Raw genomic sequence first — 115,343 nt, 5'->3', positions numbered from 1 at the left:
GGCGCTTTCATAGCTGCCACCCCAGTTCGGCGCATGGGTCGCTGTGTGCGACAGCACCGCGCCCTGCTGCCTGTCGGCCAGCAGTTCACGAAGAATGCCGTGATGCTCCGTGCGGCTCAGGTTCTGCGTGTGAACCGCCAACGAGAAAGGCACGCCCAGGCGCCGATAGGCTTCCCACAACGGACGCGCCGATTCGACGTCTTCGTCGCAATCGAGCCGCGACGTAATCGCCGCGTCGTAACCCCACGGCAACTCGCTCAGCACCGGCTGGCACGGCAGCGTGTCCGAACGGTAGCCCGACAGAAAATTCTCGACCATGCGCCATTCGAACGAATCGCACGGGCCGACTGGGCGGTTGAACCACAGCACACTCGATGCGCCGGTGTCCCACAGCGCGGCATACGAAAACTGCCGCTCGCCGTCTACGACGACAGCCGCGAGTTCCGCCTCGGCAGGCACCTGGGCTGCTTGCGCGACTGCCCAGATCGAGCCGTCGCTGCGAATCGCGCCGAAACCGAGGTTGTTCCACTCGTCGGTGAAGTCGAAACGCTCGAACGGGCGATGCCACGGCTGGCCGCCCAGCGTCTGCGCCAGTTCGCTATAGCGCACCACTGCGGCGCTCTCGCGCGCTTCGCCCGCGGACGCCGACGCGCTGCGGCTCGCGCTCGCCAACTCGGCCGGCACGTCCGTCGACTGATAGCGCAGATAGTCTGCGAGCGCTACCGGCATCCGGCCGAACACGACGAGCTTGCGGGGCCGCGCGGTCAACCATGCGATCAGGTCCGCACTCCAGCCGTCCGGTGCGTCGACCGCGACGACCACGTCCGGCGCGATCGAACGCAAGGTGCTGCGCGAGATCGATTGCGCCTGGGTGGCGCTGACGGAGCGCTGCACAGCCGCCAGCACATACTGGCCGGCTTCCGCTGCCGCGTCGGAGAAGAGAATGCCGATCATGCAGTGACCACGTGACGAAATTTGGCCCGGCTGCCGACACGCACCAGATCGTCGTGCCCAACATAGGCAATCGTGAACGCGTCCTGCCAGAAGTGACGCAGCTTGTTGGTCGTTTCTTCCGCGTTCGCTGTCGGTTCAAGCACGATTCGCAAGGTGGGCGGCTCGGTTCGCAGATCGATCTGGAACTCCTGAATCCCGCCGACGCGATGGTCGAGCATGTCCTGAATATGGTGTGTCGGGTGCGCCACGCCGTTGATCGGCACGACGTCGTGAATGCGTCCGACAACGTCCGTCAGGAAGAAACCCTTTTCGGTCTCCTGCACACGCGCCAGATCACCCGTTGCGTAGCGGATCAACGGCATCAAGCGGTTGCGGAAACCCGTGAATACGAGCTCATGCGCGCCATCCGGATTGCCTTCCGACACGCGGCTTTCCGGCCACCCTTCGGATTCGAGAATCTGGAAACCGCCTTCATGGCCGTCGAGTTCGTAGGCCATCACGCCGAGTTCGGCGAGACCGTAGCGATCGATCACCCGGCAGCGCAACGCCTTCGCGATCATTTCGCGGGCGTGCGGCTCGAGCAATTCGCCGCTCGACTCGAACACCGCGAACGCTTTACCGCCGCCGTACTTGCGCTGCACGTAGCAAGCGAGCGCATACATGGTCGACGGATGCGAGTGCGCGAGATAAGGCTTGCGACGCTTGAGCGTCTGCCACATTTCTTCGAGACCCTGATCGTCGATCCGGTCGAAGAAAATGTTGCTGCGATTCATCGCGAAGCATTTGAAGTCTTCGCGCGAGGGCCATTCTGGCATCACCTGATCTGGGAAACGGCAGGCAAAGTGCAGTTCCGAGCGGTGGCGCAGCTTGCCGATCCGTTCGCGCGCGTAGGAGGTGACCGCCGACGAATAGTCCGCACCTTCCTGGTCGTAGTAGATCGTGGTCGACAGTCCCGTCGAACCGCCGGTCTTGCACACGTGATGGCGGCCCGCTTCGAGCGGGATCGACAGCATGCGCGGACCCTGCTCGCGGATGATGTCTTTGGTCAGATACGGAAGCTCTTCCAGATACCGCGGGTCCTGCTTGACCTTGGCCGGATCGAACTGCTTCGCCTGGAACAGGTCGCGGTAATACGGCACCTGCGCACCAGCGAATTCGAGGATGCTGGCCAGCCGCTCGAGCGCGATGCGGCGACGGTGCGGCATCGGCAACGTGTAGTGCTGGCGCAATTCTTCGATCTTCGGACGTACGCTGCGCTTTTCGCGACTCTCCGCGATCGGATACGCAATGTAGCCGCCCGCGAAACCCTTTAACGTGCGAAACGGCTGACGCACCAGCAGGGACTCGGAATACCGCAGAAATGGATGGTTAGCTCGCATGAAATTCGAACCTTGTTGCGCCTGTGTGGCTCCCGCCAAACGCGCTGCGGGAGGTTCGCGGGCGCGTTCAGTGGCATTGTTGTCACTGTTGTATTGGGCGCGAAGCCTGTCTACGGACCGAAGCTCGGCACCCGCATCACACTCTTCTGAATGGTCACACCTGGGAGTGCCGTGGTCACGCGACCCGTTCAGGCACGCCCGCTTGCGGCGTTAGTGCGGCAACCGCGCAGTTTCGCTAATCAACGGCCCCTCGTTGACTTCCGGCGCGATCACCGGTTCGTCGGAGACCATCTTGCCGTGCTCCATGGAAATCTTCCGGTTGCACACTCGCGCCACCAGACCCGGGTCGTGCGAAGCAACGACCAGCAGCGATGCCTTGCCCACCAGGCTCTCGAGACGTTCGGCCGCCCTGATGCTGAACTCCGCGTCGCCCACGCTCAGCCACTCGTCCATGATCAGGATGTCGGCTTCGACGCTGGTCGAAATCGCGAACGCAAGACGCAACATCATCCCGCTCGAATAGGTGCGCACCGGCAGATTCAGGTAGTCGCCCAACTGGCTGAAATCGGCAATTTCGTCGATCTTGCTGCGGATACGCACCGGCTTCAGGCCGTCGAGAATGCCGCGCAGATAGATGTTTTCAAAGCCGGTTGCATCGGGGTCGAGACCCATCGACACGTCCAGCAGCGAGGCGATCTTGCCGTTCACCTTGAGCTCGCCGCGTACCGGCGCGTACACGCCAGAGAGCGTGCGCAGCAAGGTTGTCTTGCCCGAGCCGTTGTGGCCGATCAAACCCACGCGCTCGCCTTCGGTAAAGCTGAAGCTGAGGTCGTCGATCGCCTTGACGATCGCATGACGACCGGCATCCTGACCGATCCGGCCACCCGTCGTGAGATTGAGCACCGCCTTTTTCAACGAGCGATGCGAGTTCTCGTAGATCGGAAATTCGACGGAGATGTTACGAGCAACAATCGATGAAGAACTCACAATATCAAAGCCAGTAAGGAACGCGATTACGGAAACGTTTCATCAGGAATTGCGCGAAGGCAAAACCGACGATCAACAGGCCGATCGACCACGCCCACGATTGCCAATGCGTCGGACGACCGGTCAGCGGCGCACGCACCGTTTCGATCAGGTGATAAAGCGGGTTGTATTCAGCGACCCACGCGCGGTCCTTCAGAATTTCCGGGGACCACATCACAGGCGTAAAGAAGAACACGACCTGGATCAGGTTGGTCACGATCGGCGGAATGTCGCGAAAGCGCGCGCACAGCACACCGAGCGTCACGCCGAGCCAGACGCCATGCAGCAGCAGAATGGCGAGCGCGAACGGCACCAGCAGGAATTCCCAACCGGGCCAGCGTCCGAAGATGAGCAGCAGCACCACGACCACCGGCAAGCTGTGCAGCAGAATCACAAAATTGCGCCACGCAATGCGACATACGTGGACGGTAAGTGGCAAGCGGATCTGCTTGATCAGGTAGGCGGCGCTAATAAAGGCAACGCAGCCCTCATTAGCTACCGCGGACAGATACGCCCACACGACCAGACCGACCGCGAGGTACGGAAGATATTGGGAGATTTCCTGATGCAGCAAGGTGGAATACAGCGCACCCAGCACCACCACCATGATGATCGTGCTCAACGTGAACCAGAACGGCCCCAGCACCGAACGGCGATACCGTTGCCGGATATCGTGCCAGCCCAGCGTACCCCACACCCGCACCGCCTTCATGCCTACGATCAGATCGTCGCTTTCATTGTGACGAGTCAGATCTTCAGAATCGTTGCTAAAACTAATATCCATCTCAAGTACGTCCGTAAATGTCTTCAAAGCGGACGATGTCGTCTTCGCCAAGATATTCGCCGCTCTGCACTTCGATCATCACGAGCTCGACCACGCCCGGGTTCTCGAGGCGATGTTTGTGACCCGCCGGGATGTAGGTCGATTCATTGGTCGAAACGAACAACTCCTTCTCTCCGTTCACGACCTTGGCCATACCGCTGACCACGACCCAATGCTCGTTGCGGTGATGATGCATCTGCAAGCTGAGACTTCCGCCCGGCTTGACCTCGATGCGTTTGATCTTGAAGCGAGGGCCCTCTTCAAGCACCGAATACGTTCCCCACGGCCGGTGCACCGTGCGATGCACCTTGTACGTTTCGTGACCGCGCGACTTGAGTTCGGCGAAAATCTGCTTCACGTCCTGCGCCCGGTCTTTGTCTGCGATGAGCAGTGCGTCCGGCGTATCGATCACGATCAGGTTCTCGACGCCTACTGCGCCGATCAGCCGGTCGCCGCCGCGCAGATAGCAGTTCTTGACGTCGAGCAGCAGCGCTTCGCCTTCGATTCGATTACCGCTGCCGTCCGCCGGCGAGAGATCGCTGAGCGCCGTCCACGAACCGACGTCCGTCCAGCCGATGTCGCAGCGAACCACCGCAGCCTGCTCGCACTTCTCCATCACCGCATAGTCGAACGACACGTCCGGCACCGCGCCAAAAGAGCCCGGCTCGAGACGAACCTGCGCGCCATCCTTACCTGCAGCGGAAGGCGACTTCTCCATGCACTCGGCAGCCGCGCTGAGAATCTCAGGGCAGTGCTGCTTCATTTCCTTCAGGATCGTGCCTGCGGTGAAGCAGAACATGCCCGAGTTCCACACGAACTTGCCCGAGGCGAGATACTCGCGGGCCTTCTCGAGCGACGGCTTCTCGACGAAACGCACCACCTTGTCACCATCCGCCTCGATGTAGCCGTAGCCGGTTTCAGGCGTTTCCGGATGCACGCCGAAGGTCACCACCTTGCCCGCCAGCGCCAGCTTCTGCGCAGCAGCAACAGCCGCGCCGAACGCCTGCTGGTTGGTAATCAGGTGATCGGCGGCCAGCACCAGCATGACCGTCTGGTCGCCGTGCACTTTCGCCGTATGCAACGCCGCCGTGGCAACCGCCGCAGCCGTGTTGCGGCCGAACGGCTCGAGAATGAACGAGGTTGCACAGCCTTTCGCGTTCACTTCGCGGAAATCATCTTCGGTCTTGAAGAACAGATCGCGGTTCGTTACCGTGAGCACTTCCTTCACGCCCGGCAGTGCCACTGCGCGCAAGAACGCCTTTTGCAGCAAGCTTTCGCCATCCGCAAGGCGGATGAACGGTTTCGGGTGCGACTCGCGCGAGACCGGCCATAGTCTCGAACCCGCCCCGCCACAAAGAATGATCGGTAACAAACTCACAGAGTCCTCTCAGTACCGTATTTATTACGGAAGCGCCATGACCACGAATAGTCAGCACAACCCAGAAAATCAATGGGCCGTGCGACGATCCGCGCGCCCTGAACGTTGACGCGCCAAACCCACATTCAGGGCCGGCGCGAGCCTTCCAGACTGACCGATATTCTACCCCCGCCCCCTTTCACTATCGTCAGACAGCAAAGGCGCTACGCCGCCAGGCGAGCTTCGAGCGAGGGCGCGTGCTATGCGTTAAGAACGGGCTGCAGGCGACCGAGGAAAAGCATCGGTCAGACACAGCTTCAAGGCATCACGCCAATGCGGCGCGGCAAGCCCGAACACCTGTGCCAGCTTCTCGTTCGACATGCGTGAATTGGACGGACGCTTTGCCGGCGTCGGATAGTCGGAAGCGGGAATCGGCAGCGCCTTCGGCCGGTTCGGCAGGTCCGCGAGCTCGAAAATGGCCGACGCGAAGCCGTGCCACGAAGTCGCATCGCCCGCGCACAGGTGATAGATGCCCGAGCGCTCGCTCCACCACGTCGCGCTGTCTTCCGCGGCAAAAGCCTGCGCGCTCAGATGCGCGCTCAACGTCGCGATCGTGTTGCTCCAGGTCGGCGCGCCGAACTGGTCGGCAACGACCTTCAACTCGGGCCGATCGGCGCCGAGACGCAGCATGGTGAGCAGAAAATTCTTGCCGCGGGTGCCGTACACCCAGCTAGTACGCAGCACCAAGTGATTCACGCCAGTCGCGGCGATGGCCTGCTCGCCAGCGAGCTTGGTGCGGCCATACGCGTTCTGAGGATCGGTGGGATCGTCTTCGACGTAAGCGCCGTCTTTCTCGCCGTTGAACACGTAATCGGTCGAAAAGTGAATCAACGCTGCGCCGAGCTTTTTCGCTTCTTCAGCCAGCACACCCGGCGCTTCGCCGTTGATGCGCATGGCGAGATCGAACTCCTCTTCTGCCTTGTCGACCGCGGTGTAGGCCGCCGGGTTGACGATCAGGGCAGGCCGCACGTCGCGAACAACCGCACGGACCTGGTCCAGATTGGACAGATCCAGCGTGGCGCGATCAACCGCGACCACGTTGCCGAGCCCTTGCAGCGTACGCGCAAGTTCGAAGCCAACCTGGCCATTTACACCGGTGACGAGAATCGTCCGCTTGGCATCATGTGCGCTCATGCGGCAACCCCTTAGGCGAAGACGTCAGCATCGGCAAGGCGCTTGCCTGCCGCATCCTTCGCAGCCAGCAACGGCTCGAAGTCGATCGGCCACTCAATGCCGACCGCCGGATCGTTCCAGACGATGCTGCGCTCGTGTTCGGGGAACCAGTAGTCGGTGGTCTTGTAGAGGAATTGCGCCGATTCGGACAACACGACAAAGCCGTGCGCGAAACCAGGCGGCACCCACAACTGCCGATGGTTCTCCACCGACAGCGTCACACCCACCCACTTGCCGAAATTCGGCGAACTCTTGCGAATGTCGACTGCAACGTCGAACACTTCGCCTTCAACCACGCGCACCAGCTTGCCCTGCGCGTGTTGAATCTGATAATGAAGGCCGCGCAGCACGCCCTTCGCCGAACGCGAATGGTTGTCCTGCACGAACGTCACGTCTTTCTCCACGTGCTCCGCGAACTCCACCGCATTGAAGCTTTCGTAGAAATAGCCCCGGGCGTCGCCGAACACTTTCGGCTCGATGATCTTGACTTCCGGCAGCGCCGTAGCGGTTACTTGGATGGCCATGCAACGTGGTCCGTAAGAAGGTTTTGCAGATACTTGCCGTACGCGTTCTTCGCCAGCGGCTTGGCCAGCGCGAGCAGTTGTTCACCGTCGATCCATGCCTGCCGGTAAGCAATCTCTTCCGGACACGCAACCACCAGACCCTGGCGCTTTTGCAGCGTCGCGATGAACGTCGCCGCTTCGATCAGCGAATCGTGCGTGCCGGTGTCGAGCCACGCATAGCCACGGCCCATGATCTCGACATTGAGCGCGGCGTTGGCCAGATAACGCGAGTTGACGTCCGTGATTTCGAGCTCGCCGCGCGGCGACGGCTTGATGTCCGCCGCGATATCGCAGACCTGCTTGTCGTAGAAGTACAAGCCGGTAACGGCGTAGTGCGAGCGCGGCTTGGCCGGCTTCTCTTCGATCGACAACGCGCGGAACTGCTTGTCGAATTCGACAACGCCATACCGCTCAGGATCGTGCACGTGATAAGCGAAGACAGTAGCGCCCTCGTCTTTCTCATTCGCGCGTTCCAGCTGCTTCGCGAGATCGTGGCCGTAGAAGATGTTGTCGCCGAGAATCAGCGCCGACGGATCGTTGCCCACAAAGTCGCGGCCAATGATGAACGCCTGCGCGAGGCCGTCCGGCGAAGGCTGAACTGCGTACTGAATGTTCATGCCCCACTGGCTGCCGTCGCCGAGCATGGCTTCGAAACGCGGCGTATCCTGCGGCGTGGAGATGATCAGCACATCGCGAATCCCCGCCACCATCAGCGTGGACAGCGGGTAGTAGATCATCGGTTTGTCGTAGACCGGCAGCAACTGCTTGGAGACGACATGCGTGATCGGATACAGGCGCGTGCCCGATCCGCCCGCGAGAATAATGCCTTTGCGCGCCATTGCCGTGCCCTTACGCGCGTTGCGCGTAGTTGGTCTCAACCCACTTCCGATACTCACCCGAAGCGACTTCGTCAGACCACACCTGATTGTCCAGATACCACTGGACCGTCTTGGCGAGGCCTGTTTCGAACGTCTCCGCCGGCTTCCAGCCGAGTTCGCGCTCGAGCTTGCGGGCGTCGATCGCATAACGGCGGTCGTGGCCGGGACGATCCTTCACATAGGTGATCTGGTCGCGGTACGAGGCGCCTGCCTTCGGACGCAACTGGTCGAGCAGGTCGCACAGCGTATGCACGACGTCGAGGTTCTTCTTTTCGTTCCAGCCACCGATGTTGTACGTCTCGCCCGGCGTGCCGCGCGCGAGTACTTCGCGGATCGCGCTGCAATGGTCGCCGACATACAACCAGTCGCGCACATTCTGACCGTCGCCGTACACCGGCAGCGCCTTGCCGCTGAGCGCGTTGGCGATCATCAGCGGAATCAGCTTTTCGGGGAACTGGTACGGACCGTAGTTGTTCGAACAGTTCGTGGTGAGCACCGGCAGGCCATACGTGTGATGGTAGGCACGCACCAGATGGTCGGAACCCGCCTTGGTGGCCGAATAAGGGCTATTCGGCGCGTACGGCGTGGTTTCGGAAAACTGAGGATCGGTAGCGGACAGCGAGCCGAACACTTCGTCGGTCGAGACATGCAGGAAACGGAACGCGGCCTTGTCGGCCTCGCCGAGCGTATTCCAGTACTGACGGGTGGCTTCGAGCAGCGTGAAGGTGCCGACCACGTTGGTCTGCACGAAATCAGCCGGGCCGTGAATCGAGCGATCCACATGGCTTTCAGCGGCAAAGTGCAGCACGGCGCGCGGCTTGTGCTCGGCAAAGAGCGCATCCATCGCGGCACGATCGCAGATATCGGCCCGCGCGAACACATGGCGGGGGTTGCCCTGTTGCGATTTGAGCGTACCCAGATTGCCGGCGTAGGTCAGTTTGTCTACGTTCAGCACCGCTTCGTCCGACGCATCGAGCCAGTCGAGCACGAAATTGGCGCCGATAAAGCCGGCACCGCCCGTTACCAGGATCATGAATTTCCCTTCTAGATGTTGGCGGCAGATCGGCATCGTTTCACCGATCTACGCATCCCGCGTGGTGGAATCCGATTTTTGTCGACGCCCGGCGGCGCCCCTCGCACAGCAGGCAGGCGCTCAGACGCCAATCTTATAAAGCCCTGATTATAAAGCCGCTCGGGGCAAAAACCAGAACCCTAACAACTTGAAACAGCTTGACAAGTTTGGTTTCCGTTCATTACTGAGGGGGAGTTTGACGGCGAGCGCCGCGTCCAGAGGGTACTGGCGCAAGGGGAGATGAACCGGCCGGCCACTTGGGCCGGCGTCCACGTTGCGGCGCCGGCGAGCGGACCTACTGCGCAAGATAACGGCAGATACCTCAAGATACCGCCGATTGCGTCAGTTAAGCCGCCAACATCCAGCGCAGCGTATCCATAAACGGAATTGCCTCGACCGTCGGAACCATCGAGCGCAGCTTGGCCGGCGACCCGGCCAGCATCTTCACGTCAGTTTGGCGCACGAAAGCAGGGTTGACCTGAATCTCGAGTTCGTGCCCAGTCAGATTGCTCGCTGCCGAGAGAATCTCTCGCAACGTGTAAGGCGTGCCGGTACAGACGTTGACCGTTTCGGAAGCGGCATCTGACTCGAGCAAAGCCTCATAAGCGTTCGCCACGTAGCGCACATCCGAGAAATCACGCGCCACGTCGATATTGCCGAGCTCAATAGCGGGTTCGCGCCGCGCGAAATGCTCGACGATCTTCGGCACGAGGAAGTTCGACGCTTGCCCGCGGCCGGTGTAGTTAAACGGCCGCACGATCACGATGGGCAGCCGGTCAAACCAGGTCCGCACCATCGTTTCCATGGCCGCCTTGCTGGCGGCGTAGTGGTTCACCGGCGTGACCGGGAAGGTTTCGTCGATGGCGTCGCTAGTGACGTTGCCGTACACATTCGCGCTGCTCGCGATCAACAGCTTGCGGGGTGTATGGCCGACGGCCGCACAGGCCTCAAGCAGGTTCAGCGTGCCGATCACATTGACGCGGTAAAAGTCGAGCGGATCGTTGTGGCCGACAAAGCTGATGGCCGCCAGATGCACGATGTAGTCGGGCCGCGCGGTTTCGATCACGCGCCGGCAGGCGTCGGGCGACGTAATGTCGAGCCTGAGGCGCGTCGGCGTTTCAGGCTCGTCGCGCCCGGCCACCGTTTCGATCACCGTATGGCCGCGGCCGCGCAGGTTGTCGACCAGATAGCGCCCAGTGAAGCCGCTCGCCCCAGTAACGAGGGTGCGAATAGGTTGCTTCGCATCAGCAGACGACATGCTTTCTCCGTTCACGAGGGTCATCCTGTTGTAGTGCAATATCGCGCGCGGCCCTTGCGGTGCGCCTGACAACGCCCCTGGGAATGCCACTTGCTTGCGGCTCCCGACGGCGCTTGCCACGATATACGTGCTTCAAACGGGCTATTATGTCACGCTAATTTGCTGCACCGCCCAACGCGGCACGCCTTGTTCGTAACCGCGTGTATCGAACTGCACCGACTTTCCGATGACATCCTCCACCGCTTCCACCGTCGCTTCTCCTGCTGCGTTTGGTGCCGGATCCGCTGCCGTTTCAGAGGCGCACCCGCTACCGCTCGCTTTCGGCGACCTGCAAGGCTGCCGCACGCCGTTCCAGCAACTGCTGGCCAAGGCCGCGCCGCCCGAAGGCACGCCGCTATGGTTCGCGGGCGACCTGATCAACCGCGGCTCCGAATCGCTTGCCACGCTGCGCGACATCATCGCGTTGGGAGATCAGGCGGTGCCGGTGCTGGGTAACCATGACCTGCATCTGCTGTCGGTGTCGGCGGGGATTCGCAAATCGAAGAAAGGCGACACGATCGACGACATCCTCGCCGCACCGGATGCCGCCGATCTGCTCGACTGGGTCCGCCACCGTCCGATCGCGCATTTCGATAACGGCATGCTGATGGTGCATGCGGGCGTGCTGCCGCAATGGGATGCCACCATGACGATGGAACTCGCCGATGAATTGCAGCGAGCACTGCGTGCACCGAACTGGAAGGAAACGCTCGCGGGGCTCTATGGCAACGAGCCGAATCGCTGGACGCCCGGCATCAAGGGGATCGAGCGGTTGCGCGTGACGTGCAGCGCATTGACGCGCATCCGCTTCTGCACTGCCGAAGGCGTGATGGATTTCAGCAGCAGCGCTGGCCTGAATTCGGCGCCGCCGGGCAGCATGCCGTGGTTCGACGTGCCGTCGCGCAAGACCGCGGACATCACCGTGGTGTTTGGCCATTGGGCCGCGCTCGGTTTGACCTTGCGCGACAACCTGATCGGGCTGGATTCCGGCTGCGTGTGGGGTGAGAAACTCTCGGCCGTACGCCTTGCGCAGAATCCCGCGGAGCGTACGCTCACGCAGGTCGACTGCGAGACTTGCCGCGTAGCAGGCGGCGGTAATTAAGCTGCGCTGCTAAGCCGACCGGCCGGATTGATCGACCGGCTCGATCATTGCCGGAGACGTGTCGGAGGCGTCAGAGACACCAGGCGATGAAATCGACGCCGCGATCGCAGCACCCGACCTCGTCATGCCGCCCTGCATCTCCCGCAGCGCCGCAGCAATCACCCCTTCCGCCTCCGCCGCCAGCGTGCGCCGATCCGCACCTGGTGCAAGCGGCGCGCCGACATACACGTGCGCGGTCAACGGGCCGCCGCTCAACAGCATGTTCAGCGAATCGGCCAGCGTCAGATCGTCGATATACGCGGGCGCGGTGGATTGCCGGCCCTGCGCATCTTCGTACATGATGCACAGGGGCTGCACCGGCACCGAGGCCGACACGGCGGCCTGGAACATATTCGCGTGAAACGGCAGTAGCGCCAGACCGTTCGTTGTGGTCCCTTCAGGAAACACACACATCAGCTCGCCCGCGCTCAGGCGGTCGGACAGTTCGTGCATGATCCGCTTCGCGTCGCTGCGCTTCTCGCGCTGGATGAACACCGTGTCCAGTTGCTGCGCCAGCCAGCCGACTACCGGCCACTGCCGGATCTCGGCCTTCGAGACAAACGGCGTGGGCCGCCACGCATTGATCACGTAGATGTCGATCCACGAGATGTGATTGGCAACCACCAGCGCGCCGCGGTCGAGCCGCGCGCTGTCGTTATGCACGACGAGCCGCATGCCGCATAGACGCAGCATTTTCAGTGACCATTCGCGGTTGAGCGTCTGCCGCCCCTCCGCACCGACCTTGGAAAAGCGCGTCGCAACGATCCACATGCCATGCAGCAGATGGGCGACGAGACGGGCCTTGCGTAACGCGAGCTTCATTGTCGGAGCTTTCCGTAACTGGGCAATGCCGCGAATATTAGCGCTGTTCGAACGCAACGTGACCGGACACGATCGTCGCCTGCACGCGCGCCGGCAATTCGTAGCCGAGGAACGGCGTGTTGTGCCCCTGACTCTTCAATGCACGCGGCTCGACGCGCCAATACGCGTTGCGGTCGAACACGCAGAGATCGGCGACGGCGCCCACGGCGATGCGGCCAGCCGCCTCCAGCTTCAGCACGTCGGCCGGCGCCGTGGTGATGCGGTTCAGCGCCTTGGCCAACGGCACGCCCGCTTCGTCGGCCCATTTGACTGTTAGCGACAGGAACAGCTCCAGGCCCGTTGCGCCCGGCGTGGCTTCGGCGAACGGCAGCAGCTTTTCGTCGTCGTCGACCGGCGTGTGGTCGGAGCAGATCGCGTCGATCGTACCGTCGACGAGGCCCGCGCGGATCGCTTCGCGATCGCGCTGCTGGCGCAGCGGCGGATCGAGGCGGAATTGCGCGTCGAAGTAGCCGATGTCGACGTCGATCAGATGCACGTGATTCACGGTGACGTCGCACGACACCGGCAAGCCCTCGGCCTTGGCCGCGCGCATCAATTCGATGCCCGCCGCCGACGACACATGCGACAGATGCACTCGTGCTCCCGTCACGCGGACCAGTTCGAAGATCGTGTGCAGCGCGATCGTCTCTGCCGACACCGGCACACCCGACAGCCCGAGCCGCGATGCCAGCGCACCGCTCGCGGCCACACCGCCCTTGCCTAGATACGCATCGACCGGACGCAGCCATACCGTGTAGCCGTAAGTCTTTGCGTACTGCAACGCACGCATCAACACCTGCGTGTCGACCACCGGCACATCGGCCTGCGAAAAACCAATACAGCCCGCTTCGGTCAGCTCGACCATCTCGGTGATGACCTGGCCTTTCAGCCCAACGGTCAACGCGCCGAGCGGATACACATGCGCCTGGTCCAGATTGCGCGCGCGGAACTTGAGCATCTCGACGAGGCCCGGTTCGTCGAGCGTCGGATCGGTGTCCGGCGGACACACGAGACTCGTCACGCCGCCTGCGAGCGCCGCGGCCATTTCGGATTCGAGCGTCGCCTTGTGTTCATAGCCCGGTTCGCGCAAGCGCGCGGACAGGTCGACGAGGCCCGGCGCGATATGCAGGCCTTTGGCGTCGATCGTCTTCGTTGCGGTGAAATCAGCAGGCGCGTTGCCGATGGCGACGATCTTGCCTGCTTCGATAAAAATGTCCTGCTGCTGTTCGGTGCCCGCTGCCGGATCGATCAGCGTGCCGCCTTGAATATGAATCTTCATGCGCTGCCTTAATGTTTAGCCAAGCGTTCAGCTAAGTTCTGCGTGTCTTGTCGCGTGTGCGTGTGCGTGTGCGTGTGTGAGCCGTGGCGAGATCAATCGTGATTGCCCGCGACGATTCCCATCACCGCCATGCGCACTGCGATGCCGAACGTCACCTGGTTCAGAATCACCGATTGCGGACCGTCGGCCACCTGCGAATCGATTTCGACGCCACGATTCATCGGCCCCGGGTGCATCACGATCGCATCGGGTTTGGCGAGCGCGAGGCGCTCCGGCGTCAAACCCCAGCTCTTGAAGTACTCCTGCGCCGACGGCAGCAGCGCGCCGCTCATCCGCTCGTTTTGCAGACGCAGCATGATGATCACGTCGACGTCTTTCAGGCCTTCGTCCAGGTTGTGGAACACGCGCACCCCCATTTGCTCGAGACCGCCCGGCAGCAACGTGCGCGGACCGATCGCGCGCACTTCCGGCACGCCGAGCGTGGTCAGCGCATGAATGTCCGAGCGCGCGACCCGCGAATGCAGAATGTCGCCGACGATCGCCACGCGCAGATTCGTGAAGTCCTTCTTGTAGTGGCGGATCGTGTACATGTCGAGCAGACCCTGGGTGGGGTGTGCGTGACGGCCGTCGCCGGCATTGATCACGTGCACGTGCGGCGCGCAGTGCTGGGCGATCAGGTACGGTGCACCGCTCGATGCATGACGCACAACGAACATATCGGCATGCATCGCCGAGAGGTTGTTGATCGTGTCGAGCAGCGACTCACCCTTGCTCGTCGAGGAAGCATTGATGTTCAGATTCAGCACGTCGGCCGACAAACGCGTCGCGGCAATTTCGAAGGTCGTGCGGGTGCGCGTCGAGTTCTCGAAGAACAGGTTGAACACCGACTTGCCGCGCAACAGCGGCACTTTCTTCACTTCACGATCGGTCACGCTGACGAACTGGTCGGCGGTATCGAGAATGTGATTGACGATCGCCTTCGGCAAACCTTCGATCGACAACAAATGTTTGAGCTCGCCGTTCTTCGTGAGCTGCGGATTGCCCTTCAGGAAGCCATAACGGAAGCGCTCGGTGGCGCTGTCGGTGGAATTCTGCGAGGCCTGGGTGGCGGTGTTCATGGAGTACCTGCTTCAAATACGGGCTTCAACGTGTTCGGCGTCGACGCCTTGCTCAATGCGCAAAGCTGCGTTCAATCGACGCGTGCTTCGGTGTGAAAGGTGAAACGCTGAGTGCCATCGGCGCCGCCTGCTTCGCGGGCAAGCACGAGCGTCGCATCGGCCGGCACGTCCACCACGCCGCCGACAAAACGTGCCGCCACGGGCAACTCACGTCCGCCGCGATCGGCGAGCACCGCCAGTTCGACCGATGCCGGACGGCCGTAGTCGTACAGCTCATTCAACGCCGCGCGAATCGTGCGGCCGGTGTACAGCACATCGTCCACCAGCACGATGCGGCGCTTGTCCACGGAGAATGGCAGCGAGGTCGGGCTTGCCTGCGAGTGCAGGCCTTTTTTCGCATAGTCGTCGCGATGCAGCGCGACATTCACCACGCCGAAGCTCGGCGCTTTCAGATCGCGCGCGAGGCGCTCGGCGAGCCACGCGCCGCCGCTGTAGATGCCGGCCAGCACGGGGCCATCGGCAGCGCTGAAGGCGTCGCCATACGCCGCGCGAACCTGTTCGAGCACGGCGCGATAAAGCGCTTCGGCGTCAATGGAACTCATGATCGTCGGAAAGTCCGTCTAGATATTGCTGGAGGATGATGCTGGCGGCTTCGGCGTCGAGCATGTCGGCGCGGCCGTTGCCGGCGCGGATTTCCGCCTTCGCCTCAACCGACGAATAGCGCTCGTCGATCCATGTCACCGGCAGATTGAAGCGGCCATTCAGCTGATTGCCGAAGCGCTTCGCGAGTTGGGTCATTTCATGCGGCGTGCCGTCCGGGTGCATGGGCAAACCGACCACCAGCGCGTCCGGCTTCCACTCGCTGATCAGCTTGCCGATCGCCTCGAAACGGTATTCGCGGCTGCGGTTCTGCACGATCACAAGCGCCCGTGCGCTGCGGGTGAGCGAATTGCCCACCGCCACGCCGATCCGCTTTTCACCGTAGTCGAACGCAAGCAGCGTCGCTTCACGTCCGGCTGCCAGACTCATGCGTGACCTGCTTCGCCCGACAGCATCGACAGTGAAATGCCGAGTAGCGCGAGCGCGGCTTCCAGACGCTCTTCGGCGGGCACGTCGAAGACGATTTTCGGGTCGGCTTCAACCGTGAGCCAGCCGTTCTTCGAAATCTCTTCTTCGAGCTGACCCGCGCCCCAGCCGGCATGGCCGAGCGTAAGCAGAAAGCGCTCCGGACCGGTGCCACTCGCAACGGCTTCGAGCACGTCTTTCGACGTGGTCATCTCGAGCCCGCCCGGCACCGACATGGACGACGTATACGCATTGCCGTCTTTCGGATCGTGCAGCACGAAGCCGCGCTCGGTTTGCACCGGGCCGCCGAAATACACGGGCACATGGAGAAGGGGTTCGATCTCGAGCTTGAGATCGATGCGACTGAAGAGCGCTTCAAGGTCGATATCGGTCGGCCGGTTGATCACGAGGCCGAGCGCGCCGCGCTCACTGTGATCGCAAAGGTAGACCACCGTTCCTGAAAACGTGGGATCGGCCATGCTCGGCATGGCGATCAGGAACTGGTTGGTCAGATTGATGCGATCGGTACTCTTGGACATAGTTCGGATTTTAGCAAAGACGGTGCGGGATGGCGGGCTTTGAGCGCGTGACCGCGATGTGCGCGATGAAGTGCGCCGCGAGCCATCGACGGCGAATCAAGTTGCACTCTATCACGCACGCAGACCTTGTCCATGGTGCGCTCAGCGGTGTTTACGACACGCATATCGCGTGCCTCCGGGTTCGAACATTGCGCCTCGCTGTTGATAGCTGAGGATGTATGCCGGTGCGCAGGGCGTGCTGCTGATTGATACCGCAGCCAGCCGTTCAGGCGCCGCCCTGCTCGATCGAACGCGTCAATGCGGCCAGCGCAGCGTTGCTGCCTGTCGGCGCGACGCCCGCAGCGACTTTGTGCAGCATCGCACGCAACGCCTCGGCGGCCTGCTCGAGCGTGCTCGCCGCTGGTGCACCGACGATGACATGGGAGCGCACCGCCGGCGTCGATACGCCGGCGTGCGCGCGGCGGCGCCAGGCGAGCCCGAGCGCATCGGCAACCAGCGCCACATGGCCGAGGCCCAGCGCGCACGCGGCGGCGCCGAGCCGGTAGGCGGCGTCGCCCGCCTGCAACGCTTCGCTTGGATCGGCTTTCTCGGGCTGGTCCGCCGCGCGGGCGTGCTCGGTCAGCGCCGAAATCGAGGCATCGGCCGTTTGCAGGAAATCTTCATACGCATGCGCGTTGACGGCCAACACGCCCAGCTCGCGCGTCAGCGTGCTGCGGGTCGCGCTGACCGCCTGCGCCTGTACGGCGCCCGCTTCCCAAAGCATTTCGGATGCCTGGGTGCCCGCGACGTGCCAATCGACCGTCAAGCCATAGTCGTGCAGCACTTCGACCTGATCGGCGTCTTCCGCTGCAGCGCCGAACAGCGCGTAATCGCGCCACAGCAGCGCCAGCGTTGCGCGCACCAGCGAACGCGGCGCGCGCTCGATGCCGTGCGCATGGTCGGCCAGCGTGAGATTGCAGCGCGCATAGAAACGCCGCGCGTCGGCATCGCCAGTGGCGCGGCCGCTGACGCGCAGCGCCTTGGCACAAGCTTTGGCGAGGCGCCAGAAATCGTAGGGGTCCGGGCCGGCGAGTTCGGTAAAGACGGCGTCCAGTTCGTCGAGCGCCGCGTTCGTGAACGCCAGCGCAGCACCACTGCTATCCGGCTGCGAGCGCAACACCGGCAACAGCGCGCGCTCGTAGCGCGCCCGCAAATGGGCGAGTTGATCCGCGGACTGGGTATGCAGCGACACCGGCGGCACCGGACGCGCGTTCAGCGCGAGATCTTCGAATGCAACGGTCGAACCCGGCGTGTGCTCCGACAGATGAGCACACAGCGCGTGATAGTGATGGAACAGCGTGGATGAACAGGACAGTTCGCGCAGATTGTGGCGCTCGAGCGCCGCGCGGAAATCGTGCAATGCGGCGCCGAACACGGGCCGCGCGCTGTCTGCGTCAGCCGGATCACCCTCGGCCAGAGGCGAGAGCCGCACCAGCGCATCCGCGAAGCGCTGCGCGCTCAGCCAGCCGGCCTCGCGCAACGCATGTGACGCACGCAGCAGCGCCGTGGTGCTCTCTCTATGTTGTTCGAACGCCAGCAACGCCTCTGCCAGCGCCAGCTCCGCAGGTCGGACAGCGCCGCCGCGCGGATTGGGCAATGCATCGAAGGAATCGGGTGCAGCGGATCGAAGAGTCATGGGCAGGCGACAGGAAGCTGACGGGCCGCCGCTTCGGCGCTGCACGAGAGACTGATCGGCTAACGCGCGAACTGGCGACAGGACAATGACAGATTACCGCTGCGACACGGTGCAACCGGGGATGTTCCGCGCCGCCGCGTTGGGGCTGCGCTCCGAGCGCGTGGACCGCATTCGATCCGGCCGACGCCGCCTGCAAAACGCCGCGCCGCAACCACACGGCATGGCGCTCAGCTGGAGACCGCCGTTTGCCCCTCGGACCTCAGATCTGGACCATCTCGAAGTCTTCCTTGCGCGCGCCGCATTCCGGGCAGGTCCAGTTAATGGGAACGTCCTCCCAGCGCGTGCCCGGCGCAATGCCTTCCTCCGGCAAACCGGCTTCTTCGTCGTAAATCCAGCCGCAAATCAGGCACATCCAGCTTTGATATTCCATTCTTGTGTCGCGTCGTAGAGTCCGTGGAAACGGGAGCCATGATGGTACCGTGTTGCCGCCCCAATGCCTAGCAATCAGAAACGCGCAATCGGTGTGCGGCGGCCTTTGGCTAGAGGGTTGCGTCGGTTTGGCCGGCGCTTGCGCGTGGGGTCGCGCCTGGTTGCCGCTTACGTGCTGCTCGCTTGCGGCAACCCGCCGAAGAATGCGAAAAAACGCCCTCATGACAGTTTAGGCCGCATAATTGAGCCGATTGCGCACCGTCTGCGCCTAAATACAGCTCCTTTTTGTAAATCTTCATGCCCAGCGATACGCCTCCGATCGTCCTCACCTTCGGCCTTTCCGATCCCACCGGGGGCTCCGGCCTGCAAGCAGACCTGATGACCCTTGCCAGCATGGGCTGCCATGGCGTCTCCGTACTCACGGGCTATACCGTGCGCGACTCGGCAAGCTGCGATGAAGTTACCGGGCTCGATCCTGAAGTGGTTGCGACCCAGGCCCGGATGCTGCTCGAAGACATGCCGATCGCCGCCTTCAAGGTCGGCGCCTGCACACGCGCGGAAGTGGTCAGCGCAATTGCCGAGGTGGTCGCCGATTACGACGACATCCCGCTGATCCTCGCCCCCGATTTCACGCTCGACGACGAACACGTGCTCGCCGCCGACGAACTGCGCGAAGCGATCGCCGACCTGCTGGCCCCGCAAACCACCCTGCTGGTCGCCGATTCGGCCACGCTGCTCGCCCTCGCCCAGCCAGATGGCGACGCCGAGGCGCCGAGCCTCGACGCGGCAATCTCGCATCTGCTGTCGCAAGGCTGCGAATACATTCTGTCGACGGAAACCGGCACGCACCGGCTCGTTAATACGCTGTTCAGCGAAGACGGCCAACTGCGCCAGGATATGTGGGACCGTGGCGCCCATCGGATCATGGGCATTACCGACACACTCGGCGCCGCGATTGCCGCCTTGCTGGCCAACGGCCAGGAGCCGGCGGAGGCCGTGCGCGAGGCGCAGGAGTATCTGTATCAGGCGATGCGCAACGCGTTTCGGCCGGGAATGGGCGCCTATCTGCCGGATCGCTTTTTCTGGGCCCGCAGCAGCGACGACGACACGCCGCCGGCAACCGGCAAGGACGCGGCACCGGGCGAAGCACGGCATTGATTTGACGGCTCGAAGCGTCTGCTGCGCAAGCGGCAGGCGCTTGGCGAGCGTTTCCACTTCAGCGGCGGCCCGACAGCCCCGGTAAAGAACCCGCATTGCTGCGGGTTTTTTGTTTTTGGGAAGCACGCCTCTCGGCCGCTTGCCCCCAACGCGCCTTTCCCCGTCTTAGCCGATGTTCGATGGGGAAAGCTCCGCGCCAGCGGACACGCCCTGTCCGTGATCTCTTCCTCAGGCCTCGCCTCAGCACATGGCTGAGCTCGACTTCCTCGCGAAACCCAACGGAACTACCGCTCCTTTCACAACGCCAACATGCGTTTTAACTTGTAATTAAACGTTACAGCACCGGTTTTATCTCCGAGCTAAGCTTTCTATTTCGTAAATCTGTCATAAGCCCCCATGGCCTCACCAATTTTTTTCATCCATCCGCCTAAGAGCGGCGGATCAACTGTTATCTCATTTTTTGATCTGAATAAAGGCAAAGATCAGTTCGTGAACTTCGAATGGGATCGAGAAGGCTGGGAAAGCAGTCACGCCAAATTGATGACCACGAGGATTGGCGGAGGCCATCAACCCTATGGCATGCACAGGAACCTGAAGAGCGCGCTAACGTATTGCACGATTCTGCGCGATCCACTTGCACGTCAGATATCGCACTACTGGTACGCAGCCAACGGCAAGAACGGCGACGTTGTGCGAGGCGCCAGCGTGTCGGCAACCGAGGCCCTGGTTCGGCGCGGCACCATCTCGCTCGACGAATGGGTCAGCGAATCACTCGCGGGAAAAAACCTGTTTACCCAGATGTTGAGCGGTCATTCCGTGGTTGACGAAAGCAGCCTCGAAGTCGCACGGACCCATGTTCTCCAACATTTCGCGGCAACCGGCGTCTGCGAGGACATGAGCGAGTTTTTACTTCGGCTCTGCGGAAAGACCGGGCTCGAATTGCCCTTTTTTTTCGAAACCAACAAAACGAGTGGCTCGCCGAAAAACAGAACTCATGTGAGTGAAACAGCAAGGCAAACGTTTGCTGAAGAGAATCGTTTCGATTACGAGATATTTCAGGACGTCAACCAGGCGATAGCGCAACATGCCCTCCAAGCAGGCGACGCATTTTCAAAAGCCCTGGAATCGGTACGCACCATTCAGCAGGCGATCAATCAGCTCGAAAATCCGTACGCGCACAGTTCGATCGTTTTCGGTTTTGACGAAAAATTCCTCTCGAAAGTGGTGAGCGTGATCAACCAGTTTGATCTCACTCCCATCAAGGAATACATAGAGTTCGCGCAGAGCCAACCGCACACTACCGCCGACATGTACGACGGTTTTGTCGACGCCGTCCATAACGGCGTGATTTCGGGCTGGGCCGTCAATCTCACCCGGCCGGAAGAAAGAGTTCCGCTCGAAGTCCGCGTTGGTACGGAGGTCGTCGCGAGAGGTTCGAGTGGTGAGTATCGGCCCGACGTTGCTGGCGCGGGATACCCAAGCTCCCACGCTGGATTTTCAATTCCTCTGCCTGCGGGCGTGTCCGACGGTTTTCACGTCACGATCGAAAATTCGCTGGAGCGCCTGCACAACGCAGGCGTCTGGCGGCAAGGTTGGCACTGCGCCGCCTGAGTCGAGAGAAAACAATGGGACAGCCCCTGCCTTTTCTGCAACGCTTCCATGGTGAAGTGACTGCCCGCGACCGGATGCAAATGTTCCGCCACAAGCCGGTCACGATCTGGCTGACGGGGCTATCCGGGGCGGGTAAATCAACAATCGCTTTCGCACTTGAGCAGCAACTCGCATCGCTAGGCCATGCATGCTACGTCCTCGACGGGGACAATGTCCGCCATGGTTTGGCGTCCGATCTCGGCTTTGATAAGAAAGACCGGCGTGAAAATATTCGCCGGGTGGCGCACGTGGCCCAGTTGATGAACGACGCAGGCCTCATCGTTATCGCGGCGCTTATCTCACCCATGTGTGAAGACAGAGCGATGGCGCGCGAAATCGTTGGGCCCGGCAATTTCATCGAGACTTATCTTTCCGCCTCGGTCGACGCTTGCGCCCGTCGTGACCCGAAAGGTCTCTATGCCAAAGCCCGCGCCGGCGAGATTGCGTCGTTTACCGGCGTATCGGCACCCTATGAAGTCCCGGCTGATCCTGAGTTGAAGATAGATACGGCCATGTTGACGCCGGCCGAGAGCGTAGCGCATATATTCAGCTACTTGCGCGACAACTGCCTGATGAACACCGATTGCATGGAGCGCTAGTCATATCGAACCGGCTTATCGTCAGCCCCAAAACAAAAAACCCGCATTTCTGCGGGTTTTTTGTTTTGGGAAGTACGCCTCGCGACGCACCTCCCCATGTGTTTCCAACTGAGCCTCAAACGAGGCCCAAGTGAGGCTCAATCGGAAATTACATGTCCATGCCCATGCCGCCCATGCCGCCGGGCATACCGCCGCCCATCGGAGCATCTTCCTTCGGCAGTTCGCAAACAGCTGCGTCGGTGGTCAACAGCAGGCCAGCGACCGAAGCTGCGTTTTGCAGCGCCGTGCGCGTCACCTTCGTCGGGTCCACGACACCTGCGTCAACCAGGTCGACGTACTCGCCGGTTGCAGCGTTGTAGCCGTAGTTGCCCGTACCAGCAGCAACAGCTGCCACCACGACGCTGGCTTCTTCGCCACCGTTCGTGACGATCTGGCGCAGCGGCTCTTCCATCGCGCGCAGCACGATCTTGATACCTGCGTCCTGATCGGCGTTAGCGCCCTTCAGGCCAGCGATTGCCGTACGTGCACGGATCAGTGCGACGCCGCCGCCAGCAACGATGCCTTCTTCCACAGCTGCGCGCGTTGCGTGCAGTGCGTCTTCGACACGTGCCTTCTTTTCCTTCATTTCGACTTCGGTCGCAGCACCGACCTTGATCACTGCAACACCGCCGGCCAGCTTGGCCACGCGTTCTTGCAGCTTTTCACGGTCGTAGTCCGACGTAGCTTCTTCGATTTGCGTGCGAACTTGCTTCACACGTGCTTCGATGGTTGCAGCTTCGCCAGCGCCGTCGATGATCGTCGTGTTTTCCTTGCCCACTTCGATGCGCTTCGCTTGACCCAGTTCAGCCAGCGTTGCCTTTTCGAGCGTCAGGCCGGTTTCTTCAGCGATGACTTGACCGCCGGTCAGGATCGCGATGTCTTCCAGCATGGCCTTACGACGATCGCCGAAGCCCGGAGCCTTGACAGCAACAGTCTTCAGGATGCCGCGGATGTTGTTCACAACCAGCGTAGCCAGCGCTTCGCCTTCGACGTCTTCTGCGATGATCAGCAGCGGACGGCCAGCCTTAGCGACTTGCTCGAGGACCGGGAGGAGGTCACGAATGTTCGAAACCTTCTTGTCGTGCAGCAGCACGAACGGGTTTTCGAGCACTGCAACTTGCTTGTCCGGGTTGTTGATGAAGTACGGCGACAGGTAGCCGCGGTCGAATTGCATACCTTCGACAACGTCCAGTTCGTCTTGCAACGACTTGCCGTCTTCAACGGTGATGACGCCTTCCTTGCCAACCTTGTCCATCGCTTCAGCGATACGGTCGCCGATCGACGAGTCGCTGTTTGCCGAGATCGAACCGACTTGAGCGATTTCCTTGTTGGTCGTGCACGGCTTGCTGATCTTGCGCAGTTCTTCGATCGCTGCGAACACAGCCTTGTCGATACCGCGCTTCAGGTCCATCGGGTTCATGCCCGATGCAACGTACTTCATGCCTTCGCGGACGATCGACTGAGCCAGAACCGTTGCGGTCGTGGTGCCGTCACCTGCGTTGTCGCTGGTCTTGGAAGCAACTTCCTTGACCATTTGTGCGCCCATGTTCTGGAGCTTGTCTTTCAGTTCGATCTCTTTCGCGACCGAAACACCATCCTTCGTGACCGTCGGGCCGCCGAAGCTGCGTTCCAGGACAACGTTGCGACCCTTCGGGCCCAGCGTGACCTTCACAGCGTTCGCGAGGATGTTCACGCCTTCAACCATCTTGGCACGGGCGGAATCACCGAATACGACGTCTTTAGCTGCCATCTTCTAACTCCTTGAATTCTTTGGGATATGACCGGGAAAAGTAGCGACTGGCGCTTACTTCTGCACCACGGCCATGATGTCTTCTTCGCGCATCACGAGCAGTTCGTTGCCGTCGACCTTGACGGTCTGGCCCGCATACTTGCCGAACAGGACGCGGTCACCAACTTTCACGTCGAGGGCGATTTGTGCGCCTTTGTCGTCACGCTTGCCCGGGCCGACTGCCAGAATTTCGCCTTGATCCGGCTTTTCTGCTGCGGCTTCGGGGATCACGATGCCCGACGCGGTCTTGGTTTCTTGATCCAGACGTTTGACGATCACGCGATCATGCAAAGGACGAAGGTTCATACATACTCCTCTCTTGATTGAGACTGAAGAACGCTGAGAAAACCCGGCTGGCTGAGCCAACCGGCGATGTTGTTAGCACTCTCGTGCAGCGAGTGCTAATTATATGGACGGGTGGTGACAAATTCAAGAAGGGATGTCGCTTTGACAGTTGACGATGTCGACATTCGCTCACGCCTGAACCTTGCACCGCAGCGAAAACTGAAGATGCCTGAAGGATCACCTTTAAATACAGCAGGTTATCCGTGCGCACTCGCCGCCATCAGGTTGCGCGCTGCGCGCTTCCGGACGGCTATTCCTCAGCTACGTACGCGAAATATGTGCGTAATCCCTGGACCAGGGAAATCCCTTGACCCGCCGGCAATCGAAATATCTCGCTCCAACTCGGACACGATGGCCGTTCGGCTAATGGAGTAGACCTGCAAATTGACTTGCATCCCGATCAAATACTGTATAGATTTACAGTACTGTGTTTACATACAGGATCGGTCATGAACCAGCTCATCCGCATCTTGAACGACGGTGATCGCGAAACGCTTGCGTGGTTGCGCAAGCATGTCGGAGACGTACGCGTGGCTGCCGCCGCGCGACATCTGGGAAGCAACGGCAAACCCTATCTGTCAGCGGTGTGCCGCTACCTCGGCGTACGTCCACCAACGCCTCATCAACATATCCGGCCCGTTGAAGACTGTACGGTCGGCGATAACTATCTTGCCCAGATCCGCCAGTTGTTGGCACAGCGAAACCAGGCGTTGTTGAAGCATCAAATTTGATGCTGCGAATTGCAGCGAGTCCTCAGGAAAATAACAGTATGAATAACGACTCCGCTCTTGATATGGATGTCCAAGACATCAATCCTGTCGCTCTCGAACGCGCACTTCGCAGTGCGTCGCTCGACCTCCAGCAGATCATTGCCACGGTCGCAGGTCGTCACCTCGACAGTGGCCGTCGCCGTTACTCAAGCAGCGCGCAATTGCCGACCTGGCGCACGTTGCTGACAATCGACGAACAGGTCTTTGAGAATCGGGGCTTCCAGGCGCGGCACAGCGAGGCAGTGCGCTCTACGTTTATCCGGTTTGAGGACAGTCGTTTGTCCGGAATGGATCTCGACGAACCCGTCGACTGGCGACGTGACGACGACAACTTGCCAGCCGTGTACCTGCTCGTGCGCGCATTGGTACAGGCCGACGCTACCCATGCGGCCGCTCAGGACTAATGCGCCGCTTTAACTTTGTCGAGAGTTCCGTCGAGCAAACAAAAAAAGCCCGCATCACGCGGGCTTTCTTTAGTGCATCTATCGATTAGAACTTGTGGCGAATGCCAACAGTTACAGTAGCCTGCTTGTTGGAACCCGAGTCGCCGGTTGCCGAGCCGATAACAGCAACAGCGGCCGTGCCCGACGAGTCTTGCGTTCCCGATGCGGTCGTGTAGCCAGCAAATGCGTAGACATCCGTACGCTTGCTAAGCGAGTAGTCCGCTGCAACAGCGAACTGGTTGTACTTTGCCGACGAATTGCCGCTCGACTTCATGTACACGTAGCCAATCTCGGTCTGCAGCGGTGCCGATACCTGCCACACGGCGTACACCGAACCCGTGTTGTACTTTTCCGTCTGCGTGAATGTCGAGCTGGCGTCTGCAGTGTATTCGGCATGGCTGAAGTAGCCGCCCAGGGTCACCGAGCCGAACACGTAGTTGCCGCCGATACGGGCATTGTTGATCGACGCCGCAGTGGAGTACGCCGCGTTGACCGATGTGTTGAACAGCGAATCCCACGTCGTCGTACCGCGGTTCGTGCCGTTGCCGTTGCTCAGGTGATAGTAACCTGCGGCCAGGTTGACGGGACCATTGCTGTATGCCGCTGCGGCTGCGTAGCTCTGACCCGAGCCCGTTGCACCAGCCACCCCACCCAGCGAGTACATGGTTTCGAACTGGAAGCCGGACCAGGTCGGCGACGTGTACTTGAGCGAGTTATTGACCCGCGCGCTGTTGTCGGCGTTGTCGATGTCGCCCGGCGAGATGAATACGCCACCGAGGAAGCCATCGCCCTGCACCGGCTGCACCAGATCAACCAGCGGATCGTATTGACGTCCGGCCGTGAGCGTACCCCACTTGTCGCTGCTCAGGCCAACGAACGCCTGGCGACCGAACATGCGGCTACCCTGGCCGAGCTTGCCGTTCGTCGAATTAAAGCCGTTCTCCACCTGGAAGATTGTTTTCAGGCCACCACCGAGGTCTTCTGAGCCTTTCAGGCCCCAGCGGCTACCCGACTCGTTACCCGACGACATGCTGATCGACTTGCTGCCGCCGTCGTTCGAAACGTAGGTCAGGCCGGTATCAATGATGCCGTACAGCGTGACGCTGTTTTGTGCGTGAGCTACGCCGGTTGCGCCAAGCATTACCAGCGAAAGAGTTGCCAGTGTGGTCTTCTTCATCTGCGTCCTTAAGTTTGTGTTGATGAGCCTGCGGAGCGCAGAATAACTGGCGGTAAAACGTGATTGAAAATAGTGTTGGGTAAACACGACCAAAAATTAGGAATGGGAACTTTCTGCATCTTTCCCTTTCCGCATCTTTCTCGCAGGCAAAAAAAAAGCTATGCAACTTCGCATAGCTAAGGTCTGGACCTGCGTGGATTACAACAAAAGAAAAGTCATCCAGACGGCCGCAAATTTAATGTCCGAGTTCCGGGAAGTAAATAGCCGAAACGGGTAACTTCATTTCCAAAACTTCCCACCCTTCCCTCACCCCTTCCGACCGCGAGCAGACCACTCGGCATTTACAAGCGGGTATAAGGTTGCGACAACGCCTTCGCCGATCTGATGAGGTCTTCCAGCATCATCGCCCGCTTCTCCGGATCGGTATCGCGGCTTGTCATGAAGCAGAGCGCTGCAACAGGGAGACCGGTGCGATCGCGTATGGGTGCCGCCATGCAGAGTCGAAAAGTATGGGACAGACCCTCGGTGCAACAGTAGCCCTGATCAGCGGCGCGTTGGACATCGCAAAGAAAGTCCTGAAATTCAACGCGTCTGCCGTTGTCGAGGATAAAGTCTTCGTCTGGGATCAAGCTGCGAATTTCCTCCGCCCGCATATGGGCGAGCAGCAGGCGGCCCGATGCGGTCCACGGAATCGGCACCTTCACGCCGATGTCGGAACTGATGTTGAATGGTCGCGAGCTGTTCTCCGATAGAACCACGGTGTACTTGTTGCCTTCGAGCATGCACAACTGCGCGGTTTCGTCGTGCGTTCGGACGAGCGCGAGGATCGCCTGGTGGGCGCGACTGATCAGGTCGTTATGGACGGCATAGTCGGAGCCGTAGTAATGCATCTCGCGGCCAAAAAACACGCTCCCGTCGACACTCGTCTCGAGCCATCCGGCTTCAGTCAGCATGGTGACTAATTCGTAGATGCTCGAGCGTGGCGCGCCGGTCGCTTCAATCAACTCGCGCATCGTCATCGGACGCCGCGCGATATGCAACTGCTTGAGAATGCCGATGACGCGGTCCACCCCCCTGGCCCTCGATGATTCCGATGCAGACATTCCTTCAACTCCGTCGGCGATAGTGATCGCAGTTTATCTTTTGTGTGACGCGAGTTTAGCGCGTAAAGGGCGACGCCTTGCCATCACGCAGCACGAAGACGCCTGACGCCCTTCACGGGTGCTCAATGGTCGAGCACACGATGCAGGAACTGTCGCGTACGTTCGTTCTGCGGGTTCACGAAAATCTGCTCCGGGGCGCCCTGCTCCGCGATGACGCCTTTGTCCATAAACACGACGCGGTCGGCGGTCTTGCGCGCGAAGCCCATCTCGTGTGTGACGACGACCATGGTCATCCCGTCGCGCGCCAATCCGCGCATGACTTCGGTCACTTCGCCGACGAGTTCCGGATCGAGAGCGGACGTGGCTTCGTCGAAGAACATGATGCCCGGCTCGACGGCCAACGCTCTGGCGATCGCGACACGCTGCTGTTGGCCACCGGAGAGCTGACTCGGGTAGTGCTCGGCTCGATCGGCAAGTCCCACGCGGTCGAGCGCATCCATCGCACGTTTGCGTGCGTCTGCGGCGCTCATCTTGCGTGCCTTGATCAGGGCAAGCGTCACGTTACCCAGCGCACTCTTGTGCGGAAACAGATTGAATTGCTGGAACACCATGCCGACATGCCCCCGAATTTCCTTCGCCCGGCGCGCATCGTGCAGCGGCACTTCGTTGACCCAGACTTCGCCCGCATCGGCCGTCTCCAGACCGCTCATGATGCGCAGCACCGTGCTCTTTCCGGAGCCCGACGCCCCGATCAGCACGAGTACTTCGCCCGGCCGCACATCAAGGTTGATCTCCTTCAGGACCTGTGTAGCGCCGAATGACTTGCTGACGCCAGTGAGATTGATGATGGGCTTCGACGTAGTGACGCTGGTCATGACAGCAGGCTCCTTCTTCGGTCATGGTGCCGCACCCACTGCGACAGTGGAAAGCACACAATGAAATAAAGCACGGCAACGAGTCCATAGATTTCCACCGGTTTGCCCACCCGGTCGACGATAGCCTGACCACCATGCATCAGTTCCGACATACCGATCATGCTGACGATCGACGTGTCCTTGATAAGCGACAAATACTGGCCGACGAGCGGCGGAATCACGATCTTTCCGGTCTGCGGCAAGATCACGGAAAAGAACGCCTGGATCTTGCTAAGCCCGAGGATCTGCGACACCTCCCACTGGCCTTTCGGTACTGCTTCAATGCCTGAGCGGAACACTTCGGAAATATAGGCACCCTGATAGATGCTCAAGCCCACCACACCCGCTGCGAACACATCGATCGCGTAGCCGAAGTACGAAACGCCGAAGTAAATAAACATCAGCGTGATCAGCACCGGCGTACCGCGAAACAGCTCGGTATAGAGCCTGGCGATGCGCGGCGTACCCCACGGCCCGAATGAGCGTAATACCGCCGCCAGCAGTCCGATCAGCGTTCCACCAACGATTGACGCTGCGGACAGAAGCAGTGTCGCCAGCAGTCCCTGAAACAGGATCGCCAGGCTGGTCATTAACAATTCTTGCGACATGGCCGGTCTCCGGTTGGGTGCTCAGGTGCGATCGGCCTGTCGTGCGACAAGGAACCACCGGCGCGTGCGTTTCTTCATGACGAGCGGCGGATGAAAGACACGCACGCCGATCTGGCTCGCCACCCATGACAGCAGGTTGCTCAGGAACAGGTAGGCAATCAGGGTGATAGAGAAAGTCTGGATATAGAGCAGCGTGCGTGCGTTGATCACCGTCGCCGTTCCGCTCAACTCGGGTAGCGCGATCGCCGAAAGAAGCGACGTGCCGAGCAGTAACTGAATCAGGTTGTTGACGATCGCCGGATAGACGGCGCGCGCCGCCTGCGGCAGAACCACCTCGACGAAAATCTGCGAACGTTCCAGACCGAGAATCGACGCCGCTTCAAGCTGACCGCGCGGTACCGACTGGATACCCGCACGAAACACTTCCGCCAGATATGCGCCGACATTCACCCCTAACGCGATCACGCCGGCCGTATACGCATTGAGGGTGATGCCAAGCGACGGCAACCCGAAGAACACGATGAAGATCTGCAGCAGGACCGGCGTATTGCGGATCGCTTCGATATACACCCGCGCGATCGCTCGCAGCAGCCCGACGCGCGATGCGCTCGCGAGAGCGGTGAGCAAGCCGAGCAGCATCGCGAGGAGGAAGGCCAGCAGCGTGATCTGGAGTGTCAGCCACGCTGCGCGAACGAAATCGCTCCAATAACCCGCAAGGGTCACCCATTCATAGCTCATGGCTCCTCCGTCGGTCGAGCAGTGCGGCGCTAGCGGGGTTTCAGTACTGCGGATTCAGCGGAAAGCGCGGCTCGGCGCCAAACCACTTCTTGTATAGCTGCGCGTTCTGCTTCGATGCGTTGATGTTGAACAGGAACAGGTTCAGGTAGTTGAGCCAGACCTGATCTCCGGACTTCACACCGAACGCGTTGTATTCGAGCGGAACCAGTGCTTCATTGGTGACAGTCAGCTCCGGATCGAGCGATGCCTGGTAAGCGAGAAAGTTGTTGTCCTCGATCATCGCGTCGGCCTGACCCTGCTTGACGGCGAGGATTGCAGCCTGCGAGCTGTCGAACTCCTGGATCTTGACCTGCATGTTCAGCGAGCGCACTTCGTCGCCATTCGTCGAGCCCTTGACGGTTGCAATCGTGCGATTCGACATGTCATTGATGGATTTGATGCCGCTGCTCTTCTTGACCAGCAGCGCCTCACTCGCGACCACGTAGGGATTCGTGAATGCAATTTCCTTCGCTCGCTCGAGGTTGCGGGTGAAGTTGCAGAACACCACGTCAACCTTGCTGGTTTGCAGATTCGGAATGCGGTTCGCGCTCGTCGTGTTCACGACTTCGAGCTTGACGCCCATCTGCTTCGCCAGTTCTTTCGCCAGGTCGACGTCGTAACCATCGGGTTGGCCGTCCTTGTTGTAGAAACCGAACGGGGCAAAGGTCAAGCAGTCGCCTACCCGCAGTGTGCCGCGTTGCAGTACCTGCTTCAGCGTCGAATCAACCGCAGCCCCCTGTTCCGGCGGGGCGACTTTCGTGCAGCCGGCGAGCACCAACAGACCGGCTAAGGCGAACAAACAAGTGAACTTTGCGCTTTCCCTGACAAATTTCATTTTTCAGTCCCGATCTGGTGTGAGAAGTCCGTGCGTGGACGGAAGCGGCGCTTAGCGAGCCCTTCGCGGCATGCACGCCAATATTCGATCGTCCGATATACCGGACTGATGTCCGACACAGCAGATGAAGCGCAGTGTTTCACGGGAAAAAAATAGTTGCAATGGGGTTTGCCCCGCCGCGACTGGGGTCCGGATCAGGAATGCAAAATTGCTTATCTGGCCGTGTCCCATGTCGTCTTGCGGTTGCAAGCGGGACTACGCGGGCGGCGTCGGAAAACTGAAGTGGTATGCGAAAAACGGATAAGCGCCGGCTTAGCTGCCGCACGCATGAATCAGGAACTGCTGGAACGCCAACGCTGGCGCATCGAGCGTTGCACCCTTGCGCCACAACATCCCCGCGTCCATCTGCGGGATCGCGTTGAGAATCGGCCGGGCATCGATCCGCTTCCCTTCCAGCGACCATGGCCGAAACACCATGTCCGAGAGTATCGTCACACCGAAGCCATGCGCCACCAGTCCGCGCAACGCCTCCATTGAACTCGTGCGAAACGCGATATTCGGCTCGACGCCGTTTTCTTTCCAGTAACGCAGCGTCGCTCGTTCGCTCTCGTCGACGGTGATGAGGATATACGGATACGCCGCAATGTCCGCGAGCGACGGCGAGTTCACCTGTGCCAGCGGATGCGTCGGCGCGGTCCACAACTGACGCCGTGAACGGATCAGCACGTGATGCTGAAACCGCTTGAGATGATCCACATTCGATAGCAACGCCACGCCCAGATCGATGTCGCCATCGAGTATGGCCTGCTCGATTTCGGGACGATCGGCGTCGCGCAGATCCAGCTCGACGTGTGGGTAAGTCGCACGAAACCGCCCCAACAGTTCCGGCAGGAAATAACCGAGCAAGGTGTACGAGGCAGCAATACGCACCGTGCCCTTAAGGTCGTGCGAACGAAACGGCGCCTTGTAGATCGCGTCGCGTACCGAATCGAGGATGTGACGCGCGTGATTGAGAAAGTCCTGCCCATCCGGCGTCAGCGCGACACCTTGCGGAAGGCGTTCAAAGAGCCGGGTTCCCAGCGTCTCCTCCAGCGCAAGTACCGCATTGGTAATCGCGGATTGCGACACGTGCTCAGTCGCCGCCGCCATCGAAAACTGCCCGTTTTGCGCGGCCGCAACGAAATAACGCATCTGCCGCAATGTGACGTCTTTTGACATGTGTTTTTCGCATAGCAGGGTTCGGTATTTGTGATTTTACGATGGGAATTCGGCTTCCTATACTCGCCAGGACAATAAAGCTTCCGGAGACGCCGCCCCATGAACGCCCCCCTATCGCCCCCGCTGCACGACGCCCTCGCCACCGTTTCACTCGACGATAAGTACACGCTTGAGAAAGGCCGCGTTTACATGAGCGGTACCCAGGCGCTGGTGCGCTTGCCGATGCTGCAGAAAGAACGGGATCGTCGCGCGGGACTGAACACGGCGGGTTACGTATCGGGCTATCGCGGCTCGCCGCTCGGCGCATTCGACCAGGCACTGTGGAAAGCGAAGAAGCATCTGAAGGAACACGACGTCGTGTTCCAGCCAGGGGTTAACGAGGATCTCGCCGCCACCGCGGTGTGGGGCACGCAGCAACTCAATCTGTGGCCCGACGCGAAAGTCGATGGCGTATTCGGCATGTGGTACGGCAAGGGACCGGGCGTCGATCGCACCGGCGACGTCTTCAAGCACGCCAACTCGGCAGGCACCGATCCGCATGGCGGCGTGCTGGTGCTGGCGGGCGACGACCACGCGGCGAAGTCGTCGACCGTTGCGCACCAGTCCGAGCACATGTTCGTCGCGAGCGGCATTCCGGTGCTCTATCCGGCGAGCGTGCAGGAGTATCTCGACTATGGCCTGCACGGCTGGGCCATGAGCCGCTATTCCGGTCTGTGGGTTGCGATGAAATGCGTGACGGACGTCGTCGAAGCCAGCGCGTCGATCGACATCGATCCGGACCGTTTGCAGATCGTGTTGCCGGATGACTTCGACATGCCCGAAGGCGGCTTGAACATCCGCTGGCCCGATCCGCCGCTCGCACAGGAAGCGCGTCTGCTCAACCACAAGTGGTATGCAGCGCTCGCCTATGTGCGCGCGAACAAACTGAACCGCGTGGTGATCGACAGCCCAACGCCGCGTCTGGGCATCATGACCGCGGGCAAAGCGTACCTCGACGTGCGTCAGGCGCTGGCGGACTTGTCGCTCGACGACGACACCTGCGCACGGATCGGCATTCGCGTGCTCAAGGTCGGTTGCGTATGGCCGCTCGATGCGCAGAACGCACGCGATTTTGCTACAGGACTCGACGAGATTCTGGTGGTCGAAGAGAAACGCCAGATCCTCGAATATGCGCTGAAGGAAGAGCTTTACAACTGGCGCGACGACGTGCGCCCGAAAGTATTCGGCAAGTTCGATCAACGCGACGACGCAGGCGGCGAGTGGTCGGTCCCGCGCGGCCAGGCGCTGTTGCCGATGCAATATGAACTGTCGCCGGCGCTGATCGCGAAGGCGATCGCGCGGCGTCTTGCGAAAGCCGATTTGCCTGCGGACGTACGCGCCCGCATCGAAGCACGCATCGCCATCATCGAAGCGAAGGAACGCGACGCAGCCACGCCGCGCACTGTCACTGAACGGCAGCCGTGGTTCTGCTCGGGCTGCCCGCACAATACATCGACGCGCGTCCCCGAAGGCTCACGCGCGCTCGCCGGAATCGGCTGCCATTACATGACCATCTGGATGGACCGCAACACGGAGACCTTCAGCCAGATGGGCGGCGAAGGGGTGGCGTGGACGGGCCAGATGCATTTCACCAACGAACGTCACGTGTTCGCGAACCTGGGCGACGGTACTTACTTTCACTCGGGTTTGCTGGCAATCCGCGCCTCGATCGCGGCCGGTGCCAATATCACCTACAAGATTCTTTATAACGATGCGGTCGCGATGACCGGCGGCCAGCCCATCGACGGCGTGCTGACCGTGCCGCAGATCGCGTTCCAGGTGACGACCGAAGGTGCGAAGCAGGTGCTCGTCGTCACCGACCAACCCGAAAAATACGCTACGGGCGTGCGCTTGCCGGAAGGCGTGAAGGTGTATCACCGCGACGAACTCGATCGTCTGCAACGCGAGTTGCGTGAGGTCGCGGGCACCACGATCCTGATCTACGACCAGACCTGCGCGACCGAAAAGCGCCGGCGCCGTAAGCGCGGCACCTACCCGGATCCGGCCAAGCGGGCGTTCATTAACGACGCCGTCTGTGAAGGCTGTGGCGATTGCTCGGTGAAATCGAATTGCCTGTCTGTCGAGCCACTGCAAACGCCGCAAGGCACCAAGCGCAAGATCAATCAGTCGTCGTGCAACAAAGACTTCTCGTGCGTGAACGGCTTTTGCCCGAGCTTCGTTACCGCTGAAGGCGCGCAGTTGAAGAAGCCGGCGAAGGCAGATCGTGGCTCCGCGCTTCCCGACTTCAGCGCGCTACCGCGCCCGGCGATCGCCGGCCTTGCCAAACCCTATGGCGTGCTCGTCACGGGTGTCGGAGGTACCGGTGTCGTGACGATCGGCGGCCTGCTCGGCATGGCCGCGCATCTCGAGAACAAAGGCGTGAGCGTGCTCGACATGGCGGGCCTCGCGCAAAAAGGCGGCGCTGTACTGAGCCACGTGCAGATCGCAGCAACGCCGGACGAGTTGCACGCAACCCGTATCGCGACCGGCGAAGCGCGTCTGATTCTGGGCTGCGACGCGATCGTATCGGCGTCCGCCGAAGTCCTGGCACGCACGCAACGCGGTGTCACCAAGGCCGCGATCAACAGCGGCGCAACGCCGACCGCGCAATTCGTGCGCGATCCGCAGTGGGCCTTTCCCGGCGACCAGATCCAGGGCGACCTGCGCGACAGCATCGGCGAGGACTGCGATTTCATCGACGCCAATCGCCTCGCGCTCGCATTGCTTGGCGACACGCTATACGCCAATCCGCTACTGCTAGGTTTCGCATGGCAACGCGGCTGGCTGCCGGTCAGCTACGAAAGCCTCGACCGTGCGATCGAACTGAATGCCGTCGCGGTCGACAAGAATCGCCTCGCGTTCGAATGGGGCCGCTTTGTCGCACAGAACGGCGAAGCAGCGGCCGATGCATTCGCGCCGCGCGCCAATCAGCAACAGGCAATCGTTGTGCAGATGCCGGAGTCGCTTGAGCGGCTCATCGAGCGTAACGTCGAACTGCTGGGCCTCTATCAGAATGAGCAGTATGCCGCGCGCTATCGCGCGGTAATCGAACAGATGCGAGCCAAAGAAACCGCGCTCGCCGCGGGCTCGAAGCTACGCCTCACGCCAGTGGTCGCGCGCAATCTGGCCAAGCTGATGACCTACAAGGACGAATACGAGGTTGCACGTCTCTATGCCGACCCGGCGTACTTCGACAAACTGCGGGCACAGTTCGAAGGCGAACCTGGCCGCGACTACAAGCTCGGCTTTTACCTCGCACCGCCCCTGCTGGCGAAACGCGACGAACACGGTCACCTGAAAAAGCAACGCTTCGGGCAATGGACCCTCCCGATGTTCCGCGTGCTCGCGAAGCTCAAATTCCTGCGCGGCAGTGCGTTCGACGTGTTCGGCAAGACCGCCGAGCGGCGCGGTGAACGCGCCCTGATCGACCAGTACATCGCGTTGATCGACGAGTTCTGTCGCACGCTGGACAACAGCCGTCTGGACGTCGCGATGCGGCTTGCCAATCTCCCTGACGAGATTCGCGGTTTCGGTCACGTCAAGGAGCGCAACGTATTGGCCGCCGCGACGAAACACGAAAAATGGCTGGCCGAATATCGCAACGCAACTGACCAGGCGGACTTCCAACCGGTGAGAAAGGCGATCTGACAATCTGGTCTTTCAGTCAGCGTGGCGGCACGCGGCGTCCAGGGAATTCCCCTGGCTTTTCGCCGCGTTTGCCGCCCTTTCACGCTGGAGTGTCGTGATTCGACTGCAGGATGGCGTTTTCGCGCGCTATACGACGTCTTGCGCCGACGTTCCCCGGTGCTACCCTCAAGAAAGCAGCCTTCGCGGAAGTGAGCCGCCGTTCAGCGGCAAAATCAGCAGCTACGAGAACATACCGCGAAGCGCGATTGCCGGCGAACGGCGAAACATCGCTGCGGGAGCGACTGCGATGGGAATCAGAACATATACGGCATTGACACTATGGGTGTTTAGCAGTGCTGCTTTCGCATGGCAGCCGCTCGTCTACCCCATCCGAAGTCAAAGCGCTTATCAGCGCAGCATCGACACCGCGATGTGCTACGCCACTGCCAACAAGCAGACGAAGATCAACATCGCGCACGAATCGCAGCTTCCACCGCGCAAACCTGCGGCAACCAAAACGTCGTCGACGGGTGCCCCGTCGCGGCCACCCTTGCCACAAAGCAGTTTTTCGGCGACCCCGCCTGGCGCAAGCATGCCCGCAGCCGCAACCGCGCCTGCCGCAAGCGGGGCCGGCGTGAGCACGGCAACGACCGCTGCAGCGACCAAGTCAGCAAGCTCGACCACGGCAACAGCAACGACGACGACGGCGGCCACGCCGGCATCGGCAACCAGCGCGGATAACGGCGCCTCGGAGACGGCAGCAGCCAGCGCGGCACAGACGGCCGCGGCATCCGGCGTAAAGCTGCCGCCGCTGCCGGCGCCTGAACCGCCAATGACACAGTATTGGGCCGCTTATGGCGCGTGCATGCAAGCGCGGGGTTACGTCGTCGCACAGTAATCCCGCTTGCAAGCCTCGCTGCCGTGCCTGGTTCTTTTTGATTGTGGCGCCGGCATTCGACGCCCCTTTGCGAAACGGCAATGCTTAGCGACGTTACTTCCGATCAGCATGATTACCCCCAATGCGAGCACTGCGGTGCGTCGCTAGCCGGTCGCTTTACGCCGTGCACCGAGTGCGGCGCGCGTCCGGTCGATTCGCTCGGCGCGCGCCGCACGCCGCCTCCCTCCTTGAAAATACCGCTGGGCGACCCTCAGCCGATGCTGGCCACCCGGCTCATGACGCCGCGAATCTGGCGCCCGTCTTCGAGAGCGCTAACCGATCCGTATTCCGTCATTAGCGAGACACCGGTCGCCGCCCCCGTCGTGCACAGGCTGCGCCAGCCGCTCGTGCTCAGCGTCTCGATGCTGCTTGTGGCGTCCGCCGTGTACCTGGGCTTCATTCACACCAACGACTCGGACGACGGCACCCCTATCGCGGTGTCCGGCAAAGTGAAGACCCAGCACGTCAAGCCGCCGGTTGTCGTCGCTCAGCGGTCCGCACCGGTCTTCGTTGCTCAACGGCCCGTGAAGCCCGCGCCCGTGCGATCGGCTCCGGTCCCGCCAACTGCTGCGCCGCCGCCGGCTCAGCGGCGCGTGATGACGGCATCGGCCGAGGCGAAGCGCAACCCGGGTGGCCAGACTTACAACCCATCCGTCAAACCTAACGTAGACGCTTCAAAGCAGATCAGGTCCGCCCGCGCCAATCTGCAGCAGAACAATCTGTCGGCGGCGAAAGCGCGCCTGGCGGCAGCCATGGTGGTCCAGCCGGACAACCCCGACGCGCTGCGCATGCGCGAAACCGTGACCGCGCGGGAACAGCAGCGGGATGCTCTTTTGAGCGTGGCGCGAGGTTGTGGCTATGTCGCACGATGGGCGTGCGTCTGGCACAAAGCCGGCGACGCGCTGCAGGTCGACTCAAGCAGCAAGGAAGCCCAGCGCCTGTTGACTCTCGCGATGCGCGAGTCCGAACTGGCAAGCGCGTGGCCGTCGACACCCGCGCCCGAATCGACGCCCGACGAACGCGGCCTCTCAATCAGCCACCATTGAAAGTCGGGGGTTCCGGCGCAAGCAACAGGCCGGAAACAGGCAGGGTCAAACCGAAGAACTATCGGGCCGGCACGGCGAGACGGCTGCTGACCTGATGCGCGATTGCCCGATAACGGGCCGCCGTATCCCTGAGCGTCAGACCGGCAAGCGAGCGTTGCGCCCGCGCCTGCCCTAGCGCCGCGACCACGGCATCCGCATAGCACGGCACATCGTCCGTATCGACTAACTGCACACCGGGAAAGCCGTTCGCGAAGGCAAACGACGGAATCCGGCTCGCGACGATCGGGATACCGGAAGCCAACGCCTCAAGAAACGCGACGCTGTGCGCCTCGGAACGCGAGGGCATGACAAACACGTTCGACTCCGACAGCACGCTCGCCACATCGGTACGCGGACCGGCCACCACGACGCGGTGCGCGATCCCCAACTCCTGCGCGAGGCCAATGACAGTGCGCTGATACTCCGGATCTTCGACCACGCCGTACAAGACGAGGCGCGCGTCCGCCACCTGCTCGAGCACCTGGCCGAAGGCACGCACCGTCAGAAGCTGATTCTTCACCGACGCATAGCGCCCGATCTGCACGACCTGAGGTGCCCGGCCGTTGTGCGCGGCGCCGTCCGTGAACGCGAAGCGGCCGAGGTCGACCCCGTTGGGCACCACGGTCATCGCAGGATGCGGTCCGATGGCCTGCACGTAATCGGTCATGCCTTGTTGCGACACGCTGATCACGACCCGGGCACGTCCGGACAGAATGTGCTCGACGCGCCTGAACAATGGCCGCTCGAAATCGTTGGTCGCCGAATGCATGACGTAGACGACCGGCACTCGCAGCGGCAACGCGCGCGCATAAAACGAAGGGATCGTGGCGTGCGCGAAAATCACGTCCGGTTTAAATCGCCGCACCGTGAAGAACAGATTCCACAGTTTGCCCGCGAGGCGCCTGCGCCGTGAAGGAAACCAGCACTGCACACCATGCCGCTGCAGCTCGTCCTGCAAGGGCAGGAATTCGGCGTGCACAGGCAACAGCGAGGCCATGCATACGGCCATGCCTTCGGCGCTCTGATCGATAGCGAGATCCTTGGCGAGGACTTCGGCGCCCGACAAACGCGGCGCCAGAACCAGATGTAAAACGCGCATCACGAAGTCCTTGCGGTCAGCGTTCTGAACAGCATCCACGCCGCGGCGCAGCCAAGGCCAAGGGTCATGGACCAGGCAATACCCGTCACGCCCCACCAGTGAACCGCTGCAGGCACGCTTGCCAGCAGCACGACAACCTGAATCAGCGACGCATGCACCGTCGCCTTCGCGTCACCCACCGCGCGCAGATAAGCAACCAGCACGGCAATCAACGCGCCGATCGCCATATTGATCACCAGAATCCTGAACAGCGGCACCGCAGGCAACCAGGCCGCGCCGAGAATCAGCGAGAAGAGCGGCTCGGCGATCAACCTCAGCACCGCGACGAACCCCGTCAGCCCGATCGCGATCACGAGCAGATAAATCTTGATCAACCGCGATGCGGCCTGCGGACTCCGCCGATGACGTGCCGCGAAGGTGGGAAAGAGGTATTGCGACATCGCGATGGCGGCGTCGGCGAGCAGCATCTGCGCGAGCCGCGACGACATCTGATAGCCACCCAGTTGCGCCGGGCCGAGCAGTTTGCCGACCACGACCTTGTCGAACTGGTTGAGCAGCAGGTTGATCACGCTGCTCGCCCAGATCCAGCGGCTGAAGCCGACGTAGTGACCGATACCCGACCACACGGCGCGCATCGGCGGACGCGGTTTCATCGTCGCCCAGGTCAGGATGCTTTTCAGGCTCTCGCCGGCCACGAGGCCGAGCAACACCGAAGCCGCACCGGCGCCGAAATACGCGAGCCCCAGTCCGACCGAACAATCGACAAAGGCCGCCCCAACCTCGACGCCGGCAATATGCTGGAAGCGCCGTTCGCGCTGCACGAGGTAGTAGGTAGGCGAGGCGAGACCGCGTAACAGTGGCAGCAGCGCGGCAAGCTGAATCAGCACCAGTGAGCCGTTCAGATGAAACTGACTGCTCAACAATGGTGCAAGCGCGACCAGCAGCAGTGAGATGAGCACGCCGCGCGCGGTCAGCGTCGTCCACACCGCGCCGAGTTGTGAACGCGACGGTGGATGTTCGCCTTGAATGACCGCCTGCGCGAGACCGGTGTCCGACAACGCCTCGGCAATCGCCACCGCGAGCAAAGCCACGCTCACGCTGCCGATCGCCGCCGGCCCGAGCATCCGGCCGATCGCAAGAAATTTGATCGCTACAAGTCCACGCACAGCGAACTGCTGCAATAGCACCCACGTCGCCGCGCTCGCGCCGAAGCTGGCCGCTATCGAGAGCGCCGGAAGCCTGATCGCCCGCAAGCTGTTTCTCCGTCGAATCGGAGCGCCGTTGAGTCGGCCATAAGCAGCGATCCAATACATCGCTGCGAAACGCCGCCGGCGCATAAATTGTTAGATTGCACCAGCAAGCTGGCGAGTTTTTTCATCGAATTCCATATACGACCTTACAGCGAGAGAATCGGCAACAACCGCCATCAGCTAGGTCAGTTCAGCCGAAGCCATTGCGCGCTAGTACGTTTACCCACAGAACGGGTCAAATAGACGGATTCACTGACGCCGCCGATGCTAACGTTGTTCAGCTAGCGCCTCAGACAGCCGGCGCAAGGGTGCTTTTCCACAACGCATTCGACCACTGAAGACCACTGAATCGATGGAACAAGACTACGTCCTGATTGTGGAACCCAACCTCACCGGCCACCGCTGGCGCTATGTCGAATGGACCATGCAGGCCTGCACGGAAGCCGGCTATCCGTGCATCCTCGCGACGGAATCCGCCAACGAGGACCACCGGCTCGCGAGACAGATCGTCGCCGCGAACCGCGCGGATCTGCAGATCGCGTTCGTCGACCCTGAGGAACGGCCCCGCGGGCTGCTGCCCCAGTCGAACCAGTATTCGCGCTTTCACCGCTATTTCAAGCGCGTGCATCGCATCGTCAGCCACGCGCAGCCGATCAGGCTGGTGGTCGTGCCCTATGTGGACTACTTCTTTTATGGATTGCCGTTTCTCGGTTCGCCGTTTCGTAAGACACCCTGGATCGGCATCACGATGCGCTCGACCTTCCATCATCACAAGGTCGGCATCAAGTCGCCTGATCGGCCGATTGTGAATGCCGTCAAGGCGCTCCTTTTCAAGCGTGCAATCCGCTCTGCCGGGCTGCGCACACTGCTGACGATCGACCCGACTCTGCCGGAATGGGCCGCCCACAATACTTCGAAAAACAGCGCTGCGGTCGCCTATGTCGCGGACCCGTTTCCGGACGAGCGTGCGGAAAATCCCGTGCTGGCCCGTGAGCGTCTCGGGCTGGACCCCACGCAACGTTATCTGCTGGTGTACGGCTCGATCACCGAACGAAAGGGCATCTACGAACTGGTCCACGCGTTGACGCGTCTGGAGCATGCGCCCACGCTGATCGTTGCCGGTGAGCAGGATGCGGGCACGCGCCATTTCATGCGCAATCATGTGCGCAGCCTCACGCCCGCGCCGCTGGTGCTCGATTCGTTCATTGCAAACGACGTCGAGCGCGATCTGTTCTCCGCCTGCGACGCAGTCTGGCTAGGCTACAAGGGACACTACGGCATGAGCGGCGTGCTCGTGCAGGCGTACCGCTTCGGCAAGCCCGTCATTGCAACGGAAGATGGACTGATCGGCTGGTTCAGCCGGCGCTGCGAACTGGGGCCGATTCTGAAAGACCTGAGCTCCGCCTCGATCGGCAAGGCGATCACCGAGACCATGACCTCGTGGCCGCACGAGCCCGAGGCCGTTCCGGCCGCACGCGAAGATCTGCTTTCACGGCATACGCTCGGGCAATTCAAGCAGACCTTGCTGCAGCAGATGGCCTGATAGCCTGATCCGGCAACACGCCTTCTTCGAGACACCCTCACTTCGGCAGAAACTCAGAGCGCCTGGCGCGAGGCCAGGCCGCTCATGGTTGAACTCGAACGTACTCAGGACAACTGGCCGCCAGCAACAGGCACTTCTTCCCGCACCGAGCTGTTGCGCTTTGCCGGGAACAGGGCATTGCGCATCAGCAGGAACGGATACTCGATCGCGCGCGTGGTCACGTAGCCGATCGCAATCGCGAACGCAAACTGCGCGGCAAGCGCCACGATCCAGATGACGCTCGGCGCGAGACCCATGGCGGTCATTTTTCGAATCAGCATGTCGCCCGGGGCGAGCGCAAGCGAATGCCACAGGTAAATACCGTACGAATAGAGGCCGATCCAGGCAATCCCGCGATACACCCACGAAGTCTTGAACGATCCGGAATACTCCAGCACGAATACGATCAGTGCGGCAAAACCGAGCGCCTGAATCGTATAGCCGATGCTTTCGTCGAGCGCGATGTGTCTCGTCGCAAGGGCGAGCCACGCGCACAGCACCACGACGCTGGCGATCAGCAGCCATTTGCGCTTCGCGATCTGATGATAGACGCCCGGTTTCATCCAGTAGATCGCGGACAGAATCACGCCGACCAGCAGACTGTCGATGCGGTATTGCGTGTACGCGAATGCTCCTTCCAGGTTACCGCCCGCCACCGCGAAGCAGCGCGCGGTGAGCACCACCGCGCAGATTCCCGTGAGCACGCCGACGATCGTCCACGCACTGAGGCGCCAGCGCGCGAACAGCAACAGTAGTGCCGGCAGGACGAGATAAAAGTGTTCTTCGACCGCGAGGCTCCAGGTCTGCGTAATCGAGGTGCCCAGATAGTTCTGCAGGTGGGTCAGGTTCTGGACCAGAAAGGTATTCCACGGATGGCGCCCGGCCAGCACATGAAACGCGATCAACACGTAATACGCGGGCCAGATGCGGAAAATCCGCCGGACAATAAAGCGCTTGGCGTCGACGTTACCGGTTTCGGCGTACTGTCGAAGCAACAGGCCGCCAACCAGAAAACCGCTCAGCGTAAAGAACAGATTGACGCCTTCCCGCCCGAAATTCTTCAGGGGATATTCAACGATCTCAATCAGGAAATTGCCGGTCTGAACGGCATGAAAGTGAAACCCCATCACCATGATAATGGCGATGCCCCGCACGAAATCCAGCTCGATGGCTCGCCCGGCTGTTGAGGGTCTCGCCCCGCCGAATAATTTCATGTTGTTCTCCCCTGTCGCCATTCGTGGGCGCATGTCCCTTTTTGCATCTTCGGTGGCGGCACGCGTGCGTGCGCGCCAACATCAAGGCATTGGCCGACAACATCAGCAAGTGTGCGCGCGTCTTGCAGGGAGCGCCCTTGCCACTGTCGCCAGAACCCAGGCAAACGGCGACGAAAAGGGGTGCGCAGAGCGGCCACGCGGGGATATTCCCGCACAATGACCCGATGCGAGACCGTCCGCTTTAGACCGACGGCGGATCGACAGCACGGGGAGGAATCAGCAATGCGCCATCAGTATGCGACGCTCTGGATATGGTTATTTCTGTTACCGCTTGCGCTGGACTATAAAGCGCCCGACGCCAACGTAGGCCACTTCGTCCAGTTCATATTCGTCATTCCCGTGATCGCCGCGGGGCTCGCTCTCGCCCTGATCGCGCCACGCTTTCACAACGGCTCGCGGCTGCGCTCGGTGGTCACCTTTAGCGTGCTGCTATGCGTGCTCGGCAGCATCGTCGCCCAGTTTGTTCAGGATAACGACACCGGCAACTATCTGCGCGTTCTTCTGCCGTTCCTGCTGTTTTTGCTGGGCTATCTCGTAGCCTGCCGTCCGTGGAGCGAATACAGAATCACGCAGTTCGAGAAAGCGCTGTTTGTCGCCAACGTGATCTGTCTCCTGTTTACCTTCGTCTATGGCCTCGCCACAAGCGGCGATCTCGAGGATGCGCGCTTTCGTATCATCTCGGTGACGTTGCTCGGGCTGCAAGGCGTGCTACTGCACGAATTCGTCGTCGCCAAACGCTTTTCGTTTTTCACCGTCTCAGTGTTCGCAGTCAGCGTGATCGTCGAGCTGCTGAGCGTGACGCGCAGTTTGCTGGTCGGCACGGTCCTGCTGTTCCTGATCGCGATGGCACTGAGCGCACCGTCGATCCAGCTTATCTGGCGCACGGCCGCCCGCAGCGTAATAACCGGCGCGGTGCTGGCCGGTGTAGTCGGCATCGTGGCAGTGAGTTTTCCGACTGTCACCGAGCACTGGACGCAGCGCATTTTCGCGTCCGAAGAAACCGTCACCGGCAAGGATCCAACCACGATCACCCGTCTCGCCGAGATGCGCGATCAGTATGACCAGGTGACGTCCTCGCCGGAAACGCTGCTGTTCGGCGAAGGCTACGGACACTACTACCGCTACTCTCCCGTCTATCTGCCGGACCTTGCCGGCCAGATCAGCGAGAAAGACTTTTACGCGATCAACGAATGGCCGGCGGGTCACAATTTTTGGGTCTATCAGCTCTTCGCGGGTGGACTGCTATTCGGCATCGCCATGCCTTTGGCGAGCCTGGCCGCACTGGTAATCTGCTTTTTCTCTTACCGCTACTGGCGCGCGGTGGTTCCCGACGCGCCCATGCTTCCGGTGCTGGGCCGCGCCATCATGCTGTTCGCCGCGCTGCCGGCTACGTCGATCGGCGGCAATCCGCTCGGGCCGCGTTTTTCCGGGCTGATATTCGGCATTGCCCTCGGCCTGATGATCGCCACGCACGCGCGCTTGCAGCGCGCACTGCCGGCTCGTGTGAAGCGCGCACCTAAGCCCCCGCATTTGCACCCGGCCGCCATGCCTGAATTGCCGGGCAGAATCCAGCCCGGCATGGGTCGCGCGGATCTCGCGACGACCCTCGGCATGTCGCACGCGGCAAGTACCGCGCCCGGCTCCAGCCAGTTCGGTGCCCTCGTGTCGCACACCACGTCGACGCGAAATACCAATCGACGGAATATCGTCCGATGAAAATTCTCCATTTGCTTGCAAGCGTCGATCCCCGCGCCGGCGGCCCGGTTGAAGGCGTTCGCCGCAGCGGCGCGGCGATGCAGGACGCTGGACACGAAATTGAAGTGGCCACCTGCGACGCGCCCGGCGACACCTACCTCGCGTCCTTTCCGTTTCCCGTCCACGCGTTTGGCCCCGTCACCAGCCGCTATAGTTATAGCGCGCAACTCGCACCGTGGATCGCGACCAACGCGAAGCGCTTCGATGCGGTCATCGTGCACGGCCTGTGGCAATACCACGGCTTCGCAGCATGGAAAGCGCTGCGTCAAAGCGACGTGCCCTATTACGTGTACGTGCACGGCATGCTCGACCCCTGGTTCAAACAGGCTTACCCGCTCAAGCATCTGAAGAAGTGGCTGTACTGGCCGTGGGCCGAATACCGCGTGCTGCGCGATGCACGCGCCGTCATCTTTACGACAGAGGAAGAGCGTACGCGTGCTCGTCAATCGTTCTGGCTGTACCGCGCGCATGAGCAGATCGTGCCGTACGGCGCGACCGTGCCGCCGCTCGACGCAGCGTCTGTGCGCGAAGCGTTCCTGCAAGCCGTGCCCGGCTTACGCGGCAAACGCATCGTGTTGTTTCTCGGCCGCGTGCACGCGAAGAAAGGCTGCGATCTGCTGATCGATGCGTTCGCGCGTATCGCCGGCCGCGACCCGTCGCTGCATCTCATGATCGCGGGTCCCGACGAGACCGGCTGGGTGGCCAGCTTGCGCGCCCAGGCTCAGGCAGCCGGCATCGCGCACCGCCTCAGCCTACCGGGCATGCTGCAAGGCGATCTCAAGTGGGGCGCGTTCCATGCAAGCGACGTGTTCGTTCTGCCCTCGCATCAGGAGAACTTCGGCGTTGCGGTTGCCGAGGCGCTCGGCTGCGGACTGCCGGCGCTGATCTCCGACAAGGTCAACGTGTGGCGCGAGATCGAAGCGGACGGTGCGGGGATGGTGGCCGCCGATACGGTCGACGGTACGGAAAAGAATCTCATGCGCTGGCTCGAACTCGACGACACCGCGCGCGCCGCCATGCGCGCTCAGGCAGTTCACACTTTCGAAGCACGCTTCCGGGTCGAGACCATGGTCAACGCGTTGACCGCGCTGCTGGAAACGAAAGGCAGCATTGGCGAAACGCGCGAAAACACGCTCAGCACGCTGCGCGGAGCCACGACTCAACCAAGCCAGTGACGTTGGGATAACGGCGCGCGCCGCGAGGCGCGCACCGTCACAGGCTGCTCTCCATTGCTCCTTCATTAACGGCGTCAAGGTCGAGGCTGCGATCGGCAGCGTTTCGACTTGAGGCTACCAGGAAACGGGCTGCAGTCTGCCGTCGAACTTTGCCGTGCCATTCGCAGGGATCACGACCGCACGCGAAGCGTTGCCGTAGTAAAGGTTTGTCCGAGTCCCTCCCACGCTGGTGAGCTTGACGGACGACAACGCGCCACTGCTCCACGCCAGGTCCACCGCAAACCCGCCTTTCGCCCGCAACCCCTTGACGCTCCCTGTGCCCCATTGCGACGGCAACGCGGGCAGCAGCGTGATGCGATCCATCCTGCTTTGCAGCAGCATTTCCAGTATCGCAGCCGGACCGCCAAAGTTCGCATCGATCTGGAATGCTGAAGAGTTGCTCGACAGCGCGTAGGCGTCGAACATATTGGCAAACGTGCCGTTCACCCCGTCGTTACCCGCCGAGTAGTTCAACAGCTTCGGAATCATCGAATAGCAGGTGGCGGCATCGTGGAAATGCGCCCAGCAGGCGATGCGCCATGCCAGTCCCCAACCGAACGAGTTGAAGCCACGCGCGGTGAGCAGCGCCTTCACGCCGGCCACGAGCGTCGGATCGCTGTCGAGCGTGATGCGCTCGCCTTCAAACCACCCGATCAACGGCGACAGGTGCCGGTGTCCCGTTTCGCCGACAACGCTGTCGCTCATCCATTCCTGAAGCTGCCCGGTCGTCGGGCTCACTTTCGGCAGATAGAGGTTCGCCTTCAGAGTCGCGAGGGTCTGCGCGAAATCCACATCCTTGCCGAGCAACTGGCTCGCCGCGACCGTGTTGGTGAACAGATCCCAAACGAGTTCCTGTGCATAGGTAATGCCGAGCTGCTGGTGAGGCCCCTGCTCCGGCGACCAGTCCTTGTCGTCGATGAGCAGCCCCGTCACCGGGTCCCGGATCAGGCGCGCCTGCCAGAACTCGCAGGCGGATTTCATCACGGGGTAGATGTTCGCCAGATAGCGCTTGTCCAGCGTGTACTGGTAGTGATTCCACAGCGTGCGGCAATACCATGCGCTCGCCGGCGGGCTCCAGTCCCAGCCGAGCGAGCCGTAGATGCCGGTCGAAATCGCCACCGTCCAGCCCGCCACCTTGCCGTTCGAATTGCTGTAATTCACGTTGGCGGCATCGTTGAAATGATTCCGCGTGGACTGGACCCACGACGGATATTGCCCGGTGACGTAATCGGCAAACGGCAACTGGCACTCCGGCAATCCCGCGCGATCGGCGAGCCAGTAGTTCATCTGCACGTTGATATCGGTGTGGTAGTCGGCCATCCACGGCGGATTGTTCGTCGTACTCCACAAGCCCTGCAGATTCGCAGGCATCGAGCCGCGCGACGACGAGATCGTTAGGTAGCGTCCGAACTGCACGTACATCGCTTCGAGTTCGGGATCGGCCAGCGCAGGGTTCGCTCCGCGTGCCTGCAACCGGGCCGGGATTGTCAGCGCCCTTTGCGCGGCGCTCGAGGTGCCGAGGTTCAGCTCCATGCGTCCGAAGAGACCGCGATAGTCGCGCACGTGGCGCCACAGCAGATCCCAGTAGCCCCGAGCCGCGGCGTTCGTCACGTCTGCGATCGTGGCGCTGCGCGGGTTGATGCCCGTCAGGTAACTGTCGACGTAACGCCCGGTGTAGTCGGTGCGTGCCGCAACGATGATCGTGAGCGCAGGGCAATTCTGCAGCGTAATCTGCCCAGTGGCGGAGTTGAACCGCGCGACGCCCGCATCCGGAATGACCGACAGGTACGTGGCGTACAGCTCTCCGCTACCGCTGACCGAACCCGAGAACGACAGTGCATGATTCGACTCGCCAACGGTCTGGGTACCCTGCCCGTCGATCAGCGACACGGTGCCGTTATAGGTGCCGCCGTCCGAGGTGAGCCGCACGACGATCACGTTGTCGGGAAAGCTGCTGAAGATCTCGCGCCGGTAGGTCCTGCCGCCGACGCTGTACTGCGTGCGCACGAGCGCATTGCTGATGTCGAGCGAGCGCTGGTAGCTCGTGGCGCCGGCGTGAGCAGGCAGATCGATATAGAGCTTGCCGAGCGACAGGTAAGTGCCCATGCCGGTTGTCGTATAGGCCAGGTCGACGACGTCCTTGCTGCCCGACCATAGCGTGATCTCGTTCAGGTAAAGCGCTTCCCTCTCGCTTGCGCCGCCTGCCAGCGCACCCAGACGACCATTGCCGACCGGCAGGCCCTGAAACTGGATGCTGGATTCGACGGCGGGTTGATCGTACTGGAACAGCAGCGCCTGATCGGCGGAGAGGAGCGGTGAAGCGGCTTGTGCGGAAGTGGGGAGGGAATCGGTGCTCGGGGAAGTGCCGGTTTCGCTGGCGTATGCGGAACTGATCGCCGCATAGTTGCCGGTGCCGCCGCCTGCCACCGGCAGGATGGCGGCTGCACCGCCGAGTTTGAGGAGCCTGCGACGCTTCTGGTTTACGGACGTTTTCATCCTGTCTCCTGATTCGCGAAGTTTCCCCGAGAAATCCACCTATAAATATTTTGTGCAAATATGCACTTAAGAGGGATTCTCCAGACATTAGGCTTTTCCCTCGGTACGCGCGCAGCAAAGCGGCACCGAAATTGGGCTGTCGGTCTGGCGGGGAGACATACGTGATCGGTCCGGCGAGCGTTTTGTGCATCTGCAAAACGCTCGCGGTGCACGGGCGGGAACGTCGAAATAACCGGTAAGGAGTGAATGAGCTTCAGGAGGTGTTTCCCGCTATGTGAGCAGGATGACGGAATATCGTCGCGGCAAAAGCAGTCGGACGACCGCTTTGCCGCGATGCAGGCTGCGGTCGGCAGGCTGCATCGGTCAAAATCAATATCACCGGTGACTGCGCCGCGAGGGGCGCCCTGTCACCGATTGTTCTTCACTGCTCCTTCATCAACGGCGTCAAGGTCGAGGCTGCGATCGGCAGCGTTTCGACTTGAGGCTGCTGGGTCTGCATCGACATCAGGGAACTGTTGGCGGCGTCACCCCGCGTATTGCCGACGATATCCGGCACATCGAGCTGCCGCACCAGATGACCCGCGAGGCGCAACGCAAGCGCGGCGATCGTGATGGTCGGAAAGTTCGCGCCGACGGTTGGAAACACCGAACTGCCCGCCACATAAAAATTGCTCATGCCGTGCACTTTGCAATCGCGATCGACCACGCCTTCGCGTGGCGAATCGTGCATGCGCGTAGTGCCCATGTGATGCCACGTGCCCTCCAGCTTTGCCGGCCAACGGCGGCCTTCGAGCGGCGCGTCGAGTTCGACATCAGCAATGCCCGCCATCTGCAACTCCAGCGCGAGCAACGCAAACGTTTTGTCGAAGGTGCGTTGCACCTGTTCACCCAGACGCCACTCCACTTTCACGCGCGGCATGCCGAAGCGGTCGCGTTTGTCGGCCGACAACGTGACCCGGCTATCGGGATCGGGCACCGCTTCGACGATCGCCTGCAAGGTCACATCGGTGATCAACGCCGGCCATTGCAACAGCCGCGTCAAACCGTAGCCCACGGTGTGCAGCGGATGCGCGATCATCGTCGCGACATCGGTTTTCAGGCTGCGGCCTGGCTGATCCTTCTGCAACAGCGCTTCCTTGCAGTGGATCAGCGCCTCGGACCCTGCGGTTCCCTCGCCGTACCAGCGCGAATAGAGCCACACGCGCGAATTCAACAGCTTCTCGCGTTCCATCAACTCCTGCTTCGGCGCAAACTGTGAAGAGATCTTCGTGCCGTGCGCGGACACCGCGGCGTTCTGATAGTGATACTTGATGTCGTACAGCTTATTGCGTGCGTTTCCCGGGCGAAAACGCACCTTGCCGGACATCATCCGCGGATGATCCATGAAGTAGCGGCCCACCAGATCGTTGGCATTGCCGAGGCCCGCCGCCTGCACGTTGTTCGAAGCAAGCAGAAGCCGCGCGTTTTCGATGCCGCCCGTGGCGAGCACGAAAATCCTCGCGGTCACCGTCATCTTGCGTCCGCTGATGGTCGCCACCTGAAGCCGCGAAACGGACGTGCCGTCAGCGTCGGCGTCGATATTCTGCACATTCGCATACAGAAACACGCGCACCCGCGCCGAGCGTGAGAGTTCGTCACGATAGGCCTTGCCGAAACGCACAGGCGGGCTGAATTGCGCGACGGTATCGCGCATATCGCCGGTCGCAAGCGGTATGCGGCGCACGTCATGGCGTCCGATCTCGCGCTCCCAGTAGGCAGGGTCGAAATTCTGCGGGCCGAGCTTCAGCAGTTCATGCGTACGCGCGTAGTACGGCGCCAGTTCGTCGAGTCCGAACGGCCAGCCGCTGTGCGGAATCCAGTCGCGCTTGTCGAAGTCCCACGGATCCAGCGGGCGGCACCAGCCGCCCCAGCAGTTGCTGCTGCCGCCGAAATAACGGCTGCGCGAGCCGTCCGCGAACGAATAGGGAAGTCCGACGTTTTCGCCGCGATAGAGGTCGCGGGTTTCGTCATCAGGCCCGAAGCCCCCGCTTTCGAGCATGCAGGTGTCGACCCCGGCCCTCGACATCTCCAACGCAAGCGTAATGCCGGCCACACCTCCGCCGATGATGCAGACCGTCGTTTCAATGACCGTATTGTGTTCAACAGTGCGAGTATCGATGAACATCCCTACTCCCATCTTCTTCATGCATGTCTGAGTGCGTCAAACCGGCTACTTATCCAACCGGGGCTGGCAAGCAAACCACGCACACGTCGTTGCCGAACGCATCTCCGGCGTCGCCGCAGGTGTCGATCAAAGGCATCGATCGACATTCCGGCTTGTCAACGACCTGGCCTCCTCAGCGTACAAACGCTGCGGTTCTCTCTCTGTGCTTCAGGTCACGGAATCGAAACGGTTCCGGATAAAACGACATGGATTTCCGCCATACACACCCTCTGGATCAAGCGAACGATGCACGACAGACAAGGGCGTCACTACGGCCGACCGGCCGATCGTCACACCCATCTGCACAACACATTTCGACGTGATCCAGACACCGTCCTCGATGACGATCGGCGCGACGCGCAGATCCATCGTCGTGCTCATATCGTGAGAGCCGGCACTGAGGAACGTCCCCTGGGAAATGCAGACATTCGAGCCGATGCGGATTAGCGCCTGGTTGTAGATCCAGACGTCGACGCCGAACCAGCAGTTATCCCCTACCTCCAGGTTCCACGGCGACTTCACGCGCAATGGATGCACGAAGCGGCAACCCGTGCCGATCTTCGCGCCGAAGAGGCGTAATAGCGCAACGCGGACCGACGAGAGCGGCAGCAGTTTGTTGTTGATGAGGCAGGCTTCCACGACAAACCAGATGAGCTCGATCAGGGCGCCGCGCTTCGCGCGATAGTTCCCCTTTCCAGCCAGACTGAGATCGATGACACGGCCATCCTCGCGAACGCCTTCGACTTCCGGCATACGCCCGATCTGCGGATCGTCGGCAGCGTTACCCATCAGATTTCTCCAGTCCACGAACGGCAATCGACATACCCGCGCATCACGCTTACATTATGTTTCGACTCCTTACTGAACCCGCCTTCATGGCCGTACGAGCAAGCGTTTTGGCGGCTGCACGCGTACCGGTTGGCGCACGATAGCTCTATTGCGACCGCATCTTCCTGGGGCATCCGATGACCATTCCGTTCCGGCACATAACACCCGCTCTGCTTCTCGCCATCGCGACCTATGCCGTACCGGCGCTCGCGCAGAACGCAGCAGCGCCCGCGCCCGCTGCACCGGCTCTTGCCGCTACCGCTGCGACCAGCTACGGCACCCCCGCTCCTGCAGCGCGCGCCAAGCCGCGGGCGGCGAATCGCAACAGCGAAACGCAGTTGCTCGGCGCTCCACGCGACTACGGCTCGCCAGACGCGCAGCAAGGCAATACCGCCGACGCCCAGCAGGCAGCCCTGCTCGACGAACAACGCATGACGGTGCTGGGCGGAGCGCAGCCTGCCGTGCGCAAGCAGCCCAACAAGGCGCAGGCCGCCGGCAACGGTAAGGTGCGCGTGGCCGGCCAGCCGGGCGGTACGAATGCAGCCGAGCGCCTGATGCCCGATGGCGCGGCGAAAACCACTTACGCCGATCCGTTCGATGCGGGCAAGCACGCCGTCTACAAATCCCCGTGGTGATATCGCATTCATGAGATGGCCGCGTGCCGGATCAATCCGGCGCGGCTTCCTCCGTTGTAGCCGGCTTGCGCCGCCGGGCCACCGTGGCTGACGGCCTCGGGCCGCCGAAATACGGCGTCTCCACGTTCGTATGCTTGCCACGCGCATTCGTGCCACATGTGTCACAAATCAGGGTCGCGAGCCGCGCTTCGAAGGTACCGATCGTCGACTCCGGCGATAGCGCGCGCTCCGCATAATCGCGTGCCGCCTTACCCAGCGCCGCACGGCGTTCGGGATCGCTTGCCAGCACCGTGATCGCTGCCGCCAACGCCTTGACGTTATCCGGCGGCACGATCACGCCGCGCGGCACCACTGCGTCGTAGAGAGCCGTGCCGCGCCGCGCCATCGCCACCACTGCGCGCCCGCTTGCGAACATGCCGGTGAGCTTCGACGGCATCACCAGATCCGCGGCGTCGCCACGTTGCGGCAGCACATGAATGTCGGCGAGATTGAGCAACTCGTTCAAACGTTCCACGGGTTGCAGCGGAATGAACACGCAGTTCGTCAATCCTGCGCAGCGCTGGAGCAAACTCTCTTTCGCCGCGCCGCTGCCACAGAAAACGAAGGTGAGGTCGGTACGTGCAGCGAGCGATGCCGCCGCATCGGCGAGCGTTTCGATACCCTGTTTCGCGCCCATGTTGCCCGAGTACAGCACCACCTTCTGGCCAGCCGGAATGCCCAGCAGGCGCCGATAGTCGCTCGCGCGCGTCAGCGGAAAGATGGTCGCTACGTCGACCCAATTGGGCAAACACACAACCCGCGAAGGCTTAACGCCCTTGACCACCGCGCGCGCACTCATCTGCGGCGTAATCGACGACACGGTATCGAAGCGGCGCAGCAGCGTGCTTTCGATCCAGCGCGCCACGCGTGCTGCGAGCGAGCTTTTCAGAAGACCCAGATCGAAAGCGGCATCGACCTCGAAGTCCTGAATATGCAGCCACGTACTCGCGCCCGCGAGACGCGCGAGCGCCAGCGTAGCGGGCGCGCACATCAGGGTCGGCGCGATCAGCATCGCGGCATCGGGGCGCCATAGCATCTGCCGGGCGAGCAGCGGCAACGAACTCACCGCGAAGCTCGCCAGATGCAGCATCCGCTTCAGCCCGCTCGGACGCGCCGGCACCCATAGCGGCGCGCGCCAGATCGTCACGCCGTCGCGCGTTTCGTGCTGATACCGCCAGGACACATAGTTCGCCGCCACGCGCCACTCAGGGTAATAAGGGGGGGCGCACACCACGCGAACCTCGTGGCCACGCCTCGCCAGAAGCACGGCCATCTCTGCGGTGTACTTACCCACCCCCGTCAGTTCGGGCGCGTAATTGATGCCGTAGATCAGGATCTTCATTGTGACTGCCAGGACGAGTTAGAGCTTCGCATGCGCGACGGGGCCGTGAGGCGCCTCAGTCGCTCAGCATCAGCGCGCAGCCACGCGCGATATTGGCGGCGGCAGAAGGTGGATCGAAACGGCGAATCACATCCATGCAACGGTGTGCGGTGCCGCCGGCGTCGGCGAATGCCTCCATCGCCTTGAGCATCGTGCGCTGCAATCCGGCGACATCGCCTGCCGTAAATGCATAGCCGCTCACGCCATCGATCACCAGTTCCGGCACACAACCGCAACTCTCGCTGACCACCGCGGGGCAACCATGCGCGAGCGCCTCGTTGACGACGAGTCCCCACGGTTCGCTATAGCTCGGCAGCACCATGCAGGTCGCGCCGTAATATTCGCGAGTGAGCGGCTCGTCCTGCAAACTGCCGGCGAAAGTGACGGCGTCGCCCAGTTCCAGATCGGCCACCTTCGCCTGCAGCGCGTCCGCCATCGGCCCCGTGCCGACAATGCGCAACTTCGCTGCAGGAATGCGGCGCCGCAACCCGGCGAACGCCTCGATCAGCGTGCCGATGCCCTTCTCTTCCGAGAGACGGCCGACGTACAGAAACACCGGCTGATTGCCGGCGCGTGCCGCGACCCGCTCGACCAGCGCACGCTCCGGCGAAAACGATCCAGGCATTGCCGCGGCCTGACACGGCACGAAAATCTTGTCACGCTTCGCGCCGAGTGACTCGAGATACTCGCGGCTACGTTCGCCGAAACCGAAATAGCCATCACAGAGTGAAAAGAACACGCGCTTCGGAATCGACGTCAGCAATTTTTTAGGCCGGTCGCGCGCGGTCGAATCGCAGAACACCGCGCGCCGCTTGCCGGTCACGATGCACGCCGCCAGCATCGCCCAGTATTCCGGACGGTGGTAGCCCGGCAGGACGATCAGATCCGACTTCGTCCGCAACACTTCCCACGTGAGCCGCGCGATCATCTTCATCGTCGGCACATCTTCGTAGCAACCGTCGAACAGCTTCTGCATCGGATAGCGATGGTAGGAATAGTCGACGTCCGAAAAACCAACCCGGTCGTGCTCCGTATCCGCAATCTGCACCATCGAGTAGCGAATCGCGCCGGATGCCGAGATCTTATGCAAGGCGGAAAACACGACACCCTTGTGACGCGACCATACGACGTTGTGGAAGATCGTGACTGACGCAGTCATTTTTATGCCACTCCTCGAAAATCGTCCCTGTGTGCGTTGCACGCTATTCGTGCGAAACGCTCCACGCGCTTCCTCATTGCCGGAATCGCGCCCAGCAGCCCTTCAATGCGCGCCTAAACGTGCATGACGGCGGCGGCGGTCGAGCCGGCGTGTAATTCAACGAATTCCCGATACGTGGACGCGATGCCCTCTTCGAGGCCGATGGTCGCGTGCCAACCCATTTGCGCGAGCCGCGATACGTCCAGCAGCTTGCGCGGCGTGCCGTCGGGTTTGGACGCGTCGAACACGAGTTCACCCTCGAAGCCAGTCACCTTGCAGATGCATTCGGCCAGCTCGCGAATCGACAGGTCTTCACCCACTCCGACGTTGAACAGGCCTTCTGTCACGTTGTGTTCGAGTACGAAGAGCGTCGCCGCGGCGAGATCGTCGACATGCAGAAACTCGCGGCGCGGCGTGCCCGAGCCCCACACCGTCAAGGTCGCGGAGCCGTTCACCTTCGCTTCGTGCGCCTTCCTGAGCAGAGCCGGCAAAACATGGCTGCTGTTCAGGTCGTAGTTGTCGTTGGGGCCGTACAGATTGGTCGGCATCAACGAGACGTACTGGGTGTTGTATTCGCGGTTGTACGCCTCGCACAGCTTGAGGCCGGCGATCTTCGCAATCGCGTAAGCGTCGTTGGTCGGCTCGAGCGGCGAGGTCAACAGATACTCCTCGCGGATCGGCTGCGGACATTGCTTCGGATAAATGCACGACGAACCGAAGAACACCAGCCGCTCTACCTGCGCGCGAAACGCAGCGTGAATCACGTTGGTTTCGATCACGAGGTTTTCATAGATGAACTCACCCGGCTGCGACGCATTGGCGAGAATGCCGCCCACGCGCGCGGCCGCGAGCAGCACTACGTCGATCTTTTCCCGCTCGAAGAAGCCGTTCACGGCAGCCTGATCCTTGAGATCGAGCTCAGCTCTCGAGCGTGTGATGACGTTGTGATAACCCTCGGCATTGAGCCGCCGGACCAGCGCAGAGCCGACCATGCCACGGTGGCCCGCCACGAAGATGCGTGCTTGTTTATTCATCGCCGTTACTCGTGATGTTCCAGTGCCGTGAAACCGGCCAGCGTGACAAGTGCGTCACGTCTCGCAATCTGATAGTCGGAGCGCACCATTTCCTTGACGAGCGCACTGAATGGCGTGGTCGGCTTCCAGCCGAGCTGCGCATGGGCTTTCGACGGATCGCCCAGCAGCGTCTCGACTTCGGCGGGCCGGAAGTAGCGCGGATCGACTCGCACGATCACATCGCCGGGCGACATCTTGATCTCGCGCCCTTCCACCTTTTCGACAATGCCGACTTCGTCCACACCGGTGCCTTCGAAACGCACGGTGACGCCCAACTCAGCGGCGGCATGCTTAACGAACTCACGCACGCTGTACTGCACGCCGGTGGCGATGACGTAATCCTCTGGCCGTTCCTGTTGCAGCATGCGCCATTGCATCTCGACGTAGTCACGCGCATGACCCCAGTCGCGCAACGCCGACAGATTGCCGAGATACAAGGTCTTCTGCATGCCCACCGCGATGCGGGCCACAGCGCGCGTGATCTTGCGCGTCACGAAGGTCTCGCCGCGCACCGGCGATTCGTGATTGAACAGAATCCCGTTGCAGGCATAGAGCCCGTACGCTTCGCGATAATTGACCGTGGTCCAGTACGCAAACAGCTTGGCGACCGCGTACGGACTGCGCGGATAGAACGGCGTGGTCTCGGACTGCGGCACCTGCTGCACGAGGCCGTACAGCTCCGAGGTCGAGGCCTGATAGAAACGCGTCTTGTGCTGAAGCCCAAGAATGCGGATCGCTTCCAGAATCCGCAACGCGCCGAGGCCGTCCGCGTTAGCGGTGTATTCCGGTTCCTCGAACGAAACCGCCACGTGGCTCTGCGCCGCGAGGTTGTAGATCTCATCGGGCTCCACACGCTGAATCACGCGCAGAATGCTGGTCGAGTCGGTCAGGTCGGCGTGATGCAGGAAGAGTCGCTGGTCGGGATCGTGCGGGTCGCGATAGAGATGATCGATCCGGTCCGTATTGAACAGCGATGACCTGCGTTTGATGCCGTGTACGTCGTAATCCTTGGCGAGCAGCAGCTCGGCAAGATACGACCCGTCCTGTCCAGTAATGCCGGTGATCAGCGCGACCTTGCGTTTCATGAACCCCTCCTTTCGTTGAACTTTGCAATGCCAGTGCAACATCACGATTGAATGAGCGGCCCCGTCATTGGGGCCGTCACATCAACCCGCAATGCTGTCGTATCCGTAATAACCGCCTTGATAGCCGGAACCGAGGAATGCCCCTTCCTGAGGCACATCGGTCAGCAGCACGCCTTTGAGCGATACGCCGCCGTTGAGCAGCCGCTTGGCCGTCTCGGCAATCTCGTTCAGCGGATGGCGGCCATGGCGCACCACCAGCAGCGTCGTACCGGCGTACTTGCCGATCACCGTCGAATCGGTCACGGCAAGCACCGGCGGTGTGTCGACGATCACGATGTCGTAGTGCGACTTCAACTCGTCGAGCATCGTTTGGAAACGCTTGCTCATTAACAATTCAGACGGATGCGAGGGCAGCGTGCCCTTGGCGAGCACGTCGAGTCCAGGCAGCACGTCGCGCTGGACCATCGACGCGAGATCGCCACCGCTCAGCACGTCCGAGAGCCCCGGCTGATGCGCGATGCCGAAATGCGAATGGACGTCGCCGCGCCGCATGTCGCCGTCTATGATCAGCACCCGTTTGTTCGCGGACGCCACCAGCGCCGCCAGATTCACCGACAGGAACGACTTGCCGGTATCGGGCCGCGAACCCGTGATCATCACGACGTTGTTCTCAGCATGATCGAGCGACAACTGCAACGAGGTCCGCAGATTGCGCACGCCTTCCACAGCGATGTCTTCTGGCGCCTGCTGTGCGAGCACATGTAGCCCGCGGCGGCGCAGCATGACGTTTTCCTGCAAACGCAGCTGCGTCTGGCTGCGCGGCACGATCGCGAACACCGGCACGCCGAGCACCGCTTCGAGCTCGTCCGGACGTTCCACGCCGCCGTACATCGCGCGCTTGAAGAAGGTCAGCATGATGCCGATCAGCAAGCCGCCGCCAAGCGAGATCAGGATCGCCAGCACGCGCTTCGGGCGCACCGGCTCGTCCGGCGTTTCGGCGAAGTCCACCACCCGCACGTTGCCCACCTGGCCGGCTTTCGCCACCCGCAGTTGCTGCGCGCTATTCAACAGATTGGTATAGAGCTCCGTGTCGACGTGCACGTCGCGCAGCAGACGCAATGCGGTCTGCTCGGTATCCGGCATCACGGCCACGCTGCGGTTCATGGTGGCCGCTGCGCCCTGCAACGCCGCGATCTGTGCATCGAGCGCGGCTACTGCCGGGTGATTCGCCGTGAAGCGCTGCGACATCTCCGCGCGTTGCTGCTGCAGATCAAGCAGCTTCGTCTTGTTATCGACGACCTGTTGAAGCAACAGACGGCTTTCTTCACCGAGATCGACCGTGCCGTGCGCGTTACGGAACTTGTTGTAGCGTTGCTCGGCGTCGTCGAGTTCCTTGCGCAAGCCAGGCAATTGCTGATCGAGGAAGGCCAGCATGTGCTCCGCTTCAGTCGAACGGCTTTCCACATCCTGACGCACGAATTCGCGCGCCATGCTGTTGACGATCGCCGCCGTCAGCGCAGGGTCGCCGCCTTCGAGGCTGGTGCGGATCACGCCGGACTGCAGCGTGGTTTCGGCCACCACGAGCGCCTTTTGCAGGCGGTCCACGGTGCCCAGCGTGGAAGCGCGCTGCAGCTCGAAACGCGCGCCAGGTTCGCCGACCAGCTTGTCGACATGCAACGCGATCGGGCCGTCGGCGGTGTCGGTTTGCACGGTCTCGCCGACGTGGCCGGAGAGAATCGCGATACCGTTCTTGTCGCGCAGCACGTACGAACCCGCATCGCCCGCAATCAGCGTGAAGGTCGTGTCGTAATAGTCCTTCGACGTGTCGAAACGCGACACGGCAATGCTCTCGTTACCCCATGCGAAGCCCGACACGTTGATGAATGACGGCAACTTGAAGCCCCATTGCCCGTTCACCAGGCCCGCGATCATCCCGCCGATGAACGGCATATAACGCGGCGAAGCTGTGATATCGAGGTGCAGATTCTTGACCGTTTCCTCGGTGACGAGACGCGACTTCAGCAACTCGATCTCCGCCGCCGTCGAGGGCTTGGTGTCGAACATGCCGGTGAGCGGCGGCAAGGAATCCTTGCCGTTCGCATTGGCATTGGCTGTCTTGTCCTCGACGTGGAACAGCACATCTGCGCGGTAAGTCGGCGGCGCAAGGAACGCATACGCGCACCCCAGCGCGAGTGCGATCAGCGTCACCATCACGATCGTGCGCCAACCTCTCACGATCGTGCGCAGATAGTCCGACAGGTGCAGCTCGTCCGGTCCGGACACGTCGGTATAGCGGTTTTCGAAATTAATTGCCATTTTGTTCACCCAACAAAGCCCGGCGGTTCATGGTCACGTTGCACGGTTGTTATTTCGCAAGAACGGCACCCGTTACAGCCGCATTGATCGCCGGCAGCAGCAGGTTCAGCACACGGTTGAAGCGGACCAGCCCGCCTTGACCGACATACACGACGTCCTTCGGTTGAAGCTCGAACTGATTGGCGAGGATCATGGACACCGGCGAGGTCGCATCGAGGTGGTAGACCTGTGGCGATTCGCTGGTCGAATTGCGGATCACGAACAGCTGTCTGGCCGCCGCCGTGTTCGAGTCGAAGCTGCCGCTATCGGAAATGGCCTGCGAAAGCGTCAGCGTGCCGTTACGCATCGGCAGGATGGTCGCCGGCTTGTTGACTTCGCCCATCACATACACGCCGCTGTCTTCGCGCGAAGCCACCCGCACGATGTCGCCCGCTTGCAGATAGATGTCCGACGGATTGCGGCCGCGCTTGATCAGGTCGTCCACGTTGAGCGGATACGTCACGCCGTTGCGGATCAGCTCAACGCGGCTGCGATCCGCGTTCGGGCTGAAGCCGCCGCCCTGGTTGATCACGCTCGTCAACGACAACGGAATGTCCGTGACCGACTGCGCGCCAGGAGTGCGCACTTCACCGTCGACATAAACCTGCGCGTTGCGGAACGAGGCCACCCGTACCGTCACCTCAGGCTTCTGATACACGTTGCTCAGACGCTTGTGCAGATCCTTCTGGATCGTCCCGACGTCTTTGCCGGCCACGTGCACCGTGCCTGCATACGGAAACTGCACGTCGCCGTTTTCGTCGATCAGAAAACCAGGCGCGGCGTCCGACGTCTTCGCGTTCTGCGCGGGCTGGCCCAGCGCGGCGGCGAGCTCCGGGTGGTCCCACACGACGATCTGCAGCACGTCGCCCGGGCCGACCTTGTAAGAGGTCGGTTTGCCGAACAGCGCGGTTGTCTGCGGCGGCAGCGTCGTGGCCGTCTGCGTCGCGTTCATCTTGCGCAGCAGCGCGAGGTTGATGTCAGTAATCGGAATCTGCTGTTGCTGCGACGCTTCCGTGCTGTAGTCCCCACCCGTGTCCTGAACCGCGGCTGGGGTAATCATCTGTTGACCCGGTACGATTCCGCATCCGGAAAGCACTGTTGCAACTGTGAAAATCACGAGACTTCCCGTGCGTATACCAAGCGAGCTCATGGTGTTTCCTCCTTGCGCCAGGGACTGTCCTCGGGGGAGGTAGAGCCCAGCGTGCTTGTTAACTACTTAGTACTTAGTAAGCGTTTCGATGCGCCAGTCCGGCAACGATCGTCGCGCCGATAATCCGCATGTCGAGTGCGAACGACCAATGCCCCAGGTAGTACAGGTCATGTTCGACGCGACGCTCCATCTTCTCGATGCGGTCGGTTTCGCCACGAAAGCCGTTGATCTGCGCCCAGCCTGTAATGCCCGGCTTGATCCGATAGCGATTGATGTAGCCGGCGACCACTTTCTGATAGAGGTCGTCGTGCTCGAGTGCATGGGGACGCGGTCCAACGACCGACATGTCGCCACGCAACACGTTGAAGAATTGCGGCAGTTCGTCGAGGCTCGTGCGGCGTAGAAATGCACCGACGCGCGTGACGCGCGGATCGTCGCGCGTCGCCTGTTTGAGCGTGCCCTTCGGCTCGGCATGCAGTCGCATCGAGCGGAATTTGTAGATCGTGAAAACGTGGCCGTCCGCGCCTTTGCGCTTCTGCTTGAAGAGAACCGGGCCGCGCGACGAGAGCTTCACCGCGATCGCTATGGCGAGCAGGATCGGCGCGAGGCCAATCAACGCCGAAGCGGCGAACAGGCGGTCGAAGATTTCCTTCTTCAGCATCGAACTGGCTGACAGCGGCGAGGCGACCAGGTTGATCGCCGGCATGCCGAGCAGATCGATCACGCCGCTGCCATCGAACAATGCGATGCTGCGCACGTCGGGCATGAAGCGGATATTCACCAGATCGTCGCGGAACTCGTTGATCAGTTTGCAGATCAGCGGCTCTTCGGTGAGCGACAACATGAGCCAGAGTTCGTGCACATCGTTGGTGCGAATGTAGTCGGCAAGCGCATCCACCGTCTCGCAGACAGGTACCCGCGGGCTGGTCACAGCAGACACGTCAGGGCGCGTGTTGTAGACGGCCGTCGCGCGAAAGCCTGTGCCGGGCGCCGAATCGATCCTGCGGATGATCGCATCGCACTGCGAGCCGCTACCGACGATCGCAACCTGATGCAGATTCAGACCGGCACTGCGCGCACGCGCCAGCACCGCATGCATGATCAGCCGGTCAGCGATCAACAGGCCGCCCGTCACCGCCGTCCAATACGAGAACCACAGCCGCGAGACGAAGTCGATGCGATGCAGCGAATACATCAGCACAAGCGCGCTGCCCTGCACCATCAACCACGCAAGCGACACCTGCCCGGCCAATGAGAGCTTGGAACGGCCGCGCCATGATTCATACACGCCGAACGCTGGAAAGGTGGCCAGCGCAAAGGCGGCGGAAAACATCACGAGCGCCCAATAGAACCCTGATTGAGCGAGGTAATCAAAGCGGATCTGCGACGCCACCGCCGCACCCACCAGTACCAACGCGACATCGAAAACTCGCGCGAGCAAATCCTGAAACTTGCGCATTTTGCTTACCTCGTTCTTGCCGTTCGTTCTTTTCCACACATGATTCCGGGGGCGCTGTTAGGAGCAGCGGCCGTAGTTGTCGTTGAACCTCACAATGTCGTCTTCACCGAGATAGGTGCCTGACTGGATTTCAATGATTTCGAGCGGTACTTTCCCCGGGTTTTCGAGCCGGTGACGCGTGCCGAGTGGAATGTAGGTCGACTCGTTTTCGCTCAGCAGGAACTGCTCTTCTCCGCGCGTGACGAGCGCCGTGCCACGCACGACGACCCAGTGTTCGGCGCGGTGGTGATGCAGTTGCAGCGAAAGCTTCGCGCCCGGCGTGACGACGATGCGCTTCACCTGGAAGCGTTCACCGTGGTCGATGGAATCGTAGAAGCCCCAAGGGCGCCGCACCTTGCGATGCGCATCGGCCTCGGGAGCGTGTTGCGCCTTGATGCGCGACACCAGGCCCTTGACGTCCTGCACATGTGAGCGGTCGACCACCAGCACGGCGTCGGCTGTTTCGACGACCACCACATTGGTCGTGCCCACACAGGCGACAAGCCGGCCTTCGGAATGCGCATAGCTCGACACCGCGCCTTCGAACGTTACGCGGCCGCGCCCGGCGTTGCCGTTGGCGTCCTTATCCATTGCGGCCCAGACGGCGTCCCAGGAACCGAGATCCGACCAGCCCGCATCGAGCCGCACAACGACGCCGGACGGATTTGCAGCGGAGTCTTGCGGGTCAGTGACATGGGGCGCGGCTGTCTCGTCCGTGGCGCTCGCGTCACTCACGTCGCTCACGTCAGTGAGGCGCTCCATCACGGCATAGTCGATCGAGTCAGCGGGTGAACTCAGGAAAGCGTCCACGAGCGGACGGAAATACGCGCCTTCGCTGCGGCCGTTCGCGAATGCGCGTTCGCAGGCTGCGTGCATCTCCGGCTGCAGGCGTTGCAGCGTATCGAGCCACACGCGTGCCCGCACGACGAAGATCCCTGCGTTCCACCAATACGTGCCCGCAGCGACGTACTGCGCGGCAATTTCCTCGGCCGGCTTCTCGACGAAGCCGTCGATTGCATAACCTCCATCGGGCAATTCCGCGCCGATACGGATATAGCCGAAGCCCGTATCGGGGCGCGTGGGCGGCACACCCAGCGTGGCGATCAAACCGCGCTCCGCATACCTGGCCGCACGCTCCAGCGCGCCTTGCAACGCCGGCACATCCGCAATCGAATGGTCGGCCGGCATCACGATGAGAATCGCGTCGTCGCCGTCCGCGCACGCGAGCGACGCCGCGAGCGTCAACGCCGGCGCCGTATCGCGCCGCGCAGGCTCGACGATCAGACGCGCGTTCACGCCGTTTTCCAGAAGCTGCTCGGAAATCACAAACCGGTGTTCTTCGCCGCACACGATGATCGGCGACGCGTCCACGTTCCAGCCGGCGGGAAAGCCGTCCATACGCCGGGCAGTCGCCTGCAACAGCGAGTCTGAACCGACCACGTCGATCAGTTGCTTCGGATAGTTTTCGCGCGACACCGGCCACAGCCGCGTGCCCGAGCCGCCGGCAAGAATGACCGGGACGATGCGCGCGCAATGCGCACCGGCGGTCCCGGCATTGGCACCGTCCGGATTCGCCGACGCAGCGTTCACAACTCCCTTAGTCAACATATTCGGATTCCTTATAATTTTTTGAGATCAAGGAAATACTTACCGAAGCGCGGTACGAGACGACTACGTGTTGGGCGCGCTCAGCGCGGTTCGCGGCGCGCGCTATCCGCCGACCATGCGGCGGCTTTGAATCCGGAACTCAGTCGGGGAAATCCTCATCCGCTTACGGAAAACCTTCGCGAGGCGGTCACCGTTACCCATGCCGGTACGCCGGGCAATCTTGTCCACCGGCAATTCCGACTCGGTCAGCAGGCTGCAGGTCACCGCAAGGCGCTCATGCAACAGGAAACTCGAGGGCGTGATACCCATTTCCATCTTGAAGCGGCGCAGGAAGTTGCGCTCGCTCATCGCGGCGAACTGAGCCGCATCGGCAATCGAAATCGATTGCTGGCAATTCTCTTGCAGCCAGCGAGCCGCCGCGCGCACTTTGTCGCCGGGACTCAAGCCGCCGTCTTCGCCAAGCAGCGGTGCGAGGTTCGAGCACGAATCGGCAAGCAGACGCTCGGCCACCGTGCGGGCAGTCGCGCCGCCGAGATCGCGCTTGATCATGGCGAGCGCGCTTCTCATCGATTCAAGCCGGTCACCCGCGTCGCCGTTCTGCTCGGTCTGGCGCGACGACATCGACTGCGGCTGGTGAAATTCGCCGCTGTCCTTGCTGTCCGGCACATAGGCTGCTTCGAGCAAGGCGCGCCCTTCCGCGATCGGCCGGATCATGCCCGTGTTGCGGCGCACACGCCGTAACCAGGCGATCAGCCGCTCGTCGCCGGCTGCGGCGAATGCGCCTTTGCCGCCGGCCACATACAACGCGTCGAAGCCGCCGTAATGCCGCGCGTCGAGCCCGTCGGTCCAGACCCGCAGTGCCGATGACGAGGTCACCATGCCGCCGTCGGCCGACAGGAAGGAAACGTCATACAACCAGCCACCGGATCCGGACGATGCCAGTTCGTTAGCAGCCTGAAACACTTCCGCAACCACGCCCGCGCCCTGCAGCGAGCAGTCGTTGAACATCAGGATTGCGATGCGACGCATACCTTTGTTCGGTGCGTGCACCCAGCGCAACATGGCAGACTCGAGACTCGCGCAGGTCATAGTCATCCTCTCAACAGAAAACGGATCTACTTTTCAACCTTGAACGCCCACACAGAGGAATGCTCTGTGCAGTGCATCATAGCCATCCGCAATCAAGCATTTAGCCGCCATGACCGAAAGTGCAGACATGTTGGCGTTTCAATATGGTGGCCAGCCAGTGATTTTCGGAACAATTGCTCTGCTACTATTTTTCAACGAATTAATTGCCGATTCTGCATATGAATGAATTCACATTCCGCGAATCCTAATGCTAATTAATGTGATTTTTTGTGTGCTGGCGCACATACAACCGCCACTCGAAATGCTTGAGTTGCAATTTGATCTGCCCGGCATTCTGCAGATTCGAAGTGACTTCTTTCCGTCACATCGCCAGAATGAGAGCAGCCCCCTTGTTTGCACCAGTCATTGTTCTTACCGGATGCCCGCGGGGCTTTCTTCTGACGATATATTTGGTCGGCAGAGACATATAAAACAGTATCCAATATAAGCACTTTTCGAGAGAGAAAATTATTTAATTCGTTGTTATTGGATCTGGAGAATATAAACATGACGATTAATGTTTCAAACGTGAAACACGGCAATAAGACAGCTTTAGCCAGCCCGGCAATAGACGGGCCAATGGCGGATTCTGTCGGATGAGAGCCGGTATGTTTCCGCCATAGAATTGCGGAAATGGCCTATGCGGTTTCCGCAACACATTGCGACACGAGGTGGCCTGAGGCGGGTCTGGCCTGGTCAACTAGCCATCTGGTCACGCCTTATCGTTGCAACAGGCCGCAACCTATGCGTCGAAAGACACGGGGAACACATGTCTGATGTATGTGAATATCGCTCGCTGCAACCACGCTCCGGCGCCTGTGTCGCCCACGGGTCAGTGCTGCGCGTTGCCGCCTCGGTGGCGGTGTTTATCCTGCTGGCCATGATGGCCTCCTCGTGTAGTGCGGCAGCGGCTTCAGCCGGTCCTGACAGCGCAAGCAATGCCGATCTGACGGTCGACGGCAGAAAGTGGACACCTTGCGCGGCGGAATATGGAACCTGCCGGTTCAACGGTACGCGCGACGTGCTGTACGGCACCGTCGAGCAACATGTCATCAAGACGTTCACGACCAGCGCCGATTGCAATAACGGTGTGTTCGGCGATCCTGCACCCGGTGTGGAGAAGCGCTGCGCAGTTGCGGTCACTGCGACCGACTCGAGCACGGCGGCCAAGGCTGAAGCCGCTGCCTCGGCGAAAAAAGACACAGCGCCTGCCGCCGCGCAGGAATCTGCGGCCACGGTATCCACTTCATTAAAGGCGCCGCCCGGGCAGGGTCTGCGCTGCGGCGCGCCCACCTCACAAGTACGCGCGGCCGCAAACGGCGATCTGCTGGAAGCGGACACGCCGAGCGACGGCACGCGCCTGTTCGCAGCAGACAAACCGTTCGCACTCGTCTTCACGACACGACCTGCGCAAAACGACACGCTCAACTGGCAAATCCGCGACAGCTGGAATGCCGTGCGTGCCAGCGGCCGCTTCCCCGTTGCGGCGGGCGCCACGCTGTCGACGCTCAGTTGCGCCTCGACCGTTGCCGGCTACTTCGCCGTCTCCGCTTCGCTGGAACGCGCACATGGCCAGCTCGAATCGCGTGGCACACGTCCTGCGGGGATCGCCACCTTCGGCGTCCTGCCCGACACCTCCGCTGCGTTGCCCGCCGTTCGCTTTCCCTACGAAGACCTGCACCGATTCGGCGGACAGGGCACTGCATACCTTGCGCCCGGGCAGCATTGCTGCGATGGCGACGGCTATCGGCCGGCCTATACCGCGCTCGGCCTCTCGTGGGCGAACGACAATCGCAACTGGTATATGGAAGAGCCGAAAAACGCAGGCACGTTCGATCCCGCGAGCAAGCAGTTGCTGCCCTACTTCCGGCGCGGCGACATCATGCGTCTGATCCAGCTCGACGGTATTCCTCAGTGGGCTAGTCCGACCGGCAAGGAGACGCACAGCTATGCGCCGACCTCGCTCGCACAAATGAAGGACTACATGGCCAAAGTCGGCGCCGAGTCCAACCGTACGCGGATGACCTACTTCCCCAAACAGCGCGACAACTACTATCAGGTGACATGGGAACCGGACGCCGACGGCGGACTGCCGTGGCGCGACACCGACGCGAATTTCGTCGCAATGTATAAGGCGGTTTGGGAGGGCATTCATCAGACGGACCCGCATGCCGTAGTGATGGGGGTGACGTACGCGTCAGTGCAAGTTAATGTCGAGAAGATGCGCCGTCTCGGTCCGCTCGGGATCGGCCGCTATATGGATGGCATGACCATTCACGGCTATTACGACATCGGCACCACACCATCGCACCCGCCCGAGCGCGTCGCCGACTCAGGCAATCAGGGCACCGTGCCGGGCGCGCTGCCCGCCGCGATGCGCGCGCTGCGTCACGAGTTGCGTCTATACCTGAAACCCGGCGCCCCGCTGTTTGTTACCGAAACCGGCATCAGCTACGACATCGGTGCGGCGTATGGCAAGAACTATCCGGGCGCGAACGTGCTGTATGCGCAAGCCGCGGTTGGGGCGCGCACGCATCTCATCCTGCTCGGCGAAGGCGCTGACATGACCTACGTGTTCTACCTCGCGGACATGCCGGACGCGGCGCCCGGCTACGGGGTCTTCTTCGAACTCGATCATCCGACTGGCGCCTACGGCGCCGCGCGCATCAGCCCCAAACCTGCCGCGCTCGCGGTGGCGGCGATGACGCGGATCATCGACGGAACGGATACGCTCGGGCCGCTCAAAGCTCTGCCGAAAGGCGTCTACGCGTACGCGTTCCGCCGGCTCGGCGGCGGCAAGATCGTGACGGCGCTGTGGACGCATGACAACGACGCGTGGAATGCCAAAACCGGTTTCAGCGCGAGCCAGAGCGCGGATTATCGTCTGCGTGTCGACGCGCCCGGCACGTCAGGCGAAGTGACCGTGTTCGACATGATGGGCAACCCATCGAGCTTGCCGTATCGCGACGGTGTCGCGAACCTCAAGCTGTCGCCGGCGCCCATCTATGTGGTGTCCGCCAACGCCGGCGTGTTCAAGGACGCGGTCATGACGCCGGAGGGTTACGTGCCTCGCTAGATGTACCGCACAAGGCGCGGGGTGCGCGTAGCGGCCGCCGTAGACCCCTCGATAGGCACCGCTTGCTGTCGAGACGCGGCGATACTTCGGCGTGATGTGACAGGGCAAGTCGTTTCTTACACCCGTAAAATCCAGAAGAAGACTACCTCGCACGCATATCAACGCGCCGGAACCGAGAAATGAACGGCCTCGCATGGACAATGCTGGTGCTGGCCGGGATGGTTGGGGCGTTTGTCTTCGCCACGGTCGGCGCGATTCTGGTCGCACTGCTGCTGGCGAATGTCTCAAGCCGTCTCACCCGGGATGATGAACATCATGGCGACTACTAGTGCCTTCAGCATCGCCTCACGATCACCCTGCGCTCAACGCGACGCGCACCCTGCAGGAGATGGAATGCTGACCGAGATCGATTTCCTGGACGTGGTGCGTCTGACGCCGCTGGTCGCGATCGATCTGATCGTCAGCGACGCCGAAGGCCGCGTGTTGATCGGCCACCGGCGCAATCGCCCCGCCCGCGGCACATGGTTCGTTCCCGGCGGGCGAATTCTCAAAGACGAAACACTCGACAGAGCGTTCACGCGCATCGCCGACGCCGAATTGGGCATCGGCAGGCTGACGCGCTCGACCGCGCGCTTCGAGGGCGTTTTCGAGCACCATTACAAAGACAATTTCGCCGCCGAGCCTGACGTGTCGACGCACTACATCGTGCTCGCCTATGGTCTGCAGTTCACTAGCACCATCTCGGTCGGCCGGCTCGACCAGCACAGCGACTATCTCTGGCTAACACCTTCTGAGCTGCTCGCACGCGCCGATGTCCACGAGAACACCAAGGCTTATTTCCGCTAGCGCCAACAGCCCCGCCACCCGCATGACCCATTGCCGGTGCGCAAAGTGATATCTACTGTGAGTTCACCAACGCGGCAACTCACGCCGGTACAGTATGATCGAGCTCACCGTCAGGGCTCGAATCAGACATGCGATCATCGGCAGCCAGGCTCGTTCGCGATTCATCCATTGCTCTTCTAGCGCTACTTTTTTTCGCTCTCTTTCCGGGTGCGGCGCGCGCGGCCGATTGCGGCGCCGGCACGCTGGTGACAGTCGTCGCTCACCTCGACGACGATCTGCTCTTTGTCGACCCAGCCATCAGCGAACGGCTCGACGCCGGCTGGTGCATCACCACCGTCCATCTGATCGGCGGCGCCAACGGTGCGGATTTCGCTTACGTGCAGACCCGCGAGCGGGCCTCGCGGCTCGCGTACGCGCGCATGGCGGGGGTGCCTGACGAATGGATCGAAACGAATATTCCGATCGCCGGCAAGCTAGTGCATCAGATGGTGCTGAAGGCCAAGCCACAAGTCCGTCTGCTCGAATTCCGCCTGCCCGGCGGCGCTGTGCGCGGCGGCCGCGAACCGCTTGGCCTGCTGTGGGAACAGCGCGCCACGCTTTCCACCTATCCGATGAACGCCGACGGTTCGGTGCGTGTGCAATACGATCGGGCCTCGCTGTCGGCCACACTGAGAGTGATACTCGCCGGGGCGTCGCAGATCTACACGCTCAATCCGGACACCGTACCGTTTCTCGAGCACCCCGATCACATCTACGCCGCGCGCATCACGCGCCACATCGCCCAGACGCTGAACAAAAGCGTGCCGATCGAATACCACATCACCTATCCGACCGGCGACTGGCCGGGCAATGTGCCGGCGGCCGAAGTTCAACGCAAGCGCGACATCGTCGCCAGCTATTTTTCTGTCGACGGTAGCGAGTTTTCGCACGTATTCGGCGAGTTCCAGTGGGACGGTAACTGGGTCGCGCGCCGCTATGCCTTCGCCGATCGCAGCGATCGCCACGTCGCGGATTTCCAGCCGCATCCCATTCAGCTATTCAATGCGGCGGCAACTCGCTGCCTGACCTCCGCAGGCAGCGGCCAGGCGCCGACACTCGCCGCATGCACGGGCTCGTCCACGCAACAATGGCGCTGGGATCCCGTGACGGTCTATCCCGGCAATGCGCGCAACGCCGCACTCGTCAGCGTCGCGACTTCGCAATGCATCGCCGAACGCGACGGCTATCTGATCTCCGAGACCTGTGATCAATGGGACATGGCGCAGCGCTGGACGCCGTGGGACTTCGGCCTCGTTTATACGCCGCTGCGGCACTGCCTCGGCGAAAACGACGGCAAGCTCACCATGCGCGGCTGCACCCAGCTCACCACACGCTACCGGTGGGCAACCCAGCAGCGCACCCAGGCAACCGATTTGCGCCTCGCAACCGCAATGGTCGGCGACGTCGCCGGCACGGGCGAGCAAGCCGCGGTCTACGTGCAACGACAACACGACGGGCCCGGCTTTAATGTGTATGCGGCGTCGCTCGTGAAAGCGTCGCCCCCTGCGCTCTGGTACGCCGGCCTCGTTGCTTTCGATCCCCGCGCCACCGCGCCCAGTTGCACGGATGACAAGCTGTGCTTCGATAGCGCGCGCTTCCTGCTCGGCGATTTCGACGGCGACGGCAAGACCGACTTGATGGTCATCACCGCGCGCCAGGGTGGCACCGCGTTCTGGTTGCTTCGCAGCACAGGCGAGCGCTTCGAGGCTCCACGTCTCTGGCTTCAGACGAGCCGTGAGTTCAGGCCCGCGTTGACGCAGCAATATGTGGCGGCGGACTTCGGCGGAATGGGACGTGCCGGCGTGCTGATCGCACAGAAACGCGCCGATAGCGGGCTTGACCTCTGGACGGCGTCTTCCACGGGTTCGACGGGCTCAGCGCCGACACTCATGGCGCAAGCAAAAACGCTGCGGCAAAACGCCAATCTTCTGCCAGTCCAAACTGCAGGTTCACGCACGTCGCTGGTCGCGGTGGATGGTGCGGACGGCCGGCTCGCGCTCACGCCAATTTCCAATGACGGCACACGCATGACCATCGGCGAACGCAAACTATTGCCGGCGAGTTTCCTGCCCGACTTCGTCAAAGTGACGGTCGGGGCCGTGCACGGCAAAGCGAGCAATACGCTGATTCTTTTGACACCGCATCTCGACGGAACGAACGAGGACGCGGTCATCGACATTGCCACGCTCGACACAGCGGACGCGAACGCCGTGCCCGTCCAGGCGGCGACGCTGCGTGGCATGTCGTGGTCGGATGTCTTTCCGGCTTTCGTGCGTGACAAGCGCAATGCCGCGCTCGTGCTCTATCGAAGAACGGACGCCACGCTCGGCGATTTCTATTTCACGGGCGGCGCACCAGCGCTGACGCGCTATCCGGTAGGCGATGGTTTCGCCTTGGGTGCAGCCCAGGATCTCGGTGAACTCCCGGGACTGTTCTCGGAGACGGTGCGGATCGACCGGTTGGCGCAGTAGCGCAAGCCGGTCGACCCGACGCGGTTCAGGTCGACACGCGCAGCGGCTGAACGAACTGCCGCGCGATCGTCATGTAGCGATCTGCCGTGTCGTGCAACGTGTATCCCGCCAGTTGCCGGTTCGCTCGCGGCATATCGAGCGCCTTGAGCAAGGCGCGGCCATAGGCCTCCGGATCGGCCGTGTCGACGAGATTGACGCCGGCAAATCCACTGGCAAAACCGAACGACGGAATCCGGCTCGCCACGACAGGAATGCCCGAGGCGAGCGCCTCCAGAAAGCCGATGCTCTGCGCTTCGAAACGCGAAGGCATGGCAAAGACACGTGACGAGCGAAGAATCGCGGCGACATCGAGGCGCGGCCCGCATACCGTCACGCGGCTGTCGAGGCCAAGCTGATGAACCAGCGACACCACCGCCTCGTAATAGGGAATCTCCTCGATGACTCCGCACAGCAGCAGGCGCGCTTCAGGCTCGCTCTGCACGACGCGCTCGAACGCGCGGATCGTGTCCAGCTGACTCTTCCCTTCTATATAGCGGCCTAGCTGAACAATCTGCTTCGCAGGCACGGCGATATCCGGTACGGATGGGTTGCTGTCTTCGGCGAACAGCGACGCGTCCACGCCATTCGGGATCACGACCATCGCCGGATGTTTGCCGATTTCTCGTAGGTAGTCGTCGATATTTTGCTGCGACACGCCGATGATCGCTCTCGCCCGCCGTGACAGCAGGCGCTCCGCCTGCTTGAGCGCGCCGTTCTCGAAGTCATTGACGCCGGAGTGCATCACCCAGGCGATCGGCGTATGCACGGGCAGAAGACGCACATAGAGTGCGGCGAGCGTGGCATGCGCCACGATGAAGTCGGGACGGAACTGGCGCACCACGCGATACAGGTGCAGCAATTTGCCTACCCTGCCGTGACGGCTGGTCGGGAACAGGCAGGTGACGCCTGCTGCTTCCAGCTCCGCACGAATGCCGACGAAATCGTCCTGCTGAGGAAGCAGTGACGTTATGCAGACCTCATGGCCGCCGCGCTGATGTTGAATCGCGAGACCTTTTACAAGTACTTCTGCCCCGGAAAGTCGCGGGGCATGAACCAACTGAAGAATTCTCACGATTTATCTCTCTGGATAACCGCCTTTTTTGCGCAGCGGATGGACAAGCCGACCAGCAAGTACCGCCCCCAAAAACCGTCGACATCCATCATCGTTCATCTGGCGCGCCCCTTTCGCGGGACGCGGCCTCGTCTCCGTAAAACAGCGACAGTTCCGCCGCGAAGTCACTATCGCGAGGAAACGTTACACCGAAGGCCCAGCACTTTTCCGCCATCTGCAAGGCTCCTTCGGCTATGCAATGAGCGCTATCGCCCATTTCTCAGCGGTTTACCCCGATTCGTATAGTTAGGCATCCGTTGCAAATCTTTTCGACCCCATTTCTGTTTGGCGGACAAAGACTAATCTCCTCATACGTATTTTTTTGTGCGATCAATGCAATTAGTACTGCCTTATTGTTCATACGTAACGACTCGTTACTTCTTTTAAACATACTAATGAGTATTGTTGCAGTCGATTCTTCCCATCAGAGCCTTTCTTGCTTACAGGACAGTAAAAAGTTCATCGAATGGCGCGATGAACTCAAGCACTTCGATGTGGATTGCGCTGTTCCTCAAGACGTTCGTTGTATTCGTCACACCTTCCCCGGTCGTCCGATTCCGCCAAATCTGCCATGACGAGTGGCATGGATTCGTACGATAAGAATTTCTCTGCAGAGAAATGCGTTCGGGGCCGACAACCCGGGAAGGCATCACACCTTCGCGCGACCGAATGGTTGCGCATCCAGGACGGCCAGTGTCGATGCCTCGGTCATCGGCTGGCTTGCAATTGAACCCCGATGTTTGCTCTGTCTCCCTACGCGCCTTGCGCGAAGAGGCAAGCGAATAGTCACAGAACGCATTGGTTAGATTGATGAAATCGCAACTACTCCTACTTTCGACACTTTCTCTCGCGCTAGCGGGCTGCGGTGGTGGCGGCGGCGGTAACGGCGCCAGCAACAACGCAACAAGCCAGCTCAACGGCAGCTCCGGCTCGTCCAACTCGACTGCGGCGGGCAACAGCAGCACCGGCGGCACCGCCACGGTGAACGGCGCGGGCACCACCGTCGCGACGCTCAGTTGTGCATCGCCGGCCGTCTCGGCGGGCTCCGGCAGCGCCACCATTTCCGCCGACACGCCGAGTGCTGACGGCACACGCATCTTCGCTTCCGGCACCACCTTCCAGCTCGCCTTCAGCACCAACGTGCCGAATGCCGACACGCTGAACTGGGCCGTCACGGACACCATCGGCCGAGTGGCGGCGAGCGGCAGCACCGCCGTCCCGAGCGGTTCGAAGACCATCACGCTCAACTGCACCTCGACGCTCGCCGGCTATTTCGCCGCGACGGGCACACTCGCGCAGAACGGCGGCCAACTGCCACAGGCCGGCACGCGTCCGGTCGGCATTGCGACCTTCGGTGTGCTGCCGAACCTGTCTCAGGTCGTGCCTGCGGTCACCTACGCGCATCAGGACCAGCACCGCTTCGGCATGCAGGGCGCGAACGACAACGGCCCTCTGCTGGCCGACCTCGGCATCTCGTCGACGATCGACGACCGCCAGCTTTCGACGATGGAGCCGAACGGCGCGAACACCTTCAACCCTTCCGCGAACAATCTCGATCCGTTCTACAAGAGCGGCAACGTGATGCGCCTGATCCGTCTCGACGGCATCCCTGCCTGGGCGAGCAGCACCGGCGCGTTCCAGGACGACACGAGCGTGCCGACCAACCTTTCGTATTACCAGAACTACATGAGCCGCGTCGGCACGGAATCGAGCGCGATTCGCGCGGCGTACTTCCCGACCCAGTCGGCGAACTACTATCAGGTGACGTGGGAGCCCAACGAGTTCTGGACCGACACCGATGCCAATTTCATCGCGCTGTATCAGTCCGTCTATCAAGGCGTCCATTCCACCGATTCGAACGCGGTGGTGATGGGCCCGGCCGATGCGTTCCCGAGCCTGACCACGACGCGTCTGAAGCGCCTCGCGCCGCTCGGCTTCGGCCAATACATCGACGCGGTGGCAACGCACGGCTACTACGACGCGGGCACTTCGCCGTCGCATCCGCCGGAGCGCTACGACAGTGACCCGTCGACAGCCTCAGGTTCGCTGCGCGGCCAGATGCGCGCTCTGCGAAATGAAATGGCTACCGACTACCGCACGGGCATGAAGCTGTTCTCCACGGAAGCCGGCATCAGCTACGACCTCGGCACCTCGTACGGTCCGAACTATCCGACCGCGAACGTGCTGTACGCGCAAGCGGCGGTCGCGGCGCGCATGCACATCATCACGCTGGGTGAAGGCGCGGATCAGACCTATGTGTTCTACGGTGCGGACTATCCGGGCGAAGTCGGCTACGGCACGTTCTTCGACCTGAGCGATGCGCAGGGTGCCTTCGGCGCGACGAATATCAGTCCGAAGCCAGTCGCGATGGCAATCAGCGTGATGACGCATACGCTCGATGGTACGCACACGCTTGGAGCGGTGAACGGCACACCGACCGGGGTCTACGCCTACGCGTTCCAGCAGGTGGGGAATGGGGCGGTGATCACCGCTTTGTGGGCGCACAACAATAGCGTGTGGGATGCGAGTGTTGGGTTCAGCTCGAGCTATAGCGTGCCGTATAGCCTCACTGTGGATGCGCCGGGCACGAGCGGTACCGTGAAGGTGGTCGATATGATGGGGAATGCTTCGAGCGCGAGTTACAGTAATGGGACGTTGACGCTTAATCTGACTGAATCGCCGGTGTATGTGGTGTCTAACAACGCTTCGGTTGCGAAGTCGAATGCGACGGTGCCGGTGGGATACGTCGGTATCTAATTAGCAACCGCCTCATCATGCGGTAGACGTAAAAACGTCAGCCGGCTTCAGGGCCGGCTGACGTTATTTTTTTCAGACATGGATGGCGGCGCCTGGCCGCGCACTCGCAGTGCGTCAGCTTTCCCCCAGTCGCCCCTCGAGCCCGCTCAACTCCTGCTCGCGCTCCTTCGACACCTTGCCGATCGGCGGGCCCGCAAAGCTCTTGCGCACACCGGCGCCGTACCAGATCGCCAGCAGGATCGCGAGCAAACCAACAATGACGTACACCACTTTCTGATTAGGCGGCTGCATGCCGACATAGGCGAGCACGAGCGCGCCGAACACCGCCGCCACCGCGAACGGCTTCGACAGCATGCCCAACTGGAACGGCCCTTTTTCCTTCCACGTGCGCCCCTCGGCAAAAATGCCGGCTGCAATCGGCATCGCGTAGGAGATGAACAGAAACACCGCGCTCCCCGCGCTCAGCACCGTGAACGCGTCGCCGTACAACGTCACCACGATCGCCAGCACCGCCGAGGTCCAGATTGCAGCACCCGGCGTGCGGTGTGCCGCATTCACCTTGCGCAGCCACTTCGAGCCAGGCAAGCCGCCGTCGCGGGCAAACGCGAACATCATGCGCGAGGTCGACGTCACGGCTGCGAGACCGCATACGTAGTTGATGAAGAACATCAGCAACTCGATCAGGATGCGCAGCGGTCCCGGAATCGGCGCAAGAATCGCTTCGAAGAACCCGGTGCCCTGCTTCACCCCCGCAGTGATATCCGGCATCACCAGCACGAACGCGCACACCATCACATAGCCGAAGGTCGTCGACCAGAACACGGAGCCAACGATGCCGCGCGGCACATTGCGCGCCGCCTGATGCGTCTCCTCCGAGGTATGCGCGGAAGCATCGAAGCCCGTGATCGTATAAGCGGTCAGCAGCAAACCGGACAGAAACGCCATGGCAATGGTCTGCTTGGGCCATGCGCCGCCATCGATACCCGTGAAGTTGGTGAACGTGTAGAGCCGCGACAGATCGATCTTGACCGGCGAATACACCAGCAGGGACACCACCAGCATGACCGTCACCACAAAGATCAGATAACCCGACAGGTCCGTGATCTTGCTGGTGATGCGAATGCCGCGATGATTCAGGAACGCTTGCGAGGCGGTGATCACCGTCAGAAAGAGCGTCTGCTGCCACCAGCCGAGCGAATCTGGACTCACACCGAACATTGGCGCAATCAGCGTGCGAAAGAACGGATCATAAGTACCGTAGTTGATCGCGGCGACCACGAACACGAGACCGAGCAGATTCAGCCACGCAGTGAGCCAGCCCCACATTTTGCCGCCGAGAATCGAACTCCAGTGATAAAGGCCGCCAGCCGTCGGATACGACGACGCGATCTGCGCCATCGCTGCCGCCACGACCAACGCGAACAGCGAGCCGAGCGGCCAGCCGAGTCCGATCGACGCCCCGCCCGCCGCCGACAAACCCATCTGGAACGACGTGATGCCGCCCGACAGAATGCAGATCAGCGAGAACGACACCGCGAAGTTCGAGAACGCCCCCATGCGCCGGGACAGTTCCTGCGCGTAGCCCATCTTGTGCAACAGCTTGACGTCGTTGTCGGCGGACTCCGCCGACGGCACGGCCGTGTTGATGTCCATGACGCGATCCTTTGAACAGGGTTATGACGAAGCGGCAAACTGGCGTGACCGCGCGACGAAGGACCGGCTCACGCAGCCGTAAAGCAGTTGTCGACGTACAGGTGTGCGCCGTTGACGAAACTGGCGTCGTCGCTGGCGAGAAAGAGCGCCGCGCGCGCGACTTCTTCCGGCGCGCACAGACGGCCCTGCTGCACCGACAGCGCCGCTTCGCTCGCATCGAATCCATACTTCGCAAGCGCGCTGATTTCGCGGCGTCCGTGCGGCGTATCGATGAAGCCGGGACACACGGCGTTGCAGCGAATGCCACGGTCGCGATACTCGACGGCGATCGACCGCGCAAACATGGCGCATGCGCCTTTGGTCGTGCAGTACAGCACTTCGAGCGGCGTGGCCGCGACCGACGAAATCGACGCGGTGCACACGATCGAACCGCCGCCTGCCGCGAGCATGTGCGGCAGCACCGCGCGGGTCATCATGAACATGCTTTTGACGTTGACGTTCATGAGCCAGTCGTAGTCTTCGTCGGTGGTATCGACGAACGGCTTCACGACGATGCTGCCGGCGTGGTTGAACAGCACGTCGATGCGCCCGAAGCGCGCCATGATGTTCGCCACGGCGGCGTCCACGGCAGCGCGCTTCGATACATCGGCAGCGAACAGTTCGGCTGTGCCACCCGCCGCGCGAATTCGCGTCACGACCTCCTCGCCCGCATCGGTATTGATATCGACCACGGCGACTTGCGCGCCTTCCTGCGCGAATAGCAGCGACGCCGCGCCGCCCGCACCGGTCGCGCCGCCTGACACGATTGCGATCTTGCCTTCCAGCCTGCCTGCCGCTCTGCTCATGCGTGACTCCCGTTCCAGTGTCCAGTGCGTTGTATTGCATTGCGTTGTGCACAAAGTAGGGGCGGCAAAAAGCGGCGACTATCCAAAATTGGCAAAAAGTAAAAATCCCGTAAAAATCTGCCTTACTGACAAATGCATTACATGCGGTGATTCGAGCGCACCCGGATGAGCGCAGACGGCCTGAACCCCGGGTGCGGCACGGACTTTTTTTCGCATACACTGGTCGGCACGAGGCTTTCGGGGAGCGCCAACAGAATCGGGAGAAGCTATGCAGCCGGCCAATCAGACAAGCAGCGCCGTCGAGATTCGCTATTGCCGGAACATCGACGAGCAGGCGATGTTGCTCGACGCGTGGAACCAGAGCTATTGCCAGATTTCGCGTGGCGCCTTCGACGGCTCGGTGAGTTCGTTCGCCGCGGGCGGCGTGCGGGTGTTGGTGGAACGCCTGAACCGCACGGTCTATCAACGCGGCCAGGTGGCGCGGTCCAGGCTCGCCGTGGGCATTCCATTTCAACTCGAAGGGCATGCACTGCTGTGCGGGCAGACGAGTCATCGCGACGGTCTGCATGTGTTTTCCGGCGATGGCGGATTCGAGTTTTTATCTCCCGATACGCATCTGGTGGTGAATCTGGAGATCGAGCCTGACGCGATTGGCGATCATTTGCTGCGCTCGCAGCTCGATGAGATTGCGCCGTTGCTGGGCGCGAGGCCTGGTGTGTTGAATGTCGATCCTGCGAGGTTGCAAGGATTTCGCGAGGTGCTGAAGCCATTGCTTGACGCCGTGAGTGCGACGCCGACTCTGCTCGATGATGGCGGCGTGGCGGCCTCGTTCGAGAAGTCGGTGATATTTGGTCTTGCCGAGGCATTGCAGGGAATGCGGGATGCGGATCCACACGGGAATGTCGAAGCGCGTACCGCGCGGAACTGGCAGCTTGTGCGCAGCGTTCGTGAGCTGGTGGAAGAGTCGCCGGATTGCCCGCTGTCTGTCGCCGAGCTATGTGCGCGGTTTCGCGCGAGTCGGCGCACTTTGCAGTATGCGTTTGAGGATACGGTTGGAGTGAATCCTTCAGCGTATATACGAGCGGTTCGGCTTGATCATGTGCGGCGGGAACTGAGAGCCGCTGGGTCTGTTACTGAAGTCGCCACGCGGTGGGGGTTTTAGCATTTTGGGAATTTCTCCAATGAGTATCGGGGGCAGTTTGGGGAGTTGCCATCGGAGACTTGGCGGCGCAGTAGGGCGCGCGCCGGTTGAAGGGTGGTTTGTTGCCTGCGGCACTTGTTGTGCCGTGTTCTTAGGGCTTTGGCGTTTCCTTGTTCTGGCTTTGGTGCCTTTCCTTGCATTGTTAGTGGTCTATTAGCGTTGCCCCTGTGCGGGGCGGCACTTACTTCTCTTTGCCGCCGCAAAGAGAAGTAAGCAAGAGAAAGCGGCTAGAAGCCCCTGCTAAGCGGGTCCCGCAGCTCGCTCAGGGTAGTGGTGCATCTGGAATCTGTGTTCGTGCCCGTGCATAAGCTTGTGACAAGGGCGTCATACTTCCGGCGGCGCTTCGCGCGCCGAAGAGCCGTTCATAAAACCGATCGCTACGTTTTAACCTCAACCGAAGCCCGTGGTTTCCCATGCAGACCCGTCCGCGACGCACGTAGTGCGGAGTGGGAGCTGATGACTCCTTTGTCACTAACGCGGAGTGTGCGAGAACACGGATTCCAGTCGCACCACTACCCCAGGCAAACCACGGTGCCCGCTTAGCAGGGGCTTCTAGCCGCTTTCTTTTGCCTACTTTTCTTTGCGGCGGCAAAGAAAAGTAGGTGCCCCCCCGCACAGGGGGAACGCTAATAAACCACTAACAATTCAAGGAAAGGCCAAAGCGCTAAGAACACTGACAATAAGCGCCCCGCAGGCAAAAAACCCCAAATCCTCTCCCATAAAAACAAAATTCAGCGCACACTATCCAACTAGCTCCCTCGCGGAGCGATAAAAGCCTACTGGGGAGCCCATCATGGCAAAAGGTCAAATGCGCAGTAACCGCGAAGTAAAGAAACCGAAACAGGCCAAGAAACCCACCCCGGCCACGACGCCATCGGGCGCACCTCCGATCCGCGTAGCGCCAACCGTTTCGGCAACGCCAAAGAAACACTAAAGAAGCACGAACCAGGCAGCAAGCCCGCCCCGCCAGGCGGGCCTCCTAGCTTTACCTCGAAATATCCTCCAACGCGACATCCCGCGTCTTCGGCCCAAGCGTCCCGATCACCAACATGACGATCATCATCGCCCCCGAAATAAACACAAACACCCCATTCACGCCAAAACGGTTCAGGCACCCCGCAATCACAAACGCGGAAAACATCGCCGAAATCCGGCTCCACGAATAAACAAACCCCACCGCCCTCGCGCGAATACTGGTCGGAAACAGCTCGGCCTGATATGCGTGATAGCTATAAGAAATAATGTTGCCCGCCAGCACCAGGCACACGCCCAAACTCACGAGCAATACCGTCTCCCGCGCCTGGCTGAACAGCAACCCGCACACCACGTTCACCGCCGCCATGCAGATAATCACCGTCTTACGCTCGAAGCGGTCGGCAATCAGCATCCCCAGCAACGGTCCAAGCGGGGCCGCAATCGCAATGATGCTCGCGTACATCAAACTCGTCGTGACGGTAATGCCCTGCTTGATCAGCAACGTCGGAATCCAGTTCGCGAAGCCGTAATATCCCATCGTCTGGAACACGTGGAAAATGATCAGCATCAGCGTGCGCTTGCGATACGGCGGCACCAGCAGATCGCGAAACGTCGCACGCGCGCGCACCGGTTCTGGCAACGCCGGCTCCGGCAAAGGCCGTCCATATTCTCGTTCCACGCGCGCTTCGAGTCGCTTCATCACGGCGTCGGCTTCATCGATGCGGCCCTTCTGCGCGAGCCAGCGTGGGCTCTCCGGCAAACGCAGACGGATCCACCACACCACGATTGCGCCCACCACGCCGGTCAGCACGACCAGGCGCCAGCCGTCGAGGCCGAAGTAGCGGTGTGGCACCAGCAAATACGACAGAAACGCGACGATCGGCACCGCGCAAAAACCGACTGCCTGTGAAAAGGCCGACGCGCGGCCTCGCACATGCTTCGGCACGAGCTCGGAAATGTACGTACCGATCGTTACGATCTCCACGCCGATGCCAATCCCTGCGATGAAGCGCCAGAGGTTGAGTCCGAGCGCCGTGTCCTGGAACGCCATGATGATGTTGGCCGCGGTGTACCACAGCAGCGACCATGTGAAGATCGCCCGTCGCCCGAAACGGTCGGCGAGAAAACCGCATGCGGCCGTGCCGATGAACAGGCCCGCGAATAACGCCGCGATGAAGCTCGCCACACCGCTGGTACCGAACAGACCGTGCGTCGTCGCAGTGAGAATACCGCTGCGCACGAGGCCCGGCGCGATGTAGCCGGAGAACATCAGGTCGTACAGTTCGAAGAAGAGTCCGAGGCTCAGCAGCATCACCAGTTGCCAGATCGAACGCGTGGCGGGCAAGCGGTCGAGCCGCGCGGAAATACGCGCGCCTTCCAGCGCGATCTCCTCCGCGCGGCCGCTGGCCGATGCACCGGTGCCTGAGGGCAAACCACCCAGCGCGCCGGCATCGCCGACCGCTGTCGCATACACCGCGTGATTCGACGATTTCATCGTCTGTCTCCATGATTTCCGGTCTGACGCCGGATGAGATTGATTGACTACGTTTGACGCATCGAGCGCAGCGCTACCCTCACGCAGCTTCTCGCGGCGTCTGCGCTACACCGCCGCCCAGCGCCGTGATCTGTGCTTCGTCGTAGCCCAAACCGCGCAGCACGTCGGCGGTGTGCTCACCGATCTTGGCGATCGGCGAGCGCGGTTGCAGACGCGCGCCATCCATCGAAATCGGCAGCAATGGCATCGCGGTTTCGCTTCCGTCATCGAGTGTCAATCGCGCGAGGCCGCCGCTCTCGTTCAGATGCGGATCGTCGAACAGGTCTTCCGGTTTCGTGATCGACGCGAAGGGAATATGGTCACGCTCGAACAGCGGCACGAGGGCCGCGCCTTCGAAGCGACTCAAAGTTTCACCGAGCGTCTGCAGCAACCACTCGCGCGCCAGCACGCGGTCGTTGTTGGTCGCGAGGCGCGGATCGGCCAGCAGGTCGGCGCGACCGAGAATCGCGCACAGCGCGCGCCACTGGCCGTCGCCGGTCGCGGCGATAAACATCTGCTCGTCGTTGGCAAGCCGGAACACGTCGTAGACGGCCCAGGCGCTGATGCGTTCGGGCATCGGCGCAGCGGGCACACCGGTCGCCGCGAACTGCTGCATGTGTTGCGCGGAAAGCAGCACGCAGTTTTCGAACAACGCACTCTGCACTTCCTTGCCGCGTCCGCTCGTATGCCGTTCGTGCAGCGCGGCAAGCACGCCGATCGCGCCGAACATGCCGCCCATGATGTCGTTGACCGAACTGCCCGCACGCAACGGACGGCCTACCGGTCCCGTCATGTAGGCAAGGCCGGCCATCATCTGCACGACTTCGTCCAGAGCCAGACGGTGCTCGTATGGCCCGTTAAGAAAGCCTTTGTGCGAGACGTAGATCAGCCTGGGATTGCGCTCACGAAGCGACGCGTAATCGAGGCCCAGACTCGCCATGCGGCCCGGCTTGAAGTTCTCGACGAATACATCCGCGGTATCGACCAGCTTGTGCAGCGCGGCCAGCCCCGCTTCGCTATCGAGATCGAGCGCGACACTCTTCTTGTTGCGATTGAAGGTACGAAAAAATCCCGCGCCGGTGCCGAGCAAACGGCGCGTACCGTCGCCGCGCGGCGGCTCGACCTTGATGACTTCGGCGCCGAGGTCGCCAAGAATCATTCCGCAGGTCGGCCCCATCACCATGTGCGACAACTCGATCACGCGGATGCCTGCAAGCGGCAACGCGCCCTGTTGCCCTGCTGAAGACCCAGGTGCAGAAGAAGCAGACGTAGAAGAAGCTGAAGTCATTGCGACACCCGTGATTCGGAAGGTTCAAAACGTTGAGCAGCGGCATTGAACTGCTTCGGCAGACCGGCGCGCGCCAGATAGCCGTACAGCGGTTCGCCGGGGAGCGCGTCGGCGAGAATGTCGCGCGACGCGATAAGTCGGGTGAGGTCGATGCCGGTGTCGTAACCCATGCTGTCGAGCATGAACACGAGGTCCTCTGTGTTCACGTTGCCAGTCGCGCCGGGCGCATGCGGACAGCCGCCAATGCCGGCTAGCGACGCGTCGAATTCACGGATGCCGTGCTGCAGCGCGACCAGCGTATTCGCGAGACCAAGGCCGCGCGTGTCGTGGAAATGCAGCGAGCGCAGCTTGCTGCCCGCGACCTCTCGTACCAGCTCGATGATTTCGCCGACCTGGCGCGGCGTCGCTTCGCCGGTGGTGTCGCCAAGCGCGATGACATCGGCGCCCGCCTGCAACGCAGCGCGCGCAATCGCGGCGATATCGGCGTAAGGCACCGCGCCTTGCAACGTGCAGCCAAACACCGTCGACAATCCCGCGATCAGTTCGACGCGCCGCACGTTCGCACTAGCCGCGCTATCGATCAGCTCGCGCATCGCGGCAAATGCCTCGATCATCTCGACAGGCGTCTTGCGGACATTGGCAAGGCTATGCGCCGTACTCACCGAAATCGGCGCGACGATCCGATGCACGCCCGAATCGAGCGCACGTTGCGCGCCCTTCAGGTTCGGCACCAATGCCGTCACGATCAGATTGTCGTAGGTGAGCGCGTGGGCGATCACTTCGTCGGCGTCGGCCATTTGCGGCAATAGCTTCGCCGGCACGAACGACGCGACTTCCATATGCCGCACGCCGGCGGCATAGGCGGCGTCGATCCAGCGCCGCTTGAACTCGGTGGGCATTGTGCGTGCAATGCTTTGCAGGCCGTCGCGCATGCCGACTTCGGTCACGACGACGCGCTCCTGGGTGTCACTCATGGTCTTGAATCCCGGTCTTGAATCTTGCATGGAATGTGGGAAATGAAGCCGCTGAGTGACAGCGTGCCCGCGCGCGGCCGTGCGGCAAAGTCTGCGTTGACGACGCACTCCATCGCCGCTCGCGATGGCCGCAGTGGCATGCGGGGCGGGCGTGCGCCGTCGCAAAGGGGAAACCCTTAAGGGCTTTTCAGAGGATGCAGCAGATGGTCGAGTAAATGCGCCGCCGTCAGCGTCAGCGCCTTGCGGTCGCGCATGCAGATCACAAACCGCCGCTCCGCCCAAGCTTCGCGCAAAGGCACGGCGACGATGCCGTATTCGTCAGCCGCATGTTTGGGCAGCGCCTCGCTCGGCAGGATCGCAACTGCAAGGCCTGCCTGGATGAAACGATAGGCGGCGTCGAAGGTCGATACATAGGTTCGATAGTTGAGCTCGCTGCCTTTTTCCACCGCAATGCGCTGCATCAGCGCATTCACCGATGCATTCGATGCGAGCCCGAGATGATCGAACGCCAGGGTCTGCTCGAAGCCAACCGCCGTCTCACTAGCCAGCGGATGATCGCGCGGCACGATCAGCGCGAGATGATCGGAGCGATACGGCAGCACATCGAGACTGCCCATCGGCACCACATCACGGCAGATGCCGAGATCGGCCACACCCTCCTCCAGACCGCGCACGATCTCGGCGCTGACGCGTTCTTCGACATCGACACGAACCTGCGGATTGGCCTTCAGAAAAACCGACAACGCCTCGGGCAGAAACTCGACCATCGACGAGACATTCGCCAGCACCCGGACATGACCGCGCGCGCCGGCCGCATATTCGCTGAGTTCGGCCTGCAAGCGTTCGTGGCCGCGCATGATGAGCCGTGCGTGCCTGAGCAGCGCCTCACCGGCGGCAGTCGCGCGCACGCCGCGCTGACTGCGCGAGAGCAGCGCGACGTCGACCAGCGCTTCGAGATCGGCGAGCCGCTTGCTGACCGCGGACGGCGCGATGAACTCGCGTTCGGCCGCCCGCGCGATCGTGCCTTCCTCGCAGACGGCGATGAACAAGCGCAACGTCACCTGATCGATTTGCCACATGAACGGGCGCGCCCTGGATGTTTGAAGTGGGAAAATTATGCCCGAGGAAGGCGGCGGCCAAGCCCATCCCAGGGTATCCACGGCCTGCACGCTGGTTGGCGATCGTCGAGCGCGCGCCGGGTTGTGGCCGTTAATCGTATGGCAAACTGCGCAATCAGAACAACTGACAAAGGCTATCCCATGTCCACCGCCAGTCTCTTCGTCACCTCCGCGGGCGTCGGCCTCGCGATTGCCGCGCCGGTCGGGCCGATGGGCATGCTGTGCATTCGCCGCACGCTGACGGGCGGTCCGCGCGCGGGGCTCGCAATCGGCTTCGGCATTGCGACCGGCGATGCGGTTTATGGCCTGATCGCGGCGCTCGGCCTGGTCGGCATTTCGCAGTTCATGCTCGCCTACGACCGGCCCTTGCATCTGGTCGCCGGTCTGTTTCTGCTTTATCTCGGCGTGCGTACGCTGCTGCAAAAAGCGCCCGCCGACGCGGCAAACGGCAACAGCGACGGCAACGGCAAGCTCGCCCAGGTAGGCCGCGCCGGCGCACTGCGCGCGTATGCAAGTTCATTGCTGCTCACGCTGACCAATCCGCAAACCGTCATTATGTTTGCCGCGCTGTTCACGACGCTCGCGCCGCGTGGCGCGTTTTCATCGAGCATCGCGTTGACCACCGTAGGCGGCGTGTTTTGCGGTTCGATCGCGTGGTGGTGTTTTCTGGTGACCGTGGTATCGCTCGCGCGCCATGCGATCGGCAGCAAGCTGCGCGTCGCGATCGACCGGATCGTCGGGATCACGCTGGCGGCGTTCGGTATCGTCGAGATTCGCCGCGCGCTTTGAAGAGGGTTAGCGGGGCTGCGCAAGGGCGCTCAACGAACGATGCGCCTTCTGACTCACGAGCGGCCCCGCAGCGCCACGAACACCACGCCGGCAATCGCCATCAATCCGCCGCAGAGCGTCGCAAGACCTGGACGCTCGCCGGTCAGCACGGCGGACAACGCCGTCGCCACCGCGGGCGTCAGATACAGGAAATTGGCCGCGCGCGCCGCGCCGAAGTAGCCCAGCGCGAATGTCCACGTTGCATAACCCAGCGCCGCTGGAAATACGCCGAGCACCAGCACCGCCTGCACCGTGCCGTGCGGCGCACTGCCCAGCGAACTCAACGCGCCCGGCAGCCACGGCGCCAGCAACACCGCTCCTGCCAGCAACGTGTAGGCGGTGCACGTCAATGCCCCGTAGACCGGAATCAGGCGCCGTTGCAGCACGAAGTAGCTCGCCGAACACAGCGCCGCGCCGAGAATCAGCGTGCTGCCCGCGCCGAGCGTCAGGCCGCCGGGCTGCCCTCGCGCAATCACCGCGATGCCGGCGAGACTGACTAACGAACCGAGCCATCCCCACCGATTGAATCGCTCGCCGAGAAACACGGCTGCCAGCAGCGCCGTGAAAATCGGCAGCGTATTGACGATGAAACTCGCCGCCCCTGGCGCCACCGTTTTCTCGCCGGTATTGAGCAGCGCGTTGTAAAGCGCGATGCCGAGAAACCCGCACAGCACGAAACGCAGACCGTCGCGCCATGTCGGCAACGGCGGACGCCGATAGGCAAGCCATGCGATCACCAGCAGCGCCGCAGTGGCGAAGCGCGCCGCCGCCAAGGGCAACGGCGCCAGACCCTGCAAGCCGATACGAATGAATGGAAAGGCGGACGCCCAGGACACGATAGTGCAGGCGACCGCGCCTGCCGCCAGCAGCGGCTGCCGCGCGGAACGGGGCGATGGGGACGAAGTGAGTGTGTTCATGCGCAGATGGTGCCGCGCCGTGAGCTGCTAAGCTAGCGCACAAATACACATCGTGATGTGAATATGACTCACACCTCCTCACCGACCTCATCGGCGCGGCCGCCGCTTGCGAGCCTCGAAACCGTTTGCGCCGTCGCCCGCGAAGGCTCGTTTCTCGCCGCTGCCGAGGTCGCCGGATTGACGCACGGCGCAATCAGCCGGCGGGTGGCCGCGGTCGAAAACTGGCTCGGCATGACCTTGTTCGAACGCCATGCGCGCGGCGTGCGGCTGACGCCGGACGGGCAGCGCTTCGTGGGGCGTATCGAGCAGGCGTTTGGCATCATCGACAGTGCGGCGGATCAGTGGCGCTCGCCGCGCAGCCCGCAACTGGTCAAGCTGAGCGTAGTGCCCGCGTTCGCCAAACTGTGGTTCTTCGAGCGCCAGGCGGCATTCGAGAGCGCTGCCCCGGCGCTGCGCATCCAACTCGATATCGATCATCGCAACGCGGACATTGCCGGCGGCGAAGCAGATCTGGCGATTCGCTACGGGCGCGGCAGTTGGCGTCAGCTCGAGGTCAAGCCGTTCCTGCCGGAGACGCTTTATCCCGTCGCGCATCCCGCGCTCGCCGCACGCCTCGCGAAGCAGCGGCACAAACATGGCGATGCCGCACTGCTCGATGTGCCGTTGCTGCACGACTCGGATGTGACCGGCTGGCGCGCGTGGTTCGGCGCGCTGGCTATTCCGCTGAAGCCGCGCGCCCAGGACCGGCGCTTCGAAGACTACACACTGGTGCTGGCCGCCGCCGAAGCGGGACTCGGCGTGGCGCTGGCACGCGTGCCGTTGGCCGACGCGTATCTGCAGAAGAGTGGCCTCGTGCGCGTGAGCCGCCACGAAGTCGCCTCGCCGCTGACTTATTACTTCGTGCATGCGAAGGGCGAGAGCCGGCCCGAAGTGCTGGCGCTGATCGACCGGATGCAGGGGGCGCAGCAAGGCGTGTCATAGCACTTCATACGCAAGCGCGGCAGTTTTGCGACAATAGCGGCTTTCGCCGCGCCGTCGCGGGCCTGTCGCCGGGATGCGCCGGCGCTCAAAGGCAAGTGCGCGCCGGCCTTGCCGTCTAACCTGTTCAACCCACCCGACCGTCAGCGGTCTGCTCAATGGCTCTTCCCCACATCGATCTGCTGTACTCCGTCTCCGGCCTGTTCGTCGGCTTTCTGGTCGGCCTGACGGGTGTCGGCGGCGGCTCGCTGATGACGCCGATCCTGGTCCTGCTGTTCAACGTTCATCCGGCTACCGCGGTCGGCACCGATCTGCTGTACGCGGCCGCCACCAAGGCGACCGGCACGCTGGTGCACGGCCTGAAAGGCACCGTCGATTGGCAGATCACCCTGCGTCTCGCGGCGGGCAGCGTCCCGGCGGCGACCATCACCCTGATCCTGCTGCATCGGTACGGGATGGACACACCGGGCGCGAGCCGGCTGATCCAGATCGTGCTCGGCGCCGCCCTGCTGGTCACCGCCGTGGCGCTGATCTTCCGCCCACAGCTCGCGGCGCTCGGCGCGCGCCGTCAGCGTGCGCCGAGGCAAGGGCGTACGCTCGCGCTCACCATGCTGACCGGCGCGGTGCTGGGTGTGCTGGTGTCGCTGACGTCGGTGGGTGCGGGCGCGATCGGCGTGACGGTGTTGCTGCTGCTGTATCCGTTGCTGCCAACCACACGCATCGTCGGCTCCGATATCGCGCACGCGGTGCCGCTCACGCTGCTGGCGGGCGCCGGTCATTGGCTGCTGGGTTCGGTCGACTGGTCGATGCTGCTGTCGCTGCTGGTGGGATCATTGCCGGGCATCGCGATCGGCAGTTATCTGTCGTCGCGTGCACCGGACGCGCTACTGCGCAACGTGCTCGCCGCCACGCTCACGCTGGTCGGCGTGCGCCTCGTGCTGTCGTAAAGCAGCCGCGCTATTTGAAAAACCGGCAGGTCAGATCGGTCTCGAACTGCCTGACCCATTGGCCGTGATGGTCGTGATATGACTGCGCCCAGCCGCCGCGCCGAACCGTGACAAGGCGCTCGTGCGCGGCATCGCCCGGGTCCGGGCAGGCGCTGATGTCGAAATGCGCCGGCGCAAAACCATGCCGCGCGCATACCAGTTCGAAAGCCGCCCGATCGCTGATCGGCAGATCGGTATAACGCAATTGCGTGGTTTCCATGGCGTTGACTCCGGTTCCGCTTGCATCACAGTACGCTTCGCGCCGCGTCGATAGTGTGTCACAGCGCACAAACGGGCTGTTGCGGCGCCGACGTTCAGTCCGGTACTGGCCGATTCATCATCACCGCTTCAAAAATCACCGCCAGGAAAAATAAAGCGAAAAAAAAGCTCCGGGTATTCGCCGGAGCTCTCGCTTATGCAGGCCGCTTAGCGCGGCCTGCTCATTGCAAGCGTCTTACTGCTGCACAACGGTCAGCTTGTTCGACACCGACGTCACACCGGCGACGCCCTTGGCCGCTTCACCGGCAGCGTCGATCTGGCCTTGGTCAGGCACCGAACCCGTCAGCGTCACTGCACCGCCACGCGCACGCACGGCGATGTTCGAGACGTCGATGCCTTGCGCCTTGGCGAGCGCGCTGCGCACCTTGCGACCCAACTGGCTATTGGCCTTCTTGCCGGCCTTGGCACTTGCAGCCGGCGCTGCGGTCGTGCCCGTAGCCGTTGCATCGCTTGCCTGAGCGTACACATTGCACGCCACCACCATTGCCACAACCGAGCCCAGCGTTTTCAGAAAACCGACCGATTTCATAGTTTCTATTCTCCTTAGCTACACATTGGACCGCATGTACAAGCGGCTTCGTTACGACTACCGGCGGCCATGCTTAAGACGCGTCAACGCGCGGCTCAGCGACGGCCGACTATGGCTGCGACACGGTGTGCGAGAGGCGAGAGAGGCCGGCCACCGTTAGTCGCATGCGATGCGCTACGGGAGCCGGCAAGCCGCGAGGTCCGCCAGCGCGCCCGGTTCTTGTCTGTCGTGCCGGGTCACGCTGTGCAAACATCTGTTCGCGGCAGCGATCCACAATTTAATCTAGCCGCGCCAGAAGCGCAAAGGGTTTAGTCATACGTTGCGGTGCGTTCCGGTTGTCACAGGGGGCATCGGGCGTATTTCGTTCATGCGTTGTTCATATTCTGGTTCGGGCGTGCCTGGCCGGCGGGTCAATGTGTCGTTCATGGGACGTTCATATGCCGTTCACGAATTGTTACGGGTTTGACGGCGCCCGCGCCGGCCGGACGCTGCGCCGCCGCGCTAATCTCAGGTACCATCGGCGCGTCGCGCTGCCGCGCGGCTTGTGCGGTTTTTTGTATGTCCCGCACGGCAGCCAGCCCGGCATGGCGCGAATGCTTCGCCCGGTTCGCGCGCCGCGGAACGCCGCCATCCTGTTCACTTTCGACCGTAGCCGTCACGTCACCCGATGAAGCCAGCCACCGGCCGCAAACGCCCTCCCCGTCTCGTCGCCCGTTTTGTGGCGATCTCCTGGCGCGATCTGGCGGTCTCGTTCGGACCGCTCGTGCTGATTGCCATCGCGGCGATCTGGGTCGCCGTGCGCCTGATCCAGCCCGCCCCGCCCAGCACGCTGACGATCAGCGCCGGCCCCGAAGGCAGCACCTTCTGGAATGCGGCCCAGAAATACAAGGAAATCCTGGCGCGCAACCGTATCACCCTGAACGTCTTGCCCTCGGAAGGCTCGCTGCAGAATCTCAAACGGCTCTCCGACCCGAAGTCGAACGTCGACGTCGGCTTCGTGCAGGACGGGGTCGCGCCCGGCGCAGCGAACGAGGGCTTGATGTCGCTCGGCAGCGTGGCCTATGTGCCGCTGGCGATCTTCTATCACGGCCCGACGATCTCGCGGCTCTCCGAATTCAAAGGCTTGCGCCTCGCGGTCGGCGCCGAAGGCAGCGGCACGCGCGAACTGGCGCTGGCGCTGCTCAAGGCCAACGGCATCGTGCCGGGCGGTCCGACCAAGCTGCTGCCGCTCTCGGGCGACGACGCCGCCCAGGCACTCGTCGCCGGCAAAATCGACGCGGCGTTTCTGGCCGGCGATTCGGCGCAACCGGCAGTGATGGGCAAGCTCTATCGCACGCCAAACGTGCAGTTCTACGACTTCACCCAGGCCGATGCCTACACCCGCCGTTTTCCGTATCTGACGCAGCTCCAGATGCCGATGGGCGCGTTCGACCTCGGCAAGAATCTGCCGTCCACGCCGATTCATATGGTGGCGCCGACCGCCGAACTGGTGGCGCGCGATTCGCTGCATCCCGCGCTCTCCGATCTGCTGATCGAAGCGGCCCGCGAGGTCCACGGTAAGGCAAACATCATGCAGCGCGCCGGCGAATTCCCCGCGCCGCTCGCCCACGATTTCCCGATCAGCGACGACGCCGCCCGCTACTACAAGTCAGGCAAGAGCTTCCTCTACCGGATCCTGCCGTTCTGGCTGGCAAGTCTCGCGGACCGGTTGCTGGTGGTTGTAGTGCCGCTGATCGTGCTGCTGATTCCGGCGCTGCGCGTCGTGCCCTCGCTGTACACGTGGCGGGTGAAATCGCGCATTTACCGCTGGTATGGCGCACTGATCGCGATCGAACGCAGTGCGCTCAGCGAGTACTCGGCCGAAGAACGCGCCACGCTGATCGAGCGGCTCGATGCGATCGAAGAATCGGTGAACGGGCTAAAAATGCCGCTCGCCTATGCGGATCAGTTCTACGTGCTGCGCGAGCATATCGGCTTCGTGCGCGAGCGGCTCACGCATAGCCGCGAGGCTCAGCGCGACGCGGCGGAAGACTCGGACGACGAGCCGCAGCCACCTGCTTCGGCGCACGCATCAGAAGCCGATGCCGCAACGGAATCACCTGAAGCGCGGGGAGCCGACGAGGCCGACGAGCCTTCGGCCGGCCGCCACGCTTAGAGACCCGTACCGACTCACGGGGTCGAGTTTGGCGGTCGCCGTGTCGGCCATCCCCGGTCCAAATCCATATTGACGGGTGCAAGCGGCGGCTGCACCGCGTAAGATCATTACAATTCCGACGGTCCAGCAGACGACACCGTTCGGAAAGGGCAATCCGGGAGACACTTATGACCGTAGGCATCGACGCCAGGCAACCGCAGTGGTTTTACGATTTTGTCTCGCCGTTCACCTACCTGTTGCTCGAGCAACACGACAAGTGGCCGGGTTTCGACTTCGCGTTCACGCCGGTCGTGCTGAACGAGCTGTATCGCCACTGGGGCCAGCGGCCCGCTTATAGCGTGCCCGCCAAACGCACCTTCCTGTACCGCCACGCGCTGTTTCGCGCGGACCAGCTCGGCATTCCGTTCAAGATGCCGCCGGCCCATCCGTTCGACTCGATGAAGCCGCTCCTGCTCGCCACCGCGGCGAAGGGCGACATCAGCTTCGTACGCGAGATCTTCCGTTTTATCTGGCGGGAAGGCCGCGATCCGTCGAGCAACGGCGCATTCGCCGAACTGTGCGAGCGTGTCGGCATGCCGGACGGCCCGGAACTGATCAAGGACGAAGAAGTGAAGGCGCAGTTGCAGCGCAACACTACGGATGCAATCGGTCTGGGCGTCTACGGCGTGCCGACCTTCCGTCTGAACGATCAATTGTTCTGGGGCGAAGACGCGTTGCCCATGGTGCTGTATTGCGCACGCACGCCGAACTGGCTCGACTCGAAGGAAGTGAAGCGGATCAGTTCGCTGCCTTCCGGCCTTGCCGACGATTAAAGCGAAAGCAAGGCGTAATATTCGTGCAAACAGGCACGCCGTGCCTGTGCTTGTGCAGGTCTTTTCGGACGTGATGGCGTCAAAAAGGCCGTCCTGATGCCGGCCATACCGTGCCTGCTATGCCGCCACACCGCAAACGGGCCTAAGGTTATAACCTTTGCGCCCCGCTCTCGCGATCTGGCTCGCGGGCGGCTCCGTACGACGCTTCATCCGGACCCGACCTGCTTGCATCGCCTCGCCTAAACCATGGACGATTCCGCCGCTTCCCTCGATATCTGGCTCGTGCGCGTGCTGCGCACGCTGATCGTCGAGCGCAGCGTCACACAAACCGCGCTGCGTCTGAATCAGACCCAGCCCGCCATCAGCACCGCGCTGCGCAAACTGCGCGAGACGCTGAACGATCCGATCCTCGTGCGCGGCAAGTCGGGCATGGTGCCGACCGAATACGGCGAATCCTTGCTGGCCTCGGCGCAACGCGTGCTGCGCGAAGTCGATTTCGTTGCGACGCCGCACGGCGACTTCGATGCCGGCCGCTCGCGCCGGACCTTCCGCGTGGCGGCGCCGGATTATCTGAACGACTTCTTCATGCCCACCGTGATCGCGCAGTTTCGCGAAGCGGCGCCGCATGCGCGTCTGGAGATCGATTCGTTGAGCCCGATGCTCGACCATTCGGCCGCGCTCGATGCCGGTGAACTCGATCTGGTGATCGGCAACTGGCCGAAGCCCGATCCGCGTTTCGAGCGCAGTGACCTGTTCTCCGACACGGTGGTGTGCCTGATGCGCGCCGATCATCCGCTCGCACGCACGCCGATGACGCGCGAAGCGTATCTCGCCGCACCGCATCTCGCGCCAACGCCTTATAGCGGCGCCAGCGGCGGCGCCGTCGACATCGGGTTCGCGAGAGCCCGCGCCGAGCGGCGCATCGTCACCACGCTGCCCTACTTCGGCCTCGTGCCGCAAACGCTGCTGCAATCGGATCTGATCTTCACGACCACGCGCCGTTTCGCGATGCACTATGCGAGCATCCTGCCGCTCGCCGTAGTCGAAGTGCCGATTCCGTTTCCGCGCATCAAGTGCTATCAGTTGTGGCATCCGCAGCCGGATCGGCCGAGCGATGTCGGCTGGCTGCGTACGCTGATGTCGCAAGTGTCGGATGAATTGATCGCGCAGAAGGTGCGGCGCGCGAAACGGCCGGCGAAAAAAGAAACGTCAGCCGCGGAGGGCTGACGTTGTGGTGTGGTGCTTGACGGCTCGATGTTGCGTTTGAAGGCTCTCTCCGCCTAGACGCTCGCGCAAAGCTTCTGCATTGCCGCCTGAGCCGCGGCTTGACGTGAACGGATCTGCAGCAACTCGGCACACACCGCGACCGCGATTGCCGAAGGCGCTTTATCCACAATGCCGGTCACGCCGATCGGGCACGTCATCTCCACCAGCCGATCCAGATCCACGCCTCGATCCAGTAAACGGCGCTCGAATTTCACGCGCTTTGTCTTCGATCCGATCATGCCGAAGTAGGTGAAATCGCGCCGCCGCATGATGCGCGCGGCGAGCGAAAAGTCGAGCGCGTGGTTATGCGTCATCACGAGGAAATACGCGCCCGGCGGTGCCGTGTCGACGATCGCGTCGGGCGTGTCGGTCGCTTCGATCTGCACGTTGGCCGGCGTTTCGTCGGGGAACAGTTCATCGCGCTCATCGACCCACTGGACGACGCACGGCAAGCTGCCGAGCAGCGTAACGAGCGCATGGCCGACGTGCCCCGCGCCGAACAGCACGATGTGCATCGGCGCCGGACGCGGCGCTTGCACGGCGCTGCGCCGGCCGATCTGAACGGAAGAGAAGTCGTTCATGGCGATCATTCCAGTGAGTTTCGATATTTGCACGATTGTCCTTAGCCAGCCAGTTGCGCTTTACTGCCGCGCCGCCGCGATTGCCGCCCGCACGGCGCCGACTGCCTTCAAGATTTCCTCGCTGGTCGCGGGCGCATTCAGCGGCGGATTGACCTTGTGGTCACCCACGGCCGACACCGCGTCGCGCACGGCAAAGAACACCGAGAACGGCAGCAGCAGCGGCGGCTCGCCGGTCGCCTTCGAACGGTGGATGCTGTCCTCCGCATTGCGGTTCTTGAACAGACGCACACGGAAATCGGGCGGCGTATCGTTGACGGTCGGAATCTTGTAGGTCGATGGCGCGTGCGTCATCAACTTGCCGCCCGCGTTCCACCACAGTTCTTCGGTCGTGAGCCAACCCATGCCCTGGATGAACGCGCCTTCGACCTGACCGACGTCGAGCGCCGGGTTCAGCGAAGCGCCCACGTCATGCAAAGCGTCCGCGCGCAGCACGCGCATTTCGCCGGTCAGCGTGTCGATCACCACTTCTGACACGGCCGCGCCGTACGAGTAGTAGTAGAACGGTCGGCCTTGCAGCTTCGATTGATCCCAGTAGAGCTTCGGCGTTGCGTAGAAGCCGTCCGACCAGAGCTGGACGCGCGCGATGTAGGCCTTCGCAATCACTTCTTCGAACGGCACGATCATCTCGCCGACCACCACGCGGTCGTGCACGAAACGCACTTCCGAGGCGGCCACCTGTCCTGTGCCGAAACGCTCGGCGGCGAAGGCCGACAGACGCTCGCGCAACTGACGAGCGGCGTCTTGCGCAGCCTTGCCGTTCAGGTCCGAACCGGTCGATGCAGCGGTCGCCGAGGTATTGGCGATCTTGCTCGTATCGGTCGCCGTGACGCGGATGCGGTTAAAGCCGATGCCCAATTCATGCGCCACGACCTGCGCGACCTTGGTGTTCAAACCCTGGCCCATTTCGGTGCCGCCGTGGTTCACCAGCACCGAACCATCGGTGTAGATGTGCACCAGCGCGCCGGCCTGGTTAAAGTGGGTCACGTTGAACGCGATGCCGAACTTGACCGGCGTGAGCGCCAGGCCCTTCTTCAGCACTTCGTTGTTCGCGTTGAACTCGTTGATCGCTGCACGGCGCGCGCGGTATTCGCTGGTCGCTTCGAGTTCGTCGATCAGTTCGTGAATCACGTTGTCTTCGACCACCTGACCATACGGCGTCTGGTTGCGCTCGGTCTTGCCGTACAGATTGCGGCGGCGCACGTCGAGCGAATCTTCGCCCACCGAACGCGCGACGTTGTCCATGATGTACTCGATCGCGAACGCGCCTTGCGGACCGCCGAAGCCCCGGAACGCGGTGTTCGATTGCGTGTTGGTCTTGCCGCAGAAGCCGTCGATCGTGACGTCGGACAACCAGTACGCGTTGTCGAAGTGGCACAGCGCGCGCGTCATCACCGGACCGGACAGGTCGGCGGAGAAGCCGCAACGCGAGGTCATGTCGACCGTCACGCCGTCGATCACACCCTTGTCGTCGTAGCCCACTTCGTACGTGTAGTGGAAATCGTGGCGCTTGCCTGTGACCATCATGTCGTCGTCGCGGTCCGGACGCAGCTTGACCGGACACAGCAGCTTCCATGCAGCGAGCGCCGCGCAGCACGCGAACAGACCCGATTGCGATTCCTTGCCGCCGAAACCGCCGCCCATCCGGCGGCATTCGATCAGCACGTTGTGCGACGCCACGCCCAAGGCGTGCGCGACCATGTGCTGCATTTCGGTCGGGTGCTGCGTCGAACAGTAGACGTGCATGCCGTCGTCGTCTTTCGGTACCGCGTACGAAATCTGGCCTTCCAGGTAGAACTGCTCCTGCCCGCCAAGCAGCATCTCGCCGGCTTCGCGACGAGCGGCGCGGGCAATCTTCGTATCGGCTTCGCCGCGCGCGAGTTTCATCGGCGGCAAGACGTGCTGGTTCGCGGCGCGGGCCTGTTGCGCGGTGAGAATGGCCGGCAGTTCTTCGTAGACGATTTCGGCGCGGCGCGCAGCGAGGCGCGCGATGTCATGCGAGGTCGCGACCACGATGAACATCGGCTGGCCGACGTATTGCACGACACCGTCGGCGAGAATCGGGTCGTCGCCGTGGATGATCGGACCCACGTCGTTGACGCCGGGGATATCGCCCGCGGTGAAGATCGCGACCACGCCGGGCGTGGCGCGCACTTTGTCGAGCGCCATCGAGACAATCTTCGCGTGCGCTTTCGGCGACAGGCCGAGCGCGGCGTGCAGCGTGCCGGCGAGCGTCGGGATGTCGTCGGTGTAGGTGGCGCGGCCACTCACGTGCAGATGCGCGGACTCGTGCGGGCGCGAGACGTGGACCTGGGTAAAGTCGTCGAGCTCCTTGAGGTCTTTCAGGAACGGTTCGGCTTGCTGATTCATTGTGGTGTTCTCCGTATCCTTGTGGCGTCTCAGGCGCTCGCGCCGACAGGTGCGCAGGCAGCGGCGACTGCACGAACATCCAGTGCGCTCTTGGGCAGCGGATTGTTCGGACGCGTTTCGAGCCAGAAGCGGTACAAGGTGTTCTTCGCTGCTTCGAGGCGGTAGTTGCTGGTCGCGCGCATGTCGCTAAGCGGCGCGTAGTCGTTGCCGAGCGCGAGCATCGCGGCCTGTGCGGTAGCTTCGTGCCATTCGGCGTCGCGCAGCACGGCTTCAGCGTGCGTCGCGCGCTTCGAAGTGGCGGCCATGCCGCCGAACGCAATGCGCGGCTCGCGGATCACGTTGCCGTCGGCGATGAAGGAAAACGCGGCGCACACGGCCGAGATGTCCGAGTCGAAACGCTTCGACAGTTTGTAGGTGCGGAACTGCAGATTCTTGCGCGCGCCGGTACGGGTCGGCACCTTGAGGCCGACGACGAACTCATGCTCCGCCATATCCTTCTTCTGATACGCGAGGTACAGATCCTCAAGCGGCATTTCGCGCTCGATCTCGCCGCCGCGCACGATCACGCGCGCGCCGAGCGCGATCAGGCCCGGCATCGAATCGCCGATCGGCGAGCCGTTGGCGATATTGCCGCCGAGCGTGCCGGCATTGCGAATCGGCAGCGACGCGAAGCGCTGCCACATTTCGGTGAGTTCTGGATATTGCTTGGCGATCTCCGTGTAAGCCTTTTCGACGCTCACGCCCGCGCCGATCTCGATCCAGTCGTCGTTGGTTTCGAGCTTCTGCAATTCGGCGATCTGCCCGACATACACGATGTTGCCGAGCTCGCGCATCATCTTGGTGACCCACAGACCGATGTCCGTGCTGCCGGCGAGAATACGCGCGGCCGGTTCGGCTTCCTTGATCTTCGCGAGCGCCGCGACCGTGCGCGGCGCGTCGAACTGCTGACCGGCGTGCTGGTAATGAAAGGTGTCCTTGCGCTCGAGCGTGGCGAGTGCGTTCGACAGCGCTTCGATATTGACCGGTGCTTTCGGCGCGGGCGCTTCGAACATGCGCACGGCCGCATCGACGATCGGACGATAGCCGGTGCAGCGGCACAGATTGCCCGTCAGCGCATTGCTGATCTCGTCACGCGACGGCACGGATTTATTTGCGCAGCTATGTTCGTGACCGTGCTTTTCGTACAGCGACCACATTGACATCACGAAACCAGGCGTGCAGAAGCCGCATTGCGAACCGTGGCACTCGACCATCGCTTCCTGCACCGGATGCAGCGAGCCGTCCGGCTGACGCAGGTCCTCGACGGTGAAGAGCGCTTTACCGTCCAGCGTCGGCACGAACTGGATGCAGGCGTTGACCGCCTTGAAGTCGACGCCGCCCGCCTCGTTACGCTCGCCGATCACGACCGTGCACGCGCCGCAGTCGCCTTCGGCGCAGCCTTCCTTGGTGCCGGTGCAATGCACGTCTTCGCGCAAATACTGCAGGACGGTGCGGGTGACGGGCGCATCCTTGATCTCACGGATCGCGTTGCGGTGGTAGAAGCGAATCGGCTCAGTCATGTCTCGTTACTCTCAATGTTCTGTGTCCGTTGGGACGTGCTGCGATGATGGTTCGAAAACTATCACCATCAATAAATACAACCCATAGCGGGGATCGCATGCGGGATATATTCGCGAAACGATATAGAGATGGGTTTGAGGATCGGTTGGTTTATGTTGAATTGGCTGTTTTGCCATATTTTTTGCGTAATTATAGTTTTTTGGCCATCCACAGCTAAAGTCCATTCATCCAGTTGGCATCGAAAGACCACTCGTGCAGGGTGAAAACTGACCACTATATCGATCCGGCACCGTTATTTAACCGCCGAAATTATTAAGCAACCCCTGCAAGGGAATCGGTTCCATGGGAAAATCACGCCTTCCCGCCGTTTTCAAGTCTCGTTTTCCCCATGTCCACCGACTCAGCGACACCGCGCAGCGAATTTGCGACGACCATGCAGATCATTCCGGTCGTCTTTTTCACGTTTCTTTGCTATCTAACGATCGGAATTCCGCTCGCGGTGCTGCCGGGCTACGTCCACGACGACCTGGGTTACAGCGCGATTCTGGCCGGCGCGGCGATCAGTGTTCAGTACCTGGCCACGCTGGCATCGCGGCCGCTCGCCGGCCGCTCGGCCGACACGTTAGGGCCGAAGCGCACGGTCACGATCGGCCTGATGGGTTGCGGCGCGAGCGGGATCTTGTTGCTGCTGGCCGTGTTGTGCGGGCGCTGGCCGGTGGTGAGCCTGGGGCTGCTGGTGTGTAGCCGTCTCGTCCTCGGCTTCGGCGAAAGCCTGTGCGGTACTGGCGCGATTTTGTGGGGCATCGGCCGGGTGGGCACGAGCAACAATGCGCGGGTGATTTCGTGGAACGGCATCGCGACTTACGGCGCGCTCGCGATTGGCGCGCCGCTTGGCGTCGCGATTGCGCACACGATCGGGTTTGCCGCGTTGGGCGTTCTGGTGATTTTGCTGGCGGCGCTCGGGTTTTATCTGGCGCGGCCTATCGCGCCGGTGCCGATCGTGCATGGTGAGCGGATGTCGTATCGGAGCGTGTTCACGCGGGTGCTGCCGCATGGGATCGGGTTGGCGCTGGGCTCGGCCGGCTTTGGGTCGATTGCGACGTTTATCACGCTGTTTTATGCCGCGCGGCATTGGCCCAATGCGGCTTTGTCGCTGACTGTTTTTGGCACGCTGTTTATCGGTGCGCGGTTGTTGTTCGCTAATACGATCAAGGCTTACGGTGGGTTCCGGGTCGCGATTGCTTCGTTTTCGTTTGAATGTGCCGGGTTGTTGATGTTGTGGTTGGCGCCTGAGCCGCATATTGCCCTCGCGGGGGCGGCGTTGACCGGGTTTGGGTTTGCTTTGGTGTTTCCTGCTCTTGGTGTTGAGGCGGTCGGGCTTGTGCCGCCCGCTAGCCGGGGGGCGGCTTTGTCGGCTTATTCTGTGTTTCTTGATCTTTCTCTGGGGATTACGGGGCCGTTGGCCGGGTATATCGCTGGCGAGTTTGGTTATGCGCAGGTGTTTTTGTTTGCGGCGGTTGCTTCCGCGATGGCGGTCGTGCTGTCGACGATGATGTATTTGCGGAACTCACGGGCGCCTAATGCGCCTGCGGCTACTTGATTTTTTTGCCTTCGCGGCGCTTGTTTTGGCCGTGTTCTTAGCGCTTTGGCCTTTCCTTGATTTGTTAGTGGTCTATTAGTGTTGCCCCTGTGCGGGGCGGCACTTACTTTCTTTGCCGCCGCAAAGAAAGATAAGCAAAGAAAGCGGCTAGAAGCCCCTGCTAAGCGGGTCCCGCAGCTCGCTCACGGTAGTGGTGCATCTGGAATCTGTGTTCGTGCCCGTGCATAAGCTTGTGACAAGGGCGTCATACTTCCGGCGGCGCTGCGCGCGCCGAAGAGCCATTCATAAAACCGATCGCTACGTTTTAACAAACCTCAACCGAAGCCCCTGGTTTCCCCTGCAGACCCGTCCGCGACGCACGCAGTGCGGAGTGGGAGCTGATGACTCCTTTGTCACTAACGCGGAGTGTGCGAGAACACGGATTCCAGTCGCACCACTACCCCAGGCAAACCTCGGTGCCCACTTAGCAGGGGCTTCTAGCCGCTTTCTTTTGCCTACTTTTCTTTGCGGCGGCAAAGAAAAGTAGGTGCCCCCCCGCACAGGGGAACGCTAATAAACCACTAACAATTCAAGGAAAGGCCAAAGCCCTACGAACACTGACAATGCCGCCGCAAAAGGCAAAAAAACCCTCACTTCCCTTCGGACAACCCACGCTCCAACGCCGCCACCCCAGCCGGCAACTCAACCTTAACCCCGAGATCGACCATAGTCCTCCCAAGCGCATGCAAAGTCCTGAACAGATTATGTTCCCGGCACTGCTCGCCCATCTGCCCAATCCGCACAATCGGCAAACCAAACGACCCCGAGATTTCCACCTGATGATGCCGCGAGATATGACCGCAAATATCAGCAGGACTCAATCGCTCAGGCACAACAATGCCAACAACCGAATTCAAACGACAAGGCGCCGGCGCATACAACTGCAAACCCAACGCAGTAATCCCCGCCTGCAGCGCGACCGAACACTTCAAATGCCGCGCAAACCGCTTCTCAAGCGTCTCCGCACACACAAGCCGCAACGCCTCGTGTAAAGCCAACACGCCCGAAACCGGCGCCGTATAGTGATACCCCGCGTTGTGCCAGAAATTCTCAGCGAGCGAAGCGTCAAGACACCAATGCGCATTCGGCGCCGTGCGCCCCTTCACCCGCGCCCATGCCTCGTCCGAAAACGCGATCAGCGAAACCCCCGGGATCGACGACAAGCCCTTCTGCCCGCCCGTAATGACCGCATCGATACCCCACGCGTCCATCTCCAGGGGCATCGTGCTCAGCGTACACACCGCATCGACGATGACCAGCGCACCGGCTGCTTTCGCAAGCGCCGCAATCTCCTTCAATTGATGGTTCCACACAGTGTTGGACGTTTCGCCCTGCACGATCGTCACGATCTCGGGACGCTCGCGGCGGATCGCCTCAGCCACCGTTTCGAGGCTCGCTACCGTGCCGTCCTCGACGTCGAGTATCGCGACCTCCGCGCCGACGCGTCGACCCATCTCCGCCATCCGTTCGCTGAAAAAGCCGTTCTTGATGCTCAGCACTTTCGTGCCTTCCCATGCGAGGTTGGAGATCGCCATTTCCATCGCGGCGGAACCCGGACCGGCTACTCCGAGCACCCACTTCGAATTCGTCTGGAACACGTAGCGCGCCATGGTCTTCACCTGGCCGATCACCTTCACCATTGTGCTGCCCAGGTGATTGATCACCACCGTATTGGCCTTGGCCACCGCCGCGGGAATCGGCACGGGACCGGCGCCCATCATCAGCAACGGCTCTTCGGGAAGAATGGCGTCGAGCGATTCGACAACCGGACAAGGCACAGCATAGGAAACCGGTGCGGCAGAGGTGGGTGAAGTCGGCATGATCGGTACGTGAATGTCAGAGTGCAAGGGACAAGCGGCCCCGCCAGCAATGACACTGGCGGGGCCGCTTGACCGATCATTCACTGATCCGCGCAATTGCGCAAGTTTTTTTGTCCATGCCACACCGCGCTCGAAGCCGAGTTCAAGCGCGGATCCAGCACGAATCAACCGTGAATTAAAGCCTCAATTCACGTTCACTTCACCTTGGACTTATCCAGCTTCTTGCCAGTGGCTGCGTTATACCGCTCCACATATTCCTCGATCAGCTTGCGCATCGCGCGCCCAATCTGCCGATAGTCCGACTCGTTCAGATTAGCCAGCGACACCCGTCCCGACGGATGCTGCGTACCGAAGCCACGCCCCGGCAGCAGCACCACGCGTGCCTCGCGCGCGAGACGGAACAGCAATTCCGAGGGCTCGGTGTTCTTCAGCAGCCATTCGACGAACTCGCGTCCAAACATGCGCTCGCCGAGGAACTCGATGTCGAGAATCGTGTAGTAGTCGACCTGGTTCGGATCGTCGTCTTCGAACGAGATGCCGACCTCTTCGTACAGCGCCTGCTTGCGCTTGCGGATCAGGCGCTTCAACGCGTTCTTGTACGCGTCGGGCGTATCCATCAGCGAAAACAACGAGAACAGCACCATCTGCACCTGCTGCGGCGTCGACAAACCCGCCGTGTGATTCAGCGCGACAGTGCGGCTGTCGGCGACCAGTCGATCGATGAACTTGAGCTTGTCCGGTTCGGTCGTGATCGATTCATAACGCTCGTGCAACTGCTTCTTCGCGTCCTTCGGCAACTCGGCGATCAGCTTGTCGAGCACGTTGTCGCGATGCGTCGCGATCACGCCAAGACGCCAGCCTGTCGCGCCGAAATATTTCGAGTACGAGTACACGAGGATCGTGTTCTTCGGCGCGAGCGCGAACAGCGAGACGAAGTCGTCGGCGAAGGTGCCGTACACGTCGTCGGTCAACAGAATCAGATCGGGACGTTCCTTGACGATGTCCGCGATGTATTGAAGGCTCTCGTCGTCGATCTTCACCGAAGGCGGGTTGCTCGGATTCACGAGGAAGAACGCCTTCACCTTCGGATCGCGCAGCTTGTCGAGTTCCTTTTTCGAATACTGCCAGCCGCTTTCAACCGTGGCTTCGAGATTGACGACGTTCAGCTGATAGTCGTTCAGGCGCGGAATCTCGATGTACGGCGTGAAAATCGGCAAGCCCAGCGCAATCGTGTCACCCGGCTTGATCAGGTGATTCTCGCGCATGGTGTTGAAGATGTACGTCATCGCCGCCGTGCCGCCTTCCACCGCGAACACGTCGAACTCGCCAACGAACGGATGGTTGCCGATCATCTCCTTGCGCAGATACTGCCCGACAATCTGTTCGGATAGCTTGAGCATCCGGTCCGGCACCGGATAGTTCGACGCGAGAATGCCCTCGCACATTTCATAGAGGAAGTCGCCCGCGGAGAGCCCAAGCTGATCGCGCACGTACGACACCGCGCCGCGCAGAAAGTCGATGCCAGGCACGCCTTTGTTTTCGCGCAGGAACAGATCGAAGCGCTCCGTCAGCCCTTCGCGTCGCGGAAAACCGCCAACGCCTTCCGGCATGAACGCAAACGAACGCTCCGACTCGCGCATCGCAAACAGGCCGAGTTGCCAGAAACCATGGCGCGGAATCGTCGCGAGGAAGTTCGGATTGCCGCGGCCGGCGTTGAGCATCGATGCGTTGGCAGCACGCTCCACTGCGCCGCCGCCCGCGGCCTTGATCAGTTCGTCCTTGAGTTCGAACGGGCTGAGCGCCGCAAAACCGGCTTGAGCCATGTCGCCCTGTTTCTTGCCGCTTTTCTCTTTTGCCATGATGCGTTCTCCAATGTGCAAGTGAATGACGCCGGCGTCGCGAGTGACCGTTCAGTTGCCGCCGGCGTAAGAGAGATCGATAAATGGGTACGCTAAACCGGGCTAAACCAGCCCAACCACGAGCGGTCCGAGCAACGTCAATGCGACGTTCGCAATTGCATAGGTGATCGCAAACGGCACGGTCGGCACGGCGCTTTCCGCCTTGTCGAGCACACCACCGAATGCCGGGTTGGCACTGCGTGAACCTGTCAGCGCGCCGGCGAGGATGGCCGCGTTGTTGTAGCGCAGCACGTAACGCCCGAACAGCATCGTCAGTATTAGCGGTAGCACGGTGACAACCACGCCGAGCAGGAAGATCGTCATACCGCTCTGCTTGACGGTCACCACGGCCTGCAAGCCCGAATTCAAACCGACCACCGCGACGAACGCCGCGAGGCCGAAGTCCTTCAGCAACTGCGAAGCCGCAGACGGCATTGCGCCGTACATCGGATGCTTGCCGCGCATCCAGCCGAACAGCAGGCCGGCCAGCAGACAGCCGCCGCCGGAACCGAGCGTGAGCGGAACGCCGCCCACGTCGATGACGATCAGACCGATCAGCAGACCCAGCACGATGCCAACACCCATATAGATGAAGTCGGTCTTGTTGCTGTACGGCAGCTCGTAGCCGGCTGCATCGACGGCGCGCTTGGTGTCTTTGGGCGAACCGTAGAAGGTGATCACGTCGCCGTGCTCGAGCTTGGTTTCGGGCAGGATCGGCAGCGGCTGACCGGCACGCGAGGCGCTCTGGATATAGACGCCGTGGCGCAAGTCGCGATCCACGACTTCGCGTGCGGCGGCGATCGTCGTGTGGTTCATGCCTTTGCGTGTGAACACGCCATCGCGTGTCTGCATCACGACGCCAATGTCGTCGACGCTGGCGATCTCGTTGCCGTTCGCGCCGAATGCGACCACCGCCTCCCGGCGGCCCACCACCAGCACTTCGTCGTTGAGTTGCAAGGTCAGATCGGCCGTCGGCTCGAGATTCTTACCGTCACGCTTGATCCGCTCGATCGTCAACATGTCCTGATGCAGGGTCTCGACGGCCTTGACCGTTTTCCCGGCGCTGACATCGATCCTGTACGCGCGCCCTACCAGTTCGGGCAACGCACGAATTTGCCCAGCGCCGAGTGAGGACGAGCCCGCAGACAGTTCGCGCTCGGCTTCGATCGAGGCGTCGCGCAGACTCTGCCCCATGAACTTAGGCAGGATGTTCACGCAGACAATGATGGCGCCGAGCGAGCCGAACACGTAGGTCACCGCATAGGCAATCGCCACGTCGGATTGCAGCGACTTGACCTGATCGACGGGCAAACCGAGACGCGCGATGGCGTCGCCGGCCGTGCCGATAATCGCCGACTGCGTCAGCGCGCCGCCCGCGAGTCCGGCTGCGAGACCCTTGTTCAGATGGAACAGCTTCGCGCAGATCACCACGGTGATCAGTGCGGTGACGGCGAGAAATATCGCCATCGCGATCTCACGCAGCGTCTTGCGGTTCAGCGAGTTGAAGAAGCCCGGCCCGGAGTCGTAGCCGACCGCGTAAATAAATACGGCGAACATCACCGATTTCACGCCGTTGTCGATCGTCACGCCCGCCTGACTGATCAGAACTGCAGCGAGCAATGAACCGCCTACGCCGCCCAACTGGAATTTGCCGAAGTTGATTTGCCCGATGAAATAGCCGGCTGCAAGTGACAGAAACAGCGCAATCTCGGGTGATTTCTGAAAAATATGATGTAGCCAGTCCATCATGCCCTCGCTGGATAGTTTGCGGTACTGAGTACTGGGTGCTGCATGTGCATACGAACCTGACGGCATCCGCATGCGGTCGACTGCGCGCCACGCCACGCGCAGCCCATCTGCCCCGCCTAGCCGAACTTCCCGGCAACGCCGACCACGACCGGCCCCATTAACGGCAGCAGAATGTTCGAGAGTGCATAGGTGATCGTGTAGCCGATCACGGGTGTCGAATTGCCGGTTACGCCGACCAGCGCGCTGATCGCCGGCGTGCTGCATTGCTGACCGGCGATGGCGCCGAGCAGCATGGGCGCTTCGAGCTTGAGAAACGCGCGGCCGATCCAGAGCGACAGCAGACCGGGCACGAGCACCATCAGAACGCCGGCGACGGGTAGCGCCAGGCCGTATTCGCGCACCAGCTTGATGGCATCAGGCCCCGCCGAAAGACCGACGGCGGCAATGAAAGTGGCAAGACCGAAGTCCTTAAGAATTTGCGCGGCGGCCGAAGGCAGCGAGCCGACTAACGGATGGCGCGAACGGATCCAGCCGAATAGCAATCCTGAGAGCAGGCAGCCGCCGCCCGTACCAAGCGCGATCGACACACCGCCGATGCGCCCGCCGAGATGGCCAATCGCCATGCCAAGCAACACGCCCAGGCCGAGATAGACGAAGTCGGTTTTCTGGGTTGGGGTGAGCACGTAGCCCAGATTCCGCGCGCCACGCTCGACGTCGGCTTTCGCGCCCACCAGCGTCAGCACATCGCCGCGATTGAGCTCGGTGCCGGGTAGCGCGGGCACCGTGGTTTCAAGCCGCGTGACGGCCGCGATGTAGATGCCGCGCCCGTCCTCCGGTTTTGCCCGTTCACGCAACTGCGCGACCGTCAGACCGTGCGCGTCGCTGCGCGTCAGCACGATGTCGAGCTTCTCCGCAATGATCTGGCCGAAGCCGGCATCCGCCACTTCTTCGCCGAGGCTGGCAGCGGCGGCCACCATCGCTTCGCGCCGCCCGCCCACGAGAATCAGGTCGCCGGTGGCCAAGGTCAGTTGCGGCTCGACCGGCACGTCCGCACCGTTGCGCCGAACCTGCTCGATGGTCAGGTTGAAGCCGTGCTTCTGTTCGAGCGCCTGGATCGTCGCGCCAGCCGCCGTGCCGACCCGGAACGCGCGGCCCACGAGCGCCGGGGCCGCGGCCCGCTGCCCCTCGCCGAAGGCGCCGTCGCCGCCGAGCTTGTGCCACACGCGCTCGGCTTCTTCGCGCAGATTGATGCGCAGCAGCAGGGGCGCAAACTGACTCGTGAACAGGACGATGGTGACCAGGCCGAACAGGTAGCTCACGCTGTACGCGGTCACGATGTTGGCCTGCAGGCGCAGCGTCTCAGCATCGCTGAAGCCGAGCTTGGCAATCGCCTCCGAAGCCGTGCCGATCACGGCCGACTCCGTCGCGGCACCTGCCAGCAATCCGGCTGCCGTACCGGCGTCGAGCCGCATCACGAGGACCGCGATCATGATCAGCACCAGCACCGAGACGATCTCGACCACTGACAGCAAGCCATAGCGCCAGCCCCGGCCAATGTTGGCAAAGAACTGCGGTCCGCCGGTGAAACCCAGCGCAAAGATGAACAGCGCAAAGGCGATGTTCTTCAGATCGGGGGCCAGCCGCGCGCCCGTCTGCCCCAGCAGCAACGCCACGATCAAGGTGCCGCAGACGCCACCCAGCTGAATTGGCCCCACGCGAAACGAACCAATGAAATATCCGATTGCAAGGCTTGCGAACAGCGCGATCTCCGGTTGAGATCTCAGCAATTCACCGATCATGTTGGCTCGCCGATTTACGGTTTATTAGCAGAAAGATGAAAAATTCTTTCTGGAATTTGAAATGAATTCGATCCGAGTCACCCCGACTCAGAAATTACTCATCCAGCATGACCGCATTCCATCGAATGGAAAGTTTATGGCAATGACATGACGCTCTCGGCGCCAAAGAAGGTATGCCGCAATGCAGCGACGATAGCGATAGTGAAATACTTTTCAGCAAGTTCGACAGTCACACTTTCCTCGCGAAGTTTGCCCGACGCCTTGAAAAGGGCATGCTCTGCTGGCGGCCGGTTCTCTCTTGGCATGATTGAACATGCTTTTTTGGGACTGCTTTTTTAATAAATATTGTAGTTCGGCATCGCTGTCAATATGATTTTCAATTGCGACCGTTTTCGCTTCGCAAAAGATGATCTTTAGTAAAGATCGGAATGGATTTCGAACCGTTCATCGTAAGCGGAGGTCATTGCCATTAAGTGCCGATATACTGACTTGCCTGCATGCCGCGTCGTAAATTGGCATTCGCCGCGCCGGCACTCATCCTTCGGAGCCACTCATGCGCATGATCCTGTTCAGCAGCCGCCAATACGACAGCGACACGTTCGGCGAGGCCAACGGTACGCATCGCTATGAACTGCACTTCCAGGAATCGCACCTCGATGTCGAGACCGCGATCCTCGCGCAGGGCTATGAAGTAGTCTGCCCGTTCGTCAACGACAACGTCGACGCTGCCGTACTGGAACGTCTCCACGCCGGTGGCACGCGCATGATCGCGCTACGCTCGGCGGGCTTCAATCACGTCGACCTGGCCGCGGCTGAACGTCTCGGCATAACGGTTGCACGGGTGCCGGCCTACTCGCCGCACGCGGTCGCCGAACATGCGGTCGGTCTGATTCTGGCGCTGAACCGGCGCTTGCCGCGCGCGGTCGCGCGCACCCGTGAAGGCGATTTCTCGCTGCATGGGCTGCTCGGCTTCGACCTGCATGGCAAGACCGTGGGGGTAATCGGCACCGGCATGATTGGCCGCGTGTTCGGACGCATCATGGCGGGCTTCGGCATGCAGGTGCTCGCTCATGACCCCGGTGCGCCGGCCGAGGATCTGCTCGCGCTCGGCGCGCGCTACGTGCCGCTCGACACCCTGCTCGCTGAAAGCGACGTTGTCAGCCTGCATTGTCCGCTGGTGCCGGGCACGTACCATCTGATCGACGGGCCCGCGCTCGCAAAGATGAAGCGTGGCGCGATGCTGATCAACACGGGGCGCGGCGGACTTGTCGAAAGCAATGCGCTGATCGGCGCGTTGAAAGATGGCCAGCTCGGCCATCTCGGGCTCGACGTGTACGAGGAAGAAGGCGGCCTCTTTTTCGAAGACCACTCGAACCTGCCGTTGCAGGACGACGTGCTGGCGCGTCTCTTGATGTTCCCGAACGTGATCGTCACCGCGCACCAGGCATTCTTCACGCGCGAGGCGATGAACGAGATCGCGCAGACCACGCTCGAGAACGTCGCGGCATGGCAGGCCGGCACGCCGCGCAACGTCGTGCAAGCGCGCGGCTAGCCAGACCTCCGCCCGCTACCCGCTACCCACACCACCGTTGATTGTGCAAGGGAGGGGACTCGAACCCCTACACCGGCCTCGCATCTGCTTTATCGGAGCGGGCTGTCGCCGGCCACCGCGTCCGAGGCGCCATCCACCGTGGTCGGGCGGATTACCGTGCGGGCGTCGTCCGCTGCGCCGCATATCTCGCGCAGCAAGGCCGCCTCGCGTTCGTGCACTTCTACCGGAAACCAGCGCGCGCCCGCATCGGCCAGATAGCGCGCGCGATGCTGTCCGTTGCGAAACGCCACCACGCCCTCGCGCTCAAGACCGAACCAGCCCAGCAGACCCGGCGCGCGACGCGTCGAGATCGTCACATACGGCATCTGCGGAATGCGCGGATTCTCCGGATCGAGAAACTCGCGAATGCCACGCACCTTGCCCGAATGCCATTCGGCGACCGGCTTCAACACGTAATCGGTGTTGTCGCGATCCGCGCATTCCAGCAACTTACGCGCGTCGACCATGACCACCTGATGGCGCGTGCCGTCCGTCACAAAGACGCGTTTCAGGCGCACATGGTCGTACCATGGATGTTCATGTTCATGCAGAGGGACGTTCCAGACCATCTCGGCACTGGCCGGCGCGGTTTCGGGCGATGAATTGGACAAGGGCAAAAGCAGGCTCGATAAGCTGGCAAAAAAACGCCAGCGCGTTAAAAGAGCGCTAACGCTACGAGCCGATTGTGAAAGATGCATGACAACCAACGGTATTAGTCGCACTGCATGAGCGCAGCACATGAACCTCCGGCATGAGCAGCCGGATGCGAACCTTTACGGACACTACGATGATAACCACGCAAAATCTAAATGAACATGTGTGCATCGAAGCCAATGAGGACACCGGCGTCGCCACTATCGTGCTCTCACGACCGGCGCGGCGCAATGCCGTCGACCGTCCTACTGCCGAAGCGCTCAGTGCCGCCTTCCTCCGCTACGAAGCGGAGCCGGCATGGCGCGCGGCCGTGCTGTTCGGTGCGGGCGGCACCTTCTGCGCCGGCGCGGATCTCACTGCGCTCGCGGATGAGGCCCGCCGCAATGAACTGCACGCCGACGGAAGCGGTCCCGGTCCAATGGGACCGACGCGCATGAGCTTCAGCAAACCGGTGATTGCCGCGATTGCCGGCTATGCGGTCGCGGGTGGTCTCGAACTGGCAGCGATGTGCGATCTGCGCGTCGTCGAAGACGACGCTGTGCTCGGCGTGTTCTGCCGACGTGTCGGAATTCCGCTAATCGATGGCGGTACGATCCGCTTGCCGCAACTGATCGGTCTGTCGCGAGCACTCGATCTGATCCTGACCGGCCGCGCGGTGAATGCGCAGGAAGCGCTCAGCATCGGTCTCGCCAACCGCGTCGTGCGCAAGGGCGAGGCACGCGCCGCGGCAGAACAGTTGGCCGCTGAACTCGCGGCCTTTCCGCAAGCGGCGCTGCTGGCGGACCGCCGCTCCGCATTGGAAAACAGCACGCTCGAGGATCTCGCTCTCGCCCTGCAACGCGAAGGCGCCGGCGGCTATCAGGCAGTATTCGACGAAGGCGTTACAGGGGCAGCGCGTTTTGCCGAAGGCGCAGGCCGTCACGGCAACACTTTCAAGTCAGACGAAAGCACGCCATAAAACAGCACCATTCCACGGGCGATGTGCAGTCGCGTGCACGCCCAATGCACGCTCCAAGGCGTGCTTTCAGCAAAAAACAACAGCCTGCTTGACGCTCAGCAAGGGTGTTTTGACTTAGGTAGAATCCCCTACTGTTTTCCCCTCGCATGGCGCATGCGTTCTCGCCCCGAAAAATGCGCGCCTGCCGCACGACGCTTCCCGTCGTGCTGATTCACGCTCCGTCACCATGCCTTTGCCCCTGCTCGCCCTTGCCGTCGCCGCCTTTGGAATCGGTACCACTGAATTCGTGATCATGGGGCTGCTGCCCGATGTCGCACGCGATCTGTCCGTGTCGATCCCGGCAGCCGGCATGCTGGTGTCGGCTTACGCGCTCGGCGTTACCATCGGCGCGCCGATCGTCGCGATCGCCGTGGCCAACATGCCGCGCAAGAAGGCGTTGATGAGCCTGATCGGCGTCTTCATCGTCGGTAATCTGCTGTGCGCGGTCGCGCCGGGCTACGCGGTGCTGATGGCCGCGCGCATCGTCACGGCGTTTTGCCATGGCGCGTTCTTCGGCATCGGTTCAGTGGTCGCGGCCGGTCTGGTCGCGCCGAACCGTCGCGCGCAGGCCATCGCGCTGATGTTCACCGGCTTGACGCTCGCCAACGTGCTCGGCGTGCCGCTCGGCACGGCGCTCGGTCAGGCGGTGGGCTGGCGCGCGACCTTCTGGGCCGTGACCGGCATCGGCATTCTCGCCGCGGGCGCGCTCGCCGTGTGCCTGCCGGCGAAGATCGAGATGCAGAAGGCGAGCCTTATCCACGAATTCAACGTGCTGAAGAACCCGCAAGTGTTGATGGTGCTCGGCATCAGCGTGCTCGCGTCGGCCAGCCTGTTTTCCACCTTCACCTACATCACGCCGATTCTCGAAGACGTGACCGGCTTCACGCCGCACGCGGTCACCTTCGTGCTGCTGCTATTCGGTCTCGGCTTGACGGTGGGCAGCACGCTCGGCGGCAAGCTCGCGGACTGGCGGCTGATGCCTTCGCTGGTCGCGTTTCTGCTGGCGATCGTCGTCATCCTGACTATCTTCGCCGGCACGATGCACGCCGAGATTCCGGCCATGATCACGATCTTCGTGTGGGGCATTCTGGCGTTCGCGATCGTGCCGCCGCTGCAAATGCTGATCGTCGACCGCGCGAGCCATGCGCCGAATCTGGCGTCGACTCTGAATCAAGGCGCGTTCAACCTCGGCAATGCAACGGGAGCGTGGCTCGGTGGCATGGCGATCGGCGCGGGTGCGCCGCTTACCACGTTGCCGTGGGTCGGCGTGGCGACCTCGATCGGTGCACTGGCGCTGACGCTGTGGTCGGTGTCGATCGACCGGCGCGCACAACGGATGGCCGTAGCCGGATAACCGAGGCACGCGCGCGCAGACTGCGCGGACGGCGTCAGCCAGGACAGGTTTCGTATCGCCGCCGCCGGCGAGCGGCGGGCATCACCTCGACAGCAAGCGAACGCGGCCCTCGACCGCGTTCATGCAATCCGCACACAGGTGCGAATGACTCGTGGCCGTAGTAGCATCTGGCCCGATGAAAGTCATCTTCACTCGCGATTTCCTCGCTTTGATCCTTAGTGTTGCCGTCGTCGGACTCGGCAGCGGCGCCACGCTTCCCCTCACTGCCCTCGCGCTGACGCAAGCCCGCTATGGCACCGACGTGGTCGGTCTACTCACCGCCGCGCAAGCGGGCGGCGGCCTGCTCGTCGTGCCGGTGGCCGCCTGGATCGCCGCGCGCTGCGGCGGCCGCCAGGTGATCGTCGGCGCGGTGCTGACGGTTGGGGCCGCCACCGCGCTGATGCAATTCACCTCGAACCTGTGGCTATGGGCCGCGTTGCGCGTACTCTGCGGCGCGGCGCTGATGCTGCTCTTCACGATCAGCGAAGCATGGGTCAACCAGCTCGCCGACGACGCCACCCGCGGCCGGGTCATCGCGATCTATGCGACCAACTTCACGCTATTTCAGATGTCGGGTCCCGTGCTGGTGAGCCAGATCGCCGACTTCACGCACTGGCGCTTCCTGATTTGCGGCGCGATCTTCCTGCTGGCCTTGCCCGCACTCGCCAGCATCCGCAAGACGCCGCAAGCGTCGAAGGATGAACACGCCGCGCACGGCAGCTGGCGCCATGTATTGCCGCAGATGCCGGCGCTCGTGATCGGTACGGGGTTTTTCGCGTTGTTCGATACGATCGCGCTGTCGCTGCTGCCGCTCTTCGCCATGTCGCACGGCATCACGAGCGAGGTGGCCGTGTTATTCGCGTCCGCCCTGCTGCTCGGCGACACGACGATGCAGTTTCCGATCGGCTGGCTCGCCGACCGGCTCGGCCGCGAACGCGTACATATCGGCTGCGGCGTGATCGTCGTTATATTGCTGCCGTTGCTTCCCTGGGCGATCCATATGCCGTGGCTGTGCTGGCCCTTGCTCTATGTGCTCGGCGCGGCGGCTGGGGCGATCTATACGCTGTCGCTGGTCGCGTGCGGCGAGCGGTTCCGCGGCGTCGCACTGGTGTCGGCAAGTTCGGTGGTGGGGGCGTCGTGGAGCGCGGCCAGTTTCGGTGGACCGCTTGTGGCCGGCGCGTTGATGAAGGGGGTTGGTAACGACGCGATGGTCGGTGTGCTGCTGGTTGCTGCGCTTGCGTTTCTTGCTGCGGTTTGGTGGGAAAAGCGACGTGCGCCCGCGCGTGCAATCGGCTGAGGGTACGGCTGCGCTGTTGTTGCGTTGAGGCGTCGAACCACCCTCGCCTCGGGATACGAAAACGGAGAAGCCTCGATGGCTTCCCCGTTTTGCATAGCGCTTCCTTCCGCGTGATTTCCGCGCTACCTCTGCTCTACTTCCGCGCCGGCAGAATCTCGCCAGCACACGTGCCGAAGCCCACACGATACCCATCGCCCTGGCACCATCCGGCGAGCGTCAGTTCGTCGCCGTCTTCGATAAACCCGCGTGTGCCGCCTTCCTTCAACTCCAACGGATTCTTGCCGTTCCAGGTGGACTCGAGGAGGCTGCCGCATGAGTCGGCGGTCGGGCCGCTGATCGTTCCCGAACCCATTAGATCGCCGACCCGTGTGTTGCAGCCCGATACCGTGTGATGCGCGAGCTGTTGCGCCATCGTCCAGTACATGTGCTTGAAGTTGGTCCGCGAGATCGTGGTGGGCTGCTTTGCCGTCTGCGGCCGCAGTGTCACTTCCAGCGAGATGTCGAACGCGTGCTTACCTTCGTGGCGCAAGTACCCCAGCGGCTGCGGCTCCTGCACGGGCTGCTCGACACGGAACGGTTCGAGTGCGTCAAGCGTCACGATCCACGGCGAGATCGTGGTTGCGAATGTCTTCGCGTTGAACGGGCCGAGCGGCACGTATTCCCATTGCTGAATGTCGCGCGCGCTCCAGTCGTTCAGCAACACCATGCCGAAGATGTGCGCTTCGGCATCGGCACAGGCAATCGGCTCGCCCAATGTATTGCCGCTGCCGATCACGAAACCCGTCTCCAATTCGATATCCAGCTTGCGGCATGCGCCGAATACCGGACGCTCCTGGTCCGGCAGTTTCAACTGGCCGTTAGGACGCCGCACGGGCGTGCCGCTCACGACCACCGATGACGCGCGTCCGTTGTAGCCGATCGGCATTTCGGACCAGTTCGGCAACAGCGCATTCTTCGGGTCGCGGAACATCGAGCCGACATTCGTCGCGTGCTCCTTCGACGAATAGAAATCCGTGTAACCCGGGATCTGCACCGGCAGATGCAGTTGCGCATCGGACTGACGCACCAGTGCTTTCGCACGCAAGGCGGAGTCGTCGCGCAAAGTCGCAGTGTCCCGCGCCAGCAGATTGCTCAACTGGATGCGCACACTGCGCCATGCATCGCGGCCAAGCGAGATGAAATCGTTGAGTGTGTCCTGCTCGAACGCCCGGTCTTTCGTTGCAGTGAATTGATCGGCAGAGGCGAGCGGAAGCTTGAGCAAGCCGGCGGACTTGAGAACGCTCAGATCGACGATCTCATCGCCAATCGCGACTCCCACGCGGCGCGCGTCATTGTTCTTATCGCTGAAAATACCGAACGGCAGATTCTGGATCGAAAAATCGTTAGTCGAATCGTTTGCCGACTCGACCCAGCTCTTACGCGACGGATCGAGCGTCGCCTGAAGATCGCTCAATGCGCTCATCGTTGCTCCGGGTTGAAGTGTTTCTTGAGACCTTGCCAGCACTCGTAGTAATGCGCCTGCAGTTGCGCGGTTTCGAGCGCGAAACGGGTCGGCTTGATCAGCGTGCGCGTTTCGAACATGAAGGCCATCGTGTCGCCCACTTTCTTCGGCGTGGATGTATCGCCATGCGACGCTTTCTCGAAGGTGTCCGCGTCCGGCCCATGACCCGACATGCAGTTATGCAGGCTCGCGCCGCCCGGCACAAAGCCTTCGGCCTTCGCGTCGTACACGCCATGCACAAGGCCCATGAATTCGCTCGCGACGTTGCGATGGAACCAGGGTGGGCGGAACGTATCTTCGGCCGCGAGCCAGCGCGGCGGGAAGATCACGAAGTCGATCGTGTCGACGCCCGGCGTATCGCTTTGCGATTGCAGCACGAGAAAGATCGACGGGTCCGGATGGTCGAAGCTGATCGAACCGATCGTGTTGAAGCGGCGCAGATCGTATTTGTACGGCGCGTAGTTGCCGTGCCACGCCACCACGTCGAGCGGCGAATGACCGATATCCGCGCGCCACAGGTTGCCGTTCATCTTGGCGACGAGTTCGAAGTCGCCTTCGCGGTCTTCGTAAGCAGCTTGCGGCGTGAGGAAATCGCGCGGATTGGCGAGGCCGTTCGAGCCGATCGGGCCGAGGTCCGGCAGACGCAGCAGCGCGCCGAAGTTCTCGCAGATATAGCCGCGCGCGGTACCGTCCGGCAGGCTCACCGCGAAGCGCACGCCGCGCGGAATCACTACGATCTCGAACGGCTCGACATCGAGTCGGCCCATTTCGGTGGCGATATGCAGACGGCCTTCCTGCGGCACGATCAGCAATTCGCCGTCGGCGTTGTAGAAGAAACGATCCTTCATCGAGCGGTTCGCTGCATACAGATGGATCGCGCAGCCGTTCATCGCTTCGGCTGCGCCGTTGCCCGCCATCGTTATCCAGCCATCGACGAAATCGGTCGGCTCGGTGGGCATCGGCAATGCGTCCCAGCGCAACTGGTTAGGCGGCGTTGGCGGCACCTCGGCGAAGTTGGCGACGAGCCGGTCCGAGGGCAGCAGCGTGAACGGCTTGTGAACCGCTGCCGGACGAATCCGGTACAGCCACGAACGGCGGTTATGTCCG

Annotated in this window: 92 protein-coding genes (2 of these 92 cut by a window edge); 30 read left to right on the top strand and 62 right to left on the bottom strand. The window is 61.9% G+C overall.

Going from position 1 to position 115,343, the window contains the following annotated elements; all coding sequences use genetic code 11:
- The 10 genes from KHO30_RS28655 to KHO30_RS28610 all read right to left on the bottom strand — a co-directional run.
- A protein-coding gene (locus tag KHO30_RS28655; RefSeq protein ID WP_211703001.1) for a polysaccharide deacetylase family protein crosses the window boundary here: on the bottom strand, positions 1–954 show its 5' portion. The gene continues 624 nt to the left of window position 1, outside the view; the window shows 954 of its 1,578 coding nt (coding positions 1–954); its start codon is at positions 952–954; its stop codon lies off the left edge, out of view.
- Positions 951–2,333, bottom strand: coding sequence for a phenylacetate--CoA ligase family protein (locus tag KHO30_RS28650; protein ID WP_211703000.1), 1,383 nt, complete (start codon positions 2,331–2,333; stop codon positions 951–953). Before KHO30_RS28650 ends, KHO30_RS28655 begins: the two co-directional genes overlap by 4 nt.
- A gap of 210 nt (positions 2,334–2,543) precedes the next feature.
- Positions 2,544–3,320, bottom strand: a complete 777-nt coding sequence (locus KHO30_RS28645) for an ABC transporter ATP-binding protein (RefSeq protein ID WP_211702999.1) — start codon at positions 3,318–3,320, stop codon at positions 2,544–2,546.
- A gap of 4 nt (positions 3,321–3,324) precedes the next feature.
- A complete protein-coding gene (locus tag KHO30_RS28640; protein ID WP_211702998.1) occupies positions 3,325–4,143 on the bottom strand; it encodes an ABC transporter permease in 819 nt (272 codons plus the stop codon).
- Position 4,144: 1 nt separating this feature from the next.
- Positions 4,145–5,560 carry a mannose-1-phosphate guanylyltransferase/mannose-6-phosphate isomerase gene (locus KHO30_RS28635; RefSeq protein WP_211605821.1) on the bottom strand — a complete coding sequence of 472 codons (1,416 nt, stop codon included), beginning with the start codon at positions 5,558–5,560 and terminating at the stop codon, positions 4,145–4,147.
- A gap of 246 nt (positions 5,561–5,806) precedes the next feature.
- Positions 5,807–6,733: a dTDP-4-dehydrorhamnose reductase gene (rfbD, locus tag KHO30_RS28630; RefSeq protein ID WP_211702997.1), complete on the bottom strand. Its 927-nt coding sequence runs from the start codon at positions 6,731–6,733 to the stop codon at positions 5,807–5,809.
- Positions 6,734–6,744: 11 nt separating this feature from the next.
- Positions 6,745–7,296 (bottom strand): dTDP-4-dehydrorhamnose 3,5-epimerase, encoded by a 552-nt coding sequence (rfbC, locus tag KHO30_RS28625; protein ID WP_093636422.1) that lies wholly within the window; start codon positions 7,294–7,296, stop codon positions 6,745–6,747.
- The gene (gene rfbA, locus KHO30_RS28620; RefSeq protein ID WP_093636425.1) at positions 7,281–8,174 is read right to left on the bottom strand and encodes a glucose-1-phosphate thymidylyltransferase RfbA; all 894 of its coding nucleotides are present in this window, start codon (positions 8,172–8,174) and stop codon (positions 7,281–7,283) included. The genes rfbC and rfbA overlap by 16 nt, the downstream gene beginning before the upstream one ends.
- A gap of 10 nt (positions 8,175–8,184) precedes the next feature.
- Positions 8,185–9,246 carry a dTDP-glucose 4,6-dehydratase gene (rfbB, locus tag KHO30_RS28615; RefSeq protein WP_175052585.1) on the bottom strand — a complete coding sequence of 354 codons (1,062 nt, stop codon included), beginning with the start codon at positions 9,244–9,246 and terminating at the stop codon, positions 8,185–8,187.
- 385 nt (positions 9,247–9,631) lie between these two features.
- Positions 9,632–10,543 (bottom strand): GDP-mannose 4,6-dehydratase, encoded by a 912-nt coding sequence (locus KHO30_RS28610; protein ID WP_211702996.1) that lies wholly within the window; start codon positions 10,541–10,543, stop codon positions 9,632–9,634.
- 226 nt (positions 10,544–10,769) lie between these two features.
- On the opposite strand from KHO30_RS28610, the gene KHO30_RS28605 reads away from it, so the two are divergent.
- On the top strand, positions 10,770–11,684 hold the full coding sequence (locus tag KHO30_RS28605) for a symmetrical bis(5'-nucleosyl)-tetraphosphatase (RefSeq protein ID WP_211702995.1): 915 nt from the start codon (positions 10,770–10,772) through the stop codon (positions 11,682–11,684).
- 9 nt (positions 11,685–11,693) lie between these two features.
- Here KHO30_RS28605 and KHO30_RS28600 read toward each other — a convergent pair whose 3' ends face one another.
- The 8 genes from KHO30_RS28600 to KHO30_RS28565 all read right to left on the bottom strand — a co-directional run bounded on the left by KHO30_RS28600 (position 11,694) and on the right by KHO30_RS28565 (position 18,690).
- Positions 11,694–12,545 carry a lysophospholipid acyltransferase family protein gene (locus KHO30_RS28600; protein WP_211702994.1) on the bottom strand — a complete coding sequence of 284 codons (852 nt, stop codon included), beginning with the start codon at positions 12,543–12,545 and terminating at the stop codon, positions 11,694–11,696.
- A 37-nt stretch (positions 12,546–12,582) separates the two neighbouring features.
- Positions 12,583–13,863 (bottom strand): dihydroorotase, encoded by a 1,281-nt coding sequence (locus KHO30_RS28595; protein WP_211702993.1) that lies wholly within the window; start codon positions 13,861–13,863, stop codon positions 12,583–12,585.
- Positions 13,864–13,955: 92 nt separating this feature from the next.
- Positions 13,956–14,981, bottom strand: a complete 1,026-nt coding sequence (locus KHO30_RS28590) for an aspartate carbamoyltransferase catalytic subunit (protein WP_093636443.1) — start codon at positions 14,979–14,981, stop codon at positions 13,956–13,958.
- A gap of 71 nt (positions 14,982–15,052) precedes the next feature.
- Positions 15,053–15,583 carry a bifunctional pyr operon transcriptional regulator/uracil phosphoribosyltransferase PyrR gene (pyrR, locus tag KHO30_RS28585; protein WP_211702992.1) on the bottom strand — a complete coding sequence of 177 codons (531 nt, stop codon included), beginning with the start codon at positions 15,581–15,583 and terminating at the stop codon, positions 15,053–15,055.
- On the bottom strand, positions 15,570–16,010 hold the full coding sequence (ruvX, locus tag KHO30_RS28580; RefSeq protein ID WP_093636449.1) for a Holliday junction resolvase RuvX: 441 nt from the start codon (positions 16,008–16,010) through the stop codon (positions 15,570–15,572). The genes pyrR and ruvX overlap by 14 nt, the downstream gene beginning before the upstream one ends.
- Complete coding sequence (locus tag KHO30_RS28575; RefSeq protein WP_054041678.1) at positions 16,007–16,585, bottom strand: YqgE/AlgH family protein; 579 nt, start codon at positions 16,583–16,585, stop codon at positions 16,007–16,009. The genes ruvX and KHO30_RS28575 overlap by 4 nt, the downstream gene beginning before the upstream one ends.
- 265 nt (positions 16,586–16,850) lie before the next feature.
- On the bottom strand, positions 16,851–18,260 hold the full coding sequence (locus KHO30_RS28570; RefSeq protein ID WP_211702991.1) for a FimL-related protein: 1,410 nt from the start codon (positions 18,258–18,260) through the stop codon (positions 16,851–16,853).
- A 259-nt stretch (positions 18,261–18,519) separates the two neighbouring features.
- Positions 18,520–18,690, bottom strand: coding sequence for a rubredoxin (locus tag KHO30_RS28565; RefSeq protein ID WP_007178992.1), 171 nt, complete (start codon positions 18,688–18,690; stop codon positions 18,520–18,522).
- Positions 18,691–18,986: 296 nt separating this feature from the next.
- Between KHO30_RS28565 and KHO30_RS28560 the strand changes: the two genes are divergently transcribed.
- The 3 genes from KHO30_RS28560 (at position 18,987) to cysC (ending at position 22,096) form a co-directional block, all read left to right on the top strand.
- Entirely contained in the window at positions 18,987–19,847 is an 861-nt protein-coding gene (locus KHO30_RS28560) for a hydroxymethylpyrimidine/phosphomethylpyrimidine kinase (protein ID WP_054041676.1), read from the top strand.
- A gap of 396 nt (positions 19,848–20,243) precedes the next feature.
- On the top strand, positions 20,244–21,458 hold the full coding sequence (locus KHO30_RS28555; protein WP_211702990.1) for a sulfotransferase family 2 domain-containing protein: 1,215 nt from the start codon (positions 20,244–20,246) through the stop codon (positions 21,456–21,458).
- A 14-nt stretch (positions 21,459–21,472) separates the two neighbouring features.
- Positions 21,473–22,096, top strand: coding sequence for an adenylyl-sulfate kinase (cysC, locus tag KHO30_RS28550; RefSeq protein ID WP_211702989.1), 624 nt, complete (start codon positions 21,473–21,475; stop codon positions 22,094–22,096).
- A 148-nt stretch (positions 22,097–22,244) separates the two neighbouring features.
- Here the strand turns inward: cysC and groL are convergent, their stop codons facing one another.
- Together groL and groES are read right to left on the bottom strand one after the other, a co-directional pair.
- Complete coding sequence (groL, locus tag KHO30_RS28545; RefSeq protein WP_054041672.1) at positions 22,245–23,885, bottom strand: chaperonin GroEL; 1,641 nt, start codon at positions 23,883–23,885, stop codon at positions 22,245–22,247.
- A gap of 54 nt (positions 23,886–23,939) precedes the next feature.
- Positions 23,940–24,230 carry a co-chaperone GroES gene (gene groES, locus KHO30_RS28540; protein WP_007178996.1) on the bottom strand — a complete coding sequence of 97 codons (291 nt, stop codon included), beginning with the start codon at positions 24,228–24,230 and terminating at the stop codon, positions 23,940–23,942.
- Between the two features lie 488 nt (positions 24,231–24,718).
- Between groES and KHO30_RS28535 the strand changes: the two genes are divergently transcribed.
- Together KHO30_RS28535 and KHO30_RS28530 are read left to right on the top strand one after the other, a co-directional pair.
- A complete protein-coding gene (locus KHO30_RS28535; protein ID WP_211702988.1) occupies positions 24,719–25,000 on the top strand; it encodes a CppA family protein in 282 nt (93 codons plus the stop codon).
- Between the two features lie 38 nt (positions 25,001–25,038).
- On the top strand, positions 25,039–25,443 hold the full coding sequence (locus KHO30_RS28530) for a DUF2471 domain-containing protein (RefSeq protein ID WP_093636462.1): 405 nt from the start codon (positions 25,039–25,041) through the stop codon (positions 25,441–25,443).
- Positions 25,444–25,528: 85 nt separating this feature from the next.
- On the opposite strand, the gene KHO30_RS28525 is transcribed toward KHO30_RS28530, so the two are convergent.
- The 7 genes from KHO30_RS28525 to KHO30_RS28495 all read right to left on the bottom strand — a co-directional run bounded on the left by KHO30_RS28525 (position 25,529) and on the right by KHO30_RS28495 (position 32,114).
- A complete protein-coding gene (locus KHO30_RS28525; RefSeq protein ID WP_093636465.1) occupies positions 25,529–26,659 on the bottom strand; it encodes a porin in 1,131 nt (376 codons plus the stop codon).
- A gap of 341 nt (positions 26,660–27,000) precedes the next feature.
- Positions 27,001–27,762: an IclR family transcriptional regulator gene (locus tag KHO30_RS28520; RefSeq protein WP_200622035.1), complete on the bottom strand. Its 762-nt coding sequence runs from the start codon at positions 27,760–27,762 to the stop codon at positions 27,001–27,003.
- 122 nt (positions 27,763–27,884) lie between these two features.
- Positions 27,885–28,637 carry an amino acid ABC transporter ATP-binding protein gene (locus tag KHO30_RS28515; RefSeq protein WP_093636471.1) on the bottom strand — a complete coding sequence of 251 codons (753 nt, stop codon included), beginning with the start codon at positions 28,635–28,637 and terminating at the stop codon, positions 27,885–27,887.
- Positions 28,634–29,284 (bottom strand): amino acid ABC transporter permease, encoded by a 651-nt coding sequence (locus KHO30_RS28510; RefSeq protein ID WP_093636474.1) that lies wholly within the window; start codon positions 29,282–29,284, stop codon positions 28,634–28,636. The genes KHO30_RS28515 and KHO30_RS28510 overlap by 4 nt, the downstream gene beginning before the upstream one ends.
- Positions 29,285–29,305: 21 nt before the next feature.
- Positions 29,306–30,022, bottom strand: coding sequence for an amino acid ABC transporter permease (locus KHO30_RS28505; protein WP_201128526.1), 717 nt, complete (start codon positions 30,020–30,022; stop codon positions 29,306–29,308).
- 40 nt (positions 30,023–30,062) lie between these two features.
- On the bottom strand, positions 30,063–30,896 hold the full coding sequence (locus KHO30_RS28500; RefSeq protein WP_093636480.1) for an ABC transporter substrate-binding protein: 834 nt from the start codon (positions 30,894–30,896) through the stop codon (positions 30,063–30,065).
- A gap of 312 nt (positions 30,897–31,208) precedes the next feature.
- Positions 31,209–32,114 (bottom strand): LysR family transcriptional regulator, encoded by a 906-nt coding sequence (locus KHO30_RS28495; protein ID WP_093636484.1) that lies wholly within the window; start codon positions 32,112–32,114, stop codon positions 31,209–31,211.
- A 99-nt stretch (positions 32,115–32,213) separates the two neighbouring features.
- Between KHO30_RS28495 and KHO30_RS28490 the strand changes: the two genes are divergently transcribed.
- From KHO30_RS28490 to KHO30_RS28480, 3 genes are all read left to right on the top strand, one after another.
- Positions 32,214–35,801: an indolepyruvate ferredoxin oxidoreductase family protein gene (locus KHO30_RS28490; protein ID WP_211702987.1), complete on the top strand. Its 3,588-nt coding sequence runs from the start codon at positions 32,214–32,216 to the stop codon at positions 35,799–35,801.
- 286 nt (positions 35,802–36,087) lie between these two features.
- Positions 36,088–36,678: a hypothetical protein gene (locus KHO30_RS28485; RefSeq protein ID WP_211702986.1), complete on the top strand. Its 591-nt coding sequence runs from the start codon at positions 36,088–36,090 to the stop codon at positions 36,676–36,678.
- 80 nt (positions 36,679–36,758) lie between these two features.
- Positions 36,759–37,763: a hypothetical protein gene (locus KHO30_RS28480; RefSeq protein WP_211702985.1), complete on the top strand. Its 1,005-nt coding sequence runs from the start codon at positions 36,759–36,761 to the stop codon at positions 37,761–37,763.
- Between the two features lie 58 nt (positions 37,764–37,821).
- On the opposite strand, the gene KHO30_RS28475 is transcribed toward KHO30_RS28480, so the two are convergent.
- Together KHO30_RS28475 and KHO30_RS28470 are read right to left on the bottom strand one after the other, a co-directional pair.
- A complete protein-coding gene (locus KHO30_RS28475; protein WP_211702984.1) occupies positions 37,822–38,901 on the bottom strand; it encodes a glycosyltransferase in 1,080 nt (359 codons plus the stop codon).
- Positions 38,901–40,154: an oligosaccharide flippase family protein gene (locus KHO30_RS28470; protein ID WP_200622023.1), complete on the bottom strand. Its 1,254-nt coding sequence runs from the start codon at positions 40,152–40,154 to the stop codon at positions 38,901–38,903. The genes KHO30_RS28475 and KHO30_RS28470 overlap by 1 nt, the downstream gene beginning before the upstream one ends.
- Positions 40,155–40,503: 349 nt before the next feature.
- Between KHO30_RS28470 and KHO30_RS28465 the strand changes: the two genes are divergently transcribed.
- Entirely contained in the window at positions 40,504–41,694 is a 1,191-nt protein-coding gene (locus KHO30_RS28465; protein WP_200622021.1) for a glycosyltransferase, read from the top strand.
- Between the two features lie 104 nt (positions 41,695–41,798).
- Here the strand turns inward: KHO30_RS28465 and KHO30_RS28460 are convergent, their stop codons facing one another.
- Complete coding sequence (locus KHO30_RS28460; protein WP_211702983.1) at positions 41,799–42,947, bottom strand: acyltransferase family protein; 1,149 nt, start codon at positions 42,945–42,947, stop codon at positions 41,799–41,801.
- A gap of 282 nt (positions 42,948–43,229) precedes the next feature.
- Between KHO30_RS28460 and KHO30_RS28455 the strand changes: the two genes are divergently transcribed.
- Together KHO30_RS28455 and KHO30_RS28450 are read left to right on the top strand one after the other, a co-directional pair.
- Positions 43,230–44,723, top strand: a complete 1,494-nt coding sequence (locus KHO30_RS28455; RefSeq protein WP_211702982.1) for an O-antigen ligase family protein — start codon at positions 43,230–43,232, stop codon at positions 44,721–44,723.
- A complete protein-coding gene (locus KHO30_RS28450; RefSeq protein ID WP_211702981.1) occupies positions 44,720–45,937 on the top strand; it encodes a glycosyltransferase in 1,218 nt (405 codons plus the stop codon). Before KHO30_RS28455 ends, KHO30_RS28450 begins: the two co-directional genes overlap by 4 nt.
- 114 nt (positions 45,938–46,051) lie before the next feature.
- Here KHO30_RS28450 and KHO30_RS28445 read toward each other — a convergent pair whose 3' ends face one another.
- The 3 genes from KHO30_RS28445 to KHO30_RS28435 form a co-directional block, all read right to left on the bottom strand.
- Positions 46,052–48,472 (bottom strand): glycosyl hydrolase family 95 catalytic domain-containing protein, encoded by a 2,421-nt coding sequence (locus tag KHO30_RS28445; protein ID WP_211702980.1) that lies wholly within the window; start codon positions 48,470–48,472, stop codon positions 46,052–46,054.
- Positions 48,473–48,893: 421 nt separating this feature from the next.
- On the bottom strand, positions 48,894–50,636 hold the full coding sequence (locus KHO30_RS28440) for an FAD-dependent oxidoreductase (protein WP_093636511.1): 1,743 nt from the start codon (positions 50,634–50,636) through the stop codon (positions 48,894–48,896).
- A gap of 207 nt (positions 50,637–50,843) precedes the next feature.
- Positions 50,844–51,464: an LbetaH domain-containing protein gene (locus tag KHO30_RS28435; RefSeq protein WP_093636513.1), complete on the bottom strand. Its 621-nt coding sequence runs from the start codon at positions 51,462–51,464 to the stop codon at positions 50,844–50,846.
- Positions 51,465–51,640: 176 nt separating this feature from the next.
- On the opposite strand from KHO30_RS28435, the gene KHO30_RS28430 reads away from it, so the two are divergent.
- Positions 51,641–52,138, top strand: coding sequence for a hypothetical protein (locus KHO30_RS28430; RefSeq protein WP_093636516.1), 498 nt, complete (start codon positions 51,641–51,643; stop codon positions 52,136–52,138).
- A 31-nt stretch (positions 52,139–52,169) separates the two neighbouring features.
- Here KHO30_RS28430 and KHO30_RS28425 read toward each other — a convergent pair whose 3' ends face one another.
- The 9 genes from KHO30_RS28425 to KHO30_RS28385 all read right to left on the bottom strand — a co-directional run bounded on the left by KHO30_RS28425 (position 52,170) and on the right by KHO30_RS28385 (position 64,614).
- Complete coding sequence (locus KHO30_RS28425; RefSeq protein ID WP_211702979.1) at positions 52,170–53,519, bottom strand: glycosyltransferase WbuB; 1,350 nt, start codon at positions 53,517–53,519, stop codon at positions 52,170–52,172.
- Between the two features lie 55 nt (positions 53,520–53,574).
- On the bottom strand, positions 53,575–54,717 hold the full coding sequence (locus KHO30_RS28420; RefSeq protein ID WP_211702978.1) for a glycosyltransferase family 4 protein: 1,143 nt from the start codon (positions 54,715–54,717) through the stop codon (positions 53,575–53,577).
- A gap of 113 nt (positions 54,718–54,830) precedes the next feature.
- Positions 54,831–55,790, bottom strand: a complete 960-nt coding sequence (locus KHO30_RS28415) for a GDP-L-fucose synthase family protein (protein ID WP_211702977.1) — start codon at positions 55,788–55,790, stop codon at positions 54,831–54,833.
- 5 nt (positions 55,791–55,795) lie between these two features.
- Positions 55,796–56,914: a GDP-mannose 4,6-dehydratase gene (gene gmd, locus KHO30_RS28410; RefSeq protein ID WP_093636528.1), complete on the bottom strand. Its 1,119-nt coding sequence runs from the start codon at positions 56,912–56,914 to the stop codon at positions 55,796–55,798.
- A gap of 81 nt (positions 56,915–56,995) precedes the next feature.
- Positions 56,996–59,230, bottom strand: coding sequence for a polysaccharide biosynthesis tyrosine autokinase (locus KHO30_RS28405; RefSeq protein WP_093636532.1), 2,235 nt, complete (start codon positions 59,228–59,230; stop codon positions 56,996–56,998).
- A gap of 49 nt (positions 59,231–59,279) precedes the next feature.
- Positions 59,280–60,419: a polysaccharide biosynthesis/export family protein gene (locus KHO30_RS28400; RefSeq protein WP_093636535.1), complete on the bottom strand. Its 1,140-nt coding sequence runs from the start codon at positions 60,417–60,419 to the stop codon at positions 59,280–59,282.
- 73 nt (positions 60,420–60,492) lie between these two features.
- Entirely contained in the window at positions 60,493–61,878 is a 1,386-nt protein-coding gene (locus tag KHO30_RS28395; protein ID WP_093636538.1) for an undecaprenyl-phosphate glucose phosphotransferase, read from the bottom strand.
- A gap of 57 nt (positions 61,879–61,935) precedes the next feature.
- On the bottom strand, positions 61,936–63,525 hold the full coding sequence (locus tag KHO30_RS28390) for a sugar phosphate nucleotidyltransferase (RefSeq protein WP_093636541.1): 1,590 nt from the start codon (positions 63,523–63,525) through the stop codon (positions 61,936–61,938).
- 102 nt (positions 63,526–63,627) lie between these two features.
- Positions 63,628–64,614 carry a helix-turn-helix domain-containing protein gene (locus KHO30_RS28385; RefSeq protein ID WP_200652366.1) on the bottom strand — a complete coding sequence of 329 codons (987 nt, stop codon included), beginning with the start codon at positions 64,612–64,614 and terminating at the stop codon, positions 63,628–63,630.
- A gap of 919 nt (positions 64,615–65,533) precedes the next feature.
- On the opposite strand from KHO30_RS28385, the gene KHO30_RS28380 reads away from it, so the two are divergent.
- From KHO30_RS28380 to KHO30_RS28365, 4 genes are all read left to right on the top strand, one after another.
- Positions 65,534–67,729, top strand: a complete 2,196-nt coding sequence (locus tag KHO30_RS28380; RefSeq protein ID WP_425312921.1) for a hypothetical protein — start codon at positions 65,534–65,536, stop codon at positions 67,727–67,729.
- A gap of 179 nt (positions 67,730–67,908) precedes the next feature.
- Positions 67,909–68,058 (top strand): hypothetical protein, encoded by a 150-nt coding sequence (locus KHO30_RS28375; protein WP_167378424.1) that lies wholly within the window; start codon positions 67,909–67,911, stop codon positions 68,056–68,058.
- Between the two features lie 64 nt (positions 68,059–68,122).
- Positions 68,123–68,575: a GDP-mannose mannosyl hydrolase gene (locus tag KHO30_RS28370; RefSeq protein ID WP_093636550.1), complete on the top strand. Its 453-nt coding sequence runs from the start codon at positions 68,123–68,125 to the stop codon at positions 68,573–68,575.
- Between the two features lie 128 nt (positions 68,576–68,703).
- The gene (locus tag KHO30_RS28365) at positions 68,704–71,085 is read left to right on the top strand and encodes an RICIN domain-containing protein (protein WP_211702975.1); all 2,382 of its coding nucleotides are present in this window, start codon (positions 68,704–68,706) and stop codon (positions 71,083–71,085) included.
- A 25-nt stretch (positions 71,086–71,110) separates the two neighbouring features.
- Here the strand turns inward: KHO30_RS28365 and KHO30_RS28360 are convergent, their stop codons facing one another.
- Positions 71,111–72,196 (bottom strand): glycosyltransferase family 4 protein, encoded by a 1,086-nt coding sequence (locus KHO30_RS28360; protein WP_211702974.1) that lies wholly within the window; start codon positions 72,194–72,196, stop codon positions 71,111–71,113.
- A gap of 849 nt (positions 72,197–73,045) precedes the next feature.
- On the opposite strand from KHO30_RS28360, the gene KHO30_RS28355 reads away from it, so the two are divergent.
- Complete coding sequence (locus KHO30_RS28355; RefSeq protein WP_211702973.1) at positions 73,046–74,992, top strand: hypothetical protein; 1,947 nt, start codon at positions 73,046–73,048, stop codon at positions 74,990–74,992.
- Positions 74,993–75,106: 114 nt separating this feature from the next.
- Here the strand turns inward: KHO30_RS28355 and KHO30_RS28350 are convergent, their stop codons facing one another.
- Positions 75,107–76,645 carry an amino acid permease gene (locus KHO30_RS28350; protein ID WP_054035445.1) on the bottom strand — a complete coding sequence of 513 codons (1,539 nt, stop codon included), beginning with the start codon at positions 76,643–76,645 and terminating at the stop codon, positions 75,107–75,109.
- Positions 76,646–76,713: 68 nt separating this feature from the next.
- Positions 76,714–77,490: an SDR family NAD(P)-dependent oxidoreductase gene (locus tag KHO30_RS28345; RefSeq protein ID WP_093636562.1), complete on the bottom strand. Its 777-nt coding sequence runs from the start codon at positions 77,488–77,490 to the stop codon at positions 76,714–76,716.
- Between the two features lie 268 nt (positions 77,491–77,758).
- On the opposite strand from KHO30_RS28345, the gene KHO30_RS28340 reads away from it, so the two are divergent.
- Positions 77,759–78,652: a helix-turn-helix domain-containing protein gene (locus KHO30_RS28340; RefSeq protein ID WP_244864151.1), complete on the top strand. Its 894-nt coding sequence runs from the start codon at positions 77,759–77,761 to the stop codon at positions 78,650–78,652.
- Positions 78,653–79,676: 1,024 nt separating this feature from the next.
- Here the strand turns inward: KHO30_RS28340 and KHO30_RS28335 are convergent.
- From KHO30_RS28335 to KHO30_RS28320, 4 genes are all read right to left on the bottom strand, one after another.
- A complete protein-coding gene (locus KHO30_RS28335) occupies positions 79,677–81,161 on the bottom strand; it encodes an MFS transporter (RefSeq protein ID WP_211702972.1) in 1,485 nt (494 codons plus the stop codon).
- 79 nt (positions 81,162–81,240) lie between these two features.
- A complete protein-coding gene (locus tag KHO30_RS28330) occupies positions 81,241–82,488 on the bottom strand; it encodes a CaiB/BaiF CoA transferase family protein (RefSeq protein WP_211702971.1) in 1,248 nt (415 codons plus the stop codon).
- A complete protein-coding gene (locus KHO30_RS28325; RefSeq protein WP_211702970.1) occupies positions 82,485–83,462 on the bottom strand; it encodes a hydroxymethylglutaryl-CoA lyase in 978 nt (325 codons plus the stop codon). Before KHO30_RS28325 ends, KHO30_RS28330 begins: the two co-directional genes overlap by 4 nt.
- A 176-nt stretch (positions 83,463–83,638) precedes the next feature.
- A complete protein-coding gene (locus KHO30_RS28320) occupies positions 83,639–84,541 on the bottom strand; it encodes a LysR family transcriptional regulator (protein WP_200651142.1) in 903 nt (300 codons plus the stop codon).
- 180 nt (positions 84,542–84,721) lie between these two features.
- Here KHO30_RS28320 and KHO30_RS28315 point away from each other — a divergent pair, with 180 nt between their 5' ends.
- Positions 84,722–85,369 carry a LysE family translocator gene (locus KHO30_RS28315; RefSeq protein WP_093636581.1) on the top strand — a complete coding sequence of 216 codons (648 nt, stop codon included), beginning with the start codon at positions 84,722–84,724 and terminating at the stop codon, positions 85,367–85,369.
- Positions 85,370–85,422: 53 nt separating this feature from the next.
- Here the strand turns inward: KHO30_RS28315 and KHO30_RS28310 are convergent, their stop codons facing one another.
- The gene (locus KHO30_RS28310; protein ID WP_211702969.1) at positions 85,423–86,325 is read right to left on the bottom strand and encodes a DMT family transporter; all 903 of its coding nucleotides are present in this window, start codon (positions 86,323–86,325) and stop codon (positions 85,423–85,425) included.
- 63 nt (positions 86,326–86,388) lie between these two features.
- Between KHO30_RS28310 and KHO30_RS28305 the strand changes: the two genes are divergently transcribed.
- Both KHO30_RS28305 and KHO30_RS28300 read left to right on the top strand, forming a co-directional pair.
- Positions 86,389–87,306 carry a LysR substrate-binding domain-containing protein gene (locus KHO30_RS28305; RefSeq protein WP_200651144.1) on the top strand — a complete coding sequence of 306 codons (918 nt, stop codon included), beginning with the start codon at positions 86,389–86,391 and terminating at the stop codon, positions 87,304–87,306.
- A gap of 155 nt (positions 87,307–87,461) precedes the next feature.
- Positions 87,462–88,250 (top strand): sulfite exporter TauE/SafE family protein, encoded by a 789-nt coding sequence (locus KHO30_RS28300; protein ID WP_093636589.1) that lies wholly within the window; start codon positions 87,462–87,464, stop codon positions 88,248–88,250.
- Between the two features lie 10 nt (positions 88,251–88,260).
- Here the strand turns inward: KHO30_RS28300 and KHO30_RS28295 are convergent, their stop codons facing one another.
- Positions 88,261–88,509 (bottom strand): hypothetical protein, encoded by a 249-nt coding sequence (locus tag KHO30_RS28295; protein WP_093636592.1) that lies wholly within the window; start codon positions 88,507–88,509, stop codon positions 88,261–88,263.
- Between the two features lie 234 nt (positions 88,510–88,743).
- On the bottom strand, positions 88,744–89,097 hold the full coding sequence (locus tag KHO30_RS28290; RefSeq protein WP_054043266.1) for a BON domain-containing protein: 354 nt from the start codon (positions 89,095–89,097) through the stop codon (positions 88,744–88,746).
- Between the two features lie 667 nt (positions 89,098–89,764).
- Between KHO30_RS28290 and KHO30_RS28285 the strand changes: the two genes are divergently transcribed.
- The 3 genes from KHO30_RS28285 (at position 89,765) to KHO30_RS28275 (ending at position 93,291) form a co-directional block, all read left to right on the top strand.
- Positions 89,765–91,252 (top strand): TAXI family TRAP transporter solute-binding subunit, encoded by a 1,488-nt coding sequence (locus KHO30_RS28285; protein ID WP_093636598.1) that lies wholly within the window; start codon positions 89,765–89,767, stop codon positions 91,250–91,252.
- Positions 91,253–91,419: 167 nt separating this feature from the next.
- Positions 91,420–92,064, top strand: a complete 645-nt coding sequence (locus tag KHO30_RS28280; protein WP_093636600.1) for a 2-hydroxychromene-2-carboxylate isomerase — start codon at positions 91,420–91,422, stop codon at positions 92,062–92,064.
- A gap of 246 nt (positions 92,065–92,310) precedes the next feature.
- Positions 92,311–93,291, top strand: a complete 981-nt coding sequence (locus tag KHO30_RS28275) for a LysR substrate-binding domain-containing protein (protein WP_200622064.1) — start codon at positions 92,311–92,313, stop codon at positions 93,289–93,291.
- Between the two features lie 53 nt (positions 93,292–93,344).
- On the opposite strand, the gene xdhC is transcribed toward KHO30_RS28275, so the two are convergent.
- Genes xdhC through xdhA form a run of 3 tightly spaced genes read right to left on the bottom strand, consistent with a single transcriptional unit; the run spans position 93,345 to position 97,897 of the window.
- Entirely contained in the window at positions 93,345–93,911 is a 567-nt protein-coding gene (gene xdhC, locus KHO30_RS28270; protein WP_244864150.1) for a xanthine dehydrogenase accessory protein XdhC, read from the bottom strand.
- A gap of 60 nt (positions 93,912–93,971) precedes the next feature.
- Entirely contained in the window at positions 93,972–96,338 is a 2,367-nt protein-coding gene (gene xdhB, locus KHO30_RS28265; protein ID WP_211702968.1) for a xanthine dehydrogenase molybdopterin binding subunit, read from the bottom strand.
- 29 nt (positions 96,339–96,367) lie between these two features.
- The gene (gene xdhA, locus KHO30_RS28260; protein WP_211702967.1) at positions 96,368–97,897 is read right to left on the bottom strand and encodes a xanthine dehydrogenase small subunit; all 1,530 of its coding nucleotides are present in this window, start codon (positions 97,895–97,897) and stop codon (positions 96,368–96,370) included.
- 389 nt (positions 97,898–98,286) lie between these two features.
- Between xdhA and KHO30_RS28255 the strand changes: the two genes are divergently transcribed.
- Entirely contained in the window at positions 98,287–99,498 is a 1,212-nt protein-coding gene (locus KHO30_RS28255) for an MFS transporter (protein WP_054043276.1), read from the top strand.
- A gap of 629 nt (positions 99,499–100,127) precedes the next feature.
- Here the strand turns inward: KHO30_RS28255 and KHO30_RS28250 are convergent.
- From KHO30_RS28250 to aspT (KHO30_RS28235), 4 genes are all read right to left on the bottom strand, one after another.
- Positions 100,128–101,357 (bottom strand): pyridoxal-phosphate-dependent aminotransferase family protein, encoded by a 1,230-nt coding sequence (locus KHO30_RS28250; RefSeq protein ID WP_200651148.1) that lies wholly within the window; start codon positions 101,355–101,357, stop codon positions 100,128–100,130.
- A gap of 194 nt (positions 101,358–101,551) precedes the next feature.
- Positions 101,552–103,216, bottom strand: coding sequence for a bifunctional aspartate transaminase/aspartate 4-decarboxylase (locus KHO30_RS28245; protein WP_093644719.1), 1,665 nt, complete (start codon positions 103,214–103,216; stop codon positions 101,552–101,554).
- Between the two features lie 102 nt (positions 103,217–103,318).
- The gene (aspT, locus tag KHO30_RS28240; protein ID WP_211703060.1) at positions 103,319–105,001 is read right to left on the bottom strand and encodes an aspartate-alanine antiporter; all 1,683 of its coding nucleotides are present in this window, start codon (positions 104,999–105,001) and stop codon (positions 103,319–103,321) included.
- 119 nt (positions 105,002–105,120) lie between these two features.
- On the bottom strand, positions 105,121–106,803 hold the full coding sequence (gene aspT, locus KHO30_RS28235; RefSeq protein WP_211702966.1) for an aspartate-alanine antiporter: 1,683 nt from the start codon (positions 106,801–106,803) through the stop codon (positions 105,121–105,123).
- Positions 106,804–107,356: 553 nt separating this feature from the next.
- Here aspT (KHO30_RS28235) and KHO30_RS28230 point away from each other — a divergent pair.
- Complete coding sequence (locus KHO30_RS28230) at positions 107,357–108,355, top strand: 2-hydroxyacid dehydrogenase (RefSeq protein ID WP_211702965.1); 999 nt, start codon at positions 107,357–107,359, stop codon at positions 108,353–108,355.
- Between the two features lie 89 nt (positions 108,356–108,444).
- Here KHO30_RS28230 and KHO30_RS28225 read toward each other — a convergent pair whose 3' ends face one another.
- Complete coding sequence (locus tag KHO30_RS28225) at positions 108,445–109,092, bottom strand: plasmid fertility inhibition factor family protein (RefSeq protein ID WP_093644711.1); 648 nt, start codon at positions 109,090–109,092, stop codon at positions 108,445–108,447.
- Positions 109,093–109,181: 89 nt separating this feature from the next.
- Between KHO30_RS28225 and KHO30_RS28220 the strand changes: the two genes are divergently transcribed.
- The 3 genes from KHO30_RS28220 to KHO30_RS28210 all read left to right on the top strand — a co-directional run bounded on the left by KHO30_RS28220 (position 109,182) and on the right by KHO30_RS28210 (position 112,735).
- Positions 109,182–110,006, top strand: a complete 825-nt coding sequence (locus KHO30_RS28220; protein ID WP_211702964.1) for a crotonase/enoyl-CoA hydratase family protein — start codon at positions 109,182–109,184, stop codon at positions 110,004–110,006.
- Between the two features lie 226 nt (positions 110,007–110,232).
- Complete coding sequence (locus tag KHO30_RS28215) at positions 110,233–111,399, top strand: MFS transporter (protein WP_200619318.1); 1,167 nt, start codon at positions 110,233–110,235, stop codon at positions 111,397–111,399.
- Positions 111,400–111,574: 175 nt separating this feature from the next.
- Positions 111,575–112,735: an MFS transporter gene (locus KHO30_RS28210; protein WP_211702963.1), complete on the top strand. Its 1,161-nt coding sequence runs from the start codon at positions 111,575–111,577 to the stop codon at positions 112,733–112,735.
- A 133-nt stretch (positions 112,736–112,868) separates the two neighbouring features.
- On the opposite strand, the gene fahA is transcribed toward KHO30_RS28210, so the two are convergent.
- Positions 112,869–114,197: a fumarylacetoacetase gene (fahA, locus tag KHO30_RS28205; protein WP_211702962.1), complete on the bottom strand. Its 1,329-nt coding sequence runs from the start codon at positions 114,195–114,197 to the stop codon at positions 112,869–112,871.
- Positions 114,194–115,343 carry the 3' portion of a homogentisate 1,2-dioxygenase gene (gene hmgA / locus KHO30_RS28200; protein ID WP_211702961.1) on the bottom strand. The gene runs 197 nt beyond the window's last position, so the window shows 1,150 of its 1,347 coding nt (coding positions 198–1,347); its start codon lies off the right edge, out of view — the gene reads right to left on this strand; its stop codon occupies positions 114,194–114,196. The genes fahA and hmgA overlap by 4 nt, the downstream gene beginning before the upstream one ends.

The organism is Paraburkholderia aspalathi (assembly GCF_905220735.1).
GTDB lineage: Bacteria > Pseudomonadota > Gammaproteobacteria > Burkholderiales > Burkholderiaceae > Paraburkholderia > Paraburkholderia aspalathi.
This window is presented reverse-complemented; position numbering and strand designations above follow the sequence as displayed.

What these genes read in the sequence shown, in the direction of transcription:
- KHO30_RS28650 (WP_211703000.1), bottom strand. Translation starts at nt 2,333, where the DNA reads ATGCGAGCTAACCATCCATTTCTGCGGTATTCCGAGTCCCTGCTGGTG.
- KHO30_RS28640 (WP_211702998.1), bottom strand. Translation starts at nt 4,143, where the DNA reads ATGGATATTAGTTTTAGCAACGATTCTGAAGATCTGACTCGTCACAAT.
- rfbD (WP_211702997.1), bottom strand. Translation starts at nt 6,733, where the DNA reads ATGAGCGCACATGATGCCAAGCGGACGATTCTCGTCACCGGTGTAAAT.
- rfbC (WP_093636422.1), bottom strand. Translation starts at nt 7,296, where the DNA reads ATGGCCATCCAAGTAACCGCTACGGCGCTGCCGGAAGTCAAGATCATC.
- rfbA (WP_093636425.1), bottom strand. Translation starts at nt 8,174, where the DNA reads ATGGCGCGCAAAGGCATTATTCTCGCGGGCGGATCGGGCACGCGCCTG.
- rfbB (WP_175052585.1), bottom strand. Translation starts at nt 9,246, where the DNA reads ATGATCCTGGTAACGGGCGGTGCCGGCTTTATCGGCGCCAATTTCGTG.
- KHO30_RS28610 (WP_211702996.1), bottom strand. Translation starts at nt 10,543, where the DNA reads ATGTCGTCTGCTGATGCGAAGCAACCTATTCGCACCCTCGTTACTGGG.
- KHO30_RS28605 (WP_211702995.1), top strand. Translation starts at nt 10,770, where the DNA reads ATGACATCCTCCACCGCTTCCACCGTCGCTTCTCCTGCTGCGTTTGGT.
- KHO30_RS28600 (WP_211702994.1), bottom strand. Translation starts at nt 12,545, where the DNA reads ATGAAGCTCGCGTTACGCAAGGCCCGTCTCGTCGCCCATCTGCTGCAT.
- KHO30_RS28595 (WP_211702993.1), bottom strand. Translation starts at nt 13,863, where the DNA reads ATGAAGATTCATATTCAAGGCGGCACGCTGATCGATCCGGCAGCGGGC.
- KHO30_RS28590 (WP_093636443.1), bottom strand. Translation starts at nt 14,981, where the DNA reads ATGAACACCGCCACCCAGGCCTCGCAGAATTCCACCGACAGCGCCACC.
- pyrR (WP_211702992.1), bottom strand. Translation starts at nt 15,583, where the DNA reads ATGAGTTCCATTGACGCCGAAGCGCTTTATCGCGCCGTGCTCGAACAG.
- ruvX (WP_093636449.1), bottom strand. Translation starts at nt 16,010, where the DNA reads ATGAGTCTGGCAGCCGGACGTGAAGCGACGCTGCTTGCGTTCGACTAC.
- KHO30_RS28575 (WP_054041678.1), bottom strand. Translation starts at nt 16,585, where the DNA reads ATGTCCAAGAGTACCGATCGCATCAATCTGACCAACCAGTTCCTGATC.
- KHO30_RS28570 (WP_211702991.1), bottom strand. Translation starts at nt 18,260, where the DNA reads ATGACTCTTCGATCCGCTGCACCCGATTCCTTCGATGCATTGCCCAAT.
- KHO30_RS28565 (WP_007178992.1), bottom strand. Translation starts at nt 18,690, where the DNA reads ATGGAATATCAAAGCTGGATGTGCCTGATTTGCGGCTGGATTTACGAC.
- KHO30_RS28560 (WP_054041676.1), top strand. Translation starts at nt 18,987, where the DNA reads ATGCCCAGCGATACGCCTCCGATCGTCCTCACCTTCGGCCTTTCCGAT.
- KHO30_RS28555 (WP_211702990.1), top strand. Translation starts at nt 20,244, where the DNA reads ATGGCCTCACCAATTTTTTTCATCCATCCGCCTAAGAGCGGCGGATCA.
- cysC (WP_211702989.1), top strand. Translation starts at nt 21,473, where the DNA reads ATGGGACAGCCCCTGCCTTTTCTGCAACGCTTCCATGGTGAAGTGACT.
- groL (WP_054041672.1), bottom strand. Translation starts at nt 23,885, where the DNA reads ATGGCAGCTAAAGACGTCGTATTCGGTGATTCCGCCCGTGCCAAGATG.
- groES (WP_007178996.1), bottom strand. Translation starts at nt 24,230, where the DNA reads ATGAACCTTCGTCCTTTGCATGATCGCGTGATCGTCAAACGTCTGGAT.
- KHO30_RS28535 (WP_211702988.1), top strand. Translation starts at nt 24,719, where the DNA reads ATGAACCAGCTCATCCGCATCTTGAACGACGGTGATCGCGAAACGCTT.
- KHO30_RS28530 (WP_093636462.1), top strand. Translation starts at nt 25,039, where the DNA reads ATGAATAACGACTCCGCTCTTGATATGGATGTCCAAGACATCAATCCT.
- KHO30_RS28525 (WP_093636465.1), bottom strand. Translation starts at nt 26,659, where the DNA reads ATGAAGAAGACCACACTGGCAACTCTTTCGCTGGTAATGCTTGGCGCA.
- KHO30_RS28520 (WP_200622035.1), bottom strand. Translation starts at nt 27,762, where the DNA reads ATGTCTGCATCGGAATCATCGAGGGCCAGGGGGGTGGACCGCGTCATC.
- KHO30_RS28515 (WP_093636471.1), bottom strand. Translation starts at nt 28,637, where the DNA reads ATGACCAGCGTCACTACGTCGAAGCCCATCATCAATCTCACTGGCGTC.
- KHO30_RS28510 (WP_093636474.1), bottom strand. Translation starts at nt 29,284, where the DNA reads ATGTCGCAAGAATTGTTAATGACCAGCCTGGCGATCCTGTTTCAGGGA.
- KHO30_RS28505 (WP_201128526.1), bottom strand. Translation starts at nt 30,022, where the DNA reads ATGAGCTATGAATGGGTGACCCTTGCGGGTTATTGGAGCGATTTCGTT.
- KHO30_RS28500 (WP_093636480.1), bottom strand. Translation starts at nt 30,896, where the DNA reads ATGAAATTTGTCAGGGAAAGCGCAAAGTTCACTTGTTTGTTCGCCTTA.
- KHO30_RS28495 (WP_093636484.1), bottom strand. Translation starts at nt 32,114, where the DNA reads ATGTCAAAAGACGTCACATTGCGGCAGATGCGTTATTTCGTTGCGGCC.
- KHO30_RS28490 (WP_211702987.1), top strand. Translation starts at nt 32,214, where the DNA reads ATGAACGCCCCCCTATCGCCCCCGCTGCACGACGCCCTCGCCACCGTT.
- KHO30_RS28485 (WP_211702986.1), top strand. Translation starts at nt 36,088, where the DNA reads ATGGGAATCAGAACATATACGGCATTGACACTATGGGTGTTTAGCAGT.
- KHO30_RS28480 (WP_211702985.1), top strand. Translation starts at nt 36,759, where the DNA reads ATGCTTAGCGACGTTACTTCCGATCAGCATGATTACCCCCAATGCGAG.
- KHO30_RS28475 (WP_211702984.1), bottom strand. Translation starts at nt 38,901, where the DNA reads ATGCGCGTTTTACATCTGGTTCTGGCGCCGCGTTTGTCGGGCGCCGAA.
- KHO30_RS28465 (WP_200622021.1), top strand. Translation starts at nt 40,504, where the DNA reads ATGGAACAAGACTACGTCCTGATTGTGGAACCCAACCTCACCGGCCAC.
- KHO30_RS28460 (WP_211702983.1), bottom strand. Translation starts at nt 42,947, where the DNA reads ATGAAATTATTCGGCGGGGCGAGACCCTCAACAGCCGGGCGAGCCATC.
- KHO30_RS28455 (WP_211702982.1), top strand. Translation starts at nt 43,230, where the DNA reads ATGCGCCATCAGTATGCGACGCTCTGGATATGGTTATTTCTGTTACCG.
- KHO30_RS28450 (WP_211702981.1), top strand. Translation starts at nt 44,720, where the DNA reads ATGAAAATTCTCCATTTGCTTGCAAGCGTCGATCCCCGCGCCGGCGGC.
- KHO30_RS28445 (WP_211702980.1), bottom strand. Translation starts at nt 48,472, where the DNA reads ATGAAAACGTCCGTAAACCAGAAGCGTCGCAGGCTCCTCAAACTCGGC.
- KHO30_RS28440 (WP_093636511.1), bottom strand. Translation starts at nt 50,636, where the DNA reads ATGTTCATCGATACTCGCACTGTTGAACACAATACGGTCATTGAAACG.
- KHO30_RS28435 (WP_093636513.1), bottom strand. Translation starts at nt 51,464, where the DNA reads ATGGGTAACGCTGCCGACGATCCGCAGATCGGGCGTATGCCGGAAGTC.
- KHO30_RS28430 (WP_093636516.1), top strand. Translation starts at nt 51,641, where the DNA reads ATGACCATTCCGTTCCGGCACATAACACCCGCTCTGCTTCTCGCCATC.
- KHO30_RS28425 (WP_211702979.1), bottom strand. Translation starts at nt 53,519, where the DNA reads ATGAAGATCCTGATCTACGGCATCAATTACGCGCCCGAACTGACGGGG.
- KHO30_RS28420 (WP_211702978.1), bottom strand. Translation starts at nt 54,717, where the DNA reads ATGACTGCGTCAGTCACGATCTTCCACAACGTCGTATGGTCGCGTCAC.
- KHO30_RS28415 (WP_211702977.1), bottom strand. Translation starts at nt 55,790, where the DNA reads ATGAATAAACAAGCACGCATCTTCGTGGCGGGCCACCGTGGCATGGTC.
- gmd (WP_093636528.1), bottom strand. Translation starts at nt 56,914, where the DNA reads ATGAAACGCAAGGTCGCGCTGATCACCGGCATTACTGGACAGGACGGG.
- KHO30_RS28405 (WP_093636532.1), bottom strand. Translation starts at nt 59,230, where the DNA reads ATGGCAATTAATTTCGAAAACCGCTATACCGACGTGTCCGGACCGGAC.
- KHO30_RS28400 (WP_093636535.1), bottom strand. Translation starts at nt 60,419, where the DNA reads ATGAGCTCGCTTGGTATACGCACGGGAAGTCTCGTGATTTTCACAGTT.
- KHO30_RS28395 (WP_093636538.1), bottom strand. Translation starts at nt 61,878, where the DNA reads ATGCGCAAGTTTCAGGATTTGCTCGCGCGAGTTTTCGATGTCGCGTTG.
- KHO30_RS28390 (WP_093636541.1), bottom strand. Translation starts at nt 63,525, where the DNA reads ATGTTGACTAAGGGAGTTGTGAACGCTGCGTCGGCGAATCCGGACGGT.
- KHO30_RS28385 (WP_200652366.1), bottom strand. Translation starts at nt 64,614, where the DNA reads ATGACCTGCGCGAGTCTCGAGTCTGCCATGTTGCGCTGGGTGCACGCA.
- KHO30_RS28380 (WP_425312921.1), top strand. Translation starts at nt 65,534, where the DNA reads ATGATGGCCTCCTCGTGTAGTGCGGCAGCGGCTTCAGCCGGTCCTGAC.
- KHO30_RS28375 (WP_167378424.1), top strand. Translation starts at nt 67,909, where the DNA reads ATGAACGGCCTCGCATGGACAATGCTGGTGCTGGCCGGGATGGTTGGG.
- KHO30_RS28370 (WP_093636550.1), top strand. Translation starts at nt 68,123, where the DNA reads ATGCTGACCGAGATCGATTTCCTGGACGTGGTGCGTCTGACGCCGCTG.
- KHO30_RS28365 (WP_211702975.1), top strand. Translation starts at nt 68,704, where the DNA reads ATGCGATCATCGGCAGCCAGGCTCGTTCGCGATTCATCCATTGCTCTT.
- KHO30_RS28355 (WP_211702973.1), top strand. Translation starts at nt 73,046, where the DNA reads ATGAAATCGCAACTACTCCTACTTTCGACACTTTCTCTCGCGCTAGCG.
- KHO30_RS28350 (WP_054035445.1), bottom strand. Translation starts at nt 76,645, where the DNA reads ATGGACATCAACACGGCCGTGCCGTCGGCGGAGTCCGCCGACAACGAC.
- KHO30_RS28345 (WP_093636562.1), bottom strand. Translation starts at nt 77,490, where the DNA reads ATGAGCAGAGCGGCAGGCAGGCTGGAAGGCAAGATCGCAATCGTGTCA.
- KHO30_RS28340 (WP_244864151.1), top strand. Translation starts at nt 77,759, where the DNA reads ATGCAGCCGGCCAATCAGACAAGCAGCGCCGTCGAGATTCGCTATTGC.
- KHO30_RS28335 (WP_211702972.1), bottom strand. Translation starts at nt 81,161, where the DNA reads ATGAAATCGTCGAATCACGCGGTGTATGCGACAGCGGTCGGCGATGCC.
- KHO30_RS28330 (WP_211702971.1), bottom strand. Translation starts at nt 82,488, where the DNA reads ATGACTTCAGCTTCTTCTACGTCTGCTTCTTCTGCACCTGGGTCTTCA.
- KHO30_RS28325 (WP_211702970.1), bottom strand. Translation starts at nt 83,462, where the DNA reads ATGAGTGACACCCAGGAGCGCGTCGTCGTGACCGAAGTCGGCATGCGC.
- KHO30_RS28320 (WP_200651142.1), bottom strand. Translation starts at nt 84,541, where the DNA reads ATGTGGCAAATCGATCAGGTGACGTTGCGCTTGTTCATCGCCGTCTGC.
- KHO30_RS28315 (WP_093636581.1), top strand. Translation starts at nt 84,722, where the DNA reads ATGTCCACCGCCAGTCTCTTCGTCACCTCCGCGGGCGTCGGCCTCGCG.
- KHO30_RS28310 (WP_211702969.1), bottom strand. Translation starts at nt 86,325, where the DNA reads ATGAACACACTCACTTCGTCCCCATCGCCCCGTTCCGCGCGGCAGCCG.
- KHO30_RS28305 (WP_200651144.1), top strand. Translation starts at nt 86,389, where the DNA reads ATGACTCACACCTCCTCACCGACCTCATCGGCGCGGCCGCCGCTTGCG.
- KHO30_RS28300 (WP_093636589.1), top strand. Translation starts at nt 87,462, where the DNA reads ATGGCTCTTCCCCACATCGATCTGCTGTACTCCGTCTCCGGCCTGTTC.
- KHO30_RS28295 (WP_093636592.1), bottom strand. Translation starts at nt 88,509, where the DNA reads ATGGAAACCACGCAATTGCGTTATACCGATCTGCCGATCAGCGATCGG.
- KHO30_RS28290 (WP_054043266.1), bottom strand. Translation starts at nt 89,097, where the DNA reads ATGAAATCGGTCGGTTTTCTGAAAACGCTGGGCTCGGTTGTGGCAATG.
- KHO30_RS28285 (WP_093636598.1), top strand. Translation starts at nt 89,765, where the DNA reads ATGAAGCCAGCCACCGGCCGCAAACGCCCTCCCCGTCTCGTCGCCCGT.
- KHO30_RS28280 (WP_093636600.1), top strand. Translation starts at nt 91,420, where the DNA reads ATGACCGTAGGCATCGACGCCAGGCAACCGCAGTGGTTTTACGATTTT.
- KHO30_RS28275 (WP_200622064.1), top strand. Translation starts at nt 92,311, where the DNA reads ATGGACGATTCCGCCGCTTCCCTCGATATCTGGCTCGTGCGCGTGCTG.
- xdhC (WP_244864150.1), bottom strand. Translation starts at nt 93,911, where the DNA reads ATGAACGACTTCTCTTCCGTTCAGATCGGCCGGCGCAGCGCCGTGCAA.
- xdhB (WP_211702968.1), bottom strand. Translation starts at nt 96,338, where the DNA reads ATGAATCAGCAAGCCGAACCGTTCCTGAAAGACCTCAAGGAGCTCGAC.
- xdhA (WP_211702967.1), bottom strand. Translation starts at nt 97,897, where the DNA reads ATGACTGAGCCGATTCGCTTCTACCACCGCAACGCGATCCGTGAGATC.
- KHO30_RS28255 (WP_054043276.1), top strand. Translation starts at nt 98,287, where the DNA reads ATGTCCACCGACTCAGCGACACCGCGCAGCGAATTTGCGACGACCATG.
- KHO30_RS28250 (WP_200651148.1), bottom strand. Translation starts at nt 101,357, where the DNA reads ATGCCGACTTCACCCACCTCTGCCGCACCGGTTTCCTATGCTGTGCCT.
- KHO30_RS28245 (WP_093644719.1), bottom strand. Translation starts at nt 103,216, where the DNA reads ATGGCAAAAGAGAAAAGCGGCAAGAAACAGGGCGACATGGCTCAAGCC.
- aspT (WP_211703060.1), bottom strand. Translation starts at nt 105,001, where the DNA reads ATGGACTGGCTACATCATATTTTTCAGAAATCACCCGAGATTGCGCTG.
- aspT (WP_211702966.1), bottom strand. Translation starts at nt 106,803, where the DNA reads ATGATCGGTGAATTGCTGAGATCTCAACCGGAGATCGCGCTGTTCGCA.
- KHO30_RS28230 (WP_211702965.1), top strand. Translation starts at nt 107,357, where the DNA reads ATGCGCATGATCCTGTTCAGCAGCCGCCAATACGACAGCGACACGTTC.
- KHO30_RS28225 (WP_093644711.1), bottom strand. Translation starts at nt 109,092, where the DNA reads ATGCATCTTTCACAATCGGCTCGTAGCGTTAGCGCTCTTTTAACGCGC.
- KHO30_RS28220 (WP_211702964.1), top strand. Translation starts at nt 109,182, where the DNA reads ATGATAACCACGCAAAATCTAAATGAACATGTGTGCATCGAAGCCAAT.
- KHO30_RS28215 (WP_200619318.1), top strand. Translation starts at nt 110,233, where the DNA reads ATGCCTTTGCCCCTGCTCGCCCTTGCCGTCGCCGCCTTTGGAATCGGT.
- KHO30_RS28210 (WP_211702963.1), top strand. Translation starts at nt 111,575, where the DNA reads ATGAAAGTCATCTTCACTCGCGATTTCCTCGCTTTGATCCTTAGTGTT.
- fahA (WP_211702962.1), bottom strand. Translation starts at nt 114,197, where the DNA reads ATGAGCGCATTGAGCGATCTTCAGGCGACGCTCGATCCGTCGCGTAAG.